Annotated in this window: 106 protein-coding genes and 2 pseudogenes (1 of these 108 only partly in view); 49 read left to right on the forward strand and 59 right to left on the reverse strand. The window is 41.5% G+C overall.

The window, feature by feature from the left end; all coding sequences use genetic code 11:
• Positions 1–134 precede the first annotated feature (134 nt).
• Complete coding sequence (locus tag MmiHf6_RS02890; RefSeq protein WP_316558207.1) at positions 135–389, reverse strand: hypothetical protein; 255 nt, start codon at positions 387–389, stop codon at positions 135–137.
• 416 nt (positions 390–805) lie between these two features.
• Between MmiHf6_RS02890 and MmiHf6_RS02895 the strand changes: the two genes are divergently transcribed.
• Both MmiHf6_RS02895 and MmiHf6_RS02900 read left to right on the forward strand, forming a co-directional pair.
• Positions 806–2,563, forward strand: a complete 1,758-nt coding sequence (locus MmiHf6_RS02895) for a bifunctional fructose-bisphosphatase/inositol-phosphate phosphatase (RefSeq protein ID WP_316558208.1) — start codon at positions 806–808, stop codon at positions 2,561–2,563.
• A gap of 516 nt (positions 2,564–3,079) precedes the next feature.
• Positions 3,080–3,205, forward strand: a complete 126-nt coding sequence (locus MmiHf6_RS02900) for a hypothetical protein (protein WP_316558209.1) — start codon at positions 3,080–3,082, stop codon at positions 3,203–3,205.
• Positions 3,206–3,379: 174 nt separating this feature from the next.
• Here the strand turns inward: MmiHf6_RS02900 and MmiHf6_RS02905 are convergent, their stop codons facing one another.
• The 3 genes from MmiHf6_RS02905 to MmiHf6_RS02915 all read right to left on the reverse strand — a co-directional run bounded on the left by MmiHf6_RS02905 (position 3,380) and on the right by MmiHf6_RS02915 (position 7,345).
• Positions 3,380–4,936, reverse strand: a complete 1,557-nt coding sequence (locus MmiHf6_RS02905) for a replication factor C large subunit (RefSeq protein WP_316558210.1) — start codon at positions 4,934–4,936, stop codon at positions 3,380–3,382.
• A gap of 112 nt (positions 4,937–5,048) precedes the next feature.
• A complete protein-coding gene (locus MmiHf6_RS02910; RefSeq protein WP_316558211.1) occupies positions 5,049–6,062 on the reverse strand; it encodes a type II glyceraldehyde-3-phosphate dehydrogenase in 1,014 nt (337 codons plus the stop codon).
• A 308-nt stretch (positions 6,063–6,370) separates the two neighbouring features.
• Positions 6,371–7,345, reverse strand: a complete 975-nt coding sequence (locus MmiHf6_RS02915; RefSeq protein WP_316558212.1) for a damage-control phosphatase ARMT1 family protein — start codon at positions 7,343–7,345, stop codon at positions 6,371–6,373.
• A 177-nt stretch (positions 7,346–7,522) separates the two neighbouring features.
• On the opposite strand from MmiHf6_RS02915, the gene MmiHf6_RS02920 reads away from it, so the two are divergent.
• Both MmiHf6_RS02920 and MmiHf6_RS02925 read left to right on the forward strand, forming a co-directional pair.
• Positions 7,523–9,211, forward strand: coding sequence for a sulfatase-like hydrolase/transferase (locus MmiHf6_RS02920; RefSeq protein ID WP_316558213.1), 1,689 nt, complete (start codon positions 7,523–7,525; stop codon positions 9,209–9,211).
• Between the two features lie 346 nt (positions 9,212–9,557).
• The gene (locus MmiHf6_RS02925; protein WP_316558214.1) at positions 9,558–9,926 is read left to right on the forward strand and encodes a hypothetical protein; all 369 of its coding nucleotides are present in this window, start codon (positions 9,558–9,560) and stop codon (positions 9,924–9,926) included.
• 69 nt (positions 9,927–9,995) lie between these two features.
• On the opposite strand, the gene MmiHf6_RS02930 is transcribed toward MmiHf6_RS02925, so the two are convergent.
• Positions 9,996–10,388: a carboxymuconolactone decarboxylase family protein gene (locus tag MmiHf6_RS02930; protein ID WP_316558215.1), complete on the reverse strand. Its 393-nt coding sequence runs from the start codon at positions 10,386–10,388 to the stop codon at positions 9,996–9,998.
• Positions 10,389–10,975: 587 nt separating this feature from the next.
• Here MmiHf6_RS02930 and MmiHf6_RS02935 point away from each other — a divergent pair.
• Complete coding sequence (locus tag MmiHf6_RS02935; protein ID WP_316558216.1) at positions 10,976–11,539, forward strand: FKBP-type peptidyl-prolyl cis-trans isomerase; 564 nt, start codon at positions 10,976–10,978, stop codon at positions 11,537–11,539.
• Between the two features lie 112 nt (positions 11,540–11,651).
• Here the strand turns inward: MmiHf6_RS02935 and MmiHf6_RS02940 are convergent, their stop codons facing one another.
• Complete coding sequence (locus MmiHf6_RS02940) at positions 11,652–11,966, reverse strand: hypothetical protein (protein WP_316558217.1); 315 nt, start codon at positions 11,964–11,966, stop codon at positions 11,652–11,654.
• 204 nt (positions 11,967–12,170) lie between these two features.
• Entirely contained in the window at positions 12,171–13,877 is a 1,707-nt protein-coding gene (locus MmiHf6_RS02945) for a hypothetical protein (RefSeq protein ID WP_316558218.1), read from the reverse strand.
• A 563-nt stretch (positions 13,878–14,440) separates the two neighbouring features.
• Between MmiHf6_RS02945 and MmiHf6_RS02950 the strand changes: the two genes are divergently transcribed.
• The 3 genes from MmiHf6_RS02950 to MmiHf6_RS02960 all read left to right on the forward strand — a co-directional run bounded on the left by MmiHf6_RS02950 (position 14,441) and on the right by MmiHf6_RS02960 (position 16,879).
• Positions 14,441–14,941, forward strand: a complete 501-nt coding sequence (locus MmiHf6_RS02950) for a hypothetical protein (RefSeq protein WP_316558219.1) — start codon at positions 14,441–14,443, stop codon at positions 14,939–14,941.
• 361 nt (positions 14,942–15,302) lie between these two features.
• On the forward strand, positions 15,303–16,433 hold the full coding sequence (locus MmiHf6_RS02955) for an AAA family ATPase (protein WP_316558220.1): 1,131 nt from the start codon (positions 15,303–15,305) through the stop codon (positions 16,431–16,433).
• Positions 16,434–16,603: 170 nt separating this feature from the next.
• Positions 16,604–16,879, forward strand: coding sequence for a hypothetical protein (locus tag MmiHf6_RS02960; RefSeq protein WP_316558221.1), 276 nt, complete (start codon positions 16,604–16,606; stop codon positions 16,877–16,879).
• A 55-nt stretch (positions 16,880–16,934) separates the two neighbouring features.
• Here the strand turns inward: MmiHf6_RS02960 and MmiHf6_RS02965 are convergent, their stop codons facing one another.
• Together MmiHf6_RS02965 and rnz are read right to left on the reverse strand one after the other, a co-directional pair.
• Positions 16,935–17,360 carry a hypothetical protein gene (locus MmiHf6_RS02965; RefSeq protein WP_316558222.1) on the reverse strand — a complete coding sequence of 142 codons (426 nt, stop codon included), beginning with the start codon at positions 17,358–17,360 and terminating at the stop codon, positions 16,935–16,937.
• 351 nt (positions 17,361–17,711) lie between these two features.
• Positions 17,712–18,632 (reverse strand): ribonuclease Z, encoded by a 921-nt coding sequence (gene rnz, locus MmiHf6_RS02970; RefSeq protein WP_316558223.1) that lies wholly within the window; start codon positions 18,630–18,632, stop codon positions 17,712–17,714.
• A gap of 171 nt (positions 18,633–18,803) precedes the next feature.
• Between rnz and nth the strand changes: the two genes are divergently transcribed.
• The 3 genes from nth (at position 18,804) to MmiHf6_RS02985 (ending at position 21,110) form a co-directional block, all read left to right on the forward strand.
• Complete coding sequence (nth, locus tag MmiHf6_RS02975; protein WP_316558224.1) at positions 18,804–19,868, forward strand: endonuclease III; 1,065 nt, start codon at positions 18,804–18,806, stop codon at positions 19,866–19,868.
• 696 nt (positions 19,869–20,564) lie between these two features.
• Entirely contained in the window at positions 20,565–20,693 is a 129-nt protein-coding gene (locus MmiHf6_RS02980) for a hypothetical protein (protein ID WP_316558225.1), read from the forward strand.
• A gap of 9 nt (positions 20,694–20,702) precedes the next feature.
• Positions 20,703–21,110, forward strand: coding sequence for a hypothetical protein (locus tag MmiHf6_RS02985; RefSeq protein WP_316558226.1), 408 nt, complete (start codon positions 20,703–20,705; stop codon positions 21,108–21,110).
• A 263-nt stretch (positions 21,111–21,373) separates the two neighbouring features.
• On the opposite strand, the gene MmiHf6_RS02990 is transcribed toward MmiHf6_RS02985, so the two are convergent.
• Positions 21,374–22,984 carry a CTP synthase gene (locus MmiHf6_RS02990; RefSeq protein WP_316558227.1) on the reverse strand — a complete coding sequence of 537 codons (1,611 nt, stop codon included), beginning with the start codon at positions 22,982–22,984 and terminating at the stop codon, positions 21,374–21,376.
• A 658-nt stretch (positions 22,985–23,642) separates the two neighbouring features.
• Here MmiHf6_RS02990 and MmiHf6_RS02995 point away from each other — a divergent pair.
• Positions 23,643–23,765 (forward strand): hypothetical protein, encoded by a 123-nt coding sequence (locus MmiHf6_RS02995; protein ID WP_316558228.1) that lies wholly within the window; start codon positions 23,643–23,645, stop codon positions 23,763–23,765.
• A gap of 69 nt (positions 23,766–23,834) precedes the next feature.
• A complete protein-coding gene (locus MmiHf6_RS03000) occupies positions 23,835–24,050 on the forward strand; it encodes a hypothetical protein (protein ID WP_316558229.1) in 216 nt (71 codons plus the stop codon).
• Between the two features lie 260 nt (positions 24,051–24,310).
• Here MmiHf6_RS03000 and MmiHf6_RS03005 read toward each other — a convergent pair whose 3' ends face one another.
• Positions 24,311–24,709, reverse strand: coding sequence for a 4Fe-4S dicluster domain-containing protein (locus MmiHf6_RS03005; RefSeq protein ID WP_316558230.1), 399 nt, complete (start codon positions 24,707–24,709; stop codon positions 24,311–24,313).
• Positions 24,706–26,208: a homocysteine biosynthesis protein gene (locus MmiHf6_RS03010; protein WP_316558231.1), complete on the reverse strand. Its 1,503-nt coding sequence runs from the start codon at positions 26,206–26,208 to the stop codon at positions 24,706–24,708. The genes MmiHf6_RS03005 and MmiHf6_RS03010 overlap by 4 nt, the downstream gene beginning before the upstream one ends.
• Before the next feature lie 578 nt (positions 26,209–26,786).
• Here MmiHf6_RS03010 and MmiHf6_RS03015 point away from each other — a divergent pair.
• A complete protein-coding gene (locus tag MmiHf6_RS03015) occupies positions 26,787–27,497 on the forward strand; it encodes a hypothetical protein (protein WP_316558232.1) in 711 nt (236 codons plus the stop codon).
• A 235-nt stretch (positions 27,498–27,732) separates the two neighbouring features.
• Positions 27,733–28,200, forward strand: coding sequence for an FAD synthase family protein (locus tag MmiHf6_RS03020; protein ID WP_316558641.1), 468 nt, complete (start codon positions 27,733–27,735; stop codon positions 28,198–28,200).
• Positions 28,201–28,285: 85 nt separating this feature from the next.
• Here the strand turns inward: MmiHf6_RS03020 and MmiHf6_RS03025 are convergent, their stop codons facing one another.
• From MmiHf6_RS03025 to MmiHf6_RS03040, 4 genes are all read right to left on the reverse strand, one after another.
• The gene (locus MmiHf6_RS03025; protein ID WP_316558233.1) at positions 28,286–29,080 is read right to left on the reverse strand and encodes a DNA alkylation repair protein; all 795 of its coding nucleotides are present in this window, start codon (positions 29,078–29,080) and stop codon (positions 28,286–28,288) included.
• A 122-nt stretch (positions 29,081–29,202) separates the two neighbouring features.
• Positions 29,203–29,688, reverse strand: a complete 486-nt coding sequence (locus MmiHf6_RS03030) for a methylated-DNA--[protein]-cysteine S-methyltransferase (RefSeq protein ID WP_316558234.1) — start codon at positions 29,686–29,688, stop codon at positions 29,203–29,205.
• 216 nt (positions 29,689–29,904) lie between these two features.
• The gene (locus MmiHf6_RS03035) at positions 29,905–30,234 is read right to left on the reverse strand and encodes a P-II family nitrogen regulator (protein WP_316558235.1); all 330 of its coding nucleotides are present in this window, start codon (positions 30,232–30,234) and stop codon (positions 29,905–29,907) included.
• A 74-nt stretch (positions 30,235–30,308) separates the two neighbouring features.
• Positions 30,309–31,514: an ammonium transporter gene (locus MmiHf6_RS03040; RefSeq protein ID WP_316558236.1), complete on the reverse strand. Its 1,206-nt coding sequence runs from the start codon at positions 31,512–31,514 to the stop codon at positions 30,309–30,311.
• 562 nt (positions 31,515–32,076) lie between these two features.
• Between MmiHf6_RS03040 and MmiHf6_RS03045 the strand changes: the two genes are divergently transcribed.
• Both MmiHf6_RS03045 and MmiHf6_RS03050 read left to right on the forward strand, forming a co-directional pair.
• On the forward strand, positions 32,077–32,472 hold the full coding sequence (locus MmiHf6_RS03045; RefSeq protein ID WP_316558237.1) for a single stranded DNA-binding domain-containing protein: 396 nt from the start codon (positions 32,077–32,079) through the stop codon (positions 32,470–32,472).
• Positions 32,473–32,896: 424 nt separating this feature from the next.
• Positions 32,897–33,085: a hypothetical protein gene (locus MmiHf6_RS03050; RefSeq protein WP_316558238.1), complete on the forward strand. Its 189-nt coding sequence runs from the start codon at positions 32,897–32,899 to the stop codon at positions 33,083–33,085.
• 109 nt (positions 33,086–33,194) lie between these two features.
• Here MmiHf6_RS03050 and MmiHf6_RS03055 read toward each other — a convergent pair whose 3' ends face one another.
• The 8 genes and pseudogenes from MmiHf6_RS03055 to rrp4 all read right to left on the reverse strand — a co-directional run.
• Entirely contained in the window at positions 33,195–33,653 is a 459-nt protein-coding gene (locus MmiHf6_RS03055; protein ID WP_316558239.1) for a hypothetical protein, read from the reverse strand.
• A 305-nt stretch (positions 33,654–33,958) separates the two neighbouring features.
• The gene (locus MmiHf6_RS03060) at positions 33,959–34,204 is read right to left on the reverse strand and encodes a KEOPS complex subunit Pcc1 (RefSeq protein WP_316558240.1); all 246 of its coding nucleotides are present in this window, start codon (positions 34,202–34,204) and stop codon (positions 33,959–33,961) included.
• A gap of 9 nt (positions 34,205–34,213) precedes the next feature.
• Positions 34,214–34,906 (reverse strand): Brix domain-containing protein, encoded by a 693-nt coding sequence (locus MmiHf6_RS03065; protein WP_316558241.1) that lies wholly within the window; start codon positions 34,904–34,906, stop codon positions 34,214–34,216.
• A gap of 2 nt (positions 34,907–34,908) precedes the next feature.
• Positions 34,909–35,046 carry a DNA-directed RNA polymerase subunit P gene (locus MmiHf6_RS03070; RefSeq protein WP_133516650.1) on the reverse strand — a complete coding sequence of 46 codons (138 nt, stop codon included), beginning with the start codon at positions 35,044–35,046 and terminating at the stop codon, positions 34,909–34,911.
• A gap of 176 nt (positions 35,047–35,222) precedes the next feature.
• Positions 35,223–35,555 (reverse strand): 50S ribosomal protein L37ae, encoded by a 333-nt coding sequence (locus MmiHf6_RS03075; RefSeq protein ID WP_316558242.1) that lies wholly within the window; start codon positions 35,553–35,555, stop codon positions 35,223–35,225.
• A gap of 174 nt (positions 35,556–35,729) precedes the next feature.
• The gene (rrp42, locus tag MmiHf6_RS03080; RefSeq protein WP_316558642.1) at positions 35,730–36,530 is read right to left on the reverse strand and encodes an exosome complex protein Rrp42; all 801 of its coding nucleotides are present in this window, start codon (positions 36,528–36,530) and stop codon (positions 35,730–35,732) included.
• Entirely contained in the window at positions 36,527–37,858 is a 1,332-nt protein-coding gene (gene rrp41 / locus MmiHf6_RS03085) for an exosome complex exonuclease Rrp41 (RefSeq protein WP_316558243.1), read from the reverse strand. Before rrp41 ends, rrp42 begins: the two co-directional genes overlap by 4 nt.
• 485 nt (positions 37,859–38,343) lie before the next feature.
• Positions 38,344–39,093, reverse strand: a pseudogene (gene rrp4, locus MmiHf6_RS03090) (exosome complex RNA-binding protein Rrp4); the annotation flags it as partial.
• Between the two features lie 222 nt (positions 39,094–39,315).
• On the opposite strand from rrp4, the gene MmiHf6_RS03095 reads away from it, so the two are divergent.
• Positions 39,316–40,002, forward strand: a complete 687-nt coding sequence (locus MmiHf6_RS03095) for an ADP-ribosyltransferase (protein WP_316558245.1) — start codon at positions 39,316–39,318, stop codon at positions 40,000–40,002.
• Positions 39,992–40,201, forward strand: a complete 210-nt coding sequence (locus MmiHf6_RS03100) for a hypothetical protein (RefSeq protein ID WP_316558246.1) — start codon at positions 39,992–39,994, stop codon at positions 40,199–40,201. The genes MmiHf6_RS03095 and MmiHf6_RS03100 overlap by 11 nt, the downstream gene beginning before the upstream one ends.
• Positions 40,202–40,301: 100 nt before the next feature.
• On the opposite strand, the gene MmiHf6_RS03105 is transcribed toward MmiHf6_RS03100, so the two are convergent.
• Positions 40,302–41,018, reverse strand: a complete 717-nt coding sequence (locus tag MmiHf6_RS03105) for a ribosome assembly factor SBDS (protein WP_316558247.1) — start codon at positions 41,016–41,018, stop codon at positions 40,302–40,304.
• A 403-nt stretch (positions 41,019–41,421) separates the two neighbouring features.
• Between MmiHf6_RS03105 and MmiHf6_RS03110 the strand changes: the two genes are divergently transcribed.
• Both MmiHf6_RS03110 and MmiHf6_RS03115 read left to right on the forward strand, forming a co-directional pair.
• Positions 41,422–41,568: a hypothetical protein gene (locus MmiHf6_RS03110; RefSeq protein ID WP_316558248.1), complete on the forward strand. Its 147-nt coding sequence runs from the start codon at positions 41,422–41,424 to the stop codon at positions 41,566–41,568.
• Positions 41,552–41,797, forward strand: a complete 246-nt coding sequence (locus MmiHf6_RS03115) for a hypothetical protein (RefSeq protein WP_316558249.1) — start codon at positions 41,552–41,554, stop codon at positions 41,795–41,797. The genes MmiHf6_RS03110 and MmiHf6_RS03115 overlap by 17 nt, the downstream gene beginning before the upstream one ends.
• 122 nt (positions 41,798–41,919) lie before the next feature.
• Here MmiHf6_RS03115 and psmA read toward each other — a convergent pair whose 3' ends face one another.
• The 7 genes from psmA to MmiHf6_RS03150 form a co-directional block, all read right to left on the reverse strand.
• Positions 41,920–42,708 carry an archaeal proteasome endopeptidase complex subunit alpha gene (psmA, locus tag MmiHf6_RS03120; protein ID WP_420891312.1) on the reverse strand — a complete coding sequence of 263 codons (789 nt, stop codon included), beginning with the start codon at positions 42,706–42,708 and terminating at the stop codon, positions 41,920–41,922.
• Positions 42,709–42,958: 250 nt separating this feature from the next.
• Entirely contained in the window at positions 42,959–43,300 is a 342-nt protein-coding gene (locus tag MmiHf6_RS03125; RefSeq protein WP_316558250.1) for an Rpp14/Pop5 family protein, read from the reverse strand.
• Between the two features lie 417 nt (positions 43,301–43,717).
• The gene (locus MmiHf6_RS03130; protein WP_316558251.1) at positions 43,718–44,674 is read right to left on the reverse strand and encodes an RNase P subunit p30 family protein; all 957 of its coding nucleotides are present in this window, start codon (positions 44,672–44,674) and stop codon (positions 43,718–43,720) included.
• Positions 44,661–45,116: an RNA-binding domain-containing protein gene (locus MmiHf6_RS03135; protein WP_316558252.1), complete on the reverse strand. Its 456-nt coding sequence runs from the start codon at positions 45,114–45,116 to the stop codon at positions 44,661–44,663. The genes MmiHf6_RS03130 and MmiHf6_RS03135 overlap by 14 nt, the downstream gene beginning before the upstream one ends.
• Positions 45,117–45,707: a 50S ribosomal protein L15e gene (locus tag MmiHf6_RS03140; RefSeq protein ID WP_316558253.1), complete on the reverse strand. Its 591-nt coding sequence runs from the start codon at positions 45,705–45,707 to the stop codon at positions 45,117–45,119.
• A 220-nt stretch (positions 45,708–45,927) separates the two neighbouring features.
• A complete protein-coding gene (locus MmiHf6_RS03145) occupies positions 45,928–46,368 on the reverse strand; it encodes a hypothetical protein (protein ID WP_316558254.1) in 441 nt (146 codons plus the stop codon).
• Between the two features lie 222 nt (positions 46,369–46,590).
• Positions 46,591–46,884 carry a hypothetical protein gene (locus tag MmiHf6_RS03150; RefSeq protein ID WP_316558255.1) on the reverse strand — a complete coding sequence of 98 codons (294 nt, stop codon included), beginning with the start codon at positions 46,882–46,884 and terminating at the stop codon, positions 46,591–46,593.
• Between the two features lie 155 nt (positions 46,885–47,039).
• On the opposite strand from MmiHf6_RS03150, the gene MmiHf6_RS03155 reads away from it, so the two are divergent.
• The 3 genes from MmiHf6_RS03155 (at position 47,040) to MmiHf6_RS03165 (ending at position 48,680) form a co-directional block, all read left to right on the forward strand.
• The gene (locus MmiHf6_RS03155; RefSeq protein ID WP_316558256.1) at positions 47,040–47,285 is read left to right on the forward strand and encodes a hypothetical protein; all 246 of its coding nucleotides are present in this window, start codon (positions 47,040–47,042) and stop codon (positions 47,283–47,285) included.
• Positions 47,286–47,411: 126 nt separating this feature from the next.
• Entirely contained in the window at positions 47,412–47,993 is a 582-nt protein-coding gene (locus MmiHf6_RS03160; RefSeq protein WP_316558257.1) for a hypothetical protein, read from the forward strand.
• Positions 47,994–48,101: 108 nt separating this feature from the next.
• Positions 48,102–48,680 (forward strand): DNA-3-methyladenine glycosylase, encoded by a 579-nt coding sequence (locus tag MmiHf6_RS03165; protein WP_316558258.1) that lies wholly within the window; start codon positions 48,102–48,104, stop codon positions 48,678–48,680.
• 1,427 nt (positions 48,681–50,107) lie between these two features.
• Here MmiHf6_RS03165 and MmiHf6_RS03170 read toward each other — a convergent pair.
• Both MmiHf6_RS03170 and hcp read right to left on the reverse strand, forming a co-directional pair.
• Positions 50,108–50,443: a CGGC domain-containing protein gene (locus MmiHf6_RS03170; RefSeq protein WP_316558259.1), complete on the reverse strand. Its 336-nt coding sequence runs from the start codon at positions 50,441–50,443 to the stop codon at positions 50,108–50,110.
• 528 nt (positions 50,444–50,971) lie between these two features.
• On the reverse strand, positions 50,972–52,627 hold the full coding sequence (hcp, locus tag MmiHf6_RS03175) for a hydroxylamine reductase (RefSeq protein WP_316558260.1): 1,656 nt from the start codon (positions 52,625–52,627) through the stop codon (positions 50,972–50,974).
• A gap of 298 nt (positions 52,628–52,925) precedes the next feature.
• Here hcp and MmiHf6_RS03180 point away from each other — a divergent pair, with 298 nt between their 5' ends.
• A complete protein-coding gene (locus tag MmiHf6_RS03180) occupies positions 52,926–53,282 on the forward strand; it encodes a winged helix-turn-helix transcriptional regulator (RefSeq protein ID WP_316558261.1) in 357 nt (118 codons plus the stop codon).
• Positions 53,283–53,815: 533 nt separating this feature from the next.
• Here MmiHf6_RS03180 and MmiHf6_RS03185 read toward each other — a convergent pair.
• The 4 genes from MmiHf6_RS03185 to MmiHf6_RS03200 all read right to left on the reverse strand — a co-directional run bounded on the left by MmiHf6_RS03185 (position 53,816) and on the right by MmiHf6_RS03200 (position 56,662).
• Complete coding sequence (locus MmiHf6_RS03185; RefSeq protein WP_316558262.1) at positions 53,816–54,043, reverse strand: hypothetical protein; 228 nt, start codon at positions 54,041–54,043, stop codon at positions 53,816–53,818.
• A gap of 2 nt (positions 54,044–54,045) precedes the next feature.
• Positions 54,046–54,180, reverse strand: coding sequence for a hypothetical protein (locus tag MmiHf6_RS03190; RefSeq protein WP_316558263.1), 135 nt, complete (start codon positions 54,178–54,180; stop codon positions 54,046–54,048).
• A 233-nt stretch (positions 54,181–54,413) separates the two neighbouring features.
• Positions 54,414–56,396, reverse strand: a complete 1,983-nt coding sequence (gene feoB / locus MmiHf6_RS03195) for a ferrous iron transport protein B (RefSeq protein ID WP_316558264.1) — start codon at positions 56,394–56,396, stop codon at positions 54,414–54,416.
• A 2-nt stretch (positions 56,397–56,398) separates the two neighbouring features.
• The gene (locus MmiHf6_RS03200) at positions 56,399–56,662 is read right to left on the reverse strand and encodes a FeoA family protein (RefSeq protein WP_316558644.1); all 264 of its coding nucleotides are present in this window, start codon (positions 56,660–56,662) and stop codon (positions 56,399–56,401) included.
• Between the two features lie 1,043 nt (positions 56,663–57,705).
• Between MmiHf6_RS03200 and MmiHf6_RS03205 the strand changes: the two genes are divergently transcribed.
• On the forward strand, positions 57,706–59,145 hold the full coding sequence (locus MmiHf6_RS03205; protein ID WP_316558265.1) for an AIR synthase-related protein: 1,440 nt from the start codon (positions 57,706–57,708) through the stop codon (positions 59,143–59,145).
• Positions 59,146–59,928: 783 nt separating this feature from the next.
• Here the strand turns inward: MmiHf6_RS03205 and MmiHf6_RS03210 are convergent.
• From MmiHf6_RS03210 to MmiHf6_RS03220, 3 genes are all read right to left on the reverse strand, one after another.
• Positions 59,929–60,348, reverse strand: a complete 420-nt coding sequence (locus tag MmiHf6_RS03210) for a nucleoside 2-deoxyribosyltransferase (protein ID WP_316558266.1) — start codon at positions 60,346–60,348, stop codon at positions 59,929–59,931.
• Positions 60,349–60,473: 125 nt separating this feature from the next.
• Positions 60,474–60,749 carry a hypothetical protein gene (locus MmiHf6_RS03215; protein WP_316558267.1) on the reverse strand — a complete coding sequence of 92 codons (276 nt, stop codon included), beginning with the start codon at positions 60,747–60,749 and terminating at the stop codon, positions 60,474–60,476.
• A gap of 421 nt (positions 60,750–61,170) precedes the next feature.
• The gene (locus MmiHf6_RS03220; protein WP_316558268.1) at positions 61,171–63,201 is read right to left on the reverse strand and encodes a heavy metal translocating P-type ATPase; all 2,031 of its coding nucleotides are present in this window, start codon (positions 63,199–63,201) and stop codon (positions 61,171–61,173) included.
• A 376-nt stretch (positions 63,202–63,577) separates the two neighbouring features.
• On the opposite strand from MmiHf6_RS03220, the gene MmiHf6_RS03225 reads away from it, so the two are divergent.
• The 4 genes from MmiHf6_RS03225 to MmiHf6_RS03240 all read left to right on the forward strand — a co-directional run bounded on the left by MmiHf6_RS03225 (position 63,578) and on the right by MmiHf6_RS03240 (position 66,919).
• Positions 63,578–63,904: a hypothetical protein gene (locus MmiHf6_RS03225; protein ID WP_316558269.1), complete on the forward strand. Its 327-nt coding sequence runs from the start codon at positions 63,578–63,580 to the stop codon at positions 63,902–63,904.
• A gap of 226 nt (positions 63,905–64,130) precedes the next feature.
• A complete protein-coding gene (gene argC, locus MmiHf6_RS03230) occupies positions 64,131–65,153 on the forward strand; it encodes an N-acetyl-gamma-glutamyl-phosphate reductase (RefSeq protein ID WP_316558270.1) in 1,023 nt (340 codons plus the stop codon).
• Between the two features lie 233 nt (positions 65,154–65,386).
• Positions 65,387–66,607, forward strand: coding sequence for a bifunctional ornithine acetyltransferase/N-acetylglutamate synthase (gene argJ / locus MmiHf6_RS03235; RefSeq protein ID WP_316558645.1), 1,221 nt, complete (start codon positions 65,387–65,389; stop codon positions 66,605–66,607).
• 87 nt (positions 66,608–66,694) lie between these two features.
• Complete coding sequence (locus tag MmiHf6_RS03240) at positions 66,695–66,919, forward strand: hypothetical protein (RefSeq protein WP_316558271.1); 225 nt, start codon at positions 66,695–66,697, stop codon at positions 66,917–66,919.
• Between the two features lie 1,150 nt (positions 66,920–68,069).
• Here MmiHf6_RS03240 and MmiHf6_RS03245 read toward each other — a convergent pair.
• The 12 genes and pseudogenes from MmiHf6_RS03245 to MmiHf6_RS10180 all read right to left on the reverse strand — a co-directional run bounded on the left by MmiHf6_RS03245 (position 68,070) and on the right by MmiHf6_RS10180 (position 81,790).
• Positions 68,070–68,840, reverse strand: coding sequence for a sensor histidine kinase (locus tag MmiHf6_RS03245; RefSeq protein ID WP_316558272.1), 771 nt, complete (start codon positions 68,838–68,840; stop codon positions 68,070–68,072).
• A 465-nt stretch (positions 68,841–69,305) separates the two neighbouring features.
• Positions 69,306–70,058 (reverse strand): annotated as a pseudogene (locus MmiHf6_RS03250) (IS30 family transposase); the annotation flags it as partial.
• Between the two features lie 15 nt (positions 70,059–70,073).
• Positions 70,074–70,268: a helix-turn-helix domain-containing protein gene (locus MmiHf6_RS10210; protein ID WP_420891311.1), complete on the reverse strand. Its 195-nt coding sequence runs from the start codon at positions 70,266–70,268 to the stop codon at positions 70,074–70,076.
• Between the two features lie 188 nt (positions 70,269–70,456).
• Positions 70,457–72,157 (reverse strand): molybdopterin-binding domain-containing protein, encoded by a 1,701-nt coding sequence (locus MmiHf6_RS03255; RefSeq protein WP_316558273.1) that lies wholly within the window; start codon positions 72,155–72,157, stop codon positions 70,457–70,459.
• On the reverse strand, positions 72,158–73,465 hold the full coding sequence (locus MmiHf6_RS03260; protein ID WP_316558274.1) for a Coenzyme F420 hydrogenase/dehydrogenase, beta subunit C-terminal domain: 1,308 nt from the start codon (positions 73,463–73,465) through the stop codon (positions 72,158–72,160).
• Positions 73,466–73,933: a hydrogenase iron-sulfur subunit gene (locus tag MmiHf6_RS03265; protein WP_316558275.1), complete on the reverse strand. Its 468-nt coding sequence runs from the start codon at positions 73,931–73,933 to the stop codon at positions 73,466–73,468. It lies immediately after the preceding gene.
• On the reverse strand, positions 73,933–76,971 hold the full coding sequence (locus MmiHf6_RS03270; RefSeq protein WP_316558276.1) for an FAD-dependent oxidoreductase: 3,039 nt from the start codon (positions 76,969–76,971) through the stop codon (positions 73,933–73,935). The genes MmiHf6_RS03265 and MmiHf6_RS03270 overlap by 1 nt, the downstream gene beginning before the upstream one ends.
• Positions 76,972–76,974: 3 nt before the next feature.
• The gene (hdrB, locus tag MmiHf6_RS03275; protein WP_316558277.1) at positions 76,975–77,916 is read right to left on the reverse strand and encodes a CoB--CoM heterodisulfide reductase subunit B; all 942 of its coding nucleotides are present in this window, start codon (positions 77,914–77,916) and stop codon (positions 76,975–76,977) included.
• Between the two features lie 122 nt (positions 77,917–78,038).
• On the reverse strand, positions 78,039–78,563 hold the full coding sequence (hdrC, locus tag MmiHf6_RS03280; RefSeq protein WP_316558278.1) for a CoB--CoM heterodisulfide reductase subunit C: 525 nt from the start codon (positions 78,561–78,563) through the stop codon (positions 78,039–78,041).
• A 594-nt stretch (positions 78,564–79,157) separates the two neighbouring features.
• A complete protein-coding gene (locus MmiHf6_RS03285) occupies positions 79,158–79,382 on the reverse strand; it encodes a hypothetical protein (protein ID WP_316558279.1) in 225 nt (74 codons plus the stop codon).
• Between the two features lie 507 nt (positions 79,383–79,889).
• Positions 79,890–81,557 carry a sodium:solute symporter family protein gene (locus MmiHf6_RS03290; protein ID WP_316558280.1) on the reverse strand — a complete coding sequence of 556 codons (1,668 nt, stop codon included), beginning with the start codon at positions 81,555–81,557 and terminating at the stop codon, positions 79,890–79,892.
• A gap of 122 nt (positions 81,558–81,679) precedes the next feature.
• Positions 81,680–81,790, reverse strand: a complete 111-nt coding sequence (locus tag MmiHf6_RS10180; RefSeq protein WP_338140908.1) for a symporter small accessory protein — start codon at positions 81,788–81,790, stop codon at positions 81,680–81,682.
• 642 nt (positions 81,791–82,432) lie between these two features.
• On the opposite strand from MmiHf6_RS10180, the gene MmiHf6_RS03295 reads away from it, so the two are divergent.
• From MmiHf6_RS03295 to MmiHf6_RS03330, 8 genes are all read left to right on the forward strand, one after another.
• Entirely contained in the window at positions 82,433–83,146 is a 714-nt protein-coding gene (locus tag MmiHf6_RS03295) for a CbiM family transporter (protein WP_316558281.1), read from the forward strand.
• A gap of 530 nt (positions 83,147–83,676) precedes the next feature.
• Positions 83,677–84,423, forward strand: a complete 747-nt coding sequence (locus MmiHf6_RS03300; protein ID WP_316558282.1) for a CbiM family transporter — start codon at positions 83,677–83,679, stop codon at positions 84,421–84,423.
• Positions 84,424–84,564: 141 nt separating this feature from the next.
• Positions 84,565–85,062, forward strand: a complete 498-nt coding sequence (locus MmiHf6_RS03305) for a hypothetical protein (protein ID WP_316558283.1) — start codon at positions 84,565–84,567, stop codon at positions 85,060–85,062.
• 74 nt (positions 85,063–85,136) lie between these two features.
• On the forward strand, positions 85,137–85,931 hold the full coding sequence (cbiQ, locus tag MmiHf6_RS03310) for a cobalt ECF transporter T component CbiQ (RefSeq protein ID WP_316558284.1): 795 nt from the start codon (positions 85,137–85,139) through the stop codon (positions 85,929–85,931).
• A gap of 14 nt (positions 85,932–85,945) precedes the next feature.
• A complete protein-coding gene (locus tag MmiHf6_RS03315) occupies positions 85,946–86,965 on the forward strand; it encodes an energy-coupling factor ABC transporter ATP-binding protein (RefSeq protein ID WP_316558285.1) in 1,020 nt (339 codons plus the stop codon).
• Positions 86,966–87,187: 222 nt separating this feature from the next.
• Positions 87,188–87,484 (forward strand): hypothetical protein, encoded by a 297-nt coding sequence (locus tag MmiHf6_RS03320; RefSeq protein ID WP_316558286.1) that lies wholly within the window; start codon positions 87,188–87,190, stop codon positions 87,482–87,484.
• Positions 87,477–88,541: a hypothetical protein gene (locus MmiHf6_RS03325; protein ID WP_316558287.1), complete on the forward strand. Its 1,065-nt coding sequence runs from the start codon at positions 87,477–87,479 to the stop codon at positions 88,539–88,541. Before MmiHf6_RS03320 ends, MmiHf6_RS03325 begins: the two co-directional genes overlap by 8 nt.
• A 365-nt stretch (positions 88,542–88,906) precedes the next feature.
• Complete coding sequence (locus MmiHf6_RS03330; RefSeq protein WP_316558288.1) at positions 88,907–89,164, forward strand: hypothetical protein; 258 nt, start codon at positions 88,907–88,909, stop codon at positions 89,162–89,164.
• Positions 89,165–89,242: 78 nt separating this feature from the next.
• Here the strand turns inward: MmiHf6_RS03330 and MmiHf6_RS03335 are convergent, their stop codons facing one another.
• Together MmiHf6_RS03335 and gatD are read right to left on the reverse strand one after the other, a co-directional pair.
• Entirely contained in the window at positions 89,243–90,364 is a 1,122-nt protein-coding gene (locus tag MmiHf6_RS03335) for a Fic family protein (RefSeq protein ID WP_316558289.1), read from the reverse strand.
• 384 nt (positions 90,365–90,748) lie between these two features.
• Positions 90,749–92,035 carry a Glu-tRNA(Gln) amidotransferase subunit GatD gene (gene gatD / locus MmiHf6_RS03340; protein ID WP_316558290.1) on the reverse strand — a complete coding sequence of 429 codons (1,287 nt, stop codon included), beginning with the start codon at positions 92,033–92,035 and terminating at the stop codon, positions 90,749–90,751.
• Positions 92,036–92,190: 155 nt separating this feature from the next.
• Here gatD and MmiHf6_RS03345 point away from each other — a divergent pair, with 155 nt between their 5' ends.
• Positions 92,191–92,451, forward strand: a complete 261-nt coding sequence (locus MmiHf6_RS03345) for a hypothetical protein (RefSeq protein ID WP_316558291.1) — start codon at positions 92,191–92,193, stop codon at positions 92,449–92,451.
• A gap of 51 nt (positions 92,452–92,502) precedes the next feature.
• On the opposite strand, the gene argH is transcribed toward MmiHf6_RS03345, so the two are convergent.
• On the reverse strand, positions 92,503–93,972 hold the full coding sequence (argH, locus tag MmiHf6_RS03350) for an argininosuccinate lyase (protein ID WP_316558292.1): 1,470 nt from the start codon (positions 93,970–93,972) through the stop codon (positions 92,503–92,505).
• A 1,236-nt stretch (positions 93,973–95,208) separates the two neighbouring features.
• Positions 95,209–95,421: a hypothetical protein gene (locus MmiHf6_RS03355; protein WP_316558293.1), complete on the reverse strand. Its 213-nt coding sequence runs from the start codon at positions 95,419–95,421 to the stop codon at positions 95,209–95,211.
• A gap of 672 nt (positions 95,422–96,093) precedes the next feature.
• On the opposite strand from MmiHf6_RS03355, the gene MmiHf6_RS03360 reads away from it, so the two are divergent.
• On the forward strand, positions 96,094–101,784 hold the full coding sequence (locus MmiHf6_RS03360; RefSeq protein ID WP_316558294.1) for a cobaltochelatase subunit CobN: 5,691 nt from the start codon (positions 96,094–96,096) through the stop codon (positions 101,782–101,784).
• 263 nt (positions 101,785–102,047) lie between these two features.
• Here the strand turns inward: MmiHf6_RS03360 and afpA are convergent, their stop codons facing one another.
• Entirely contained in the window at positions 102,048–102,605 is a 558-nt protein-coding gene (gene afpA / locus MmiHf6_RS03365; protein ID WP_316558295.1) for an archaeoflavoprotein AfpA, read from the reverse strand.
• Between the two features lie 522 nt (positions 102,606–103,127).
• On the opposite strand from afpA, the gene MmiHf6_RS03370 reads away from it, so the two are divergent.
• Positions 103,128–103,367: a hypothetical protein gene (locus MmiHf6_RS03370; RefSeq protein ID WP_316558296.1), complete on the forward strand. Its 240-nt coding sequence runs from the start codon at positions 103,128–103,130 to the stop codon at positions 103,365–103,367.
• A gap of 110 nt (positions 103,368–103,477) precedes the next feature.
• On the opposite strand, the gene larAH6 is transcribed toward MmiHf6_RS03370, so the two are convergent.
• Positions 103,478–104,737, reverse strand: a complete 1,260-nt coding sequence (gene larAH6, locus MmiHf6_RS03375) for a nickel-dependent malate racemase, LarAH6 family (protein ID WP_316558297.1) — start codon at positions 104,735–104,737, stop codon at positions 103,478–103,480.
• A 440-nt stretch (positions 104,738–105,177) separates the two neighbouring features.
• Between larAH6 and MmiHf6_RS03380 the strand changes: the two genes are divergently transcribed.
• The 8 genes from MmiHf6_RS03380 to cyaB all read left to right on the forward strand — a co-directional run.
• A complete protein-coding gene (locus MmiHf6_RS03380; RefSeq protein WP_316558298.1) occupies positions 105,178–105,663 on the forward strand; it encodes a YqaA family protein in 486 nt (161 codons plus the stop codon).
• Positions 105,664–106,057: 394 nt separating this feature from the next.
• Positions 106,058–107,053, forward strand: coding sequence for a hypothetical protein (locus tag MmiHf6_RS03385; protein ID WP_316558299.1), 996 nt, complete (start codon positions 106,058–106,060; stop codon positions 107,051–107,053).
• A 211-nt stretch (positions 107,054–107,264) separates the two neighbouring features.
• The gene (smc, locus tag MmiHf6_RS03390) at positions 107,265–110,801 is read left to right on the forward strand and encodes a chromosome segregation protein SMC (protein WP_316558300.1); all 3,537 of its coding nucleotides are present in this window, start codon (positions 107,265–107,267) and stop codon (positions 110,799–110,801) included.
• Positions 110,798–111,790, forward strand: coding sequence for a segregation/condensation protein A (locus MmiHf6_RS03395; protein WP_316558301.1), 993 nt, complete (start codon positions 110,798–110,800; stop codon positions 111,788–111,790). Before smc ends, MmiHf6_RS03395 begins: the two co-directional genes overlap by 4 nt.
• A 194-nt stretch (positions 111,791–111,984) precedes the next feature.
• On the forward strand, positions 111,985–113,187 hold the full coding sequence (gene scpB, locus MmiHf6_RS03400) for an SMC-Scp complex subunit ScpB (protein ID WP_316558302.1): 1,203 nt from the start codon (positions 111,985–111,987) through the stop codon (positions 113,185–113,187).
• A gap of 705 nt (positions 113,188–113,892) precedes the next feature.
• The gene (locus MmiHf6_RS03405) at positions 113,893–114,318 is read left to right on the forward strand and encodes a hypothetical protein (protein WP_316558303.1); all 426 of its coding nucleotides are present in this window, start codon (positions 113,893–113,895) and stop codon (positions 114,316–114,318) included.
• Positions 114,319–114,345: 27 nt separating this feature from the next.
• On the forward strand, positions 114,346–114,621 hold the full coding sequence (locus MmiHf6_RS03410) for a hypothetical protein (RefSeq protein WP_316558304.1): 276 nt from the start codon (positions 114,346–114,348) through the stop codon (positions 114,619–114,621).
• Between the two features lie 244 nt (positions 114,622–114,865).
• Positions 114,866–115,343 carry the 5' portion of a class IV adenylate cyclase gene (gene cyaB / locus MmiHf6_RS03415; RefSeq protein WP_316558305.1) on the forward strand. The gene runs 65 nt beyond the window's last position, so 478 of the gene's 543 nt are visible here — the first part of the coding sequence; the start codon lies at positions 114,866–114,868; its stop codon lies off the right edge, out of view.

A 115,343-nucleotide genomic window follows, 5' to 3' on the forward strand; every position in this document is an offset into this window, starting at 1 on the left:
CTTTTAATTATTAATTTTGCTTTCAATTTTATTCTTTCTTTTTTGTTTTTACTCTTTGTTTTCGGTTCTTATTTTCAGTTATTTTCGTTAATTTTCGTTCATTTTGATTTTTTTCAATTTTATAAACCCGTGGGTTACTTTTCGATTTTTTTTCTTAAAATTTGTGCGGTTGCGCGCGGCGGCGGGCAGCTGTTGCTGCGGTTGCCGGCAACGGCAGCGGCGACGCAAACCTGATTGGCTGGCGGAAACAGAAACCTCCCTCCCACTGCAAACAAACACCTCCCTCCCACTGCAACCCGAAATTTTGTGAGCGACAGTTGCAGACGAGCAGGCTTAACCGGAAGCTGACAGCAAAAGACAGTCGCAAGAAAGCGCTTTACCGGAGCCAAAGAAATCAGCGGTTTTAGAATTTTTGTTTCTGATGGGAAGAATCCGCCAAGTCTCGTTTCCTCGCTGCGCTCGGAAACTCAACTTGCGGTGGCGGTTTTTGGAATTTCATTTACATTTTTTCGATTGAAACATCTTTTTTTATCAAAATTATTCAAAAACGGAACGCCGTCCTTTCTCCAAAATCAAAAATTAGTGATTAGGATTTTATCGGGCGTTCGGGTTCACCGATTTAGAAATATTGGATGTTTGGGTTTATTGTTTATGTATTGCAGTGTTGTGAATATGTCAATTGTGTTTGTTAATTGTGAATATGTTAATTGTGTTTGAATTCGATTAAAAACGGCACATATTTAAAGATAAGAAAGAATTTCATCCCTGTTGAAATATTGAATTTTATCTGATTAATCCGATTATTATGTCTAAAAATCAAATTTTATCTGATTCACCGGATTCATCCGGCTCTCCGAATCCCGAATTACTGGAACTTTGCCGCGCCGTTTACAACGATATCCGCGCGTCCGTTTCGTCGCTGGAAGGAACGAATGAAGCCGACGAATTCATGTTTGTCGGCGCCGACGGAACCGACACAAAACGAATTGATCTGGCGGCTGAAGACGCCATGCTGAAGCGTCTCAAAGAATCGGGGCACTCGATTCGCGTCATCAGCGAAGAATACGGGGAAACGATCATCGGCGACATCAACAACATTGAATTTGCGGCAATCGTTGACCCGCTGGACGGGACGACCAACGCCGTTCACGATATTCCTTTTTACAGCGTTTCAATCGCGTTTTCCAAACCCGATTTGAGAGGCATCTTTTTCGGATACGTCAGAAATCTGGCAAACGGCGACGAATTTTACGCCGAAACGGGAAAAGGCGCTTACATGAACGGCAAAAAAATTGAATCTTCTAAAACATCTGCCGTTCGCGAATTTACAATCAGCGCTTACGGTTACCGTCAAAACACGGACAGAACCGCCAAACTCTGCTCCCGCGCCCAAAAAGTGCGCGTTCTCGGAAGCGTCGCGCTTGAACTGTGTTACGTTGCCGCCGGCAAAATCGACGCATTTATCGATGTCCGCCGCACGCTTCGTCTTGTTGATATCGGCGCCGGACAGCTGATCGTCCGCGAAGCAGGCGGAATAGTGACCGACGGCGTCGGAAACAAACTTTTCCTGCCGGATAATCATATCAAGCCCGTCAATTTGGTTGCTTCAAACGGCATGATTCATCAAGAAATTTTAAACCTGATTTCATTTCCGGAAATCGATTGCCGTGGCGACTGGTATTATTACCAGGGAACAGTCAAAAAAATCGCCATCGTCTCCCGATGCGATAGTGTTGCTGCGCTTGAAATGATTCGAAAAATCGTCGACACATTCAAAGACCGCGTTGAAATTTATCTCTCCTCTTCGCCCGCCAAATATTTGGGAATGGAAGAGCGCGGCATCGCAGTCGGCAAGATGAAAGAAATCGGTGTCGATTTCGTCATATCGCTCGGCGGCGACGGAACGATTCTTCGAAACATGTCTAAAATGCCCGACCCGATTCCGATCCTCGGGATCAACATGGGAACGCTCGGCTTTTTAGCGGACGTTGATCCCGAAGACGCGATTGACGCGATTGAAAAAGCGATCGGCGGATTCATGTACGACGAACGCCCGCGCCTCGAACTTTCAATCAACGGCAAATTTATCGGAAACGCAATCAACGAAGTTGTCGCGACCTCCGCTTATCCCGCCAAAATGATCACGTACGAAATTTTGGTCAACCGCCGTTTGCTCGGCGAAATTCGCGCCGACGGAATCGTTTTTGCCACACCGACCGGATCAACTGCTTACGCGCTGAGTGCAGGCGGCCCGATCGTGACGCCCGAAGTCGATGCGATTCTGATCGTCCCGATCGCCCCGTTCAAATTGTCGTCAAGACCGTGGATCGTTCCTTTCGACAGCGAAATCGCCGTCCGCGTGAAAATGCCCAAAAAAGAAATCGTGATTGTCACAGACGGCAAAGTTGTGACGCCGCCCGAAATCGAAACAGAGCGACAGGAAGATTTTATTCACGTCAATGAAAATGATACCGTAACAATCAAGCGCGCCCGCTATCCCGGAAGATTCGTTAAGTTTTCCGATGCGTGTTTCTATGAAACGGTAAGGAAAAAGCTGAATTAAATTTATGATTGAATTTTTGAATAAATAATATAAATAAAATACAATTGAATTGGAACGGATGAAACCTAAACATCCATTCTATTTTAGAAAATGAAACACGAACGCCCGATAAAATCCGAATCTAATGTTTTAGATTTTGAAAAAACGGCGTTCAAATTTTTAATATTTTTAAGAAAAACGATGTTTCAATCAATTTTAGATTGGATAATATTTCAAAAACCGCCACCTCCAAGGACGCGTTTCCGATAGCGTTGCAGAGGAAAGAAAGAGTTGGAGATTCTTTCCATACAAAATAAAAATACAAAACGCTTTGATTTTTTAGCTGTGTATCGGCTCCGGCTGAGCCTGCAAGTCTGCAACTGTCTTTAATGGGCGCTGCTGCCGGACGGTTTGCACTGCACTGTAGAGAGGTTTGCGTTGCTGCCTCTATCTGCTCTTTTTAATCGTAACCCGTTGGCATTAAATTTTGCTCGGCTTCACCTCGCAAAATTTCAGGCTGCAGGGGGAGGGAGGTGTTTGTTTGCAGTGGGAGTCAGGTTTCTGTTCCCGACTGCCAATCAGGTTTGCGCCGCCGTTGCCGCTGTCGGCAGCCGCAGCAGCTGCCCGCCGCCGCGCGAGCCGCCGCATTTTTCAAACAAATAAGTCAAAAATGAAACTGATTTTTTGAAAAATAAAATCAAAAAAACGAAGCCGTCTTTTTGAAAACAAAATCGAAAAATGAACTCAAAACTTGTTGAAAAATAAAAATAAAAATAAAAACGATACCGAGTTGATAAAAAAAAGATGAAAAAGATAAAGACGAAAATTAAAAACAATTCAGAAGAAATCCGTTAAACTCCTTTGATTTTTCGGTTTTTCTTCCGCCTTCTCCTCTTTTTCCTTCAAATTTTCCGCTTTCTTTTCTTCATTCTTTTTGGCAATATCTTCAAGCGTCAGCTGATTTTTATCGGCGGCTGCCGCGCTCGTTCGCTTCTCGGAATCAGGCATTTTGAAAAACTCGACTTCCGCCGGGCGCTTGGCATCAGCAATAAATCTTGATTTTTCGTAAACAGACTGCACTTTTTTCGTCGCCGATTTCGCTTTGAGCATGTAAACCAATTCATCCATGTCGAAATCAGATTCGCCGGCGATCGAAATCGCGTATTCCTCATTTTCCATCAAGCGGCGGTAATACGGAATGATTTCATTTCGGGATGTGCGCATGGATTTGTGATGACGCGCGGAAATCTTAACGGCAATGTTGTCGCGCATATTCCGAACCGAGCGCGATTGTCCCATTCTTTTCCAGCGCGTCGGAGATGTGTATTTGATGAATCCCGAATAATCCTTTGTTCGAACAGACATCGGGCCGACCGTTGTCATAAAACTCGCGTAGCGCCACATTCTGTACGTTTGGCGGCGGCGCACGCGCCCGAGGTATAAATCCGCCTTTGACAAAACCTTGTAACCGTTTGCAACATCCGGATTGACACCGCCGTCAATGTCTTTTCCCTTTTCATCACGATTCGGGAACTGAATCGGCAGATTCTCATCCACCCACAAAATCAAGTCTTCCGGCGTCTCGTCAAGCGTTTTGACCGCGTCAAGAGCGTCTGACCTGTGATGGCCTTTAAAAACTTTCACAAGCGCTTTAAAAATCGTTTCCTTCACATCTCTTCCGGAAACGACAATATCATTTTCCGAAATTTCCGTTTTGCCGACCGAAACCGCCTGCAAATCATTCACCGCGCTTCTGACGTCGCCGCCCGCGTTTTCCGCAATCTTTAAAATCGCGTTTTCACTCGCGTTCACGCCTTCATTTTGACAAATTTTCGTCAAAAGCGGAACCAGAGATCTCGTTTGAATCCTTGAAAATTCAATTTCAAAAGATTTGGAACGAATCGTCTGCGTAATGCCGTAAACATCGTTGGCAATCAGCAAAATCGGCTGCGTCGTTTTATCGATCACATCAGAAATCGCTTTGCTGCCGCCCTTATCATAAGTGCCGTGCAGATTGTCGGCTTCATCCAAAACAATCAAACGTTTCCCCGACGACTTTTTCCCGTCATCGTCAACTTCGTGGCTGAAAAGCGTTGTCGTTTTAGACGCGGCGCCCGCAATGCGCTCAATCACGTCAGCCGTTCTTTGATCGCCGGCATTCATCTCGACGTATTCCCAGCCCATCTCAGTTGCCAAAACAGCGGCGGCAGAAGTTTTCCCGATGCCTGCCGTCCCGTAAAGAATGACAGCTTTTTTCTCGGGAACACCGGTTTCCCATTCTTCCGCCCACAAGCGAAGCTCGTGAATTGCTTTTTTGTTGCCGATTAAATCTTTAAACGTTTTCGGGCGGTATTTTTCAGCCCAGTCGTTTTGAACTTCAATTTCCGAAGACATGGTTGCAAATCATACGGTTTGTTTAAAATAAATAAAATAATAAAATAATCAAAATTTTAAAAAATTAAAAATTTAAAAAATTAAATCAAAAAATATCAGTCAAAGAATCAACTTAAATTCCGATACCCATCGCTTTGTTCGTCTTTTCAATCGACTTCAAATTATCTTTTTCAAGCGACATCATCGCACGAATCGCGTCAATATTTTCGGGAATGACATCGGATTCCTGGTGGATCGCCTGGAAGAAGTAAAGTTCACCGTCGTCAACAGACACCGATTCCTTAAAGACGCAGTTTTCCCACATATCGTTTCTCGGTCTTCCCAAGTCGCGGCCGAATTCAATGATTTGCGCCGTTGCGGAAATGCCATCGGCAATCATCTGAATGCGCGGGCGGGAAGCGAACAGACTTTTCACGTCTTCTGCATTGCATTCATTTTTCAATTTGATGTTGAGCACGTGAAGATGCATAAAAGAAGTCGGCGCTTTAATCGCGGCCGATGTGATATTGATGTGCGGCATAATTGTTTTCACGTCGGGACCGTGGTGTGACGGCAATTTGATCGGATCCAATACAAGCGCGTCAATCGGACCGCTTTTGATATCTCCCGGATCGCCGCCTCTTCTGACAATTGTCACGCGAACTTTTTCAACGCCGTATTTTTGATCAAGCGGATAAATCACGCGGCAGAGGCCGGTTGTGTTGCATGAAACGACGCGAACGTAATCGGCGTCGATTGCTTCGGAATAATTGGCTTCGGAATTGAATGAAATCGGCGCGATGTCTTTGCTTTCGCCGCCCTGCCAAATGGCTTTGACGCCTTCTTTTTCGTAAAGCGCTTTGTTGGAGACGCCGACTTTTCCGGGCGTGCAGTCAACAACGATGTCGGCTTCCTTAATCATGTCTTCAATGGAGCCGGCAACCGTATAGCCGTCATTTTTAAAAGAATCGATTTTATCGGCAGGCGCGTAAATGTTGTATCCTTTCAAAGCTGCGGTTTTGGCTTCAAAATTCGGGCGCGTTTTAGAAATGCCGATTATTTCCATATCGTCCTGAAGAGAAACTGCATCAGCAACGCGTTTGCCGATGGTGCCGTATCCGTTAATTGCAACTTTGACTTTAGACATATTCATCCGTACCTGTATTTTCAAAACATTGATCGTAAAAAATCGTTAAATGACAATTCAATTGATTTAATAAATAGTTTAATAATGATTTGATAAATTTATTGAATTCAATACAATTTAACAATAAAAACATATTCAAATCAAATAATCCAAATCAAATAATCCAAATTAAACATTCTTCAATCAAACATTCATTAAAATGTTTATTTGAGGTCAATCATCAATTGATTTGAAATCAATTAAATAAAGATTATTTTAACATAAGATTGATTTTAAAGTATCAAATGATTGTTTATATTTGTTTTTCTTCATTCGATTTCCAATTTTGCGACAGACTGTCCCATCTCAATTCCAAGCGCTTCTGCCACGGCTTCGCATTTCGTCCGCAATAAGAACGCAATCGGCCGAACAGACTTTTCATCCGATAAACTTTCAAAATTCGCCATTCCTTTGCTGATGATTAATGTCGCGTCTTCCATCGCTTTCAGCGTTTCAGGCGGGGCTTCTTCAAAAATAATGCCGACTGCATTTGATCCTGTTGTCAAAACTTTGTCGGCAATGCTTTTCATTCCCAATTCATCAACGTCTTTCATTGTTGCATCCGTTAAAATCGGCGCGCCTCTGACAACTAAAATGAGTTCGGGAATCAATGCATTCGGATTTTTTTCCGTCTCATTTTCAATTTTTGTATATTGAAGCTGCTGAATATGTTTGATAATTTTTAAAACTTCGCGATCGTAAACGATTTCGCCGCAGTTGTCTGTCATATAAACGACTTTTTGAAGCCGATTCATCATTTCTTTTGTGTCGTTGATATCAAATCCTTTTTCAAAAAATGAATCGAACAGGAGTTTAAAACCTTCATCGGTTGCGTCAAGTCCCATTACGCCGAAATCGAAATAATTACCGATGACGGCGGCAAGAACAGCTTTTTCAAAACTTTCTTCAAGCGGCTGCGGGCTGCTTTCAATGGTGTGCGCTTCACCGTTTTCATTGACGCCGTAAATCTTTTTTTGAACCGACGGCAAAAGCTCTAAAGCCGTCTGATTGTTAATTTCTTTGACTTCTTTGTAAGGATCGTGATTTCCGAGCACTTCAAAACATCTGCGATGAACGGCGGTTCCGATATGCGTTGACGTGCGCGACGGATCATACTCATCGTTCAGCGTTGAAATACACTCTTTCATCGCTTTATTGATCAAATCGGCGTCATCGGTGACCAAATTGCATTGATAATGAATGCGGGATAACAAACAATAAGTGCACCGTGGATTAATTTTCATGTTCTGACAGTCCTTTACGCAGTCCTTTACGGTATTTACGATAAATACATCTGAATGACGATTATAAAGCTTTCGATTTTGAAAATTTCGGCAGGTAAATAAGGTTCAACCGATTTTGTCGAAATTATGTCAGCTATAAAAAAAATAAAACAGTCTTCTGTATTCACGCAGATGTTTGTGTCCAAAAAAACACACAATCAAGCACACAAGCAAACATACAAACAAACACGCAATCAAGCACATAAACAAACATGCAACCAAGCACATAAACAAACATACATGTTCAAGCGAACGACTCTGCTCAAACTTTTGCTGCTGTCAGCTTTGTTGTTTGCACTTCTCTCCCCGATCGGTTTCGTTTCGGCCGCCGAGCCGGGCGGCAGCACATTTTATACGAATCTGAATGAACACAATTCAACACCCGACGGCGCCGTCTTTTTCATCGTTGACGGTCTCGGCTCTTATTATCTGTTTCCCGAATTAAAGGGCGAAACGCTTTCCGGCGAATCTATTCAGAAAGCTGCTGTTCCTGTTCTGACAAATATTTGGAACAGCGGGTTTCGAATCTCGGAAATGAAAGTTCCCGTTCCCGTGACCGAAAAAGGTCATTCCGTTCTTGTGACGGGAAATCCGTCGGCAGATTCCGAAATGGTCGGATATACGGATTCGTCTTTTATGGATATTTTAAGAGAAGAAGGTTTTCTTTGCATCGGCGTTATGCAGCGCGGTGATTTTGAATCGATGCGCGGCAAATTCGACGTTATCATTTACGATAAAACGAATTCGGTCAATAATATGGATTTCACGGTTCAAACGAATTCTTTTGAAGATTCGAATCCTAAAATTGTCAGCGAGATCGCTTCCGTTTTCAATTCTCAGAAAAATCGCGCGTCGTCTTATATGGATTCAAAAGACACGTCGGAAAAATATGCCGGATACAATCGCTGGGGAATTGATACCGCTTATGAAGTTTTGACCGTTATGGAAAAATATCCCGGGCAGAAATTCATTGTTGTCGTCAATGTCGGCGCTGTTGATTCGACCGGACACTACCGCGGCTATTACGCTTATTTGGACGCGGTTGAGCGGTTGGATAAAGATTTAGGAAAATTATTTGAAAAATGCCGCCGCAACAACCTTTTCTTCATTTTCACGGCCGATCACGGCATGTCTTTTGAAGAACAAAATAAAAAAAGCGGCGGCCACAGTTCAACGAAATATGCCAAAACAAAAGAAGCGCTCTACATCCCGTTTATTGTTTACGGAAATTCAATTCAAAAAAACATTTATTATTCGGAAACGGGACAGGAAGATGCCGCCCCGACGCTTTTGTCGCTTTTTAATATTGCCGCCCATCCGCGATTTTCAAAAGGAAACGTTTTGCCGGCAAAAGAAAAGCCGACGCTTTATGTTGAAGCGCCCGAATCCGTTCAGATTCAGCTGTATCAGGTAACAGGCGGCGGGGAGCAGATCGTTTTCAATTCGCTCGGATTTGACCGCAGCAGCGGATATTCAAGTTATTCGGTTGCCGGTTTGGAGCAGGGAAATTATTTGCTGAAATGGAATGCTGCGGATTCATCAAGCGGTTCCGGCTCCAAAATCAAATATTCACAGGAAGAAGCCGGATTTTACCTGACGGCAGACATGACAATTGATTTATCCGATTATTCGGCAAAATCTTCTGATTTCCTTCCGTCAATGACGGGCGGCTTCGGAACTTCCGGCACCGGCTTTGGCTCCGATTCCGGCGGTATTTTATCAAAATTTACAAAACCCGTTTATTTCCTGCTGATTGCAATCATTAATATTATCGGCGCGGCCGGCATTTATTATTTGTACAAAAAGGAAGGGTTTTCAAAACTTTAAATTTTTATTTTTCAATTTTTCATTTTTTAATTTTGAAACCTAAACATCCAATTTTAAGAAAATCGTTGAACCTGAACGCCCGATAAAACCTTAATCTTAATTTTTTAGATTTGGGGAAAGAAGGCGTTCCGTTTTTGAATAATTTTGATAAAAATGATGTTTCAATAATTTTAGATTGGATTATATCTCAAAAACCGCCCCCTCCAACGACGCGTTTCCGATAGCGTTGCAGAGGAAAGAAGGAGTTGGAGATTCTTCCCATGAAAAATAAAAACATACAAAACACTCTGACTTTTAATTTTGCTTCCGGTCCCGGCTGAGCCTGCCAATCTGCGACTGTTTTTAAATGTTGCTGCTGCCAATCAGTTTGCGTTGCTGTTGCCGATTAGGTTTGCGTTGTTGCTGCCGACCAGGTTTGTGTTGCTACTGCCGATTAGGTTTGAGTTGCTGCTGCCGATCAGGTTTGTGTTTCTGCCTGTATCTGCTCATTTTAATCGTAATCCGTTCGCATTCGCGAACGTGCCATTGCTACCTGCAGGTTTCTGTTGCCGCGGCTACCTACACATTTCGGTTTCCGCTTGCCGGTCAGATCACAGTTGCTGCTGCCGACAGGCTTTCGCCCGGCCGCCGCCGCGCGCGAACCGCACAAATTTTAAAAAAGAATCAAAAAGGGGACACATTTTATTCAAAATATGAAAAATATGAAAAAGTATGAAGAAGAAAATCTAAAATAAAAAAGAAAGATGAAATTCATTCATCTTTTTCAATCATTTCAATTTACAATTTAATCTCTTCGGTGGTTTCCGCCTTCTGTTTTGCCTTCAATAAGCAGCACTTTTAATGCGTCGCGGCAAGCGGCAACGGCGGGCGCGCCGGATGTGATGTGAATGACTTCCATCGTTTCCATAATTTCATCTTTGGTTGCGCCGTTGTGAATGGCGCTTCTCATTTGAGACATAACGCATGATTCGCACTGCTTAGAAGCAACGACGGCAAGCGCCATTAAAATTTTTGTTTTCGCGGGAAGAACGCCGTCTGTCAGCAGCATGCCGTTGCATCTGCCGTACTGTTTGACGAAATCTTCATCGATCTCCGCTAATGTTTCAAGGACATGCGGCGTAAAACCCATTTTTTCGCCGATGCTGTGTACAATTTCTTTACCTGATTGTTCTGCCATTTTTTACCCTCTCTGTTATGTATTGTTGCTGATTCTTTTGTTTTTTCAGCTGTATTTCAGCTGTATATTTGTATAATTATTATTCAGCGTCTGATTGATTATTGCTGAATTTTATAATTATATGTTGATAAATTAATTCGTTTTTATATATATATTCCGTTTTTATTTTTTATTTTTTTTATTTTTATTCTTATTTTCTTTTTATCTTCATTTGGTTTATTTGATTTTGTTTTGATTTTTATTTGATTTTATTTTGAAATAATTTTAAAACCTTTTGAAACGGCGAAAATCCGTGTTTCCGAAGGTAACTTTTTTAAATAAAGGATACTTTTCATAATCAATTGATTACCTGCCGCCGTTTCATCTGAACGGTTACAAGCGCAGGAATTTCTGAAATTTGTTAATCTCATTTCGGTTTCTGTAATCATTTTCAAAAATGTCGTTTCTGACGCTGTTTTTGATTTATCATGTTTATTACTCATGATTTACGTGATTTAGAATTCATATTCATATGGCTGATTATTTGATTAAATCACATTCTTTAAATCATAATCATAAATGAAACAAATTCATATCGGGTTATACATATGGCAAAAAAAATAAATCCACTCGTGGGAATTTTAGGCGGGTTAATGCTTGTCCTTTTGATTTTCTCAATTATCGCAATCATCCTTCATCCCGGACCGACTGTCAGTTTAAGTCACGGCGCGGTCGACGGTGATACTGTTTCCGTTCAATATACCGGAAAACTCACAGACGGCACTGTTTTTGACTCCAACATGGAAGAAGGCAGAGAACTTTTAACATTCGTAGTCGGAAGCGGCGCAGTGATCAAAGGATTTGATGACGCTGTTCACGGCATGGAAGCGGGCGACAGCAAAACTGTAACGATTCCGCCGGAAGACGCTTATCCGTATTATGAAGAACTTGTCGTCACATACACCAAATCGGATGTTGTTGACAGTCTCGGATCCGAACCTGCCGTCGGCGACAAATTAATGACGGTCTCAACCGTCGGAACCATCATGGAAGGCACTGTTACGGAAGTCACGCCCACGACAATCATCATCGACTATAACAGCGCGGTCGCAGGCCAAACGCTTGTCTTTGACATTACAGTCGTTGAAGTTGTCAGCGCTTCCGGACATTAATTTTAATCGCAATTTCTTAAATTGAGAAACGGTAAAAGCCGTTTCACTTTTCTTTTTTATTCTGTTTTTTGAAAGAGCTTTTGCTGTCTTTTTTATTTTATTTTTATAAAAATCAGGGTTTGGTTTTGATTTTTTTTGAGAATCGAGTGTCGGGTTTAAAAATTATTTTTGAAAAACGAGGCGGCTCGCGCGGCGGCGGGCAGCTGCTGCGGCTGCCGAGAGCGGCAACTGCGCAATGCAAACCTGACTTGAAGGCGGAAACAAACACCACCCTCCCGCTGCAAACAAACACCACCCTCCCGCTGCAAACAAACACCACCCTCCCGTTGCAAACAAACACCCCACCCCACGCGGAAACAGAAACCGCCCTCCCACTGCCACTTGAAATTTTGTGAGGCGAAGCCGAGCAAAATTTTTTTACAAACACCGCCCTCTCCCCGGAACTTAATATTTTGTGAGAAAACGACCGGAAGGCCGGGCACGAGCAAAATTTGAACACACTTTCGAAACACAATTTCGAAACACAATTTCGAAACACAATTTGAAAAAAATAATAAAAAAGAATCTTACATCCAATGAAGATTATGAATTTTCATCGGATGCAAATTTTTTAATTCTGTTCTCAACTCGTTTAAGTCACCCATTCAAATGACTGAACGACTTTGATCTGCGTTTCGGTATCGACGTAAGCCAATTCCAAACGGTCTCCGATATTGATTAAAACAACACGCGGGTCAATACTTGCGGACATTGAATAATATGTCGCGTCACCGCTGAGTTTGATGTAATACTGCGAATTGCCGTCGATAACGGCGACTCGAATATCCTCAACGATTCCCGTGGCATTTGTGCTCTCCGACGGAACCGAAATGCCCGTTGAATCCAATTTTTTAATGTAATCTTCTTCAGTCTGCCGAAGCGTTTCACCTGTTCCGACGATCGTATATTGTTCGACATTGACCATTGCATATTGTTTCACGAGATTGGAATTGTCTTTCATTGCCATGAAATACGTCGGCTGACCGTGAACATTTAAGAGTAACGGGAATGTCGCGACATATCTCAAATGCTGCAGCGCGCCTTCTGCCGAATTCATCGCCGAATACTCGTGAGCGCCTGCAATTTGGTAATATTTGGAATCTTTCGTACGCTGATTGATCCAAACGAAACCGACGTTGGATTCGTCACCGCCGACAGAAGTGATACCGGTGTACATGTAAACATCGTCATCCATTGCCAAATAATTGTAGCCGTCAGTCGTCATTGTGACACCGCGCTGACCGAAAATAGAGTTCAAGAAACCGCTTCCGTAAGCGCCGTAATAATCGTATTGCTGAATCAAAAGTTCTGCGCGGTAAACGTTGTCCACCCATTCCGGAATGTCTTCGGGCGCGTAATAAGCGTGCTCGCCTGTTACCGCGTCGACCATAACGATTCCTTCGATGTCGGCGCCGCCGAAGAGTCCGATTTTCTTAACGACTTTCGGACAAATCCAATAAGGATGGCCGTCTTCATCGATTTCCATAACGGGTGTTTCAAACATATAAGTCGGATAATTGAAACGGATGTAGCGGTCAATATTTCTGAAGAAAAGTTCCGACTGGGAATATTTGATGCCGTTGCCTTCGCCCATGCGGACAACCTGCGCTTCTTGTGTTACCATGTCAACCGTGATGTATCCGGGAATACCGTCGCCGAAATTGTTAAACCATTTGAAAAAGTTTCCGTAAAGAAGCGGCGTGACACGAACGGGCCTTCCGTTGTAATTGATTTGCGTGTAATCCAATGACACTTCAAACTGCGACACCATGTCTACCAGTTCTCCCATTTTCCTGTCGCCGAGGCGCTGAGCAGAAGCGCGGTCGAGCCAGGGAATTTGGTCAAATGAAAGTTCGTCAATGTCCTCTTCGAAATTTCCGGTTTCGATGTCAATAAGTTTTGTGTATGCGTCGGCATGGAAAATCGGGCTTGAAGCAACCGATCCGATGATAATGATTGCAAAGAGCAGACCGGCGATATAAATCGGGGCTCTCTGTTTGGATTGCGCCTTTTTGGCGAGATACGGGTCTTTTTCGACATTTGTGTATTCGTCGTCATCAGACTCGGTTGTAAAAATAACTTGGCCGTTTTCGTCAACAGTACGCTTGACATTCAGACTCTGCATATTTAAAAGCATATAAATTGCAAAGTAAGCGATGACAACCGTGATTAAAAAGAAATACAAGTCGGTTGAGCGGATATTAATGGCGGGCAGCGTAAAATAAAAGTAAAGCGCGGCAAAAATGACCGTTAATATCAAACTGATGATGACTCGTGTTCGCTGATTCATCTTTTTCATTTGTTTATCTCCGTATGTGTCATAAATCAAAAATTAAAAATCAAACTGATTCACCCACAGATACAATGCCTTTATGTTTTAAACGTAATAAAAACTAATGCTCTGTTTCGTTTTTTCATGTATTTTATTTTTAATTCTTTATTTTCAATTTATTTCGATTTATTTTCAATTCATTTTCGATTTATTTTCAATTCATTTTCGATTTATTTTCAATTCATTTTCGATTTATTTTCAATTCGTTTTCAATTTATTTTCAATTATTTCGATTTTTTCAATTCATTTTTCTCTTTTTGTTTTATTTTCAGATAAAACCTAAACATCCAATTTTCAAAATCGGGTAAACCTGAACGCCCGATAAAACCCTAATTTTAAAATTTTAAATTTCGATAAAAGAAGGCGTTCCGTTTTTTGAAAAAAATAATGAAAGAAGATGTTTCAATGATTTTAGATTAAATGAAAGTTCAAAAACCGCCCCCGCAATTTGAGTTCCGGGCGGCGCGAAGCGGCGAACCGGACTTGAAACGAAGTTTCAAGTTTCCGAAGCGTAGCGGAGGAAACGAGACTTGGCGGATTCTTCCCAATCAAAACAAAAAAATCAAAGCCGTCGCTTTTTAGTTGCTGCTCAGCTCCTGCAAAGACGGCAAGTCTGCAACTGTCTTTTAAGGTTGCCGCTTGCCAATCAGGTTTGCGTTTCCGTGTGCATCTGCTCATATTTAAGAAATCCGTTCGCATTCGCGAACGTGCTGCCATCTACAGGTTTGTGTTTCCGCTGCTACCTACAGGTTTGTGTTTCCGCTGCTACCTACAGGTTTGTGTTTCCGCTGCTACCTACAGGTTTCTGTTTCCGCTGCTACCTACATGTTTCTGTTTCCGCTGCTACCTACAGGTTTCTGTTTCCGTCGCTACCTTCAGGTTTCTGTTTCCGCTTGCCAATCAGGTTTCTGTTTCCGTTTGTCGGTCAGGTTTGCGCCGCGGTTGCCGCTGCCGGCACCGCAGCAGCTGCCGCCGCCGCGCGCGAGCCGCTCAAATTTAAAAGAATAAACAAAAAGGGACTGCATTTTTGAAAAAATGAAAAAAATGAAGAATGAAAAAATGAAAAGAGATACGACATTTTTTAAAAATAATCAAAAATAATCGAAAAAGGATTGAATTATAAAAAATAATGTTAAAAAATGTCATTTTGATTCGCTCATTTTTAGATATATAACAGTATTGCATTGAGTTTTAATACAAAAATGGAGTAATATTTGAATGTGGTTGCAGCGGTCTTGATTCGCAGTTTTTGCAAATCTTGAAGAACGCACGAGCACGATTTTAAATGAATTTGAGATTTAAATGAGTTTAAAATTAAAATTTTAAAAATTTGAAACAGAAATATTTCAGATTTCTCTATATTTAACAAAAACAAAACGAGTTGATATGAAGATGCGCGCCTCTCAAAGGTCAAATTCGAAAAAGAATTTTGATGATAATCCTTATTTTGAAGGTTCGGGCACCGAATTCGCCCGCGAGGTTGTTTTAAAACCGGCAGGGTATCCTCTCATCGGTCTCATTGACGATGATCCGTTTATTGATGACACGGATTTGTTTGAGGCTTATATCCGCGATCAGTGGGAAGGATGGGAAGTCGAGACGGGCATGTATCTTTTCGACCGCGAATTGTTTAAAGGATTCGCTTACCGCGTCGTGTCCGCCGACCCCGAAGGTTTTGCAATCGGACCTGAAACGAAAGTGCAGATCGCACCGTCAAATGCCAAGCCGGAATTTGTTGAAAACAAGCCGGAAACGTTCATTTCGTTCGATGAAATCATCGGACAAGACGCCGCGAAAAAGAAATGCCGTTTGATTGAACGCTATTTGGCAGAGCCGGAAACGTTCGGCAAATGGGCGCCGAGAAACGTTTTGTTCCATGGGCCGTCCGGAACGGGCAAAACGATGCTTGCAAAAGCGCTTGCCTGCAAAGCGGATGTTCCGCTGATTCCGGTGAAAGCGACGCAATTGATCGGTGAATTTGTCGGCGAAGGAGCGCGCCAGATTCATGAATTGTACGAGCGCGCCGAAGACATGGCGCCGTGTATTATTTTTATTGATGAAATCGACGCGATCGCGCTTGACCGCAAATATCAGGAGCTGCGCGGCGATGTTGTTGAAATCGTCAACGCGCTCATTACGGAAATGGACGGATTGTCCGAGCGAAAAGGCGTTTGTACGATCGGCTCGACAAACAGAATCCAGTCGCTTGACTCCGCCGTCAGAAGCCGCTTTGAAGAAGAAATCGGTTTTGTTTTGCCGACCGCCGATGAAGTCGAAGAAATATTGAAATCGAATTTGGAAACATTCCCGCTGCCGGTTGACCCGTCTTTCAACGTCAAGCGCTTTTCAAAAGAAGCCGTCGGTTTTTCGGGAAGAGATTTGGTTCACAAAGTTCTGAAAACGGCGCTTCACCGAGCGATTATTGAAGACGAAGAATACGTGAAAGCGGAATATTTCAATAAAGCGCTTGCGGAACTCAAAAAGAACGGTTTAGATGACGACTGCCGGCAGTTTTACGCCTGAACACATTAATAAAACGTTAAATAAACGTTAAATAATATGTGAACGATTTTGGCGGTTTTGACCGTCATTCTTTTTATTTTTGAATTCGTTTGTTGAAAAAGATTTTTGAATTTAGGAATAATTAAGTTTTAAAATTTTATTTTAATTTTAACAGATTTGAAGGAAAAATTATGGACGCAGATGTTGAAATTTTAGAAACGGACAGATTTGACTGCCTTGTCGTTAACGTCATTAAAACGATGACGTTCCAGGGTGTGACGATTGAAGAGCCGTTTTCCAAGGGCCGCGTTTATTTCGGAAAAGTTCCGTCCGAATATGATATTGAAGTCGGCGATGTTTTGTTTATCGGCGCAAAACCGCTCGGTGAAGAAAAGAGCCACGGCAGTATGGAAGTTTATCTTTATGATGATGAAGATAATAAATTGGATTGGACTTTGATTTACTGATTTTTTTCAATTTTCTTTTTTCATTCATTTTTTGAATTGCTTTTTTATTTTTATTTTATTTTTGAAAAATGCGATGTTGTTTTTGATTTTTCTTTTTGAAAAGCGTTTGCCGGCCTTTGAGATTTCTTTTTTGAAAAATGTGTACCGTTTTTGATTTAGTTTTTGAAATTTGAGGGGTTCGCGCGCGGCGGCAGCAGCTGCTGCCGGAACGGAAAACTGACCGGCAAGCGGAAACACAAACCTCCCTCCCGCTGCAAACAAACACCTCCCTCCCGCCGCAACCCGAAATTTTGTGAGCGAAGCGAGCAAAATTTAATGCCAACGGATTTCTTAAAAATGAGCAAATGCAGGCAGCAACGCAAACCTGATTGGCAGCGGCAACCATAAAAGACAGTGGTAAGAAAGCACATTGCAGAAGCTGAAAAGCAATTAAAAACCAATGGCTTTGAATTTTTTGTTTCGTATGGGAAGAATCCGCCAAGTCTCGTTTCTTCGCTGCGCTCAGAAACTCAACTTGCGGGGGCGGTTTTTGAAATTTTATCCAATCTAAAATTTGTTGAAACATTATCTTTCATCAATCAAATCAAAACCGGAACGCCGTCTTTTCAATTAAATCTAAAACATTTATTTAGGGTTTTATCGGGCGTTCAGGTTTACCCGATTTTGAAAATAGGATGTTTGTGTTTGAGTTTGGATTTTCAAAACAAATCAAAAATAAAAATAAAAACAAAAATGGAAAACAAAAAATGAAAACAGAAATGAAAACAGAAATGAAAACAGAAATGTGAAATAAAAAAGAAAAGAAAATTAAAGAAAATTGGTAAACAGTATTTCACTCATCCCTCAATTCAACTTCAAGCTCCATCAAATCTTCCGCCACCAACACATTTTCAAACTCTGACGCCGCGTCTTCATAAACGCGTTCGTCTTCGTCCGTCAATCGCGGGCTCAAATGTGTCAGAACAAGCTTTCGGATGTTGTATTTTTTTGCCATCTTGGCAACGCCTTTTGCCGTTGAATGACCGTATTCATACGCGTTTTCGGCCATGTCCGACGTGAATGTCGCTTCATGAATGACCAAATCGGCGCCCTCGGATTCGTAGAAGAAAACATCGGTTTCGCGCGTGTCGCCGCTGTACGAAATCTTTCTGCCGGGGCGCATCGGGCCGACGACATCTTTGGAATAAACGACGATTCCGTTTTTGAGCGTTATGTCTTCGCCGCGATGGAGTTTTGCAAAAGCCGGCCCGGGTTCGACGCCGAGTTCGATTGCTTTTTCACGATTGAAACGGCCGGGCCTTTTTTCTTCTTCAAGAACGTAGCCGAGCGCAGGGCGATCATGGTCGGCGCGGACGGCTTTGACCGTGTAGCCGTTTTTCTGAACAATATCGCCGGGGGCGAGGACTTTTGGAATAATCAGATATTGAAGTTTATGCGTTCCGAGTTTTTCAAATGCTTCCATCACTTCAAAAAGACCGTCGGGACCGTAAATTTCAAGCTTTTCGGTGCGGTCGAAAAATCCCATCGTTTGAAGAAGGCCGGGAAGTCCCAAAATATGGTCGCCGTGATAGTGAGACAAAAAAATCGCGCTGATTTTAACGAGACCGGTTTTGGCAATCATCATCTGCCTTTGAGATCCTTCGCCGCAGTCGAAAAGCAAAAGCTCTCCTTCTCTGTTGACCATGACGCCGGCCGGATTTCTTTCTTTAGAAGGCAGCGCGCCGCCCGTTCCGAGAAACGTGATTTTAAGCATGAAAAATCAAAAGGTCTTTAATTATTTAAAATATGAGTTTCATCCAAGAATTAAAATCAAAATCAAATTAAAATCAAAATCAAAATCAAAATCAAAATCAGAATCAAAAATAAATTTTGTCAAGAGGGTGATGAGACGGCAAACAAAATTGAGAAAACAAAAAACGAAACGATGGTGAAAGAAACAAAAACAAGCGAAACGAAGACAAACAAAACAAAAACAAACAAAACAAAGACAGACGAAATAAAAACAAATGAAACAAAAACGAAAACAACAACATCTGCACCCAAAACGACAACAAAAACAACAAAACCTGCGACTCAAACGGCAGCAAAATCAGCAGCAAAATCAACAGTAAAATCAACAGTAAAAACGGAGTCAAAAACTGCAGCAAAATCGAAATTAAAATCTGAAACAAAATCGGAAGCAAATCCCGAATTAAAAACTGAATTAAAAAGTGAGAAAAAGACACCGTTTCGAAAATCAGCCGGCAATCCCGACACGAAAACACCGCGCCAACAGATAACGGAAATGCCGACCGTGACTAGAACGATCAAACCCGTTCCGCTTTCAAAGCTTCCCGTTTTTCCCGTTTCAAAAAAGCCCGACAACCGTCAAAATTTCAATGCGATTTGGGAAATCCTTCAGCAGCTTTATCCGAAACCGGAAGTTGAATTAGACTTTGAAACCCCTTGGGAAGTGTTGGCGGCAACGATTCTTTCAGCACAATGTACTGATCGTCAGGTCAACACGGTGACGAAAGTTTTGTTCAAAAAATACAGAACACTTGAAGATTATGCAAATGCCGACCCTGCCGAATTCGGAAAAGACATTTATTCCACGGGATTTTTCAATTCAAAAACGAAACATATTATCGGCAGCGCCAACATGATTTTAACACAATACAACGGTCAAGTCCCGGATACGATGGAAGAACTCACTAAACTTCCGGGCGTCGGCAGAAAGACGGCAAATATCGTTTTATCAAGAGGATTCGGAATCAATGACGGCATCGCCGTTGACACGCATGTCAAACGCCTCACGAATAAAATCGGGCTCACAGAACACGATGATCCCGAAAAGATCGAACAGGATTTGATGAAGCTTGCCGAAAGAAAAGATTACAATGATTTGTCGCTGACACTCATTTTCCACGGGCGGCGCGTGTGCGATGCGAAAAAGCCGAGATGCGATGTCTGCGCGATTCAGGATATGTGTCCGTCGGCTTTTATGTAATTATGAAAATATGTAAAACAGAAAAGATGAAATGAACGAATCGGGAAAAATAATTCGTTCATTTCACATGTGTTTAGGTGTGTTTACATACGGGGGTGTTTACATAGGGGATGTTTACATACGGGGGTGTGAGGATTGATTTATGTGTGTCGTATTTTTGGAGGAATTACAAAATCATTGTAATGACGCGCCATAAAATGTAAATGACAATCAAAAAGACAATCAAAGATACAATTATGGAAATCGCTTGATTCATTGACATTATTGTTTACCTCCATGTGTTGTTAAATGATTTCAGATGCAAATTCTTAATACACATATAATATATAAATATTTAATTATATATATTTTTGAATACGGATGATATAATTCGAGAACAAGAGAAAACGATTCGAATTTTGATTCGCTTTTATGTCAATAAAGAAAATTGATTCGCTTTTTAATGTCAATAAAGAAAATAGTAAACACAAAAAGCGGTTACAATAATCAGACAAACTAAAATAATTGCAATGTAATGAATCGGTTTATATTCCATTTTTGATCACCAATCATTATAACACAAATATTTATAAAATTATTTTGATTTAAATTAAATTAATTTTAAGAATTTCGATATGTTTCGAAAAAATTAAAAAAGTTACAAATACGGAACCGATTTACTGCATTTTGTAAATGACATCACCGAGGCGTTCAAAAATGCAGGGACCTGAAAAACGTACAGAAGAAGAAGCTGAAACCGCAGCAATGATTTTAGAACATGTTAACAAATTCGGTCTTTTCTCGTTTGAGCGTGAAGAAAGAAGAGAAGAAAGCACTATTGCTTAAGCAGGACAAATGCTCGTTGCAATCTCCGTTTTTTCTGCGGTCATTTTAATGTTGGTTCCAATTCTGATAGAGCATACTGAAATTGAACATTTCAAAATTTATGCATTTCTTGCAATTGTTTTAAGCTTATTGGCAATTTCCTTTATCTGTGCTGTTTTAGCACAGTCGAGATATGATCATTCAGTTCCTACTGATATTAATCAAATTTATCAAATAATCAATGAACATCATGATGAATTTTCAGGTTCTGATGATTTTCTGCTTTTACAGAAAAAACAAATCGGTAATATTCACCGATCTAAAAAAGAACTCAATGATAAAAGGGTTAAGTTACTTCAAATATCGTTAAACATTTTGATATTCTCAATACTTATCGCAATTTTTATATTATTGCTGATGTATCATACAATACAATAAAATAAAGGAAGTTAAATAATGGAAACGACAGACAAAAATGAAATTAAAAAAAGAAATCCGCTTGATACAGTCAGATTAAAAGATTATTTTGAAGTTACAGAAATCGCAACGGCAAAACCGTTATTTTACCTGAAATTGGAAAAGAAATGGAGAGATTGGAGAAATAAACAAAAAAATAAAAATGAAATAAACAAAAAATGAAATTAAAAACAAAATAAAAATGAATTACAAACAAAATAAAAAGAATGAAGCCTTTGATTGCTTCATTTCTTATTCTCTTTTGCCGCCTTCACAAATTCCGTAAAAATGGGTTCTGCGCGCTGCGGTCTTGATCGGAATTGAGGATGATACAAAGTGCCGATAAAGAATTTCTTGTCGGGCAATTCAACGATTTGCTTCATTCCGTTAATGTCGCCCGAGAAAACAAGTCCTTTTTCTTCGAGAACTTTCACAAACTGATTGTTGACTTCATATCTGTTTCTGAATCTCTCTAAAATCGCGTCTTTGCCGTAAACCTTCTTGGCAAGCGTTCCGTCTTTGATTCGAACTTCATATTCGCCGACTTTCATAATGCCGCGGAAACCGGAAATATCGCTTTCTTTGGATGTCACGTCAATGACGGGGAATTCTGTTTTTTCATTCAATTCCGTCGTGTCGGCGCCGGCAAGATTTGCAACATTTCTTGCGAAATCAATGACTGCTGCCTGCATTCCAAAACCGATTCCGAGGAACGGGATGTCATTTTCACGCGCGAACGTAACAGCTTTGATAATGCCGTCCGAACCGCGTTCGCCAAACGCGCCCGGAACAATGATGCCGTCATAATTTTTCAAGCTCTCTAAAACTGAAGCGTCTTCTTCGATATTTTCCGAACCGATCAATTTAATCGTTGCTTTAATTCCGGCAGCGGTGGCGCCGTGTTTGACGGCTTCAAAAACACTGATGTAAGAATCCGGCAAATCTGTGTATTTGCCGACCAATGCCAAACAAACGGCTTCTGAATCAGGAATTTCGGCAACCGCTTTCATTCTGTCAACCATTTCATTCCAATCCGTAATCGGCGGATTTTCAGGCGCCGAAAGACTGAGTGCTGAAATTAAATGGTCGGTTAAACCCTGACTGTCAAGAATTTGAGGCAATTCATAAAGAATCGGCACCGTATAAGCGCTGATCACACATTCTTCGGGAACGTCACAGAAAAGGGCGATTTTTTCTTTTGTTTCCTTTTTCAGCGGAAGCGTTGAACGACCGACAATATAATCGGGAGATAAACCGAGCGTTCTCATTTCTTTAACGGAATGCTGTGTCGGCTTTGTTTTCTGCTCGCCCTGCGTGTCGTCAAAGAAAAGCGTGACGTGAACGAATTTCATATTTCCGGAAGGTTCTTCGTTCTTCATTTGACGAATGGCTTCCATGTAAAACATACTTTCATAGTCACCGACAGTGCCGCCGATTTCAATCAAACAAACATCGGCGCCGCTTCTTTGTGCTGCGGTTCTGAGTTTGTGTTTGATTTCATTTGTGATATGAGGAATAATTTGAACGGTTTTGCCGAGGAATTCGCCGCGGCGCTCGCGATCTAAAACAGTGGAATAAACATTGCCGGTCGTAATATCGTGGTCGGCCGTTAAATCAACATCTAAAAAGCGTTCGTAGTTGCCGAGGTCTAAATCGACTTCGCCGCCGTCGTTTAAAACACAGATTTCGCCGTGCTGAAGCGGTGTCATGATGCCGGCGTTGACGTTCAAATAAGGATCGATTTTGATCGCCGTCACCTTGTAGCCTCTGTTTTTCAGGTTTCTGCCGATGGATGCCGTTGTAATCCCTTTCCCCAGACCGCTGATAACTCCGCCCGTAACAACAATGTATTTCATATTTGATTCCTGCCTTTGATTGATCCTTTATAATTGTCAAATGATGATCAGATTCTTAATAAGATTCTCATCTTTGAATCAATAATTGATTCCCTGAATTAATATTTTTCCGAATCCGTGTCGGATAAAAATGTCAATTCAAATCGAAAATCATATGACAACTCAATTAAACTTAAAGATATTCAAATGGTCGTATAAATAGTTAATGTCAAAAACTTGAAAAAACAAGTATCTGTTATCTGTTTTTTGCCAACATTTGCAACAGTTTGGATAACCGAAAAAACGGCGTAATTGCAATTGCGGGCGGCGTTTGCACGCGAGCGGCTTCATTTTTTTGATAAGTTTTCAAACTTGTACCGCGTTTTTATTTCATTTCGGGATGAAACCTAAACATCCAATTTTCAAGCTCGGTGAACCTGAACGCCCGATAAAACCCTAAATAAATGTTTTAGATTTTGGATAAAAGAAAGCGTTCCGTTTTTGAAGAAAATGATTGAAAGACGATGTTTCAATCAATTTTTAGATTGAATTAAATTTCAAAAACCGCCCCCGCAAGTTGAGTCTCCGAGCGCAGCGAGGAGACGAGACTTGGCGGATTCTTACCATACGAAACAAAAACTCAAAAACCGCAGAACTAAAATCGCATTTCAGATTCAGCTTGTTCCTTCTTTCGACTGTCTTTTGCTGTCAGTTTCCGGCTGAGCCTGCTCGTCTGCAACTGTCTTTTAAGATTGCTGCTGCCAATCAAGTTTGCGTTGCCGCGTGCATCTGCTCTTTTTAAAGATATCCGTTGGCATTAAATTTTGCTCGCTTCGCTCACAAAATTTTGGGTTGCTGCGAGAGGAAGTGTTTGTTTGCAGTGGGAGGGAGGTTTCTGTTTCCGCTTGCAAGTCAGGTTTCTGTTTGCAGTGGGAGGGCGGTGTTTGTTTGCAGTGGGAGGGTGGTGTTTGTTTCCGCCTGCCGAACAGGTTTGCGCCGCCGCTGCCGGCAGCCGCAGCAGCTGCCCGCCGCCGCGCGAGTCGCCCCGTTTTTCAAACAAAGGAGTCAAAAACGAAACCAATTTTAAAAAATAAAATCAAAAATGGGAACCTGTTTTTAAAAATAAAGTCAAAAGGAACCGGCAAATTTAGTAAAAAACAAAATCAAAAAGAAATCATCAAATTTAGCGAAAACAAATCAAAAAGAAATCATCAAATTTAGTGAAAACAAATCAAAAAGAAACCATCGAATTTAGTGAAAACGAATCAAAAATGAACGACAAATTTAATGAAAAACAAATCAAAAAAAATCATCAAATAAATGAAAAATAAAAAAGAAAAGAACGAATTATTCGCAATTCGCCCCTTCAATCGACAGCGCCTGATGCGGGCACATGTCAATACATAAACCGCATTTGACGCACTTTTGCATATCCATTGCCAAACTCCAGTCGTCCGCAAACGAAAAGACTTTCGACGGACAAACCGAAATGCATGCGCCGCAGTCGACACATTCACTTTCATCTCTGCAAATGAGCGTATCCAAAAGCGTTACCGTAACGCCGCGGGCTTCAAACTCATTTTTAATGACCTCATAATACTTGTCAATGACTTCAATAATGATTTCGCCGCCGGTCGAATCAATATGAGAGGAAACAATGCTGACAAGAACGCCGGTTTTGATGATAATCTCCGATAAAATCGGCGACTTCACGCGTTCATCCGGAAAACTGATCTTAAGTTTCATTCATGCTTCCCCCTTGTGAAAAGTTTACTGATATGCTCACTCGTCAGCATCCCGACAACCGTTTGATTGTCATCAATGACCGGGATGGCCGAAATTTTGAATTCCGCAAGCCTTTTGGCAACCACGTCAGCCGTTTCATCCGGCGAACAAGTAATCACATCCCTCGTCATGCAGGCACCGACCGTATCGACTTTTCCTTCGGCAACCGCCTTTGAAATATCCCACGACGTGATGATGCCGACCAACTTGCCGCCCGACACAACCGAAACATGATTGCGCTCATTCTGCTTCATCAATTTCGCCGCGTCAATAAAACTGTCCGTCTGCTCCACCGTCACAACCTTTTTGCTCATAATGTCGCGAACGACAGGCGTTTTATTCGTCTCTTTCATCGGCTTCGTCGATTGGTTCAAAGGCAGCGTCGTCGTGTTCGCGCCGAGGAAGAATCGGCCCGCAACAATGCGGCTCTTCAATTCCTCCGCAACCTCGCGGGATTTCTTAAAGCTGGACATACAGGACGTTGCCACATCTTTGCCGTTTAACTGAATGCTTCCCGAACGAAGCTCCTCATAATTGGCTTTTCTGACAACCGGACGGTCACGCTTTCCGATGCTGTAATCTTTAATGCTGACTTCAATGTCCGCGTCTCGAACGGCTGCCGCTTGCGCCATCTCGGCGTCCAAAATCGGAATCGGAATGCCGATGCCGAGGAACAGCGACGTGCCGTATCCTTCAAAGCTTGCAGCGTTGACGTATTCCTTCGTCATCTCTTTCAAATTCGCCGTCGTCATCAGTGTTGCAAAACCGGATGCCGTTGAACACTGCGTTCCTTCGCCGACAATCGTTCCTTCGGCGCCGCCCATGAATATTTTGGTTCCCGCGCCGATCGTTCTGTAAGTCGGATCATTTGAAAGCGGAGACAAAATGCCCGCGCCCGAATAAGTCACATTTTTGTAATCCGGAAGCAGTTTGCCCATGTAAGTGTGAATGACTTTTTTTGAGCCGTTTGTTGCGGCGTCATAACGCTGATAAGCGTTTCTCGGGTTGACCATGATTGCCTGATTCAAATCATCCAGCGTAATCGTGGTCGTCAACTCCTTTCTCGGGTAGCAGTCCGTGCCGTAAGAATAAGCGTTGACTTCAACCTTTTTACCGCAGATCAAATCTTCAATGACATGAGCGCCGCCGTATTTGATGCCGAGCTTTTCAGAGATCTGCGTCGCGCCCAAATACGAGTCGACCGCTGCGATTCCGCTGTACGCTTCGACATCGTTCATGAACATTTTTGTCATTTTAATCGGGATTTCGGAGTGACCGAAGTTGAGGAAAACGCCTGAAGAACACATAGCGCCGAAGGTCCCCGTGGTCACCACGTCAACCTCTGCAGCCGCCTTTTCGGCACCGATATCGTCAACAATGTCGGACATTTCTTCAGCCGTCACGACACAGACATTACCGGATGCGATTTTTTCATTGATTTCAGCAATCGTTTTCGCCATTATTATTCGTCTCCTTTTCAAGAAAATCACGTCAGCAATCTGTGATATTTACAATATTTTGCGATATTTACGATATCTGTAATATTTACGATATCTGTAATATTTACGATATCTGTAATATTTACGATATTTGTAATATCTGTGATTTTCAATTTATGTGAGTTTAATTTGTAATTTTTATAATTTTTTAAAATTTTTTAAAATTTTTTTAGCTTCTTTTAGCTTTTTATTTAGTTTTTATTATGCTTTTGATTATTAATTCTGTTGCATGTTTTTTCACAATTTTTAAAAAATCGCTCAAAACACTCGGCAAAACAGAATGGATATTATAGTATATAAATTTTGCACATATTTATTACTGACAGTAATATTTTTCAAACCGTGTTTACCGATGATAAAAATGAATTTTCCCAAAATATGTTTACAGAATATTATTAGTTCAAGAAACTTATCGGATATACCACTCATATTAAATAAAATGTTGCAGTTATACTCTTTTAGATTCGAAGAAACATGGTGCTTCTCATTATTTTGGTGATTAAATGAAATATAGCGAAAAATATCCGGCTGTAACATTATTGGACCGGGAAGGGACAGTCATGGACATCTATACAAAAAGATATCTGGAGCTTGGAAGCCGTTTTTATGATTTGTTCAAACATGATCTGAAGAACTATCAGAACGCTATTTTTATGGCGCTTGATTTATACAAGCTGAAAAAGGATGAAAAATATTTGGAAATGGTTGAAGAAGCCTCCCAAAAGAGCTTGGAACACATTGAAGTCATCAAAGAAATCGAACCGTTCGTTTACAGCGGCGGTAACCTTGGTTTTTATTCATTTTATTCCTGTATGAGCAGACTTACGGAAAAATATCCGGACAAAGAATTTGAGTTAAACGGCGACGACATTTACGTTTTTGCCGACGGCGCATTTCCGAAACTTTTTGATTTATTAATTCAGATAACGCTTGAAAATAACAACAAATACAAGCTTTCGTTTACAACATCAGAATTTCAGGAAGACGGATTAAACAAATGCGCTGTCAGAATCGACATTCATAACTTTTCGGTTCCCGGAAGTACGCTTGAAGCCATCTTAAATGAAGATAAAAACAGTGTGACCGGCGACAAAATCAGTTTAATTTTCTACATCGCAAAAATGATTCTTTCCCGTTATTCGGGCAATTTGAAATTAACCGAATCAACCGATGATAAAACAGTTTTGACCGTGATATTTTTGAGCGCCGACAATGATGTATTTCATTCCTGTTCGGGAACGCTTGAATGATTTCGAAATTTTCAATTAATTTTTGACATTTTTCTTTTAAATTATTTCTTTTCATTATTTTCTTTTCATTATTTTCTTTTAATATTTTCTTTTAAAATATTTTTTATTTTGATAATCGTTGACACTTTTTATTTTAACGATCAAATTATACTGTTCATTTTAACGATGTGATCGACACTTTCATTTTGGCTCTTTTGTTCTTTTATTTTCGATACTCTTTTATTCTTTACAGCACATTGATTTTTCAGGTGACATTTTGACGCGCGTTTTGGCAACTGGAACATTTGACATTCTTCATCCCGGACACCTTTACTTCTTGGAGCAGGCAAAAATGCTCGGTGATGAGCTTTATGTTATCATCAGCCGCGATGTCAATGTCAATCATAAACCGACGCCGATCATTCCGGAAAATCAGCGTCGAATGATGGTTGCAGCGCTCAAGCCGGTTGATTTCGCGCTTCTCGGAAGTTTAACGGATTATTTTGAACCGATTTCAGAAATCAATCCCGATATTGTCGTTCTCGGCTTTGATCAGAAATTCCAAGAAAAGGAATTGGAAGACGCGTTAAATGAACGCGGTTTTTTCCCCAAAGTCATCCGCCTTTCAAAAGCGGATTCAAATGGCGAAGGTGAATTTTACAGCAGCAGAAGAATTGCCGCTGAAATAATTGAACGCAAAAATAAGAATCAGGAAATTGATTGAAATCAACATCATACGGATTTTATTTTAGATTTTTTTCAATTTAAACTTTTCAACTTCAAACTTTTTAAATTTTAAACATTTCAATTTAAGCTTTCCTTTTTCGAATCGGCGACATATAATTTTCTTTTTCAGCCGCCGTTAATTTTTCAATCGAATAGCGAAGCATTGTCCGCGGCATTTCGCTTGCATGAACATCTAAAAACTGAATCAAAACGGCTTTTTCTTTTTTGCCGGTTTCCCGAAGCATCCACCCGGTGCATTTATGAATCAGATCATGCGTTGCGGGAAGAAAATATTCGCACAAATTCAGTGTCGGTTGAAAAGTGCCGCTTCGAATAAAAGCGTGCGTTGTCATCACGGAAATGCGCTGTTTCCATAAATCGTCAGACTTTGCCAAATTCCAAATCGTTTTTTCTCCGAGCGTTTCGGGTTCTGTTTCCAAGAACCATTCGCCGAGAATGTATGACGCGGAACAGTCAACCAAATCCCAATTATTGATATATTTCGTATTTTCCAAATAAAGCGTCACGATTTCTTTTTTCTCGCGCATGGCTGCAATTAATTGGTCATCTGATGCCGAACCGTTTCTTTTCGGCAAAGATTTTCGGCGCGCAGCATTGTATTTTTCAACCATTGTGAAAAGAGCCGTTTGCCGATGTTCATGAATCGGTGATTTCAACAAGATTTCCGTATCCGCCGGTGAGATATCGGAACAGATTTTCTTTGAAAGCGCTCTCATTTTCGGAACTTCGATTCCGATAAAAAGATCACCTTCGCCGTATTCTCCCGGACCCGTTTTAAAATATTTTTGATGATGTTTTGCTTTATCGGGATTGCTTAACCTTTCAAGTTCATTTTGAACATCCTGCGCCGTAAACATGAACACTCCTGTTTTTTTTCATGACTTTTTTGTTTGTTTGCGATTATTTTTGACAAATTTGATTTGTTTTTGATAAATTTGGATTTATTTTGATAATTTGGATTTGTTTTGATAATTTGGATTTATTTTTCCAAAAAATTCTCATTTTCCAAAATCAAAAGTTTTTGCTTCACGTCCGTTCCGCCGGCGTAGCCGACAAGTTTTCCGCTGCTGCCGATCACGCGATGACAGGGAATAAAAATTGCAATCGGATTTTTGTTGTTTGCCATACCGACGGCGCGGCACGCTTTCGGATTGCCGACAGCGTTTGCAATCTCTTTGTAAGTTGCGGTTTTGCCGTAAGGAATTGTACACAATGCTTCCCAAACGTTTTTCATAAACGGCGTTCCGGCCGGTGCCAACGGAACCGTAAATTCTTTTCGTTCTCCGCTGAAATATTCTTCCAATTGAGAAAATGCCTCAACGACGGCGGCCGGAGCGGAAGCGGCATCGAAATGACAGGATTCGCCGGAATTTGAAGAACTGTTTTCAAAAACAGTTTTCGTGATGAAGCCGTCTTTTTCTTCAATCCCGATTTGACAAACGGATGTTTCTTTAAAATAAATCATAAAATCAACTCTCAAATTTCTTAATGTATTGAAAGCGATTCTGAAATATAAGCATTTGATAAGAATAGTGAAAGTATTCATTAAAATAAAAATCGACGATAAATTTTGAAAATATAAAAGTGGTGCAGCTCGCGCGCGGCGGCGGTTGCGGCAAAAATCACTGAAGCGATTTTTATAAACAACGCCTTCCGCGCGCAAACATATTGGACACACCGCTTAGCTGAACATCTCCCCCGTTCTGATCGTAATTGCTTTTTCAACGGGAACGACAAAGATACGCCCGTCTCCGATTTTTCCGGAATACGCGGCGGATCTGATGATTTCGATCACTTCATCCGCTTTTTCATCGCATGTCGTGAGCTGAATTTCCGTTTTCTGAATAACATCGACATAAATCGGTTTTCCTCTGTACTGAAGGCAAACGCCTCTCTGTTCACCGCGCCCGGAAACTTCCGTGACGGTCATGCCGTAGTAGCCTTTGTCCGCCAGCGCCTGTTTGACCGCATCGAATTTTTCGGGACGGATAACCGCCATGATCATTTTCATATTTAGTTCTCCTGTTTGTTAGTTCTCCTGTTTGTGATTTCTACTGTTTGTGATTTCTACTGTTTGATTCATTTTCAAGCGCGTTCCCCGTGGTTTGAAATATCCAAACCGAGATCTTCTTCGATTTCCGATACACGAAGACCCATGACTTTTTTGACCGCAAGCGCGATGATGTAAGTCACGGCAAATGAGAAAATGACGGCAATGATTGCTTCGCCTGCGTTGACCGCAAACTGCATGAAATTGCCTTCAATCAGACCGCCGACGCCGGCAAGCGCAGAAGATGCGAAAATGCCTGTCGCAATCGCGCCCCAGAGTCCGCCGACACCGTGAATCGCCCACGCGTCCAAACTTTCATCCCATCCTTTTTTAACGCGGAAAATCAAAGCATAATAACAGACGATTGAAGCGATTCCGCCGATAATGATTGCCGGAAATATTTCGACATATCCGGCCGCCGGCGTGATTCCGACAAGACCTGCAAGTGCACCCGAAACCAACCCGACAGCACTCGGTTTTCCTTTGATCGAGCTGATAAGCATCCAAGAAAGTGCACCGGCTGCTGCCGCAATTGCCGTGTTCATGACCGCAAGTGCTGCGATTCCGTCTGCCGCGAGCGCGGAGCCGCCGTTAAAGCCGAACCAGCCGACCCAAAGAAGACCGGCGCCGAGAAGTGTCAGCGGAATGTTCTGGGGAGCTGAAACCATTTTCGTTTCGCCGAAGCCTGAGCGTTTGCCGATGACAAAAGCTGCTGCGAGCGCACCGAATCCGGCGCTGATGTGAACCACCGTTCCGCCGGCAAAATCGAGCGCGCCAAGAGCGTGTGCCCAGCCGCCGCCCCATGCCCAGTGTGCGAGCGGGTCATAAACGAGCGTTGTCCAAAGGAGCCCGAAAACAATGAATGAACTGAGTTTAACGCGTTCGGCAAAGCCTGATGTGATGATTGCAAGTGAAATTCCTGCAAAAATCATCTGAAAGAGAATGAAAAGAATATCGGGAATGCCTTCAACGATCGTGTCTTCAAGACCGATGCCGATGAGCCCGACATAGTCTAAGCCGCCGATGACGCCCGCAATATCAGGTCCGAAGGCGAGTGAATAGCCGAAGAAAACCCACTGGATACTGACAATTGAGAGGGCGAGAAAACTTAAGAAAACCATTGAAATAATATTTTTCTTCCGAACAAGCCCGCCGTAGAAAAGGCCGAGTGCCGGAATCATGAGTGTTACGAGTGCTGCGCTGATAATAATTAGAGCCGTAGAGCCGCTGTCTATTGCCAAAAGTTTTCACCTTTTTAAATTGAAATATGGATTGAATTTCACTGTTTAACAATAATATGCGACCGGTCAATTTTGTTTTTTACTTAATCCGTTACTTTGTTTAATCCGTTATTATGTCGATTTGATTCTTTTCGATTCGAATTTGGGTCGATTCGAATTTGGGTCGATTCGAATTTGATTCTTTTTTGATTCGAATTTGATTTCAGTTCGATTTGACAAATTGAAGAAGTTGAATTCTTTTCTTTTGTCAACAATTAATTGGAAAATTCGCTCATATTTAAGATTTTCGCATATTTTCACCCGAAAATTATATCGAATAAGACATAACACATAATAGTCGATTTTAATCAAATTTTGAATTATTGAGATGCCCGTTGACGAAAATATAATTTTTTACAACCATTAGATTATGGAATTTTATTATTAATGATGACATAATTCTTTGAAATTATTTTTAGAATATTTTGCATTTCCGATGAAATTTCATATATAAGTCTTCCGATTTTGAAAATTTCAAAAACTATATCTGCTTCCCGTGTTATTTCGGCTTGAGGAGTTCACAATGAAAACGGAAAACAAACTTGTAATTATCTTGTTCCTGATGGCATTTTCAACCGTCTTTTTGCTTTACGCTGTTATTTCGGCGGATAATGAATCGCTGATGTCTGCCGGAAATTCGGTTGTGCCGACCACAGAAGATGTCGGAAAAACAGTTTATACCGAAGGTTTGGTGATGAGTAAAAGAATGACTTTTACAGGCGACCATTTGATTATTCAAATCGAATGCGCCGACAAAACCGTTCTGCCTGTATTTGTTCCAAAATCCGTCGGCGCGTCATCGATATTTTCCAAAATCGAAGCGGAAAGTTTAATCGGCGTGAAAGGAGCAGTTGAAGAATATAACGGAACACTGGAACTTGTGCTGAAAAATGAAAATGATTTGCGTATATTGAATTGATTTGGTTCTAAATTGTTTTTTAAATTGATTTTTAAATTGATTTTTAAATTGATTTTTAAATTGATTTTTCTCAGTTGATTTTCAAAGAATTTCAGATTGAATTAAATTGAATCAGATTGATTTTCTTTGCCGCTTAGAACAATTCAATTTAATTTTAATGTAATCAGCAAATATATATCTCATTAAGGAAAATATCAATACGGCTGAACGGAAAAATCGTTCATCCGAGATTTATTTTCATTTCATGAATTGGATCTGATAAATATTGATACAGCAGTCTTGTGCTGCCTGAAACGATATGTTTGCGGCAGCAGATGTCTGTCTTTTTGCAATTTCATATACGGGGAAAATGTATGGAATCGCAGTCGATTTGAATCAATTTTGAATCGATAATTGAATTTAATATGCAAAGAAATGATGAACTATGTTCACGGCAGAAAATACGGAAGGGTTCAATCAAAAAGTTCTTGATAAAATGAACGCCGAAGTTAAAGAAAAAATGAAAAAATACGACCCGAAATCAAAAGATTATAAGAAAAAACTGGCAGAAGTGGAAGAAGAAGTCTTTGATGACTATTGCTGTAATTCATTCTCGCCTTCTATGAAGTTCTGATTTTATCGTATGACAAAAATTTCAAAAAAGTCATTGGCAAAGGAGCGATCCTTTGCTTTCTTTTATTTTTTGTTTGGTTTTGCTTTTTTTGTTTGGTTTTTATTTGTTTTTACTTTCTTGTTTGTTTTTTAATCGATTCTTTTGTTTCATTCATTTTGTTTTTCAAAAACGTTGGGCATTTTTGTTTGAGTTGCTTGAAAATTTGTGCGGTTCGCGCGCGACGGGCGGCGGCAGCTGCTGCGGCTGCCGGCAGACTGCGTGTCGGCAGCAACGGAAACCTGCAGGTAGCGGCGGGAACAGAAACCTCCCTCCCGCTGCAAACAAACATCTTCTTTCCGCCGGAACCCGAAATTTTGTGAGCGAAGCGAGCAAAATTTAATGCCAACAGATTTCTTAAAAAAGAGCAGAGACAAGCAGCAATGCAAATCTGATTGGCAGCGGCAACACAAACCCGATTGGCAGCAGCAACACTAAAAGACAGTTGCAAGAAGCACTTTTCCGGCACAGGAAAGGAATCCATAATCAACGGTTTTTGATTGTTTCGTTTCGTATGGGAAAAATCCGCCAAGTCTCGTTTCCTCCGCTCCGCTTCGGAAACTCAACTTGCGGGGGCGGAGCCTAATTTTTTAATTCAAATTTTAAATCGATTGAAACATCGTCTTTCAATCATTTTCTTCAAAAACGGAACGCCGTCTTTTCAATAAATTTAAAACATTTATTTAGGGTTTTATCGGGCGTCCAGGTTCACCGATTTTGAAAATTTGATGTTTAGGTTTTATCCCGAAATTAAATAAAACGAGGAACAAAATTGAAAATATTAGAAAAAATGGCACAGCTCGCGCGCGCTGCCGCAGCTGCAAACAGAAAACACGATCAATCGGCAGCCGATGCCACGTCATACGCCGTTTGGATCAGGCGCATCCAAGTGTTCAGCGCCGAGCGCAGTGAAATAATATCGTTGCTTTGGATTTCCAAAACAAGCCCGCCTTCTTTTAAGAAAAGAGAAACGGCGGAGCGGTCAGAAATGGATTCATTCGTTTCAGGCAAAAGACTTTGATAAATGTCGGAAATCAGCTCCGGCGTTTCCGATGTCAATGAAAAACGGGCTTGCGCTTTCATACAATCGCCTCAGTTGCTGACATCAGACTTAATGCCTTTGACATAAAGTCTTAAAAATAAACGGTCATTAGAATAAAAATCCAAACGGTCATCCGTCACATAAAGACGGCGAACGTAAGCGGCGTTGGGTTTGGGTTTGGAATCACCTTTGAAAACCCAAGGAATCGCGCGAACTTTTGCAGGAACTTCAGCAGAAACCTCTGTCGCGCTTTGCGGCGCAGAATCTGTTTTATCCGTTTTATCTGTTGTATCCGTTGTTTTATCTGTTGTATCCGTTTTATCTCGTTTATCTTTTTTATTTTTATTATTCTTGAACAATTCAATCAGCGAATCCGGCGGCACAGACAAACCTTTGTCTTCGATCATAAACATGCTCAGCAAATTAAAAATCTCGGAAGACTCGGCGCCGTAGAAAATACGCTCGCCGTAGCGAAGTTCAGCCTGCGGAACAGGATCAAAAGAAGTTTCCGAAAAACGAAGCGATAAAAACAAATGACCCGACGGATCGTAAAAAGAAAGACTGCCGGGGTTTCCGTGATATTCCCCGACGATGCACAAGACGGCTCCGCTGCCCTGCTCCAAAACCTCCGACAGCGGCATTTTACCGCGCGTCATATAAGCGGCATCAAAAAAAAGTGCCAGCTTTTTGCATAAAATTTTGGTTTTAAAAGAGGGTTTTCGAGAAGACGTCAGCAGCATCATTATTACTCGGCCTTAATTCTTTTAATGGTTGCCGGACGTTTTTTAACAAGAATTCTGTGACCGCAGTAGAGACAGCGGACACCTGCGTTTTCATAGTCGATGTCGATTTCTCTCTTGCAGTGGGAACAATAATAAGACAAATAAGTCACCTTTTTAATTCTCTGGAAAGTCGAATTATAATTTAGATTCAATTTAGATAATTCAACATATAAAATTAATGTCGATACAAATCAATTTCAATACAAAATGAATATTGATATCGAAAAATAATAAAAAGAAAGAAGAAACAGATATGGCTCTCACAGCCTCTGTTTCATTATTCTTCGTCTTCTTCTTCATCCAAGAAATCATAGTGATATTTCATGGAGCTGTCGGAAAGCGCATTCTTCATTGTGTTCTGGAAGGTTTTGCCGACCGCGGTCTGCGGAATGTATGTGCCGCCTGCGAATTTGAAGCCGCATTTCTTGCATTCCCAGATGCCTGTGCCGATTCTTCGAACAGACGGAAGATCGCATTTTGTACAGGAGTGCGGGCCTCTTGTACGTCCTTCAAGATCGGCGACGAGCTTTCTGTCTCTTCTGCCGTATCTGACACCAAATCTGCCGGCAGATCTGGAAACTTTACCTTTGCGTGAGTTTTTTCTAACCATAGTGTTTCACCTAAATTGAAGCGCCGAAGCGCATGTAATTTTGAAAATTTAAACTTGAATGACTCAAAAGATGAAATCGGCCGAAATTCATGAAACCGAATCATGAAATAAAATCATGAAACCGGATCAGCCGTCTCGTTTGAATCAAAAAGGTTGAAATGTTTAAAACAAGATTCAACCTCTTATAGAAAGATTAGATAAATATCTTTCCCTTATTTCGGCTCCCTTCTCCCTGGCGAGATTGACCATTTCAATGACTCTCTCGGGAAGCAAAGGTTCCGCCCCGCTCTTCTGCATGCCGGAAAGCGCGCCGTCCTGCTCGGTAATTATCATGAGCTTGGTGTCGCAGACAGTTCCTTCATCCAATGTCGGATCCAAAATGAGCGTGTTGTCGATGCTGACAACGGTAACGCCGACCGGAATGTTCTGCATCGGAAGCGGAATGGATTCAAAACCGTTCGCCTCGTCCGCCGGAACGATTGTTGTCATCAAAGCGGCAATGGAAGCAAGACATGACGCGTCAACAAGATTTCCGGCATCGTTAATGATGCTGATATCAACAAAAACCATCCAGACAAGCTCGCCTTCTTTGATGCACAGCTTTTCCAAGTCGATGGAATGTGACTCACGGATGCCGCGGTCAACGATTCTGGACATTTCAATGGACTCTTCTCTCGGCGGCCCAGCTTCAAAGTCGGGAGACGCGAGCGGATTTAACTCCATGCCCGTCATGATAATGCCCGAATTCGGAGAGTCGGGAAAAGGAGATCCTTTCTGCAATTTGATGCCGACCAAAACTTTTGTTTCGCCGTATTTGACGTAAGCGGAGCCTTCCGCCTTGTCAATGACATGTGTTTTAACGGAAATGTCGCGCATTTCTGTGAAGCTGCGGCCGTCGGCGCGCTTGCCTTCAACAATTAAATTGTGAATGTAATCCTTCTTTAAAGCGGAAAGTATTTCGTTAGGCATATTCAGTCCTCCTCGCCTTCATCTTCATCATCGTATTCAATCTCTCCTTCGTCCTCGTCACTTTCTTCATCGGATTCGGCATCAACGACTTCGTCTTCATCTTCCGAATCATCGTCAAGATCGTCGGCATCAATGACAAAGATGTCTGTTTCGCCGTCGTCGTCATCGTCCTCGCCGTCATCTTCATCCTCATTTTCATTCTCGTCATCGTCTTCTGCGTTATCATCTTCTTCGTCATCAAAATCGGCGACGAATTTTTCGATTTCTTTTAAATCTTCGGGATTGATTTCATCTTCATCAATGACAATGATATCCAAATCGGCGTCATCTTCATCAAGATCGAGAGTGCCGGATTCGTAGCTGCGGATGATTGCGGATACGTCTTTTGCGAGGCGCTGTGAAACTTCCGCAACGAAAGCGTCAATCTCATCTTCATTGATTTCATTAAAATCGCTTTCATCAACATCTTCGGCATCATTTGCGAATTCGCCGTTTTCATCATTTTCGGCGTCGTCCTCAACATCTTCTTCAACAACGTCTTCTTCGACTTCTTCTTCAACAACGTCTTCTTCGACTTCTTCCTCAACAACGACTTCGTCTTCCTCGTCATCCATAACGGACGCGAACTTTTCCAAAAGCGCTGCTTTCTGAATTTCAAGAACCTGACGGCAGCCTTGCTGAACAAGCGCCATCGCTTCTTCGAATTCGGACGGCGTTAAATGACCGTCCATTTGAATCAATGTAATTTTGCCGTCTTCCGTCATCGCAATCGGCAAATCAGCTTCGCCGTAATTGTCTTCGGGCTTGTTTAAGTCCAAAACGATTTTACCGCCGACTTTACCGGCAGCGCAGGCGGAAACCAATCCGCGCATCGGAATGCCTGCATCGACAAGCGCAAGTGAAGCGGCGTTGATTGCAGCCGTTCTTGTTCCGGCATCGGCCTGAAGAACTTCAACGAAAATATCAATTGCGGCTTTGGGATAATCTTCTGCGAAAAGAACCGGCTCAAAGGCTTCGCGGCTGACTTTTGAAATTTCACTGCTGCGGCGGCTGGGTCCGGGTCTGGCGCGGTCTTCCACGGAGAAAGACTGCATATTGTATCTGTATCGGATGACTGCTTTTCCGGCTAACTGCATGCGGCGCGGGTGCGCTTCGCGGGGACCGTAAACGGCTGCAATCACTTTGTTTCCGCCCCATTCTAAATAGCAGGAGCCGTTTGCGCGCGACAGGACACCGATTTTAATTTTCATCGGGCGGATTTCGTCGGGCTTTCTCTGGTCTGTTCGAAGACCGTTTTCATCAAAAAAAACCACGTCGGTTTGGTTTGAACTCATTTCAATTTCTCCAAGAATAAATATAATAATATAATAATTAATTTCCCGTTCTTAATTTTATTTTAATTTAAAATTTCGATTGATTTTATTTATCTGTCCGATTTATTTCCTTCGTGAACGGGCGGGTGTATAAAGAAGACGCTTTTAAAACAGGTGCAGTTTTCCTGCCTGTATGCTTCGGGCTGCGTTAAACGCGGTCTTGCAGCAGGCTGCTTTTTCACAACGGATCCGGCCGGCGCAGTTGATTCATTTTGAATGAAATCAAAACCGACAGCGGCGTTTTCAACGGAATTTCCGACAACGACTGATTTGCCGACAGCCGGAATTAAATTGTCATCGCCGGATTCGGATTCAGATCCATCAGATTCTTTTTCAGATTCCGCGGATTTCCTTTTCTTTTCTTGAGACGCTCTTGATTTTCTCGGAAGAGATTTCAATTCGGCTTCGGAAGATTCGATCAATGGCGCAGCTGCCGCTTCATTGACCGTTTCATCTTTTGCAGCGGATTTTAATTTGGTTTTTTTATCGGCTGCGGCGGGTTTTCGCTTTGCGTCATCGTGCGCTTCGCGTCCGGCAGCTTCGTATTGTTCGTCAATAAAAGCGGCTGTTAAATCGGTGAGTCCCGGGAGGCGGGCGTCTGTTTCGATTTTTTCCAAAGCTTTCATTAAAACATCCATATCAAATGAATCGCCGTTCATCCAAATGCGTCCGTTGCCGCCGACAAAAATGTCGCAGCCGGTTTTGGATTTGAGCATTGAAATCATGGCGCCGGAGCGTCCGATAATTCGTGACACTTTAGAATAAGGCACTTCGACAAGACGTCCTCTCGTCAGCTTTCTGCAAACGGGGTCTTTGTATGTCAATTCGACTTTCATTTCAGAATTGACATCCGCCACTTTCAGCAAAACAGTATCACCGATGTTGAAATGTTCGGTCATTTCTTCGGAAGGGACACGCTGCGGATATTCCATGACGTGCAAAAGTCCTTCATAAGGGCAATTAATATCAAAAATCCAATTCGATGACGTGACGACTGTCACATAACCGATGATAAGATCATTTTTCTTCGGCATATAAGGGCCGGAAAGCGGGTGAACAGAAAGTTTTCCTTTCTGGGCCAGAAGTCCGCATACGGATGCGTAGACTTTTCCGCCGGAAATATACGTTCCGGGACCCGACATTGCCGTGTCATCGGACAGCAATTCTCCGGGTATCACAATTCTCTTTTTGTCCATTCTATCCTCTTACTGATTGAGTTTTATATCGTACGTTTTAATCATTTTTATAGTCTTTCTTTAAATTCAATTTTATTTTTTATTCTGCCTTCATTTTTTGGATTAAAAAACGAAATAACTTTTTTATTGAACATTTTTCATCCGGATTTTATTTAGGATTTAAATCTATCGTTTTTGAAAAAAACGGTCACATTAAATGTGTAAAAAAATTACAAGCCTAATATGAGCAAATACATCGGAATGAATACAATTTCAGCAGACATTATTGCTGAAAGACCCGAACTCCTGCAGGAGTATACAACTTATCTCATACCATACACAGATCGAAAAGATTTGACAGCAATGGAAAAAGTTTGTATCGGAAACTACCAGGATGTACATTTTTGGAATACGCAAAAGAAAAGATGGAGTTTTTTCGTTCCGAATAATTGGGAGGGAAAGCCTTGGTGTTATGTTATAAATTCATGCTGCCGCAATTTTGAATTTTATAAATTGTTGTCAGCAGAGGAAAAAGAATTGGTGGGTTTTAATATTCAGAATATTGACAGCGCAATTCAAAAAAGCAAAACAGACAAGGATTATACTCTGTACAGAGGCGTAAATAATATTGATTGGCTGAAAAACTCGGAAGTCGGAGAATCATATATCGACTACGGGTTTGGAAGTTTCACATTAGACATAAACAAAGCATTGGAATATACAAATGTTAAAAATCCGATAATTTTTCAATTAGAATTAGAAAAGGGTGCAAATGCGCTGTATATTGACAGAGCAGAAAATGAAATGCTGCGCCCGAGGAATTCCCCATATAGAATAATCAAACAGGATAAAATTTATTTAATAGATGAAGATATAGAAGTAACAGTATACAAAATCAGAGTTAAAGAGGATGAGTCATATGTGGTATGAATCTTTTGAAGAAATATTTACTTACGTCGGGAAAGCCCCTGAGCTGACACCGAAAGAACTTGAAGAAACTGAAAAAATGATTGAACGAATGGATGAAGACTTAGAACGGCAAATTCAAAGATTGAAAATGAATCGCCGTTTGGACGGAACACAATATGAAGAAGGTGAAAACGTTTTGTATAGATATGCTCAAAAATAAAATAAGAATAGATAGAAAAAATAAAGAAAATAATAAAAAGTTGAAAGAAAAAAGTCGAGAAAAGAAATTGAAAAAAATTAAAAATGTAATCAAATGATGATCATTTCTTTGCAGGCGCATCATCTTTTATCAATTTCGTTTCCGCCTCTCCTTTTGTTATGTGATTCAGCAGCGCGTAAAAGTCTGTCTGCATGCCGGCGGGAATTCTGACAACGGCAATCCATGAGCCGTCTCCCTGCCATTCGTTTTTCAATATTTTTCCGAAACCGGAAATATCACCGTACGCTTTCGGCGCATACAGCGGCGGGATTCTGACGGCGACGCTGACTTCTTCAAAGCGGATCGGCAGAAGCGGGCGAATCGCTTTCATCGTGATTTGAACGAGCTCGTCAACGCTTTTCATCGGGTCGATGTTGACTTTGGCTTCTTCCATCGCAATTTCGATTCGCTGCGGCGGATGCGGCGCCATTGTTTGAGGATTGACGCCGTTTTGCGCGATAAATGTAACAACTGCCCTTCTTTTTTCTTCGAGGAAGCGTTTGCGCTGTTCTTTTGTCAGCTGAATTTCACCGTCTTTTAAGATGACGGAAGCGATTTGCAAAACGTCGTCCGTTTGAAATGTTGAAACAAGGTCGGAGTCGGCAATTTTGTCGCCGCGGCTCGCGTTTTCAAAAATCGTTTCAACCGCTAAAACGTCGGCGATATTGATTTCTTCTCCGCGCTTATAAGCGAGAGCAAGCTCGGGGTCAACGAGAATTTCAAACTCTTTGCTTCCTTTTTTAATATGAGCCGTAACGGCATCGTCAAGTGAAACCATGAAAATCAAATCCTGATATTTTTATAATACTTAGGATGACTTCGTTTAAAGCGTTTCGGTATTTTTTAAATTTCAGATTGATTTTGGAAAATAATCAGTTTTGGAATTTTGCAGCCGTCTGCGCGCGCGAATTGCTCCATTTTTCAATTGATTTTCAAACTTGTACTGCGTTTTTGTTTGTTTTTAGAATCGAAACCTAAACATCCAATTTTAAGAAATCGGTGAACTTGAACGCCCGATAAAACCCTAAATTTAATTTTTAGATTTTATTGAAAAGAAGGCGTTCCGTTTTTGAAAATTTTGATAAAAGACGATGTTTCAATCGAAATAATTTGAATTAATAGACAAAATACCGCCACCTCCAACGACGCGTTTCCGGAGCGTAAGCGGAGGAAAGAAGGAGTTGGAGATTCTTTCCCGTACGAAAATAAAAACTAAAATCAGTCAGCTGTTTCAACTGCTTTCGACTTCATACAATTGCCGTTTCTGCAACTGTCTTTTACTGCTGCTGCCAATCAGGTTTGTATTGCCGCGTGTATCTGCTCTTTAATCGTAATCCGTTTGCATTAAATTTTACTCGCTTCGCTCACAAAATTTCGGGTTGCAGCGGGAAGAAGGTGTTTGTTTGCAGTGGGAGGGAGGTTTCTGTTTCCGCTGCTACCTACAGGTTTCTGTTTCCGCCTGCAATCAGGTTTGCGCTCTGCCGCTGCCGGCAGCCGCAGCAGCTGCCCGCCGCCGCGCGAGCCGCACAAATTTTACAAAAAAAAATCAAAAATTGAACCGTGGAATTTTCAAATCAAAAACAAAAATTGAATCAAACTGATTGAAAAATAATGAAAACCGATGAGAGAGAAATGAAAAAGAATAAAAAAGAAAATGAAAAAGAAAATGAAAGACTCGATTAAATATCGAGGTCTTCTTCCTTTGAGGCAGAACTGCCTTCTGATTCTTCTTCCGTTTTCGGATATTTCTCTGAAATTTTGTCGGCATAAACTTTGACTTCTCCCGTTGTCAATTTTCTGAAATCCGCGCCGTCGACGGGAATGATTCCGACTTCAAGCGTTTCGGGCTTGAATTTGCCGTCTGCGGCTTTGTGAAGCGCTTCGACGCCGAGCAAAATCGCATCGTCCAAAGACATATCTTCATCATAATCGGTTTCAAAAACTTCAATGACGGGCACGCGGCCTGCACCGATTGCGGTTGCTTTGTATTCCAAAAGAGCGCCGCTCGGATCAGTTTCGAAAAGGCGCGGCGTGTTGTCTTCAACACCTGCGATCAGCAAGGATGTGCCGTAAGGGCGAGTGCCGCCGTATTGCGTGAAAGTCTGTTTGTGGTCGCAGATTTTCTTGGAAATCACTTCAACGCCGATGGGTTCGTCGTAAGAAACGCGGTTGACCTGCGCTTCAACGCGGGCGCGGTCGATCAATGCACGGGCGTCGGCGACAAGACCGGAAGTGGCAGCGCCGATATGATCATCAATTTGGAAAATTTTCTCAATCGAATTGGATTCAATCAAGCGGCTGGAAACGCGCTTGTCCACCAATAAGACAACGCCTTCTTTGACCTTGATACCGACAGCGGTTGTTCCTCTCTTAACTGCTTCTCGGGCGTATTCCACCTGATAAAGGCGGCCGTCCGGAGAAAAGACAGTGCTTGCGCGGTCATACATTTGAGGGGCCATATCTTTCATGATTTAAAACTCCTGTTTTTGTTTTGTTTTTATTAAATTCTGTTTGTTAAATTGAATTAATTTTTATTTTTAAAGTTAAATCAAGTATTTAAAAATAAATCTGAATCTGTGATTTTATACGAATCAAACAATATAAAGATTCGGAAAGTTGTGAAAACGGCAGCCGAATAAAACCGATAATAATTGACAATAATTGACAATACTGATAAAATTATACAAGTTATCGGTTCGGTCAGTTCTGTCAGCTCTGTCAGTTTCCTCTTTTTTGAAGAAATTTCGTTTCCGCTCCTTTGACGGTTCCCGAAACGCCCAATGTTTGAACAATCACTTTTTGTCCGTCAATCATTGTCATAAACGCCAAAACGCCGATTGCTTGTGTTACGGAAGTGTGTTTGCATTTAATGATCCCGACATTGTTTTCAAATCCGAGAACAGAAATGCCGCAGCCGGCAAAGCCGACATCGCCTAAAACAGCGCAGCCCGTTTGAGAAACAGACGCGATGAAAGCGTTTCTTTGAACGGGAGCGTCACTGATGACTTCAACGGCAATATATCTTTTTCGATTTCGAAGTGACGGTAAGAGCGGTTCCAAATGAATACACCTGTTTTAAAAATAATACAGATAAAGGAACATAAGAGGATTTAAGAATTTTGTTCAAAGCCGATAATCCGTATCGACTCAAAACTCCGTTTTTCACAATGAATGTGATGAATCTTGTTTCATACTGTAAAAAGTGAATAACATTTGTAGTTTATAAATATACCGATATATCGAAGGTATAAAACAAAAATAAACAAAATTAAACAAAGTCAAACAAAATCAAACAAAATCAAACAAAAATAAACAATCAAAATAAACAAAATCAAACAAACTCAAACAAATACAACCAAAAACTAAACGAACTCAAACAGAACAAAAAAAATGGAAAAGACAAAAAAAGAAGTCAATCAATATCATTCAGCCAATAAAATTCAGTCAATATCGTTCAAACAAAAGAATTCAAGGAAATCATTCGTCATTTTTGTCATTTTCTTCATTTTCATTATTTTCGTCATTTTCAACAATTTCAACGCCGGTCATAACAAGTTTTCCGGATTGCCGTTTTTTGCGCAATTCAATCATTTGAGAAGGATGAGCAGAAACTGCCGCTGCGGCTTCTTCCCGATTCAATCCGAGAAAACTTCCGAAAGCTTCGCATTCGTACGGTCCGCGCGCGTCATAAAAAGAGCCGGCGCCGCTGAATAATAAAACGGGAACCTTATATTTTTGAAGAATCGGAATCATATCCATGGAATCCGCCAATATTTTGCTTCTCCGATAGCCTTTGGTTTGTAAAAACGGATAAATGTCAAACCCGAAAGCGGTTTTTTTATCCTTTGCAATTTTTGCAACGATATGATTGATTTGGCCGACATTGACATACATGTTGCTCATGATGCCGTTATAGATTTTACCCGCGGAATAAGAAACGGGAATCACCAAATCAACATCAAGAGATTCGGCGGCGGCGCGAATCACTTTTTCATCCGCCGAGCGAACGGCAATAAAATTGACATTCGGCCTTTCTTTTCGAACGGCGGAATAAAGCGTGTTTTCATTTTCGGCTTCAATTTCAACGCCTTTATAATATCGAACGGATTGTTCGGATTCAAAAAGTGATTTGCATACCTGAGAATAACCGGAATCGGATTTACCGTTTCTTTTGAAAAGAATCACGTCCGTTATTCCGAATTTTTTGAAAAATAAATTAACATGCTCCGTAAACAAAAAGAAATCTTCGGGGGCGAGTTCTGCTGCCGCTTTTGAACAAATATCTTCGATAAAGTCAACGGACACATAATCAAAATAACGTTTATGCTTAGAATCGGAGTTTGAACAAAGCTTGGAACCGGAATCTAAACAATTCTCAGAATCGGAGTCAAAACAAGATTCTGAATCGGAATCGATTGAATTATTTGCGGCCAAACAATTCCTCCACGATGGGACCTGCTTTTTCCCATGATTTCGGATAGGTTTCGATTTTGACGCGAACGAAAACGGCGTCAGATGATTCTGTAAATTTGAGTTTTCCGGCGGCTGCTGCCTGCTTTGAAAAACGCATGTAAAAATTCAGCTCGTCGTCCAAGCGCTCGGGCATTTGTTCTCTCAGCGTTTCTAAGTCTTCTTCGCTGATATTTTCTTTGAAAAATTGAACGAATTTAGAACAGGCGCCTTTTTTCTTTAAAACGGCGGTTTTGACATGGATCGGATTTCCGAAGTGCCCTTCGGTCTCGATCGTCTCTTTCAGATCGCAAAGATCTTCTTTGGGAGACAGGCAAGGTGCCAAAAAAAAGTCCAGAGCCGAGTCGACTCCGGACAAATCTTCTGTCGCGTGCGCGATGACGCGAAAATTGATATGATGAATCAATCACTTTCCTCTGTTCATGTGTGCGCGAAGGCTCGGTCTGTTCTTTTCAGAACCGTTTCCGCGGACCATCAAACCTCTGCCTTTCTTGCCGGCGCTGGTCAGACCGCGCTGTGCTCTGCCACGGTTTGCGGGGTTGCAGATCCAGTTCAGGCGTTTGTCGCTCTGAATCACAGGGTGGCTCGGGTCGACGAGAATAACTTCGTACCACTTGAATTTACCGTCTTGAGCAACCCAGTAAGAGTTGAGAACTTCCATGTTCGGATATTTGCGTCCGGCACGTTCTTCACAGATTCTCTGGATGCTTTTGCCTGCGGTAATTTTGTTCATACCCATGTTGTGTGTACGTCTTCCGCGAATGTATCTCGGTTTTCTGAGACCGCCGCGTCTGACTTTGACACGTGTGACGATGATGCCCTGCTTGGCTTTGTAGCCGAGTGATCTGGCACGGTCGATTCTTGTCGGTCTTTCGATTCTTGTGACGGAACCTTCTTTTCTCCAAACTTGGAGGCGTTCCCATCTGAGTTCATCCACGTAGGTCTCTTCCGGTTTTTTCCAGGCGTCCCTAACGTATCCGTAGTAAGATTTTACCATTTTGTTTCACCAAATTATTACAGTTTCACGGTTCAGCCGCATGTTTTTTGCAGCCACATTCCAACGGGACGGATCCCGAAATGAAACATGGGACATATCAGTTCATTGCATTTAAAGGTTTTTAAAAGAAAAGAGAAACGATAAAATTGAAACGATAGAAGTTTAGTCCTATTAATTAAGATGAAGATGAAAAATAAAATGAAAAAAATAAAAACAAGAATCAGCGAATGATAACTTGTGAAATTTCGGTAATAAATTTATAAAACTGCGGTGGCCGAATGTCAAATTGAATTTTTTTTGTACCGTGCAGAATTCCTTTTAAAATAGCTCCTGCAATTATCGGAATGAAAAGAACAAATGTCACAAGCGTCCATTTTCCTCTGAAAGCTCTGTGGAATTCGATTCCGCCGATTATTAAATAAATAAGCATACCCGCAACCATAGTAAATAATTCAGGATTGGAAAAATCATAAATCATCATGGAAAAGTAAATAGAAACGAAAGAAATAAAATAACAAGTATAGAAGACGGCAACGAAATAAACAATAACCGTGATGAAACTTTTTAAAATATTCAGCAGATTATTTTCGCTTTTTGATTTGTTTTCATTTTTATGATTTGATTCATGATTAAAATTGCTCGGATTGACAAAATCATTCATTGATGTGACCTCCGTCATTAATTTTAGATTTCGAAATGTGATAAATTATTTCGATTCAATTTAACTTTCAATTATTTTAAATTCAATTTAACTTTCAATTATTTTAAATTCAATTTAACTTTCAATTATTTTAAATTCAATTTTCAATTTATTTTAAAATTTAATTTTTTTTAATTTAATATAAAATTAAATAATAAAATTCATCATTTAAAGCGTGTTTTTTCACCCATACTTTTTAAATTTTTTTACAGCTTCAAAGTACATAAAACTTATTCCTTGAAGCTGGAACAGTAAAAATAAACCAAGTGAACCGGCTGAAGAAAAACCGTCCAGTAAAAAGAACCAAACCTGATTATTCAATTCGAGAAAAACCGCAACCTTAAGAAGAAGATACGATGAGATTAAGGTTAAAGAAGCACTGGTAAAACCTGCCAAAACAGACATTGAAACAATAAACAAATAAGATATGCTGTTTGCCACGGTGTAAATGTAAAGTTCTTTGTTGATAAGTTCCAATAAAAACACCTCCTTAACTTAAATTTCATATGAATAATTGATTTACGATAAGGGATGAATAAGAAAAAAGAATATAACTGTTTCGAAATTTTTAAAAAGCGAATCGTTAAATACTGAAGGATATGAAAGAGGAATAAAAATACGGGAAGAAAAGAATGAATTCAGCTGAAAAAATCATTATCGAACTCGACCAAAACGGCATCAAATCCGACAAAGAAATCGACTTCACAAAATTAAAAACCGCCGCCGACATTCTCAAAGAATTGAAAATAAACGAAGAAACGGCGCTTTTGTTTTTCAAAGATAAACCGATTCCTTTTGATGAAAAAATTGAAGAAATCGGGCGGGAAAATATTCGTGACGGCGATTTCAGAATTTTAAAAGTTATCTTTGATGAGTAATTTTGATAATGAATGAAATATTTGAGTCAAAAAAAGATTTAAAACAAAAGATTCAATATACAGGACTCACAACTCAAAAATTACTATTATTTTTATTCGTATGATTATATAAGGTATGATTAACAAATGACCGAGTCGCCGGAAAAAACGGAGAAGCTTGTTTTCATTTTCGATGTTGACAGTCTTCCCGAAAATAAAATTTCCCTGTTTCTTAAAAGAAGTATAGCGCCTTCCAAAATCGAATGTCCGCTTTACCGCTTAACGCATGATGTCAAAGGATTAAAGCCTGAAGTTGCCGAATATATGAACGAGTTCGGCCTCGATTATGAAATCCTTTACAAAGATGAATTTATCAAAAAATATGAAGGGTTTGAAATTTTCGGCACCTTCAGAATCGCCGACGCGACTTATCCTTCCGTTTACATTATTATCGGCAGCGAAAGAGAAGAACGCCAAGTTTACGAACTCATTTCCGCACGTTATTTCAACAAATGCGAATCGCTTTCCTGTTTCGGCCGCGTGTTGGAACGCAAATATTCTCAGTTTAAAGAACTCGGTCCCGCCGAATTCAAACGCGTGAACAGTCCCGGATACAGACCCGAAAACGACGCGGAAGAGTTGGACGAAAAAGAAGAGAAGAAACAGAAAATCGAAAACGCTCATCAAAAAATCGTTGACATGGAAAATGAAATGAAAAAAACGAAATAATTAAAACGAAACTGAAAAACGGATTAAAACAATAATCGAAAGCAAACGAATTAAAAACGAGAAGAAATTAAAAAAAAAAACGATTAACAAATCCCTTTTTTGATATTTATGAAATCGAAAAGATTAGATTCCGACTTTTACACGCGCGATGTTTTGGAAGTTGCGCCCGATTTGATCGGCAAAATTCTTGTCCGCCGCCTGCCGACAGGCGAAGAGCTGCGCTTTCGCATCACCGAAACGGAAGCCTACCGCGGCGTTGAGGACACGGGCTGTCACGCCAAAGCCGGCAAAACGAAGCGAACAGAAACGCTGTACATGAAAGGCGGTCACACTTACGTTTATCTCTGCTACGGCGTCCACCATTTGATCAACGCCGTCACAGGTGCAGAGGAGCAGCCGCAGGCAGCACTGCTTCGCGGCGTGGAAGGCTTTTACGGCCCCGGCCGGCTGACAAAAGCGATGCAGATCACAAAAGATTTGAACGCGATTGATTTGACAAAGTCGGACGAAATTTGGATCGAAGATGACGGAACCAAACCAAAATACGTAACCGGAAAAAGAATCGGAATCGATTACGCCGATGAATTTTACAGAAATATCGAATGGCGGTTTACGGCACCGAGCGAAATCAAACCGAAGAAAACAATTAAGATTAAAGCAGATTCTTCAAAAAAGAAAAAAGCGTAACTCATTTTTGAAAATACTTTAAAAAACGAAGGCGAGGATAAACGAATTTTTGGAAAAATGGAGCGGTCGCGCGGGCGACGGGAAGGTGACAGCCGCAGCAACAATCATCTTTTTGATTTTCGGACAAACCTAAACATCGTTTTCTTTAATTTTCAATAAACCCGAACGCCCGATAAAATCCAAATTTAAAAAAAGTTTAAAAAACGGCGTTCAATTTTCTTTTAGATTTGAAATAAAAACGATGTTTGATTTGAAGAAAAATAAATGAAAATCCAAATACCGCCTCCGCAAGTTGAGTTCCGGGCGGCGCGAAGCGGCGAACCGGACTTGAAACGCAGTTTCAAGTTTCTGAGCGAAGCGAAGAAACGAGACTTGGCGGATTCTTCCCATCCGAATAAAAAGTTCGATTTCAGATATCACATATACTAAATTAAAAAGGCAGAATATGTGAATTCGTCGGCGCATAGTAAGAATCTCCATCTCCTCCTTCCCTCCGCTTCGCTTCGGGAACTCGTCGTTGGAGGGGCGGTAAATCGCTTTTAACTTCAATATTTGAAGAAACCCAAACATCATTTTTCTTTAATTTTTAAAAACCTGAACGCCCCTTAAAACCCAAATTTAAAAAAAGTTTTTGAAAAAAAACGGCGTTCACTTTTTTTAGATTTGAAATAAAATCGATGTTTGATTTTTGACAAAAATAAATGAAAAATCCAAATACCGCCCCCGCAAGTTGAGTTTCTGAGCGAAGCGAAGAAACGAGACTTGGCGGATTCTTTCCACGCCGAATAAAAAATTCAATTTCAGCGCTAATTGCAGATACAATTTAAAAGGCGGATTCTTTCCACGCCGAATAAAAAATTCAATTTCAGCGCTAATTGTATGATACAATTAAAACGGCGGATTCTTTCCCGCCGAATAAAAAGTTCAATCTCAGCGCTAATTGCAGATACATTTTAAAAGGCGGATTCTTTCCATATGAATAAAAAATTCAATTTCAGAATCACATATGCTAAATTAAAAGCGGAATCTGTGAATTCGTCAACGTATAGTTAGAATCTCCATCTCCTCCTTCCCTCCGCTACGCTTCGGGAACTCGTCGTTGGAGGGACGGTTTATCGTCTTTTCATCTAAATTTTCAGATTATTGAAACATCATTTTTTCAAAAAAATTAAAAAACGATTTGAACGCCAATTTTTCAATGAAATCTAAAAATTTAAGATTAGGATTTTATCGGGCGTTCAGGTTCACCGTTTTTTGAAAATTGGATGTTTGGGTTTCGTCTGAAAAATAAAACAAAAACGAGGAACAAGTTTGAAAATCAAAATAAAAATGAAGCAGCTCGCGCGCGGCGGCGGCAAAACAAACAATCAAAAAAATAAAATAAAAAAGAAATGAAAAATAAAATAAAATAAAAAAGAAACGAAAAATCAATGATGCGTTCGCTCGACAACTACAAGACCGACATCAGAAATCCTTTTCTTTATCGAATCGATATGCGGACACAAATATTCGCCGTCTCTTCCTTTGCACATACAAGAAGCTAAATGAACGGTTGTCGCCCCGTGTTTTTTGACGGATTCGCACAAACGCGTCACACGCCTTCCGCTGCAGCCGCCGCAAGTAAAAACAGCGATCAGACTCGCAGTTTCATCGTAATCCTGAAAATAAGCGGTTTTGTTGTTGAAAGAATTGACACAGGCAAAACCGGGACAGGTTTCGGAAACAATATTGCAGCGAATAATTGCGATTTTTTCATGAGACATAGAATCACCGTGAAACAAAATACAAAATAAACAAAATGAATGAAATGAACGAAATAAATGAAATGAACGAAATAAATGAAATGAACGAAATAAATGAAATGAACGAAATAAACAAAAAATAAACGGATGCTGACGTTTTTTACAGGTGCATCCGTTCAATTAATTCCGTGTCGGGAATTTTTTTGTTTAATTGATTTTATTCAAATCGTGTTTGTTGACTGGTTTTTAATGGATTTAATGTTTTTTTATAGTTTTGTATGACTCGTTTTTTTGAATGGTTTCTTTAATTGTTTTTGAATGGTCTGTTAAAATCGTTTTTGAATGGTTTGTATGAAATTTTTTGATTCAAATGTTCAACCTTTTACCGTTTATCGTTTTGGGAGTTGCCATTTTGATATTTTACAATTTCCCCATTTTTTCGTTTTTGTCGTTTTTCCGTTTTTGTCGTTTTTCCGTTTTGTCGTTTTTAATTCGAACGGTTTTTTCGATGGAAAAAACCTCGATTTTGTGATGAATCGAAACCGAAAATCAGAGCGTGATCAATCTCTTCATATCGGAATCGACATCAGTATTTTTGCTGACATTAAACGTCTTCACCAAAACATCCAAAACGGTCGGCGACAGACATGCCGGAAGCGTCGGACCGATGACGATGTTTTTGACGTTGAGTGAAAGAAGCGCCAAAAAGACAAGCGTTGCCTTTTGCTCGTACCAGGCGATGTTAAAGACAAGCGGCAAATCATTGACAGATTCGGCGCCGAAAACTTCGGCCAGCTTCAAAGCGATGACGACCAAAGAATAACAGTCGTTGCACTGCCCCGCATCCAAAACGCGCGGAATGCCGCCGATGTCGCCCAAATCCAATTTATTGTATCTGTATTTGGCGCAGCCGGCCGTCAAAATGATCGTGTCTTTTGGAAGCTCTTTTGCGAAATCCGTATAATATTGGCGCTCTTTACGGCGCCCGTCGCAGCCGGCCATCACGACAAACTTTTTGATGTCGCCGGACTTCACCGCGTCAACCACCTTGTCGGCAACCGACAAAACCGCTTCATGCGCAAAGCCGGTCATCACCGTGCCGTTTTCAAGTTCGTTCGGCGGAAGACATTTCTTCGCCGCGTCAATGATTTCCGAGAAATCTTTGCTGCCGTCAGATTTTGCCGAAATGTGTTTGATCTGAATCTTATCATCCGAATAGCCGACCATATTTGTCGTAAACAAACGGTCCGCATAGGATTCTTTCGGCGGAACGAGACAATTCGTCGTCATCAAAATCGGACCGTTGAAATTCTCAAATTCGGATTTCTGATGCCACCAGGAATTGCCGTAATTGCCGACGAGATGCTCATATTCTTGGAAAAACGGATACCCGTTTGCCGGAAGCATTTCACCGTGCGTATAAACATCAATGCCCGTTCCTTTCGTTTGCTCAAGAAGCATTTCCAAATCTTTCAAATCATGTCCGCTGATCAAAATTCCCGGATTTTTACCGACACCCGTTGAAACCGAAGTCGGAACAGGACTGCCGTAAGCGCCTGTATTTGCCGCGTCCAGCATCGACATGATTTGAACGCCGACGCTGCCGCACTCCATCAAAAGCGCAATCATTTGTTCAACATCGGGCTTGTCAAGCGGCGAATCTTCAATCGTTGAAATAAGCGCCTTTTCAATAAACCGGTAAACGTCATCATTTTCAGAATTCAGAATAAAAGCGTGCATCCCGTAAGCGGAAATTCCTTTCAGCCCGTAAATAAGCGTTTCCCGAAGAGATCGGACATCAACGTTTTCGGTTGAAAGAACGCCGATTTCTTCCGCCGTTTTTTCCATCAGCTCGTCATAAGTGATCACTGCCGCGTTCGGCGCCTGCGGTCCGGGCGGCGCGCCGCCGTGAACATTGTCTCTGACAACATCTCTTCGGCGAAGCGTATTTTGAATCATGTCTTCAAAGTAAACCGCGTCAAAATTGACATTCGTGAGCGTTGAAAACAAGGCTTCCATGACAAACGGCCCGAAATCGGGATCATTGCAGCCCTTTAATCGGCCGCGGCTGTTGCAGAAAGCATATCCTTTCAGCGCGTAAATCAGCCGATCCTGAAGAACGGCAACCTCTCCTTTTTTACCGCACATGCCGTTCATCGTACAGCCCGTGCCGTTCATGGTTTCTTCACATTGATAGCAGAACATTTTTTATCCTCCGATTTTCTCCGTTTTCAAAAAACGATAAAACCGTTGATTGAAAAACAATTGAGAATTAACATATTCAATCAAATATAATAATTATATTATATTATGATTAATCATAATCCATCTTGAAATTCCATCTTGAAATTCCATCTTGAAATTCCATCTTGAAATTCCATCTTGAAATTGAATCCGTTATTTTCAGAGACATTCAAAACCATTTCGGATAAAGAATATCTTAGAGATACTCAATAGAAAGATGATAGTTATTTAAATAGTAGAAAGTTTCATATCGGATACTATGAAGGAATGTACAATTTACAAAATCATGGATCTTGTCGGAAAAAAGTGGACGCTTTGCATTCTTCATGAACTTCACAAGGGGAATATGTGTGACAAGCGGTTCAACGAGCTGAAAAACCAGTTAAACGATATTACGCCGAAAACATTGTCCGCCCGTTTAAAAGAAATGGAGCAGGAAGGATTGATTACAAAAACAGTCGATTCGTCAACCTTTCCGGTCAAATGCGAATATGCGCTGACGGACAGCGGAAAAGAATTGGTTGTAATCGTCCAGTCACTCAAAGACTGGGGAAACAAATGGGTCGTCGACAACGAAACTTGCCGCCGGACTTTATGTATTGAATGCAAATCTTGATATAATATTAAAATTTTTAATTTATATTCTATAAAAAAGAAATCGGAAGAAAACGAAAAGAACTTTTGAGAGGTGGCTGTAAAGTATTTCGTTTCCTTCCGAGTTGATGCTGCTCGAATATGCAGTTCCGGATTGGCGACGTGAAACTGCAGAAAATCCGGCAATCGTGTTGCTTAAAACAATCAAATTTCTTTTTTTGTTTAAAACAATCGTTTAGATCATTTTGATTTTGAAATGATTTTTAATAATTAAAATCAGCCCGTTTTAATTTCAAACCATTTCGATTTTTACCAATCATTTTTTGCCAATCTGTTTTACCAATCATTTTTTATTAATCTTTTTTTGCCAATCTGTTTTGCCAATCATTTTTTTATCAATCAATTTTACCAATCATTGATCGTTATTATGAATCGTATTTCATTAATCGTTTATTTTGCCAATCATTAATTTTGTAAATCATTAATTTTGTAATTAATTTATCAATCATTGATTTAGCCAATCGTTGATTTTGTCAAGTTTAAATTTATCTTAATTTATCTTTTAACTGTTTCCAATTCGTTTTCTTTCTTATCGTGTCCCGCGCCGCCGCAGCAGCTGCCGCCTGTTGTCGTCTTTGAACAGCCGCCTCCTGTGGAACATCCTGCGCACCCGGTTTCGCCTTTTAACATTTTACGGACTTGCCGGAAGAGAATGTACGCTGCAAAGAGAAGCAGTGCATAAACCAAAAGCTGCGGGATAAGAGAAGCAATATCTGCAGCCATATTCAAACCTCCGTATCGAATCTGACGAGGGAAAGAATTTCATTTAAATGAATCCCGTCAAGGTGAATACCTTCCAAATGGATACCGCTTAAATGAATGCCGAAAGAATCGGATTGTGTGACATGAATTCCTGTCATTTTGAATCTCCTGAATTTTCTGTTTTTGTAATTAAAGTTCTGTTTTTTACAAATTTTGTTTCAACATTTTGTTTAACAAATTTTTTTAACAAATTTTGTTTTTAAGTATTATTTTTAACAAATTTGCATTGATAAATATTATTTCAAATATATATTAATTTTAAATAAATAAGAAGCTTCCCGAGGTTATTCGGGAAGCATTTCTTTGGGATTGAACAATCGTTATTGAGCAATCATATTAAGTACTGCACGACCAAAAGACCGATGCGGTACACGACGAATGCGACAACGTAAGCGACTGCCGTCTGGTAAACGGCTGCAAGAATTGCCAATTTCCAGCTGTTGAGTTCACGCTTGATTGTTGCAAATGCTGCCAAACAGGGCAGGTAGAGCAATGTGAACACCATGAACGCAAGCGCAATGACCGGCGTAAAGAGCATTTCAAAGTCTTCAGGCGTGTATAAGATTTCAATCGTCGAGACGACCGCTTCTTTTGCAATGAAACCTGTGAAGAGTGACATAGCTGCGCGCCAGTCGCCGAATCCGAGCGGTTCAAAGATTGGAGCAATGAAATTTCCGATGACACCAAGAATACTGTCTGCGGAATCTTCGACAGCTGCGAACGAGAAGTCATAGCCTTGGAGGAACCAAATCAAGACGGATGCCAGGAAGATGATCGTACCGGCTCTGATAACGAAACCGCGTGTCTTTTCCCAAATGTGTTTTGCATAAGTGTACAAATCAGGGAAACGGTACGGCGGAAGTTCCATGATGAACGGAGAGGACGGACCTTTGAAGATCGTTTTCTTTAAGAGCCAGGCCGAAGCGATGGCGACGAGAATGCCGAGCACATACAGGAACAGCATGGTCAAACCATAATAGGCGGTAAAGAACACGCCGACGAACAAAGCGTAAATCGGAAGACGTGCACCGCATGACATGAACGGTGTAATGAAGATGGTGGTTTTACGGTCCATTTCATTGTCAAGTGTTCTGGCGGCCATAACGGCGGGAACAGAACATCCGAAACCGAGAATCAGCGGAATGAAACTCTTACCGGAGAGACCGATTTTTTTGAAGATACGGTCAAGCAAGAAAGCGACACGGGCCATATAGCCTGTATCTTCCATAAGTGTCAGGAACACGAAGAGGATGAAGATCTGCGGGACGAATGTCAAAACACCGCCGACACCGGCAATAATACCGTTGATGACAAGGTCAGCCATCCAGTCTGCCGTTCCGGCTGATTCAAACCATTCTTCGACAAATCCGGCTAAGGTTTCGTTGAAAAACACATCGATCCAATCGGTAAAGAAGCCGCCGACCGTGAATGAAAGTTCAAAGACGATAAACATCAAAACCAAGAAAATCGGAATACCGAGCCATTTGTTTGTCAAAATGTTGTCGATCTTTTTCGTACGGTCCTGCTGAACGGTTTTTTCACCTTCGCGAACGGTTGCGGAAACGATTTTGCCGATTTCATCATAAATTTCAGCGGAGTGCGCATCGTAGTTGATTTCATCAGCGTGTTTCAAAAGGGACGGGTCGAATTTTTTCTTTTCGAAAGCGTCGCCTGAAAATTCTTTTTCGCCGGAAGCAGGAATAGCTTCGGGGTTGTCTCCGTAGAATTTGTAACTGTGATCCAAAATGTCATTGGTTTTTTGAATTAAACGCTCAACGCCGCCTTCTGCGACTTTTGAGGATTTGTAGCCCATTAATTTTGCGACTTTTGCGGAGAAGCTTTTGCCTTCAATGGCCGAGATCGGAATGACCGGAACGCCGAGCATTTCAGACATTTTGTCGAAATCGATTCTTGTGCCGTTCTGTTCGACTTCGTCCATCATGTTCAATGCGACGATTATCGGGCAGCCTAATTTTTTGAGCTCGAAAGTCAAATAGAGATTGCGCTCCAAGTTTGTCGCGTCAACGATGTCAATGACCAAATCGGGATTTTCATCGACGATAAAATTGCGGGCGATGATTTCTTCTTCGGAATAAGGTGTTAAAGAATAGATACCTGGCAAGTCAACGACATTGACGGTTTCTTTTTCGTCTTTGCCGGGCGTCTTTTTGGTGTATGTGCCGACTTTTTTGTCGATGGTGACACCGGGCCAGTTTCCGACTTTTTGGTTGGATCCTGTCAAACGGTTGAAAAAGGTTGTTTTACCGCTGTTGGGGTTTCCGGCAAGTGCGATTGTGTATTTTGCGTCTGCCATTGTTAAGCCTTCCCTTTGGCTGCTTTAGAGCATTCTTTCATATCTTCGATGAAGATGCTGGACGCTTCATTCTTGCGGATGGAGAGTATATAATTGCGGATTTTAAGTTCGAGCGGATCGCCGAGGGGCGCAACTTTTACGACTTCTATTTCCGTACCGGGTGTGACCCCCATACAGAGCAAACGATTCTTAAGGATATTATCGCCGCCGATATTCACTACTTTACAGGAATATCCCGGCTTGACTTCATTTAATGTGTTTGTCATGCCAATCACTGAAATAACCATTGTTACAATTATTACGGATTAGCTTAAGCGGAATAGATGAATTTACCAAGATGATTTTGCTTTAATGAATTTTGCCAATCAAGATGCCAATCAAGAATTCACTTAAGCTGCTTATGCTTAAATTTTTAAATTAATTTTATTTTTAAATTAATTTTATATCAATTCGAAAACAAACATAATCTTTTCAAAAAACGGTTCAAAAACAAATCCCGTACTTGTTGAAGAAAAGAAACCGGCCTGAAAGACCGGTTTACTTTTTTTCGGAGTTATCTGCTTTCAAGTTTTTTGGGTGGATTATACGTTTTTGTTTTTGAAATGATTGAATGAGACACAAATTAATTGTGCCATTCGTTTTCTCACATATTTTATCGGAAAAAATCGGATGATTTTAACCGGGGTGAAATAAGTCAAATAAACAAAAAATGAAAAGGACAAAAATTAGTGTCATGAAGAGAGGGTTTTCTGAGAGGCAATAATTTTTGATTTGAACATATCATTTTTCATTTATTCAAAATATTTCGTTTAGACGAAAACAAATCTTAATCAAACATTAAAGTATATAAATCTGTTGAATGAAAAAACGAAATAGATTCGCCATATAAAACAAAATTATACGAATAGAAATTGATAGAAGATAACGATTTTTAAAAATTTCGCCAAACAAAAATGTATTCGAAAACAACTGAATTTGAAGAAAAATGAAGCTTAAATTTTCCCGAATTTCCCCGAATTTTCTTGATTTTTAGAATTTTCTCTGAGGCGCGGCAAAAAAATCAAATTGTTCAAAAATAATTCAAATAATAATCAACAGATAATCAACAGATAATCATCAACAGATAATCAAACAGATAATCATCAACAGATAATCAAACAGATAATTCAAACCAATATTTGATAAATGAAAAGGACATCAATGAACGTCATAATAAATAACATAACAAGTCTTTGGAATAAAACATTCTCATAATTTCAGTAAAAATAAAAGAAAAAGAGAATGAAAAACAAATTAAAGGAAATCAAAAATGGATTTGGAAGGCTATGCCGCACATTTAATTCAAAATGAAGAAAATGATGTGCAACTCAAATTAAAGGAAAAAATAATTGAATTAAAGAAATGCTGCGGTCAGGATGAAGCCGATATTTTAGCCGCCGCGATTCTTGAAGAAACAAAGTCCGCGCTTTTCGTTAAAGGCGACGTTTTTGAATATCAAAAAAGCGGCGCCTCCATGGGAGAATTCGGAATCGGTTCGCGCGGCGCGGGCGATTTTTATGTTCATGAAAAGATCGGAAAAGTGATCGGAAAAACAACTGCTGTTTTGGATTCGTCAAACATGGATGATTCGGGTGTTGTCGCGCTTGCGGGCGGCACGAATTCCGGCGGTACGAATTCAGGAGGCACAAATTCCGACGGAGCAAATTCCGGCAGCGCAGACGGAGCAGACTCTCCCGACTATTTGGTCGTCACCGTTGACGGTATGCACTCCCGCCTCAGCGCGTTTCCGTTCCTCTCAGGGTTTCATGTTGCCAAAGCGGCGCTTCGCGACATTTACGTGATGGGCGCAAAACCGGCGGCGATGCTCTCGGACATTCATGTGGCTGATGACGGCGACGCGGCGATGATTTTTGATCATTTGGCGGGCATTTCGGCGGTTGCCGAGTTGTCCGGAATTCCGCTTGTCACGGGAAGCACGCTTCGAATCGGCGGCGACATGGTCATCGGAAAGCGGATGACAGGATGTGTCGGCGCTGTCGGCGCGGTAAATGCGGGCAGTTTGACGGCGCGCAACAACGCAAAATCCGGCGACTTGATTTTAATGACGGAAGGAACCGGCGGCGGCACGGTGACGACGGCTGCGATTTATTCGGGATATGAAAAAGCAGCAGAGGTTGTTGAAAAAACATTGAATATTGATTTTTTGATTGCAGTGCAAGCGCTTTTGGATTCGAAAGAAAAATTGCATACTCAAATTCATGTGATGACGGATGTGACAAACGGCGGCGTTCGCGGCGATGCTTATGAAATTTCAAAAGAAGCGAACATCCGTCTTGTTTTTGACGACGGCGCGCTGGTTCAATGTGTTGAGCCGACGGTTTTGGAAATGTTTGAGAAATTGGAAATTGATTTCAGAGGTGTTTCAATCGATTCATTGCTTGTGATTTGTCCGCCGGAAATTGCAGAAAATGTGATTCAAACGGTCAACGGCGCGGGTGTAAAAATGTTTGTTGTCGGCCGCGTTGAAGAAAAGCAAACGGGAAAATTCGACACGGCTCTTATGATTGACGGTGCCGAGAAAGAATTTAAACCGATGTTTCGGGAAGCGGCTTATACGCCGATAAAAAAAGTCATCGGCGAAAGAACGCCGCCGGATTTTGAGGAAATGAAAAAAGGAATTGATGCGGCGGCGGATTCGGCAATTGAAAAGAAAGAGCGGATCGTGAAGAGGATTCAAAATAGAAAATGACCGATTTTCATTTCAATTCTCGGACGAAACCAAACATCATTTTTCTTTAACTTTTATGAACCCGAACGCCCTTTTCTGAAACCCAAAAGATAATTTTTGAAAGAAAAACGGCGTTCGTTTTTGCTTAATTTGAAATAAAACGGATGTTTGTTTTTAATTAGATAAACTAAAAAGTTCAGATACCGTCCCCGCAAGTTGAGGTTCCCGTAGCACAGCGAAGGGAATCGAAACTTGGCAGATTCTTACACGACGAATAAAAAGTTCAAGTTCTGTCAGACTTCTAATTCTAAGTAAAAAAAGCGGATTCTTACCAAGACAAATAAAAAGCTCGAGCTCAGCTGATTGCATCGGCAATTTAAATGTCAGCATCTGTGAAATTCGTCGACGTATGGTTAGAATCTCAATCTCCTTCTTTCCTCCGCTACGCTTCGGAAACGCGTCGATTGAGGGGCGGTTTTTTGTCTTTCATTCAATTTTCAAACAAACCCAAACATTCCTTTTCTATTAATTTCAATAAACCCGAACGCCCGTTAAAACCTAAAAATAAAAAGAATCTTTTAAAAAAACGGCGTTCGTTTTTGTTTAATTTGAAACAAAATGGATGTTTGTTTTTTGTTTAATATAAATGAAAAGTTTAGATACCGCCCCCGCAAGTTGAGTTTCCGAGCGAAGCGAGGAGATGAGACTTGGCGGATTCTTTCCATGATGAATAAAAATTCAGATTCAGCCAAAAATTTGCAGTTGAAAAAAAATTAAAAACAGCAATTTCAAATTTATTTTCAATTATTTTTTGTATTTTTCCAAAACCGTTTTCAAATCTTCAACATTATCAACAAAATCATCCAATGTTTCTTGAATCATCAAATTCACTTTTTCATCGGGCGTTTGAATCCTGAAATCCGTTCGAATGCCGACAATCGGTTTTCCCGACGCGTAAGCATATCCGAGTTCCCAGGCGGTTCCCGAATCAACGTCAACGCCGTCTAAAACTGTGACAACCATATCGCTTTTTTGAAGACCGTTAAAGCAGCTGTTAAAAATTGCCGACTGATTGCGCTCGATTCTTTGATCTTTATTGTCTTCGGCATCTTCCTGCGGCAAAAATACTGAAAAACCCATATCTAGCATGATTTGCTGAAGCTTTTTGTTAAACTCGCGCTCGGCTTGGGAAAAGAGCGCGCCTGCCAAATAAATTTGAACCATTTTGAAAAACTCCTTGAAATATTTTGAAAAAAATTGAAATATTGAAAAAATTAAAAATTCTTAAAATGAAAATCGGCAGGAGAATATAAAAAGATGCTGATGAAGCTGTTTCATATTGAAATAAATTAAAAAATGGGAAGCGGATTGAAAAAGTAAATTAAAAAGAGGACGGCTCGCGCGAGGGCGGCCGGGCAGTGAGCGGAAACAGGAAGGTGGCAGCGGCAGCAAAAACCGGATTGGCAGCGGCAACACAAACGGCAGGCAGCAGCGGCAGCATAAACCGGATTGACAGCGGCAACATTAAAAGACAGTTGCAGACTTGCAGTCTTAGCCGGCGCCGAATGCAGTCGGGAAATCAGGGCGCTTTTAATTTTTCGTTTCTTACGGGAAAGAATCTCCAACTCCTTCTTTCCTCCGCTGCGCTTCGGAAACGCGTCGTTGGAGGAGGCGGTTTTTGAAAATTAACTCAATCTAAAATCAATTGAAACATCGTCTTTCATCAATTTTCTTCAAAAACGGAACGCCTTCTTTTATCCAAATCTAAAACATTTATTTAGGATTTTATCGGGCGTTCAGGTTCAACGATTTTGAAAATTGGATGTTTAGGTTTCATTATAAAAATAAATTAAAAACGATGGAGCGGTTTGAAAAATAAAACAAAAATGATGCAGTTCGCGCGCGGCGGCGGCGAAACAAACCAATCAAAAAACAAAATAAAAAAGAAATGAAAAAAGAAATGAAAAAAGAAATGAAAAAGAAATGGAAAAGAAAATAAAAAAAGAAAACGAAGAGAAAATGAAAAGAGAAAAAAGAAAAAATGAATCAGTCTTCCGGCTGATTCGTAAAACGGCCGCAGCTTGTCGGCAGCGTGTTCGGAACTTTTTTGGAATTGTTGACCGGAACATTGTCGCCGCCTTTGCTGCCGTCTTTGGTTTTGTCTTTCTTCTTCTCGAAATTGCGGTCATAAAGCAAAGCCGCGTTCAAAACGACCAAAACGGAACCGATGTTGTGAACAAGCGCGCCGGTCACCGGATTCAAAATGCCGATGACGGACAAATAAATCGCAATCGCATTGATGATCATTGAAACAATGATGCTGAACTTGATTGTTGAAATCGTCGCGTTTGAAAGACGCTTCAAATACGGAATCTTTTCAATATTGTCGCTCATCAAAGCAACGTCGGACGCTTCAATCGCAATGTCACTTCCCATGCTGCCCATCGAAACACCGACATCAGCCGTCTTCAACGCGGGCGCGTCATTGACACCGTCACCGATCATACAAACAATGTGACCGGCATCTTTCATCTTTTGAATTTCAGACACTTTGTCGGCCGGCAAAAGTTCGGCGTGAACATCCGTGATGCCGACGATGGACGCGAAATAATCCGCCGTCTGCTTGTGGTCTCCCGTCAGCAGAACGACATTCGTATTCATTTCTTTCAACTCGTCAACCATCATTTTCGCTTCCATGCGCAGCGAATCGGAAAGCGCGACGACGCCGATAATTTTCTTGTCAGCCGCAATCAAAATGGAAGCTTTGCCTTCGGAACGCAGTTTTTCGAGTTCGGCAGAAACCGTATCATCAATCGTAATGTCATGATCAAGCATGAAACCGACATTGCCGCAAAGAAGGAATTTGCCTTCAACATTTGAGCTGATGCCTTTTCCGGGAATCATTGAAAAGTCAGCTGCATCCGGCAGCGGAAGATCGCAGTTTTTAGCGTGCGCCGTTACGGCTTTTCCGAGCGGGTGTTCGGAATAAGATTCGGCGGCAGCCGTCATTGCCAAAATTTGAGATTCCGACAAACTTGAATCAAACGAAACAATGTCGCTGACTTCCAAATTTCCGTGCGTCAATGTTCCTGTTTTGTCAAACGCGATGCTGTCGACTTTTCCCATGTTTTCAAGCGCTTCGCCTGATTTGATAATCACGCCGTGCTTTGTCGCCTGACCGATTGCTGCAATAATTGCAGTCGGCGTTGCCAGCACAAGCGCGCAGGGGCAGAAGACGACCAAAACGGTCACAGCGCGGACGAGTTCACCTGTCAGGAAGTAAGCGGCAATCGCAATAGCGAGCGCGATCGGGACAAGCCATGTCGCCCATTTATCGACAATGCGCTGCATCGGTGCCTGATTGTTTTCGGCTTCCCGGACCAAACGAATAAGCTTTTGAAGAGACGAATCTTCGCCGACTTTGGTTGCGCGGATGTCGATTGCGCCGAACCGGTTGATTGTTCCGCAGAAAACTTCGTCGCCGATTGTTTTGTCAATCGGGAGTGATTCGCCGGTGATAATGGATTGGTCAACGGATGTGTTTCCGACGATAATTTCACCGTCAACGGGAATCGTTTCACCGGGAAGAACACGAAGAAGATCGTCTTTTTTGATTTCTTCGGCGGACACCATTTCTTCAACAGTCGTTCCGTTTTTCGTGATCAAACGGCGGCCTTGTGTCGGCGCTAAATTGATCAGCTTTTTAATTCCTTTCTTGGAACGCTCAACAGTCTTTTCTTCTAAAATGGCGCCGATTGCCATGATGAAAGCCACTTCGCCGGCGGCGAAAAGTTCATCGATATAAATAGAAGCAACCATGGCGATACAAATCAGCAGTGCCGAAGAAATCCAGCGCTGCCGAACGAGTCTTGTAATCGCTAAATAGAAAAGCGGATAACCGCAGATGATAACGGTCACCCATCCGGGATCAAGCGGAATTGAAATTCCGGCGATATCGACAACCGGAACCGGCGTGCTCGTTAAAAAGAAATAAAGACTCGGAATCAGGAAAACACCGCCGATTAACGTCATCGCGGTGCCGCTGAGGAGGTCAAATAATTTTTTTGCTAAAGACATTAAACATACTCCCTAAAACACAATAAACTAAAGTTAAAAAGATAAGATAAAGTAAAACAGAGTTTGCGCCAAAATTATATTAAGCTTACTGATACCGTTTTCATACGGAAATTCAATTTTGTAAGATTCAGTATAACAGATGATCACATTTTACATAACAAAAATGACGAAAAATGAAAAAACGTAAAATCAAAAAACAGAAAAACGGCAATGAGAGTCGAAGTTAAAGAAAAACGAGCGTTATAAAAAATGAAAAAATATTCATAAAAATAAGAAAAAGTGAATAAAATGCAAAAATTTGTATGGAAATTGAATTGAAAATAAAAATTGATTAAAACTTGGACAGTTTTTTGAACATGCTGCTGTAATAGCGGGTTTGTGCTGCCAATCAGGTTTGTGTTGCTGCTGCCAATCCGGTTTGCGTTGCTGCTGCCAATCAGGTTTGCGTTGCTGCCGCCAATCAGGTTTGTGTTTCTGCTGCCAATCAGGTTTGTGTTGCTGCTGCCAACAGGTTTGCGTTGCTGCTGCCAATCCGGTTTGCGTTGCTGCTGCCAATCAGGTTTGCGTTGCTGCCGCCAATCAGGTTTGTGTTTCTGCTGCCAATCAGGTTTGTGTTGCTGCTGCCGAGCCGGTTTGCGCTTCCGGCAGACAGCCGCAGCAACAGCAGCTCGCCGCCGTCGCGCGATTTGTCCCGTTTTCATAAAATTAGAATATTGCCCCATCCTTTTATTATTTAGATTGTAAAAACCGAATCATTGTTTTTCAAAAATTAAACACAGAACAAGAGTTTTAAATCGTTTTAAGTGATTATAAAAATTTATAAAAGATTTATATATTCAAATTTCTTACACACATTCTAATAAACTAAAACAGCAGGCAGAAATTATTTTTGCCGCGAATGAAAAAAGAAAGGGAAAACAGGAAAAATCATGATTAAAATCGGTATTGTCGGTGCTTCCGGATACACCGGAGAAGAATTGCTGCGCCTCCTTGCAAACCACCCGTCAGCGGAAGCCGTTGTCGCAACAGCGCGCGCAGCTGCCGGAAAAAAGGTTTCTTCGATTCATGAAAATCTCAAAGGACTTTGTGATTTGACATTTGAAGAGCCGGATTATGAAAAAATCAAAAAAGAGTGCGACATCGTTTTTATGGCAGTTCCGCACGGAACGGCAATGGACGCGGTTCCCGAAATTTTGAAAGACAGCAAATGTAAAATCATTGACTTAAGCGCCGATTACCGTCTCAAAACCGATGTTTTCGAAGAAGTCTACGGCATGAAACACAAAGCACCGATTGACGCGGTTTACGCGATTCCGGAAGTTCATCCCGAAGTCAATAAAAATTTAAAAGACCGTTTGATTGCAAATCCCGGCTGCTTCCCGACAGGCGCAACGCTTGCCGCAGCGCCGCTTGCCGCCGCAGGACTTTTAAAATCCGTCATTTTCGATTCCAAAACAGGCGTGACCGGAGCCGGAAACACGCCGTCAGCGACATCTCATTACCCGAATTTGGCGGAAAATATTATTCCGTACAAATTAACGGCGCACCGCCACCTCGCGGAAATGGTTCAGGAAGTATCCCGCCTCCAGCCCGGATTTGAAAACGTATCTTTCACGCCGCATGTGATTCCCGTTTCCCGCGGCATTCTAACGACCGCACATATCGAAACGACGGAAAAATTGACGACGGCGGATGTCAAAAAGATGTATGAAGATTATTACGACGGCAAACCGTTTGTTCAGTTCGCAGAAAGCGTGCCGTCGCTTGCAAACGTTCGCGGCTCGAATTTCTGTCACATCGGAATGGAAGCCGACGCGCGCAATAACCGTGTCGTTGTTCTCTCGGCAATTGACAACCTCGTCAAAGGCGCCTCGGGACAAGCGATTCAGAACATGAATATTATCTGCGGCCTCAAAGAAACCGAAGGACTTTGGTTCCCGGGATTGATTTAATCAAAAAAGAATTCCAAAAAAAACAATAAATGAATAAAAAACAAATCAAAAAAATAAATCAAAAAATGAATAAAGCAAATCAAAAAATGAATAGAAAAGAAATCAAAAACATTAAAATCAGAAATAAAAAAACAATTAAAAATAATACAAAAAATCTGAAAACGAACCGAACAAAACGAATCTGAAAATAAAAACATAAAACGAAAAGAAATCAAACGGAAATGGTGAAAATGATTAAAGAAATCAAAGGCGGAATCTGTGCTGTTGACGGTGTGAAAGCTTTCGGCATCAAAGAAGGGAAAAAAGGTCTCGCGATTATTACTGCAAAAGGAAACGCGGCAGGCGTCCATACAAAAAACAAAGTCATCGCTGCGCCCAACATTGTGACAAAAGAGAAATTGGAAACAAACGGCGGATTTTTGGAAGCCGTTATCGTGAACAGCGGAAATGCGAACGCTTTTACCGGCGAAGACGGATTAAAAGACGCAAATGGGATGGCGGATGCACTTGCCGGAAAACTCGGCATCGACACGAAATTTGTTGCCGTTGCGTCAACCGGCGTGATCGGGCGCAAGCTTCACATTGATATTATTAAAGAGCAGATGTGTACTGTTTTGCCGAATCTTTCTTCAAGTGAAAAAGCCAACGAAGAAACGATGAAAGCGATCATGACAACGGATTTGGTTCCGAAAGGATTTGCCGTTGAAGCAGAAACCGCGCTCGGAACATTCAGAGTCGGCGGCATCACAAAAGGTTCCGGCATGATCGAACCCAACATGGGAACGATGCTTGCATTCATTTACACGGATGCCGAAGTCAAATCGGAAATTTTGAAATCGGCTTTAAACGACGCTGTTCGAAAAACATTCAATATGATTGTCGTTGACGGCGACACGAGCACAAACGATATGTGTCTGCTGACCGCAACCGGAAAATCAGATGTTGTCATCAATTCTTATGAAAAACCCGATGTTTGCGCCGAATTCCAAAATGCGCTTGAAACAGTCATGAAAGAATTGGCGAAAATGATTGCAAAAGACGGTGAAGGCGCAACCAAACTGATTGAATGTACTGTCACGGGTGCGTACACAGAAGATGACGCCATTGCTGCCGCCAAAGCAATCGTCCGCTCGCCGCTCGTCAAGACCGCGATTTACGGCAATGACCCGAACTGGGGCCGCATTGTCGCCGCCGCCGGTTACTCTGGCGCGGAATTCGATCAAACAGGAATTTCACTCATTGTCGCCGACGGCTGCAATCAAGTTTCGCTCGTCGACAAAGGAAAAATTACCAAAAACGATGAAGCAACCCTTTCAAATTTAAAAACGATCATGTCCGCCGAAACCATATACATAGAAATGAACCTCGGAACCGGCGGAAAAGAAACGGCAACCGCGTGGGGTTGCGATTTGACGTACGATTATGTGAAAATCAACGCGGATTATACGACATAATCCGGCAATTCGTATCTTAAAAGGAGTGAAAAACTCCTTCCGGTTTCTTTTTTATTTTAGATTGATGAAAAACGAACGGCAAATTGAATGATACAGAAAAGCGGAGCGGCTCGCGCGGGCGGCGGTGCCGGTTACGGCGGGCAGGCGACAGCGGAAGTTAAAAGACAGTTGCAGACTTGCAGTCCTGCCGGCGCCGGCAGCAATAATAATAATAATAATAATAATAATAATAATAATAATAAAATCGGTGATTCGGGTTTGCTGAATTGCGGCAAGAATCTTCAGCGCCTCCTTTTTTCAATTTTCGGATAAACCCAAACATCGTTTTTCTTTAATCTATCAAAACCTGAACGCCCGATAAAATCCAAAAAAATAAAGCAATTTTTGGGATAAAAACGGCGTTCGTTTTTGTTTTAGATTAATAAAACTGATGTTTGATTTTTGATTTAAGTGAATTAAAATCCCAAGCAACAACCCCGCAAGTTGAAATTCCCGTAGCGTAGCGAAGGGAATTGAGACTTGGCGGATTCTTTCAACGACGAATAAAAAGTTCAAGTTCAGCTGATTGCAGACACAATTTAAAATTCCCGTAGCATAGCGTTGGGAATTGAGACTTGGCGGATTCTTTCACGACGAATAAAAAGTTCGAGTTCAGCTGATTGCAGATATAAGTTAAAAAGGCGGAACCGGCAAATTCGTCAACTCATTGTTAGAATCTCCATCTCCTCCTTCACTCGCTTCGCTCGTGAACTCGTCGTTGGAGTGGCGGTAAATCGCCTTTTATTTCAATTTTCGGACAAACCCAAACATCGTTTTTTCTTTAATCAATTAAAACCCGAACGCCCGATAAAATCCAAAAAAATAAAACAATTTTTTGATAAAAATCGGCGTTCATTTTTGTTTTAGATTGATAAAAACGATGTTTGATTTTGATTTAAGTGAATTAAAATCCCAAGCAACAACCCCGCAAGTTGAAATTCCCGTAGCGTAGCGAAGGGAATTGAGACTTGGCGGATTCTTTCAACGACGAATAAAAAGTTCGAGTTCAGCTGATTGCAGATATAAGTTAAAAAGGCGGAACCGGCAAATTCGTCGACTCATTGTTAGAATCTCCGACTCCTTCTTTCCTCCGCTGACGCTTCGGAAACGCGTCGTTGGAGGGGCGGTATTTTGTCTTTTGATTCAATTTATTTTTCGTTGAAACATCATTTTTCATTCAACATTCTTCAAAAATGGGAACGCTTTCTTTTCAACGAACTTAAAAAAATTAAGATTAGGATTTTAAGGAGCGTTCAGGTTCAACGATTTTTGAAAAATTGGATGTTTAGGTTTCATGAAAACAAAAATAAAACGAGGACAAATTTAAAAATCAAAGAAAAACGGAGCGACTCGCACGCGGCGACCGCCAAAAGAAATCAAAATGGGAAATAAAAAAACATTAAGAAATCAAATCAATCAAAAATTAAGAAAGCAAAGGCAAATCAATACAGAAATATGTCCCCTTTTCTTCCGTACTCTCAAAATGAACATTTCCGCCGAGCGCCTGTTCGCCGAGCATTCTTATGCTGAACAAGCCGACACCGCGGTTGGTGCCTTTTGTGGAAAACTGCATATCAAAAAGCTGTTCCCGAACATCTTCGGAAATCACGCTGTCATTGTGGACCCAAAAGCGCACGTGGTCATCGTGAACTTCGGCGCCGATGCGGACCGAGCCGCCTTCTTCCGTTGCTTCGATCGCGTTTTTCGTCATATTTACCAAAATGCGCGACAGAATAATCTTATCCGTCACAACAGACTCATCCGGACCGTCTGAAATTTCAATCGTCCGGCCTTTCGAAACATTATGTGTTTTCAATTTAAGCGCCGCAAGCTCCAGAATTTCATGCGTGCTCGTCTCTTCCAAAACAGGACGCAAAGTGTTGGATTCAGTTCTTAAAAAGTCACGATGATATTCGATTTCTTCAATCAAAGAATCACATAAAAAAAGCGCATTTGTTGAATACTTTTTCAGCTTTTCGGGATCATCGATTTCATTCATCAATTCAAGAAAACCGCGAAGACCGCCCGCGGAATTCAAAATATCGTGAAGAAAAAGAAGCGCATTCTGACGCGTTTCATCCGCCGAGCGGGACATCTCACAATACGACACACCGCCTTTGGGTGAATCAAACATATCATCTTCCTTCGGCGTAAAAGCGCGAGGAGCCGTACATTTATTTGAATTCGGAGACATAAAAAGCAAATCCGCAAAAATTGCAAAGTTTTTTGATTACTTTTCAAAAAGCAATGATATTATAAAAATATATCAAAAACATATTAAAAATAATCATTTTAAAATTCGGAACAAACCGAAATAAACAGCTTCAGCCGGCAGCCCCTCAAACTGGAAAAAGCAGATTTTACATTTTGATTATATATACATATTAAAGACTTTTACTTTTAAAGATTTTCGTTAAACGAATTTTATCTTAAAAAATAATCCATTTAAGATTTGCATTCTGATGAGTTTCATCTTATAGATTTTTCTTTTAGATTTTCTCTTAAATTTTTCATCTTAAAATTTTTCTCTTAGATTTTTCTCTTAGATTTTTCTCTTAGATTTTTCTCTTAGATTTTCATCTTAGATTTTCATCTTAGATTTTCATCTTAGATTTTTCATCTCCCATCTTCAACCCAGAAGTGCATAATTCATGACTTCCTACGGAGTCATGTAATTTAAGCACTTTCTCGGTCTGTTGTTAATTTGCTTTTCTAATTTATCTAATTCTTCAATGCTTACATAAGCGAAATTTGTTTTTTTCGGGCATTGCCGCCTTATCAATCCTATTGAGTTTTCAACAGTCCCTTTTTCCCAACTATGATACGGTCGGCAGAAATATGTGTCCATATTCAATTCATCTTTCAATCTCATATGTCCTGCATTTTCCGTTCCGTTGTCAAATGTTATCGTTTTCCTCATATTTTCCGGAAGCGTTTTGAAAAATTCAATCGCTTTATCCATCATTTCTTTTGTTGATTTATCATTCAATTTTCTTATAATCATAAATCTGCTTTTTCTCTCAACTGCGACCATAAGACACGCTTTTGATTCCCTTGACACAACAGTATCTATTTCCCAATGTCCGAATTCACTTCTTTCGTCAACGATTTTTGGCCTGTCTTCAATCGAAACCCTGTCCGGAATTTTTCCAATCCGTCTTTCTTTTTTCAATCCTCTTTTTTTCCGTCTTCTGTGCCGTCTTGCCAGGCATCCGATTAAATTTTGTTCAACTTTGTAGATATATTGGTAAATACTTTCGTAGTTGGTTTTTAATCCGGGTTTATCTTTTTTGATCCTTCCTGAAATTTGTTCAGGTGACCATCCCATCTTGATTTGCTCACGAACATACATACGCGTTTCAAGATCTTGCAAAGGTTCTTTCTTTGCCGCATTCAATTTTCGTTCTGTGCTGCGACTTTGAGCTCTCTAAGCATTGTATTTCACTTTGTTTTTGAGTGGCTGATTCCGTTTTAATTCTCGTGAAATTGTAGATTGTGAGCGGCCTAAGGCCGCCGCAATCTCTGCTTGTGTTTTCCCAATGTATGAAAATATTTCAATCCAGAATCGTTCGTATAGTGTGAGATGTGTATACTTTTTATATCCTAAAGCCGTTGTGTGCATGGGTGTTATCCTCCTGTTTCTGCAAATTACAAGAAGATAGTCACCCACTTATTTTTATCGGAGAATATGCACTTCTCCATTGAATTCAGGTCTTAAAATTTTAATTAAAATTTGAATTTTAATGAATTTCATTTCAAATTTTCATCCTCATGATTTCATCAAAATTTCATAAAAGTAAAAAATATTCCTCAAAATGATTGAGGAATATCGCATTCTTTTGCCGTTTCAGCCGAATCTTTCGGCTTCGTCGGCGAGCGGACAATTGTCACGTCCGTTACAGGCGCTCTTGCAAACGGCTGTTTTCTTGTAGACAAAACATAGCCGTCCGCCATCGGAGAAACCTTATAGCGCGTCGCCTTCGTGACCTCGCCGCAAGCGCATGTCACATCTGCCGTGAATCCCTTCAAAAGCGAAGACGCTTTGACCTGACAGCGGCTGATCTCAACAAAATTATCATTATCCCGAACACCGTTCCAAAGGAAAGGATTGGTCAAATAAAGGTGCTTTGCAGCGCCTGCGCCGGCCTCGCCGTCTTCTTTAGACGCCGAAGACACATACGATTTCGGCTCAGAAGAGCTGACAAACACAGCGCTCAACTCCGGAAGCGTGTCCGAAATCTTTGAAATCTCCGGCGTGTGCTTCTTCTCAAGCGCCGCAATTTTATATTCGTCCTCCGTTGCCCCGAGCATTTCAACCGCTTCTGCGTGAATCGCGTCGTAATCGAGCGCAGATCCGCCGATTGCTTCCAAAATAGAAGACAAAGCGTTAAAGCCCGAAAGCGGCGTCTCGCCTGCGGCTGCCGTAATCGGAATCAAACGACCTTCACAATTCATCACAGAACCCTTCTTTTTATAGAACGGCTCAGTCGCAATCACAATGTCGGCTTCGCCGCAGGCAACCGTGTCGCGCGATGAAATCACAATCGCGTTTTCCAAATTCTTAAACGTCTCTTTCAAATTATCATTGAAACAAATGTCAATCAAATCCGAATCTAAACAAATCAAAACCTTCAAGTCACCCGTTTCCATTTGAGAAACGATTTCATCAAACGACTGCTGCTTCGTGTGTTTGGACAAATATCCCGCGCCGGTCGCGTTCATGAACGGGCGCATCATCAAAAACTTCGATTTGCCGCCCGCGATTTCAACCGTCTCGGCCAAACGTTTCGCATACGAGTAAGGCGTCAAATCGGAAATGATAATCGTCTCCTCATCCGGCACAAACTCTTTTACGTCATAAAGACTTGCATCCGGCTCGACAATCACATTTTCCGTTGCAATCGGAAACTCTTTCAAACCAAAAGAAACGATTTCAGCACCCTTTTCTTTCGCGTGAACAAGCCGGCGAATCAAAAGCGGGTACGAAACATACGGGTCAACGAAAAGATAAATTTTCTTCGCGGACTCAACCTCTTCATAGGTCGTTCCGCGTCCCGTATAAGCGTGCAGCTTTCCGATATCTTTGAAAAGACCGGTCATTCCGGTACTGACAGGAACGCCCAACTTTTCGCCGATTTTCATGAGCGCCAAATGCTCTTCATTCGTCGTTCCGCCGACAGACAAAAGCGCAATTTCTTCAGGCTTCGCATTTTTCAATGCTTCCGCCGCCTTTGCAATTGCGTCTTCATTTGAAACCGCTTTTCCGTTCACGGCGGAGACGGCAGGACAATAATTGTTTGCCAAATTCACGCCGAAGCGGCAGAGTTTTCCCTGATTGACGGGAGACGCTTTTCTGTAATCAATGTTTAAAATCGGAGCGCCGCATGCCGTTCCCGTTTCAACCGCCGATGTTTCAAGTTCTCTCATGAAAACACCGCAGCCGAAACCGCAGCCGTAGCAGACGGCCGAATAAACATTTTCCTTAAACTTAGGATCAATAACGCCGGACATTTAATGCACCTCCTCTAACTTGATTTCAAAGAAAGGCGGCGTTCTGTCATCCATTCCCGTCACATAATTCAATTCATCCTGAAGCGGGTTTGCAAACTTCCTGTAAAGTCTTGCAAGCGGAATGTCTGCCGGGCAAACGTCGGAACACTGGCCGCAGCCGACACACGAGTCCATCAGATGCAAAAAGCGAATCATATGGAACAGTGAGATGTCGTAGCTGTCGGCCGGATCGTTGAAAGCCGTACACTTCGCTTCAGTTCCGCAGGCGCAGGGCGGACAAACCGTCTTGCACGCGCCGCAGCCGATACAGTTGACAAGCTCCTTCTTGAAGTCATCAAACGTTTGACTGTGAAGCGGCACAAAGATTTCTTCTTTGGTTTTAGCCGACATCTTCAGCATGATACCGTTGACTTTTCCGCGCGCTTCTGCTGCGGGCTCGCTGGCTTCTTTGACTTCGGCGTAGCCGCCATCAATTGCATTCTTTAAGAATTCGGCGCCTTTTTCAGTCATGACTTCAACGAAAGTGCCTTTGCCGGCGTAATCGGGCATAACGCCCCAATTTCCGCAGGCGAGATCGGAATTGGTCGCAATTTTAACAACACAATAGCGGCAGTTTTCACGGCGCCCGTTGTCTTCTTCTTCCAATTCATCAATGGATTCGGCGTGGTGCTCACCGTCGACAGTTTCTAAGATAAGCTTACCTTTCTCGATTTCTTCGGCGCGCACGTCATCCGGATTCACGCCGTAAACTTCCTCAGTCACCTTTCGAATCTTATACGGCATCATCGTGCCGCCGCAGTTGAGACCAATCGTGAAAATTTTATCAAGATCAATCATGTTGCGCTTGTGCTGCTCGCGAATGCCGCGCATGTCGCACGGTTTGACGGCAAGCGCAATCGTCGCGTCATTTTGGAACTGGCGCAGATATTTGGTCGGATTTGAAATCAGCATGTGCATAGAACCGGCCGATGCGTAAACGTCTTCAACGTTTGACGTCAAAACCGGAACGGCTTCATACTGGCTGGACTTTTTCAAAACAACAACGTGTTCGACAAGCCCTTTATCAAGCGCGCCGGCCAAAACGGATGTCACCAAACCGCCGGATCCGCCTTCTTTTCGAACTTCTTCGCGAACGGACCAGCCGATGTATTTGCCGCCGACTTTGATGTCGGACCCTTTCAAAAGATCGCCGACGGTAGACGGCGCCGGAGGTTTCTTCTCGGGCGGCTTGCCTTCAGGCGGTTTGCCTTCAGGCGGCTTTCCTGCGGGCGGTGCGCCTGCCGGTGCTGCATTTTCAGGTGCGGACATTTAAACCACCCCGTCCTTTCGAAGCGGACTCGGACCCAAAGCCGTCACCTTCTCAACCATTTCGGTCACGAATTCCGCGAACTGCTGGCCTTCGGAAGCCGAAATCCAGCGAAGCATCAAACGGTCGTCTTCTAAGCCCATTTCATTGAGCATTTGTTTCACGAATTTGTATTTGACAAGCGTTTTGTCATTGCCGTCGACATAGTGGCAGTCGCCGATATGGCAGCCGGTAATCAAAACGGCGTCGGCGCCTTCCAAAAACGCGGTGTAAATGTGAACCGGATCAACACGGCTTGAACACATCACACGAACGACACGGACATTTGTCGGCTGCTGGAAACGGGAAACGCCCGCCCCGTCGGCACCGGCGTAAGAACACCAGTTGCAGCAGAACATTACAATTTTAGGAATAAATTCGCCGGAAGAGGCACAGCTGCTTGCGGCGGTTTCAGTATTAACCTCAGACATCAGTTCACCTCCTCTTCGAAATAAAACACACTCTTGACCTGGGAAAGGAGCTGGACATTGTCAAAGTGAGACTGGTCAATCGCTCCCGTGGGGCAAGACATGGCACAGCAGCCGCATCCTTTGCAGGCCGCCGGATTGATAACAGAGCGCAGCGCCTTAAAGGACAAGCCTTTTTGCGTCACGACTTTCTCTTCGAGCGTTATCGCGTGGTACGGGCAGACGTCTTTACAGGCGCCGCAGCCGACACAAACTGCTTCGTCAACAGAAGAGAGTTCGGCCGGAGACAAGAGCGCGTCTCTGGAAAGAATCGTACAGGCGCGGGAAGCTGCTGCTTGGGCTTGGGACACGGATTCCTCGAACAATTTCGGGAAATGCGCAAGACCGCAGACGAAAACACCGTCCGTTCCGAAGTCGACGGGTCTTAATTTCGGATGAACTTCCATGAAGAAACCGTCTTTTGTAAGCGGCACTTTCATCATCGGCGCCACTTGGCGGTTGCCTTCTTCGGCGACTGTTGCCGCGCTGATGACAACGCAGTCGGCATCCAAATTGAAATGCATGTTCAGCGTGCGGTCATGAACGGAAACTTTATCACCAGTCACGACCGGCGGCTCGTCCTTGTCATACATCATGAAATGAACGCCGAGCTGACGTGCTTTTGTGTATTCTTCTTCGTACATGCCGTACGTGCGGATATCGCGGTAAAGAACATAAATTTCAGCGTCGGGATTTTGTTCCTTGTACTGAATCGCGTTTCTGACCGTGTTGGTACAGCAGATTCTGGAACAGTACGGGCGCTCGTCGTTTCTGCTGCCGGCGCACTGAATGAAAACGAGATTCTTGAAACTGTTTTCGCCTTTGTCGATCGCTTCTTTGAATTCAAGCTGCGTTTTGACAATCGGATTTTCTTCGTAGCCGAAGAGTCCGGGCTGTTTCAATTCGTTGGCACCCGTTGCGATAATGATGATACCGAAATCCAAAACTTTGTCGGTTTTGCCTTCGGTGATGATTTCGCCTCTGAAATTGCCGACGGATCCGCTCACGTTTTCCATCACGGAATTGTAATGGATGTGAATTTTGTCATTCGTTTTGGCTTTTTCAATGATCGGGTCAATCTTTCCCTTGTAGCTTTCAAGACCGCGGAGATTGCCGCCGAGCTCACCCGTCTTTTCAATCAAATCGACTTCGTAACCGTTTTCGGCAAGCTCATTGGCTGCCGTCAAACCGGAAACGCCGCCACCGAGAACGACCGCGTTGTGAACAAGCGGCAGTGACTGACTGTAAAGCGGTGTATAATACTTGACTTTGCCGACTGCCTGGCGCACCAAATCTTTGGCTTTATGCGTTGCTTTCTCAGGCTCGTCGTGGTGAATCCAAGAGCAGTGTTCGCGAATGTTCGCAAATTCGAAAAGCCACGGATTGAGACCGGCTTCCTGACAGGTTTGCTGGAAGAGCGGCTCGTGCGTTCTCGGCGTACAGGCCGCGACAACGAATCTGTTGAGCTTGTGTTCTTTGATCATGTCAAAAATGCGGCTCTGCGTGTCGTCCGCGCAGGAATACATTTCTTCAACGGCCAAAACAACGTGCGGTAAAGTTTTCGCGTATTCAACAACCGCAGGAACGTCGACAACGCCGCCGATATTTGTTCCGCAGCGGCAGACGATGACGCCGATGCGCACCTCATCTCCCAGCGGGTTTTCCGGCGGGATTTCAACAATCGTTTCCAAACTTTTGCGGGCAGCGTTTAAGAGCGCGCCTGCTTTGGACGCGGCACCGCTCGCTTGAGCGACGGACTCGGGAATGTCTTTCGGACCCTGCGCAACGCCGGCCGTAAAGATGCCGGTGCGGCTGGTTTCGGTGATGGATTCTTCAGGCGTCTTGACAAAACCGTATTTGTCAAGCTCGATTCCGAGAATCTTTGCAAGTTCAATTGAGGATTTCGGCGCTTCCAAACCGACGGAGAGAACGACTAAATCGAATTCTTCGTGAATGACTTCGCTTTCGGGGCCTTCGTATCTGAGAGAAAGCGCGCCGTTGTTGATGACATCAACGCCGGACGGGCGGGAATTGATGAAACGAACGCCGTCGTCCTGTGCGCGGAGCGCGAATTCTTCGTAGCCTTTGCTGAATGTTCTCAGATCAATATTAAAAATCGCGACATCGACTTCAGGGTGGTGATCCTTGATCAAACGGGACTGCTTGACCGCGTAGGTACAGCAGACGGAAGAGCAGTAAGCTCTGTTGATTTCGGGATTTCGAGAGCCGACGCACTGAATGAAAGCGATTTTCTTCGGGAGTTCACCTTTGGACGTTTGAATGTGTCCGGCAAACGGACCCGATGCATTCGTATATCTTTCAAATTGGAGCGCTGTGACGACGTCGGGGTGGTCGAAGCGATAGGCTTCCAAAAGGGTCGGGTTGAACGCTTCAAAACCGGTTGCCATGACGACTGCGCCGACATTGATGTCTTCGAATTCGTCTTTTAAATCGTAATTGACCGCGCCGCGCTGGCAGGCTTTTGCACAGTTGCCGCACTTGCCGTTTTTGATCATCAGACAGTTGTCGGGATCAATGGTAACGACTTTCGGGATCGCCTGCGGGAATTGGAAGTAAATGGCTTTTCTTTTGGAAAGACCTTCTTCGAATTCGTCGTCGACTTTCTTCGGGCATTTGGCAAGACAATCGCCGCAGCCGACACAATTGTCAACGTCGATGTAGCGCGTCTTCTTTTTAACGGTGAGCGTGAAATTGCCGACATCTCCGGAAAGGCCGGTGACTTCGGAATATGTCATTAATTTGATATCGGGATGGCGGCTTGCTTCCACGAGTTTCGGTGAAAGGATACAAGCGGAACAGTCCAGTGTCGGGAATGTTTTGTCAAGCTGCGCCATGACGCCGCCGATGGACGGCTTGGATTCGATCAAATAAACGCGGTAGCCGCTGTTGGCCAGGTCAAGCGCCGACTGCACGCCGGCAATACCGCCGCCGATGACTGCGACTGCGCCGACAGCATTTGTGACAGCATTTGTATTTGTCATGCTTCAGGCCTCCTTTGCTTTCTGCTGAAGCGCAACGATCTTTTCTTCAAAAGCAGAGTTTGTAATCATATTCATCTGAATGCCGAGTTCCTGCGGCGTGTAGCCGAAAGCGAGTCCGAGCAATTGAGAGTAGTGCAGAACCGGAATGTGATAGTCTCTGCCTTCTTTGTTGAGCTGCACCTGGCCGGAGTCGAACTGCAAGTGGCAGAACGGACAGGCGTCGACGATGCAGTCGAATTCGTCTTTCTGCAAAATTGCGAGCTTCTTCTCAGTCATTTTGAGCGTCGTCTCCAAGAAAGCGGAACGCGCACCGCCGCCTGCCCCGCAGCACATCATTTTTTCTTCGTAGTCAACGCTTTTGGCGCCGGTCGCGTCAACGAGCGCGTCAAAAAAGCGCGGATTTTCGGCGCTGCCGAGTCCTTCTTTTTCTTTGGACGGGCGGATCAAGTGGCAGCCGTAGTGAACGGCGACTTTGATGCCGTCAAGCGGAACGGTGACTTTTTCTTTGATGGTTTCGGGTCCGACATCTTTTTCGAGGAATTCGATGATGTGACGGACTTTTGCGTTTCCTTTGTATTCCAAGCCGACCTCGGAAAGCTTTTCGTTCACTTTTGCTTTGTAGTCGGGGTCGTGCATGAGCGTGAGGTTCGCTTCACCCAGTGAACCGTAGCAGCCGTTGCAGATGGTCAGCAGGTCCATTCCCATTTGTTCGGAAAGGACGACGTTGCGGCTGGCCATTGTCAGCCATGTGGTTTTGTCAAAAGACTTGAAAACGCCGGGTGCCGGACAGCAGGAGGCGCCTTCAAGTTCGTGAAGGTCAACGCCTAAATCTTTCATGACCTTGCGGCTTGCAAGCTCGATACCGGGATAGCGGTTCGGAGCAACGCAGCCGAGGAATAAAGAAAGGCTTTGGGATTTCCCCTGTTTTTCAGTTTCTGTGGACATTTCTTGATAACTCCTGATAATTTTCATTTTGCAATTGGATTTGAAATGTTTTGCATTTTTTTGATTTTCTTATTTTTTTGATTTTCTGAAATTTTGCAATCATTTCGCGTCGTGTTTTCGCGTTATTCCTTTTGCGTGAGCGTGTCGAATTCGCAGGCTTTCAACAGCTTTCTGACTTGTTCGTAGGCTTCGGGGTACATATGAACGGTCGGCGGGACTTCCGTGAGGCCGAGTTCCAATCTTTTCTTTCTGTTGGAATCATTGATCGGCACCGCGTGACCTGTGTCGATCACAAAGTGTGCGACTTCCCGATGCGGCTGAAGCATGATACCTTCATGGACTGCCATTGTGCGCATGCGAAGAAGCGTGTCGACGTTCAATACGCCTTCGGGGCATCTTTCCTGGCATTTGTAGCAGGTGGTGCAGTACCACAGGTATTCGTCTCTTAAAATGCGCTCTTTCATACCGAGCCCGGCCATGCGGATATATTTTTTAATATCGAAGTTTTTCTCAATATCCTTCATGGGACATCCGGTGGAACATCCGTTGCAGTTAAAACACAACAGGATTTTGTCCATCCCTTTTTCTTGGGTAAGCTCACTGAAGAAGCTTTTATCAATTTCAGATGAACTGACTGGATCTGTCATGAATCGTTTCCCTCTCTGTAATTTGATATTTGTTCTGTCAGACAGAAGTTTTGTTAGACAGAAGTTCTTTAGATAGTTTATTTAGACAGTTTTAGATAGTAGATAGAATGGTTTAAACAATAAATCAAAATGAATCAAACCGCCAAATCGCGCCGAAATGAATACGCGCCAAAGCAGCTAAAGCAAATAAAGCAGCGAAGCAGCATATTCATCAAAAACGGCCGTGCCGCAAAGACACGGATTTGAAAAAACCCCGCAAGAGACGTGCACGAAAATTGCGCGGGTTATGTAATGATAAATTATGAACATACACAAAAACATGAAATCCTATATAAAGTCTGCCGTTCGTCTCAAAGGTTTACATATAATCCTCACAACAATTGTTTTTGTTTTCGTTTTGGTGAAAAATATTAGGTTTACATAGAGAAAAGGGGGTGAAATGTATATGCCTGCTTTTCAATTTTTTAAAAATATTTCCTCTTTTTTGATTATTTTTATTTTAAAATTGTCCTCCTTTTTTTGATTATTTTTATTTTAAAATTGTCCTCCTTTTTTTGATTATTATTTTAAAAATATCACCCTCTTTTTTGATTATTATTTTAAAATTTGTGCGGTTCGCGCGGGCGGCGGCGGCTGCCTGCCGGACGGAAAACGGATTGGCAGCAGCAAAACGGAAACCTGACCGGCAGCGGCAACAGAAACCTCCCTCCCACTGCAAACAAACACCTTCCTCCTGCTGCAATCCGAAATTTTGTGAGCGAAGCGAGCAAAATTTAATGCCAACGGATTACGATAAAAATGAGCAGATACACGCAGCAAACGTAAACCTGATTGGCAGCAGCAACACTAAAAGACAGTTACAAGAAAACATTTTGCAGGAGCCGAACACAGCTGAAAAAGCTGACTGTTTATAGTTTTTATTTTCATATGGGAAGAATCCGCCAAGTCTCGTTTCCTCGCTGCGCTCGGAAACTCAACTTGCGGGGGACGGTTCTTGAAATATTATCAATCATAATAACTAATTGAAACATCGCTTTTCATTCATTTTCTTCAAAAACGGAACGCCATCTTTTATCGAAATTTAAAATATTTTTTAGGATTTTATCGGGCGTTCAGGTTCAACGATTTTGAAAAATGGATGTTTAGGTTTCATTGTAAAAACAAATAAAAAACGACGAACAAATTTGAAAAATAAAACAAAAATGAAGCAGCTCACGCGCGGCGGCGAAACAACCAATCAAAAATAAAAATGAAAAATAAGAAATTGAAATGAAAATAAGAAATTGAAATGAAAATAAGAAATTGAAATGAAAATAAAAAAAGAAATCAAGCCGCATTACCGGCTTCAATTTCCTCATTATCTTCATTTTCCGAGAAAATTTCCTCGACAAACTTTTCCGACGGCGGCTGTGTCTTTAAACTGACAACGATTGCCGCAATAATCGCAAGCGGCGTTGCAATCACGATCGGATCGACATAAACCCACATGCCTGAAAGAAGCGTTGCTTTTCCGAAAATCGCCTGACAGATGCCAAACGGAACGGCTTCAGACGCGTGAACAAAGACGTACCAGAAAATCGAGACGAAAAGTCCCGTAAAGAAACTCGCGTACGCGCCTTTCTTCGTCATTTTCTTCCAGAAAAGACCGCCCGCGTACATCGGAAGAAGTGCTGCGGTACAAATGCCCATGAAAACGGCGGTCGCTCTTGCGATAATGCTGTCGGGCAAGATGAAAGCAAGAATAACGGATGCAATCACGGTAATGACCATGCCGATTCTTGTAAAGAGAATCGTTTTAGTCGACTTTCCTTTGAAAATGCCGTTTCGAATCAAATCGTAGCCTACAGATGTTCCCATCGTGTGAATTTGAGACGCGGCCGTTGACATCGCCGCCGAAAGCAAACTGAGCAGGAATATCATCACAAAGATTTCAGGCATCGCGCTGTTAATGTATGCCGGGATGATGGAATCGACATTGCCGCCGGCGACGTCAAGCGCAATCATTCCCGTTTCGTTAAAGAAGTAAACATTTGAGAGGGAGCCGACGATGTATGCGACACCCGCCATCATCAAAATGAACGGACCGCCTGCGAAAACAGCTCTTTTCAATGTTTTGTTGTCCTTGACGGTCATGAAGCGGACAGCCAACTGCGGCTGAGCGATAATGCCGATACCGACGCCCAAAATCAATGAAGAGATAATCGTCCACCAAAGTTCCGAGCCGAACGCGGGCATCATCGTCCACCCTTGGTGTCCGATTGCCTGAAGCGAGTCGGGAACAAGCGGCGCCATATTCGTTAAAGCCGTATGCGCTTCGACAACGCCGCCGAGCTTAATGTATGTGATGATGAGCAGGAAAAACATACCGATAAACATGATGGCGCCTTGGAACGCGTCGGTGTAAAGAACCGAAATCAGACCGCCGATAATCACGTAAAGAGCGACAATGATCGTAAAAATGATCAGCGCGGTTTCGTAAGGAATGCCAAGCGTCGTTTCAATGAAGCGGCCGGAGCCGATAAGAACGCTGGCGGCGTAAAGCGGCATTAAAACCGCGATGAACAAGCCGACCCAGGATTGAAGGCCGCGGGATTCAAAGCGTTTTCCGATGAATTCCGGAAAAGTTGACGCGCGAAGCTGTTTGCCCATCTTTCTCATTTTCGGGCCGAAAATTAAGAAAGCGATAATGATACCGACAAGAATGTTCAAAAAGGCGAGCCAAAGCAGACTCATACCGTAAGTTGCGGCAACACCGCCAAAACCAATAATAGCCGATGTGCTGATGAATGTCGCGCCGTAGGAGATCGCCATGACTAACGGATGCGTTTTTCTGCCGGCAACCATGAAGTCGGAAGCATTTTTCGTCTTCTTATAACCGTACCAGGCTAAGCCGAAAGTTATTCCGAAATAAACAACAACCAATATAGCGAATATCGCTAAACTTGAGCCCGATGACGATCCAAATAAAGAAGAAAGGGAAATCCCGTCAGTCATAAAAAACCTCTTTTGTACTAATAATTATAATGCAAAATTATATGCAAAACTGCAACAATCAAATTTTTAATTCTATATCTTTACGGCACAAACAATCAAGCGCTTACGCGACCGTTTATGCATTAATCTGTATCATTCCAATGGCGGATGCCGTAAACCATGCACCAGAGCGCCCCGAGGAAACACAGAAGGTAAGCCGCCAAAATCAGCGGATCAGGGATTCCGAGAATCATATTCAAACCTTTTTCTAACCTTTTCAATTAATTAACATATTAAATCAATAACAGAAAGCGAAGTTGAAACATTCATTTCACATGAATATTGCGCTTCAAATCGCCGTGTCATTTGATAGCATGATACATATTAACATTATATAAACATTTGCATATACGTTTACTTGCAACATTTGTAATTTTTGCAAACCTGATTTTTGCATTCAATATTTTTTGCATTCGATATTTTTTGCATTCAAAATTTTTTGTATTCGATATTTTTTGCATTCAATATTTTTTGCATTCGGTATTTTTTGCTCAATGTTTTTGAAAATTTTACAGATTCGGCACTTTTAGGAGCATAATTTATTACATTATTTTCGTTTTTTACACATTTCGTAAATGTTCTGCCATATATAATATTACATGCATTTATCACACTCACCGCCGGCAAAAGTAAAAATAATCAGAAACATTGTCGGCGTTTTAAAAAAATAGATTAAATATTATACAAATAAAAACATCAGAAAAGTAACAAAAATAATATCAAATTGTAGGAACAAATAAATAAAACGTAACACGTTCTTTATCCAAACGTAACAATTAAATATGAAAATGTTCGAGTAGAAGAAAATATTTTGATATACCGAAAGAGGATAAAAAATGCATATTTCAGAAGGGGTTCTTCCGGCTTGGATGCTTGCCGTCGGATGGGTTTTGACAATCATATCAATGATTATTTGTATACAATGGAGTCAGAAAAAATTCGGAAACATTTTTGACAAAGTGCCGGCAATCGCCGTCATCACCGCCGCATTTTTCGTGGCTTGTCTGTTCAGAGTTCCCGTGCCGCCGACATCGCTTCACCTCATTTTAAGCGGCCTGGTCGGCATTTTGCTCGGTCCGCTCGCATTTGTATGCATATTTGTCGGGCTTCTCCTTCAAGCGCTTCTGTTTCAAAACGGCGGCATTACCGTTCTCGGCGTCAACACATTTGTGATGGGCGCGCCGGCCGTTCTTGCATGGATCGTCTTTAATTATCTCACGAAGAAAACAAATACCGCGGTTTCCGCAGGCATCGCAAGCGCGCTTTCAATATTTATCTCATCGATATTATTGGCAATTGTTTTGGTTGCATCCGGCGTCACTTTTGGCAGCCTGACCGTTTTGACAGAATATTTAGCAGACGTCCCCGTCTTGTCATCAATCGTTTCAACGCTGTCGGGAACAACATTCGGCCTCACGACTGCCTTAATCATTATAATGAACATACCGCTGATGATCATAGAAGGAATCATTTGTGCTTTCATCGTTCCGTTTATTGAAAAAGTCAAGCCGGACATGATTGAAAAGAACAGAACAGAAACCGAAACGTAAGCGGAAAACGTATCAGAAGTATGAAAATATATTCGAATCATATTCGAATGAAATCACTCAAATGGAATCAATCAAATGAAATCAATCGAATGAAATCAATCGCACGAAAACGTATTCGAATGAAATCAATCGTACGAAAACATATTCGAATGAAATCAATCGTATGAAAATACATAATATTGATACAAAACACATAATATTGACACATATGTAATAAATTGGAAACGGAATCGTAAGAAGCAGTATGAAATTAACATAAAAGATGTATGAAAAATATTCGAAACAGTAACAAGGAAACTGAAAAATTATAACCCAAAAAGATTATATATATTATCGAAAAGAGAACCCTTATAAATCATCAACAGCCATATAGAAGACTCAAGTGGAAATGATTTTTTCAAAATATTGAGTCATCTTCATCTGCATTTGACAAACAAGATTTTAACAAATGAAGTTTAGGTTTTAAAAAACCGACATCAAACGAATCTCCGGTTTGTCACTGTTGTTTAATGATTTTAAGGAGAAGAAATATGCATATTTCAGATGGCGTTCTTCCGACATGGGTTCTTGCTGCCGGATGGATCTTAACAATAATTTTGCTGATTGTCAGCATCGTATGGGCGAAAAAACAAACAAATAATTTGACCGACAGAGTGCCGCAGATTGCCGTTGTCACGGCCGCGCTCTTCGTTGCCTGTATGTTCAGAATTCCCGTGCCGCCGACATCACTTCATTTGATGTTGGCAGGCCTTGCCGGGATTTTATTGGGACCGATTGCATTCGTCTGCGTCTTTATCAGTCTGCTGCTTCAGGCAATTCTGCTGCAGTTTGGCGGCATAACGGTTCTCGGCGTCAACAGCCTTTTAATGGGCGTTCCCGCGCTGGCCGGCTACGTTATATTTATGCTGCTTTCCAAAGCAAAAGTCCCGTCCTGGTTAAACGGCGGAATCACAAGCTTTATCGCAGTCGTTATTACAACGATTCTTTTGGGAATCGTCTTCTACGTCTCCGGCGTGGATTTCGGCAGCTTAAACGCAATGCTTGCCAGAGTGGAAGGCGTTCCGGTCCTCTCGACCCTTGCCGACATCCTGCAAAGCACACCCGGCCTGCTGACGTTCTTCATGATATTCCTGATGAATATCCCGCTGATGATCGTTGAAGCAATTATCAGCGCCTTCATTATTCCGTTCATCGAAAAAGTAAAACCGGAAATGCTTGAACAATATAAAACGGACAAAGCAAACAAAACAGACAAAGCAAACGTAAGAGACGCATAAAAGTAAAATTAATCATACAAATGCATTCATGCAAACACATTCATACAAACGTATCATGCAAACACATTCATGCAAATGCATTCACACAAATCGGCAAATTATTCATACTATCATTGACAATTCATAATTTGGAGTAACAATATGACATACAAAATATTGAAATATATGACAGCAGCGCTTTTGATCCTCTCTTTGTTTGTCGCGCCTGCCGCAGCGCACGGCGTTTATATGAGCTGGAACCTTCAGGGTGATACCGTTTCCATTCACGCCTATTACCAAGGAAATGACCCGATGGCCAACACAAACGTCACGATTGAAGCAATTGATGCTGCCGGCACCTCGACCATTTATGTGACCGGATTGACCGATGCAAACGGCAATTATTCGTTTGCCGTCAAAGAAGGCATCACTTCTTACCGCATCAAAGTCGTTGAAGGCGAACACGCAATCAACAAAAAGATTGACATAGGAACGGGAACGAGCGGAGCGGAAAGCTCCGGCGGCTGGTGGAGCAAAATTGTCGGAACGGAAGGACCTTCCCTCTTTACAGTCGGCGCCGGTCTCGGCTGGATCGTTGGTATTGCCGGAATCATTCTCTATCTGCAGGCTCGCAGAGAATTGAAAAAGAAGAACAGCTGAGCAAAGCAAGAATCAACGGAATAAAAGAAACAAAAAATAAAACGAATTAAAAAAAATACAGGAAAAGTGACAAAATGAGCCAGATGGGAATTGATTCTCACTTATATGCAAAAACATCCGTCATTCACCGAATGAATCCGATGACAAAAGTCATAGCGGTATTGCTCTTGGTCATTTCAATTGCGATTGTCAATGACATATATATGGCGCTTTTTGCACTGATCCTGTCGTTTTTAATGATTCTTGCGGCAAAACTTCCGATCAAATTCGTCGTCCGAAGAATTTGGTCTCCTTTTTTATTCATATTATTATTTGCGGCGGCGCTGCTTTTAAGCGGCGGCGAAGGTGAAGTGCTTTGGTCAATCGGCTTTTTGGACATCACACTGGAAAGCGCGCTGAACGCGGCGCTGATTTTGGTCCGCGCAACGGCAGCAATTATTATGCTGACGGTTTTGCTTGCGACAACACGTTTTGATACAATCATCAAAGTTCTCTACGACTTGAAAATGCCGGTTTTCCTGCTTCAGATTCTGATGTTTTCTTACCGTTTTATTTTCGTCTTCTCTGATGAACTTGACAACATGAGAAATTCAATGGCATCGAAAGGATTCCGACCGAATCTTTCGATGAGAATGTTTTCATCGATTGCCAATATGCTCGGCATGCTTCTGATTAAAAGTTTTGAGCGCGGCGATGAGGTTTACCGTTCCATGGTTGCGAAAGGATACACCGGAAAACCGACGATCATCACCGAAAATAAAATGAAAACAAAAGATTATGTGATCGTCTCCATCATATTCATTCTTGCAGTCGCGATTCATGTGCCTGCCCTTATTCAAAGCGGAATTTTTAATTCAATCATCGGATGAACGGAAGTGAAAAAATGACAGAAATTGACATGTGCGAAAAAACAATTACTGAACCGAGCAGCGAATCGGTCGCCGAATCGGCAGCCTCCAAGTCAGCAGCGGCTGACGAAAACAAAAAACCCGTTCTTTCCGTGAAGAATTTAACGTATCATTATCCGAAGAACAAGATGGCTTTGGATGATGTTTCTTTTGATATTTATTCCGGCGAAAAAGTGGCTGTTGTGGGCCCGAACGGCGCCGGAAAGACGACCCTTTTCCTTCACATGAATTCAACAATCAAAAGCAAGGGTCAGGTTTTTATTGACGGGAAAGACGTCGCCGACATGAATCCGACAGAGCGCGTTAAAGAAGTCGGTATTATGTTTGCCGACCCCGACAACCAATTATTTATGCCGACCGTTTTTGATGACGTGGCTTTTGGTCCGCTCAATCTCGGTCTTTCCAAAGATGAAGTTGAACAGCGCGTTGATGAAGCGCTTGAGATGACGGGAATCACTGAATTAAAAACCCGCGTCCCGCACCATCTCAGTTTGGGACAGAAAAAGAAAGTCGTTTTGGCGTCCATCATTTCGATGAAGCCGAAAGTGCTTGTCCTGGACGAGCCGACGGCGAACTTAGATCCGAAAAGCAAGCGTGATGTTTTGGATATTGTGAACAAACTCAATGCCGAAGGCATGACAATTGTGATTTCAACGCACGATGTCAATTTGCTTTCCGAGCTAGCCGAAAAAGTTTATGTTTTAAACAAAAGAATCATTGAAACAGGAACCCCGAGAGATATTTTTTCAAATTCGAATCTTTTGGAAGAAAACAATTTGGAAGCCTCCGACATTTTCAAGTTCTTCCGCCTCCTGACAAGCATCGGTTTTGACTGTGACGAACTGCCGCTTTGTTTTGAAGATGCCGTGAATGAAATTTTGAAACAAATGGAAGAAAACGGCGGTCATATTCATTTGCACACGCACGATCATTCGCATGAAACAATGTTGAAATTGAGAGAACAGTTTCAATATCGGATTGAGAGGATTGATTAAAAAATTTATTGAGAAATAAATTGATTTCTGGTGAACGGATGAAAGAGAAAATTAAGATATTTATTAAAGAAAATCCGTTTTGGAGCACTTTTACTTCAGTTTTAATAACAACAGGAGTTTTATCAATACTCGGATATTTTTCCGATTTTTTTTATATATTTTGCTCTTGTTACCGCTGCATTTACTTTATCCCCGTACGGAATAATCAACACTCCGTTTACTATGAATTCCAAAAACAGCAGATTTGAATCATTCCAACCTGTATGGTTTCAATTTATATGTGTTTGGACGGCATCTGTCACCTACCCGATGATTATAATTGCTGGATTTTGGATCGTTGCATCTCAATTTCTTTCAAATATAATGCATCTCAGCATCGGAACGATCAGAAATGATCCGTTATTCACTTTTTTTGTGATAATATTTTCATCCCTGTTTTACTTAATCCTGTTTAAAGCAGCAATGGATGCAGCCGGCAGAATAACCGCTAAAAAGCCTATGGATGAGACTGATGAGTGAACTGTTGTATGTTTTTATACTTATCATCCCTGCGATATATGCAGCCCTTTACAAGAGTTTGTTTACCGTACCGAATAAAAAAATGAATATATTCTTCTTCCGATTGTATTTTTTAATGCCTTTTTGTCTATTTATCGGATTTCTATTTTCAACCTTTGCAATGTTTTTCGCATGGGAGTTTATGCCTGATTTATCGGATTACTTTTTTGAAATATTTCCGGGATCGGGTTCACGAATATTAGGCGCACTCATAAATCTCCCGATTATGCTTATTTTAACACAAATTATGATAATACCGAATAAAAAACAAACTAAAGATGATTTAAATAATTGTGATTATTATGTTTTTATGCCGCAATATAAATCACCGGCCGCCAAAAACTACGGAACAAAATACAGCTATAAAAAAAATCGCAATCCTGATGAACTGTTGATCGGAATGCAAATCGGAGAATTATCTTTCCCTGTTTTGCTGACAGATGGAAAAGAGATTATTTTTACAGTACATGGAGAAGTCATAGTTAGTGATTATGCTTTTCAAACATTTGGTGAAGGAGGTTTAACAGGATTTTACAAAAAAACAATGAGAAAAGAATGTTTATTAATGACAGAACCTGATGAAAATGAAGGAATCATATCAGATTTAGCAGGTATATTTAAAGAAAAAGACAAAACAGTAAAAAAGGAGCAAAAACCGCAATTGGAAATGAAATATTATCAATTGCTTTCAAATAATATTTTGGAGCTGACGGACCCAAAAACAGAACTGACATTAAGAAAAAAGATAGTAAATAAATCGCTGCTTCCGAAATCAAATGTCATATATTATAATAAACAAACGATGGAAAAAGCGCGAGATTTTAACAGAAGCAGAGAATTTGTAGGAAGTGAAGACGGATATCCATACGGTCCCCATCAGTTATGGATTTTATCAAAAAAAACCTGCATCCTGTTAAAAGACAGATTTGACTATTCGGAAGCAGATTTTATACCGATTGTTTTAACAGACGATGAAAATGAAACTCAAACAAAAATTCAAGAAGAAAATCAGACGTAACCTTCTTTGCCGCGCGCGAGCTGCTTCATTTTTTTAATTTGTTTTCAAACTTGTGTCACATTTTATTTGTTTTTAGAATCAACCCTAAACATCCAATTTTAAAAAAAATGTTAAACCCGAACGCCCGATAAAATCCTAATCTTAAATAATTAGACTAAAAAGAAAAGAAGGCGTTCCGTTTTGAAAATATTGATGAAAGATGATGTTTCAATCAAAACAGAAAATTGAATTAAAAGACAAAATACCGCCCCCGCAAGTTGAGTTGCCGGAGCGCAGCGGAGGAAACGAGACTTGGCGGATTCTTCCCATGCGAAACGAAAATTCAAAAACAGGCTGATTTTCCAATTGCATTCCGCTCCTGCAAGGTGCTTTCTTGCACCTTTCTTTTATTGCTGCCGATTCCGGCTGAGCCTGCCAATCTGCAACTGTCTTTTACGGTTGCCGCTGCCAATCAGGTTTACGTTGCTGCTGCTACCTTCAGGTTTCCGCTCGGCAGCAGCTGCCGCCGCCGCGCGCGAACCGCACAAATTTTAAAAAAGGAATCGAAAAAGGAGACTTCATTTTTGAAAAAGAACCAAAAAGAGAGAAATCATTTTTCAAAAATAAAAAAAATAAAAAAATGAAATAAATAAAAAAATGAAATAAATAAAAAAATGAAATAAATAAAATAAAAATAGGTTTTTGAAAAATGAAATTCCAAATCAATTTATCTCATTAATTCTGTATTTCACTCTCGCCCCGTACTTCTGCGATTTCAATAACCCGAATTCTTCAAACTTCAAAACAAATGTTCGAACGGTCGCGTAAGCGACATTTCTGAAATCTTTTTCCAAATCTTTTGTCGAGAATTCGCCGCCGCCGTAATTGGAAAGAACGAAAGTAAACAGTTCTTTTTCTTTCTCCGTCACTTTTCCCGTATTCATGACGGCGCGGAATTTTTCAAAAACATCATCATCGACGCTGTAATTTTCAAATTGTGAAAACACTTTTTGAGTAAAAAAGTACAAAAACGGCGTCATGTCCGAAACTTTTGCCGCGTCATGATTTTCCGAAATCCGTTTAAATGATTTGTAATAATCGTTTCGATTCTGATTCACAAATAAAGAAAACGGAATGAACAAAGCCGAAGTGTATTCTTTTTGAACCAAATACCAAAGCTGCAAGAGCCGTGCTGTTCGCCCGTTTCCGTCAAAATACGGATGAAGATAAGCGAAATAATAATGAATCATTGCCGATTTCAAAACCTGATCGATTTCATCGCAATCGTCATTGATAAACGCAATCAAATCATCCGTATAAGCCGGAAGCTTTTCGTAATCCAATCCCGAATGAACGGGTTTTCCCGACGAATCGACAACATAAACAGAATCATTGCGGTACATGGCGCCCGGAGGCAGTTTGACATCCGGATCCAAAAAATCATTAATAGAAATCCGGTACAGCCGATTCAAATTTTCAGCCGTGATTTTGTTGGACGGATCGGAAATGAAATCAAGCCCCTTTTTGATGCCGTAAGCTTTCTCTTCATTTTGAGAGAGCGGCGCCCGTCCCGCTAAAATTTCCCGAACACTTTCCCGTGTCGTATCGATTTTTTCAATCGAAAGCGTTGAAACGATTTCATCTTCCATGGCTTTAGCGCCGTATTTTTCACCGGAATAAGTTTGCATCAACTGTTTCAAACTTTGAGAAACAATTTGGACCTGCGCCGGAGAATAAACGAACGAATTTCCGGAAAAATCTTTCAGCGGAACTTTTCGATAAAAAAAGTCCGATAAAAGAGAGAAATATTCATCAAAATTCTCCTTCCCGTATTTGTATTTCAATTTAGAAAAGCTGAAAGTATTTTTATCCGTCAACATTTGAGTTAAAATTTGAGGTTCCATAAGAAGATAGGAGAGATGAACTGATATAAATAAGTATCAATAAGTATCAGTAAAATTATTAAATTGAGACGAAAAAACGAGAGAACATTACAAAAATTAAATTATCATTTCGGCAATCGGTCTTTTGTTTCCGCCGCAATCAACAGGTTTACGCTTCTGCCCGACAGCTGCGCCGCGCGCGAGTCCCGCCATTTTTTAAAATATTCAAACCTGTCCGCGTTTTTTGAATCAACATCAAAAAGAAGAGAAAGAAAAATAAAAAAGAGAAAAATGAAAAAGAGAAAAATGAAAAAGAGAAAAATGAAAAAAGGAGAAATGCAGAAATCAATCAATAATCATCGATGACATATCGCCTTTCATTTCCGTCACAATCAATTCCTTCACTTTTTCATAATCCAAATCTTGACCGAGCAGCCACATCAGTTTAACGAAAACGGATTCCGTCAGCTGATCAACCGCGTCAACAACGCCTGATTCCCTCATCGCAAGGCCCGTTTCATAAGTGCCGAGCGCCGTGCTGCCGTTAATGCACTGAGAAGTGATAACAACCGGAATTTTTTTGTCGGCGGCTTTCTTCAAAGAAGGAATCCAATCATCAGAGACGTGACCGAGGCCGACGCCTTCAAGAACGATTCCTTTGTATCCTTTTTCGACATAAAAATCAAAAATCGCGGGATCGGCGCCGGGAACGAATTTGACGATCGCGCACTTTTCTTCAAGCGCGGGCGTTATTTTAAGTTCGTTTTCGCCGCGCTTCGCGTAATTCACATAATTTGAAAGGAAAGTCAGCTCGCCCGTGAAATAATCCATATTGGCAATCGGAAACATATTGACCGACTTGAACGTGTCGCGGCGTGACGTGTGCATTTTGCGGGCTTTGACGGCGCGGTGAACGGAACAGAAATCGTCAGACGAAGAGCCGTGCATGACAAGCAGAACTTCGGCGATGTCGCCTGCTGCCGCGCGCGCGGCGCACATCAGATTCATGTGATTGTCGCTGCTCGGACGGTCAGGGCTGCGCTGCGAGCCGGTAAAGACGATTGGAACAGGCGTGTCAATCATATAGGCGGCGGCAGCGGCGGAATAAGTCATCGTGTCCGTCCCGTGCGTCACAATAATGCCGTCGGCGCCGGATTTGATTTCATCATAAATGACCTGCGCGAGTTCTTTCCAGTTCGAAGGTTTCATGTTTTCGGAAAGAAGGTGAAAGACGTCGCGGATTTTGAAATCGGCAAAACCTTCCAGCTCGGGAACTTCCAAAAGCAAATCTTCGCCCGTAAATGACGGCTTGACCGTTCGAGTATCCTGATTCACGTAAGACGCAATTGTGCCGCCGGTCGTGATGATTGTGATTTTTTTGCCCGACGGGGAAATTTTAATACCCGCGCCTTTGGCAGTGTTTCTGACAACCTGTTTCGGCGCTTCGGGCGGCGCGGAAGCGGCATCAGAAGTCAAAACCGTGACTTTAACTTCATTTTCTAAGAATCCTGAGACGTATCCGCCGCCGACCATTTTTAGCGTAACATATCCGGCTTCGCCCGGAATCACGTGACCTTCAAAAAAAACGCCGTCCTTTTCTACTTTTACAAAATCTCCTGTTTTAAATGCCATGAATTTTCCTCATATTATTGACAGATTGATAAAGAATGAATTAAAGAATTGAAATAAATTTGATTTGAAATTATTACTATAATACATATTGCTTTTGCCGTACGGTTTATTAAACTTTTTTGAAAATAAATTATAATGACAAATTGAAGAACCAAATGAAACAAAAACAAATGAAACAAAAACAAATGAAACAAAAACAAATGAAACAAAAACAAATGAAACAAAAACAAATGAAACAAAAACAAATGAAACAAAAACAAATGAAACAAAAACAAATAAAACGAAAACAAATAAAACGAAAACAAATAAAACGAAAGCAAAATAAAACAAAAACAAATAAAACGAAAACAAATAAAACGAAAGCAAATAAAACGAAAGCAAATGAAACAAAAGCAAATAAAACGAAAGCAAAATAAAACAAAAAGAAGAAAATCAAATTGATTATCAAATCGCAATCATAACGCTTATCAAATCGCTTTTTTGACTTCTTCCGTTAAATTTTCAAGTGCTTTTTCAACCGCCAGATCCATGTCCCAAATTTGTTTTTGAAGCGCGGACAATCTCTTTTTCTTGTCCGACAAATCATCACGCATTTGAGTCGGGGCGGGCCCGCCAATCACCGCGCGGCGCTTCACATTGCTCATCGGATCAAGCGCGCCGGCGACCGCTTCTTCCGTCAATCCTTTATCAGATAGCTTGTAACCGAGAACTTCTGTTGAAACCGAATCGATTTCATTCAGCGACGGCGTTGTCGTCGTTTTGCTGAGTGTTCCGACAATTTGATGCGCCGTTCGAAACGGAATTCCCGCGTCGCGAACCATCGTGTCGGCCAATTCCGTTGCCGTTGTAAATCCTTCAACCGCCTTTTCTTTCATAACATCTTCGTGAACCGTCAGCGTTTCCATGATTCCCGTCATCATGCGAACGGAAGCGGCTGTCACGTGCGCGCTTTTGATAATGTGCGGCGTTGCTTCCTGCAAATCACGGTTGTAGCTGAGCGGAAGACCTTTGCAAATCGTCAAGAGCGCTGAAAGTGATCCGACAACGGTTCCGGATTTGCCGCGCATTAATTCAGCCGTATCCGGATTTTTCTTCTGCGGCATAATGGATGAAGTCGACGCATATGCGTCATCCAATTCTATAAAATTGAATTCCTGACTTGACCAAAGAATAAGTTCCTCTGCCATGCGGCTGAGATTGATCATAATGTTTGAGAAAGCGGCGGCGCATTCAATCAAAAAGTCGCGGCTGCTGACAGCGTCCATTGAATTTGTCATCGGGGCGGAAAAGCCGAGGCGTTCTGCGGTCGTATATCTGTCAATCGGAAATCCGGTTGATGCAAATGCGGCCGAGCCGAGAGGGCAGATGTTGACGCGCCCGTAAGCGGAAATGATTCGGAAAATGTCGCGCTCGATTGCGTCTGCGTGCGCCGTTAAGTGATGCGCGAATGTTGTCGGCTGAGCGTGCTGCAGATGCGTAAATCCGGGCATCAGCGTGTTAAAGTGATCAGATGCAAGTCTTGTAAGTGCATTTTCCAATTTCATTAAATCTTCGAGCATTGAAAGAAGTTCGCTGCGCAGCGCAAATCGAATGCAGGTTGCAACTTCGTCGTTGCGGGAACGGCCGGAGTGCATTCTGCCGCCGGCTTCTTCTCCGATAATGTCGATCAAACGCGATTCAAGAGAAATATGAATGTCTTCGTAACTGAAATCCAGCATTTCCATGCCTTCTTCTTTGATTTGAAGCAAACCGAAAAGAATTTTAGAACAGTCATCGGCTGAAATGATTTCCTGCTCGTGAAGCATCAGCGTGTGCGCCATATCTACATAGACATCCGCTTCAAAAATCCATTCGTCCGCTTCCATTGAAGATGTGTAGGCCCGCATTTCTTCGCCCGGGTTTTTGCTCAATCTTCCGCGCCGTAAAATATCACTCATTTCGCTCTGTCCTGTTTATTTAATAAAATCAAAAGGAATCGTAAAAGTACAGGAATGTTAAGCGTTCTTATATTAAAATAATCCCGAAAATCCGGAAAATTTATCAAGTCCCGTTTAAATTCAAAAATTTAAATTAATAAATAATATAAGCAAAACAAAACAAAAAAAATAAAAACAAAAATAAAAACAAAATAATGAAAGAAAAATAAGAAGATTATTCACTGTTATTTGTAATGATTACTCATAAGGAAATATTATTTGAACATATTTATATAATTTGGGTGAAAATAATGTATTAATTATTTTTGCTTGCAAGCAAGCATAAGCAAAAAAGTAATTTCAAAGAAAAACATCCGAAATGATAAATCAAAAGTAAGTCAGATATATTGATAGACATAAAATATATCAAAAATCTAAAAATTGATTTGAAGAAAATTTTTGGCATACATATAAATAGTAAGAGAATATTATAAAATATTACAGGTTGGATAAAAACGAAAAAACGGCAAGAAAATAACCGACCGGCTAAAATTCAAATGATAAGATTGGCAAAGAATTTGATAAGATCAAAACTGATATTCTGATATTAAAAAATTCTTTGACGATCTGTAACCCAATCCCTTGTAAAACACACAAAACAACTCCCTACAAACACGAAAAAAACGGAAAAACGTCCATTGCCTTACGGCAAAAAAACGTTCCTCATAGACACATGTAAACTCTGAGTCTGCGAGTCTTGGCAAAAATGCAAGCTTGCCAAAACTCGCGGATTCAACCTCCGTCTGTCAAAAATTTATTTTTTAAACTTTTCTTAACTTTTCTAATAATCTTTTCTTTTCTAATAATCTTTTAACAAATTTTGCTTCAGAATTTTTGATTTTTTATAATTTCTATTATTTTGTTGGCTCCTGGTTTCATTTTTCATCATTTAATCATTTCAAAAATTTATTTTCATCATTTAATCATTTCAAAAATTTATTTTGAATAGCTGCGCTCTTAAATTTCAAAAAAGTAAAAAATAAAAAAATGGATGTGAAACTCGTAAATAGAAATTAAAAATCAATAAAAATCGAAAATTAAAAATCGAAAATAAATGAATAAAGAAAAATGCAAATGAAATAAATCGTTTTTCTTAAACTGTTTTTATTAAATCTGTTACATTGTTACAATAATCATTGTTACAATAATATTCAATATCCGAGAGCAATAAGAAAAATAAATGGCAGTAAAACAGAATCAGGCAGTGAAAGCGCCGATATCTGTCTGAACAACTGAATAAGTGATTTTTGATTTTCTTTCCTCAAACTGTTCATAAAAACGTGCTCTTTGAACCAATCCTTTGAAAAATTCATTTTCTTCAGAAACCGGAGCGTTTGAGATTTGGTTTTCAATTGTTTTGTTTAAAGCGATACTTTCATTGAAATCGTTGGATTCGATTGTGGCGTTCATGATAATATTCCTCCGTCTTTTTCGATCTTTATGACCGGGACAGTAATTCGTAAAAGTCGTTTGAGAGTATTAAAGGAAAGGTAAGCGGGGTGAAAGTATTGAATAGAATTATTGAATAGAATTATTGAATAGAATTATTGAATAGAATAAAACAACATAATCGAATGGATAAGATTGAATGAAATAATCAAAAACAAAATTTAAACCCTGTAATGGATTTTCAATCTATTTCGATCTTTTTCGATCTTTTTCGTAAATGAAAGTTTCTTAAATATTTACTGAAAGCAAAACTTTTCCAAGATCATTTCAAAGTCGGATGACTTTTGTCATATTGAAATGTGAAATGACGACAGCCCCTGTTTTCTAAAAATGTAAAAATTCACTGCTAATTTTATAAAAACAAAATAGAGTGAATTTAATTGAATCTTAAAAGATAACAAACGTTATCAAAAAAATCATGTTTATATTCTAAACAAATGTAATAGAACGATTTAATGAATTATTCAGCCTTCGGCATAATAAATTCACAAATTTATGATGAAAATTAACTTGTTTTTGATAAAATATTATAAAATATTGGTATTATCAAATGATTGAATGAAGAGAGGGATTGGTATTATCACAGTTACTGCAGGAAAAAAAATCGTATTGTTTGTTTTATTGATTTTATTAATGTCGTCAGTTGTGCCGATTGTATCGGCGGATGAAAATAAGAACGGATTAGAAAATGAAGAATTTGGACAATATGAAGTTGTTGCGGTTATGACAAGCAACAGCAGCACAGGAGGACCGAATTTTAAATTTGAAAACATTGAACCCGGCAATTATTTTATTTTGGGCGGATATTCCGGTGCGATGGGCAATTATATTGCAACGGCAGCTGTTGAAATTGATGCGGAATCTGTTGAAAATGCAGCTATATTGGGCGTCAGATGCAAAACTGACATTGCCAATAAAACATATGAGCTCTTTGAAGAATTAAAAGAAGCCGAAACAAGTACATCAACAGGAAGTTATTCGATTACAGGAACATTTCAGGCACCGAAAATGAATGCGGACCCGATTAACCAGCCGGATTCAACTATTGTTTTGATTCGCGCGCCTGTATTAATAAACAGTGAAATAGAAGACGACAGAGACAGTATTCAAATCAAAGCAACCGCGTATGCGGCAGAATATGTAACCGTTGAATATAACAATGCAACAGATGATGTCAAAACACTGAAAATTTCATCATCGGAAACAAAAACAGCTGATACATTTGAATTTACAATTGATTACAATGACCTGAAAACCGGCAATACAGAAATAATAATAAAAGCAGCCGCAGGAAACAATATTGATCAGATGTCATTGACAGCACACAAAGCAGGAACATGCAAAGTGATTGCAGTCACAAAAAGCAATGACAGTAATTCAGGATCTAATTTTAAATTTGAAAACATTGAGCCCGGCAATTATTTTATTTTGGGCGGATATTCCGGTGCGATGGGCAATTATATTGCAACCCAAGAAATCCAAATCACGGATGAATCAATTACAGATGCAGAAATATTGGGAGCCAGATGCAGAACCGATACGGCAAATCAAACTTTTGAAATATTTGATGAATTAAAGGAAGATTCTTCCGAAGAAACAAACGGCATTTACACCATTGAAGGAACATTTTTAGCTCCGAAAATGAATGCGGATCCGATTAATCAGCCCGATTCCGTAATAATATTGCTTCAAATGCCTGTCATAATTGATATTTCGAGTACCGCGGAAGAAGAAAATGTTGTTATAAGCGCATTCATTTACGGTGCCGATTCTGTGTCTGCAGAATATGTAAACATAAGCGGTCAAAGTGCCGGTGTAACCGGAAACAAAGATGATGAAACATTTACAGTAACGATTCCCAAAACAGATTTGGCAATCGGTTATACTGATGTAACAATCACTGCTAAAAATGGAGAAAATACAAGCAGTCAAACGGTCACGATTATAAATGCAGATCCGGCATTATTGGGCGCTCCCAAAAAAGTTCTCATCATCAGCGGTTATGAAACCCATAACAAAATTATCGCAACCCTCTCAAACGAATACACTTCAAACGGCAGCAATGTCGAACTCCTTTCTCTTGAAACAAAAACGCTTATTGACAAAGATAAAGAAGAAATAAAAGCGATTGTTAAAGACGCTGATGTTATTTCAATTCACATGGTTTCAACAACGCCGACATGGGAGCATGTCAAAGAGGCATTGCTTGAAGAATGTAAAGACGGGAAGGTTGTTTTATTGGATGACAATTCAACCAGAGCGAACACGAGTTACGGCGGATATGAAGTCCCGTCTGTCCCGGGAATTTCTGATACGGATGACAACTTAACAAAATACAAAGAAAAAGTTGCGAATTATTGGTCAAACACGCCGTATGAACACAAAAATCTGGAATATATGGTCAACATGATTCTGATTGACTTCTACGGACGCTATGATTTGGACAGACCTGAAAATGCAGTTGAGCTGCCGATCAAAGCTGTTTATCATCCGCATTTGGAAAACGTTTTTGAAACAGAATATGACGATTATATTGAATGGTATTCTAATAATGAACAAATTTGGGAAGGCGAAGACGCGCCGTATCAATATGATCCCGAAAATCCGACAGTCGGAATCACTTTTTACAAATCCTATTATCCCGACAAAATGGAACCGACTGCCAAAATGATTGAAGAGCTGGAAAAGAAAGGCATCAATGTCATTGCAACTTATTGTGAAGCGCCGTCGTATTTTGACACGGAAGATTACGGCGGAAAATATTTCATCGCCGGTGAAATTGATGCGATTCTGAACTACCGCTACATTGGAGAACACAGATTCAATCAAACCGAATTAGATATTCCCGTATTTAACATTCTGATTGTCGATACGGCCGAAGAATGGGAAAAAGCGTCTAATCCGTTCGGCAACAGTTCTATGAAATTAGTGAATCAGGAACTTATCGGCGCAATTGACCCGATAGCCGTCGTTTCAACGGAAGAGTATGACGGCGCCGTTATGACTAAACCGATGAATGATCAAATGGACTGGCTTGTCGGCCGCGTTGTCGGGCAGCTGAACCTTCAAATCAAAGATAATGCCGACAAAAATATTGCGATACTCTATTACAATCACGGCGGCGGCAAAGCAAACATCGGCGCATCTTACTTGGATGTTCCCGCAAGTACAATTACGCTTACGGAAGCGATGGAAAAGGCGGATTATAATATTGACACATCACTGATCCCGGACGCAGAAACAATGGTTGACGCAATGATAACTCAAGGCATTAATGTCGGCGGCTGGGCGCCCGGAGAACTCAAAAAATTAATCGGCGAAGTGGACGTATCAGATGAAAAAGAAATTTATGACACCGGAAAAGCTGTTTTGATTTCAACAGAACTTTATGAGAAGTGGTTCAAGGAAATCTATCTCGGCGCTTGGTTTGAAGAATCCGTTCAAACATTAAGCGATGAAGAAAAAGAAAAGAGAATCACCGAACAAACCGAATTATACGAACAGAAAAAAGCAGATGTCATTGACATGTGGGGCGAAGCGCCCGGCAATATCATGGTGTACCAAGAGAAATACATCATTATTCCGTACATTGATGTCAGCGGCGATGACGGAGACGGGCGCGTTATTTTAACACCGCAGCCGTCACGCGGTCATGCCGAAAGCATTGAAACACTTTACCATGACACAAACATGCCGCCGACACATCAATACATCGCATTTTACCTTTGGCTTCAAAACGGCGGTGAGGCAGAAATCGTAAAAGATCAAAACGGTGAATATGAAACATATCCTGCTGATGACGAATCAATGAGATTCGGCGCAGACGCAATCATTCATTTGGGACGGCACGGAACTCAAGAATGGCTTCCCGGAAAAGAAACGGCACTTTCGAGATATGACTGGCCGGCAGTGATGACCGGATATGTTCCTGTCATTTATCCGTACATTGTCGACGGTGTCGGCGAAGGTATGGTTGCCAAACGCCGCGGAAATGCCGTTCTGATCGACCACATGACGCCGGCAATCGTTTATGCAGGACTTTACGGCGATTACGCGACGCTTGGAAATTCAATCCAAAGCTATCAGACGGTGGAAAACGAAGAAGTGAAAGCCGGACACGTTGAATCAATCATTTTAAATATTCTTTCAACGGGGCTTGATTCAAAATTAGGCGTCACGGAAGAAGAACTCCGCAATATGGAAGAAACGGAATTTGAAAAGATTCTTGAAGAACTGGAAGAAATATTAGAAGATTTGAAGACAAGCTACATGCCTTACGGTTTGCATATTTTAGGACAAGCTTTGGAAGGGGATGCGCTGACGGAAATGGTCTTCTCAATGCTGAGCGTCGAATATACACAAAATGTTACCGCAGTCAAAGGCGCGACATCTGATGACGCGTACGCGATATTAAAACTTGTATTGGAAGACGGAAAAGGATCTGAAGCAGCAATTGATGAAGTATTCGCGTCAAAAACGAATAAACCGACGAATGCTCAAAAAGAAAACATTGTCTCCCAGCTGACAATCGGCAAAGGATATGCTTCAGATTTAATTGCGTCTGCCGGAGAAATGGACAGCATATTAAAAGCCTTAGACGGCGGATTTATTGAGCCTAAAGCCGGAGGAGATCCGGTAACGCGTCCGCAGGTTCTCCCGACAGGCGGCAATTTCTATACAGTAGACCAGCGCCGTATCCCGACGCAAGAAGCGTGGGATGTTGCCGTTGCACTGACAGATCAATTGCTTGCGGATTATTATGAAGAACACGGGACATTCCCCAACAGTATCGGATATGTGTTATGGGCCGGCGAAACGACCCGAACAGAAGGCGTTTTGGAAGCTCAAATCATGTATTTAATCGGCATTAAACCGATGTGGGCCTCAGGCGGAAATGTGAATGCGGCGGAGTTTGAAGTCATTCCGGCAAATGAACTCACTGTTCAGTTGAATAACGGGCAAACGATTACAAGACCGCGTATTGATGTTGTTGTTGAAATTTCAGGCGTTTACCGTGACACTTTCCCTGAAAAAGTTCTGATGCTGGACCGCGCCATCCGATTGGCGTATGAGCAGACAGACGGCGTGAACAATATCCGCACAAACACTGACAAAATCATAAGCGGCGGTTATTCTAAAGATGAAGCTTTGTCCAGAATATTCGGTCCCGCCTCTGATTCATACGGCGCGGGAATGGACGGTTTGGTCGGTTCAACGGATTCCTGGGAAGATAATTCTCAGCTGGCAGAACATTTCATCAAAAGAATGGGATATGTGTACAACAGTCTCGGTGAATGGGGAACGACAAATGATAATGATTTGTATAAATCCCAGCTGGCAAATGTTGACGCAACGGTTCACAGCAGGTCTTCTCCGCTTTACGGCGCCATTGATATTGATGACTTTTATCAATATCTGGGCGGACTGAATTTAGCGGTCAGTCATTCACGCGAAGACGGAAAATATCCGGATTCGTTTGTGATGAATCTTCAAAAAACAGGCGCGCCGACTGTTGATTCGTTGAGCGATTATCTTGAAAAAGAGATATACGCCCGTTATTTGAACCAAAAATGGGTGGATGGAATGCAGCAGCACGGTTATGCCGGCGCGCGTGAGATGGCAAAAGTGTTTGAGAATCTCTGGGGCTGGCAGGCATTGCAGCCGGATTTGATCTCTCAGGATTTGATCAATCAGATTTATGAAAATCTTCTGACAGGTGAAAACGGAGAATGGCTGAAGTCGGATCCTCAGTATGCTTACAGTTTACAATCGGCGACTGCACGATATATTCAGGCGCTTATGGAAGTTGAAGGTAACTTGAGCGGTAAAGAAAAGGAATTGATGGATCAATTTATAAAAGACTACATTGAATCTGTGAATCAAAACACGGTTGCCTGCTGCCACCACACGTGTGGCAACCCGATGTATAACAGTTTTGTTGCGGGACAGATGTCTGTTTTGGGAATTACGCCGGAAGAGCAGGAGAAGTTCTTGGATAAAATTGAAGAAGCAACCGGAAAACGACCGGAAGTTGTTCCGCCCAAGAATTTGCTTTCGGGCAGTACAAATAACGAAGGCGGTGCTCAAATTGTCGAAGCGTCTTCCGTTGAAGAAAAGGAAGAAGGCAGCGGTGCCGGAACAGATCTGTCTCAGGCGCCCGGAGAAGTTTCCGGATATCAAATGACGCCTTCGTTCATTGACAATTCGATTTCAAGTATTAGAGACTTCATAAACAATCCGACTTTCTCGGCATCAAGCATGTTGGCAATTGCGTTTGTCGTGCTGGTTGTCGGCGCCGTTTTCTACGGATTCAAAAAGAAATAATTAAAGAATCGATGAAAGAATTGAAGACTCCGTGAAAGACGAATGAAAACAAACGAGGGCAAAAGAACTCAACCTTTTGCCCTTATTATTTTTTTGAAAAACGAGACAGAAATAATTGAAAAATAAAGTTTTCAGAATTTAAAGAATGATTTGAAAAAATCAAAAATGATTCAAAAAATGATTCTGTTTAAAAGAGATGAAAAAATAATTAAAAAAGATTTAAAAAATAAATTAAAAAAGATTAAAAGAAACAATTCAAAAAATCATTTGAAATATTTCTTCAATTTCTCGGGCGCTTTCACGACTTTGATATTTTCCATTTTCTTTAATTTTTTGGCATTTTCAACATCAATGTCGCGCATTTTCAAATAAAATTCGCGGCCGTCGGGGGCGTGCGTTTTGATTTTGCCTTTTTTCTGATCGACCGGATAAATGTAAATCGGAAGATCTGTTTTGGCCGTTTGGGCGACTGCGTTCGTTAAAAGCGTATCGGCAATACCATTGACGATTTTGGCAACTGTGTTGGCGGACGCGGGTGAAATGATTAAAGCGTCATATTTGCCTGTTTGAAGGTCGCCGAGAATAAACGGCGCGTTGGGACTGGATTCAACCGTGCAGGAGTCAAACGCGTTGTTCACGTTCTTGAATTGTTTGTACCATTTGAGAACGGTTTCTCCTTCATGAGAGACGAAGACGTCGATGATGTAATCTTTCTCTTTGATTTGTTTCATGACTTCAACGGTTTCTGTTAATTTGTCGCCGGCGCCTGTTATTCCCCAAGCCAGCATTCGTGTTTTTTGACGAGATTCCTTTTTTGACATATTGATCACCTTGAAATTTATAAAAATTAAGTGATAGATTAAAACAACCTTTATTTTATTTAAAGGGGTATGAAAGTTTCGGAAAAATGAAAGAGAAGGGATTCCGCAATCACGTTCTGAGATTTCGTGAATTTGGTTCGCACTGCTGCCGCTGTCGTGCGCGCGCGAGCTGCTCCGTTTTTTGATTTGTTTTCAAACTTGTACCGCGTTTTTATTTCATTTCGGGATAAAACCTAAACATCCAATTTTTAAAATCGGTGAACCTGAACGCCCGATAAAACCCTAAAAAATGTTTTAGATTTTATTGAAAAAGCGGCGTTCCGTTTTTTGAAGAAAATTGATGAAAGACGATGTTTCAATTTATCTTAATATTGAAATGAATAGACAAAATACCGTCCCCGCAAGTTGAGATTCCCGCAGCGAAGCGAAGGGAATTGAGACTTGGCGGATTCTTCCCATACGAAATAAAAACTCAAAAATCATGGTTTTGTTAGTTGCGGTTTGGCTCTTGCCTGTTCCATCTTGCAACTGTTTTTTGCTGTCAGCTTCCTGCTGAATCTGCTCGTCTGCAACTGTCTTTTAATTTTGCTGCTGCCTGTCATGTTTACGCTTTTGCCTGCATCTGCCAATTTTAATCGTAATCCGTTCGCATTCGCGAACGTGCCGCTGCTACCTGCAGGTTTCTGTTTGCTGCTGCCTGCAGGTTTCCGCTTGCTGCCCGCAAACAGAAAGCCGCCGTCGCGCGAGCCGCCCGACTTTTAAAAAACTCAAACAAAAACGACCCCCGCTTTTAGAAAAATAAAAAGAAAGAAAAAAATAAAAAAATGAAAAGAAAAATGGAAAATGAAAAGAGAAAATGAAAATGAAAAAAATCAAGATTTCATCGACGGAAGCGTTTGACCGCCATAAGGAAGCACATGAAACTTCGCGTCCGGATTCTTCGCCATAATCTTTGAAACGGCTTCTTCGACCGTTTTGCAGGGAATAAAGAAAGCTTCTTCCGCCGTTTCGTCGGGAATGGATGAAACCAAATACAAATCAAAGCGCTGCGACGCGGCAGCCGTTGTCGCCGCCTTGTGACCGCCGAATTCAAACACCTTATTGAAACGGTCGATTGCATCCGCCGGCGTTTTGCATTCCTTTATCCATTTGCTGTAAATATCATTGCCGATACCGTCGCGGCATTCAGCCGCCATTATGATTGCGCCGCCTTCTTTGACGGCTTGGGTTGCGTTATCAAGCGCTTTATTCGCCTGATATAAATTGATGTCTTTCGGATAGCCGCCGCAGGAAACAATGACCGCGTCAGCCGGTTCGACGCAGATTTTGTACATCGAATCAACCACTTTGACGCCTTCGCGGTGCGCGTCGATATAATCGCCTGCAAAAGCCGCGACAACGTTTTTGCGGCTGTCCAAAACAACATTCAAAATGAAATCAAGACCGATGATTCCGGCCGCCTCTTCCGAATCCTGGCGAACAGGACTGTCAACGCGGCCCGAAACCGCGTTTTTGTCGATCATCATTTTATGATTCGTAATCACAGAATCTTTCGAACTGACACCCGGAAGAAGCGATTTTGAACCGCCGCTGTAGCCGGCGTAATAATGAAAACCGATTTCACCGATTCCGATAATCAAATCATTTTCAACGATGTCGCTGTAAATTTCAATCGGTGTTCCGCGGGAGGTCTGACCGAAAGATGTTGTCGGAAAAGTGCCGACTTCGTGCTGAACAAACTGGAAGCGGCGGTAAATTTCTATTCCGAGAAGCTTTTGAATCTCATCATCCGTGTGTGCGCGATGAAGTCCGAGCGCGAAATAAAAAATAATATTTTTATCAGGAACCCCTGCCGCCGCCAATTCTTCAAGAACAAAAGGAATCAAATAAGAAGACGGTGTCGGGCGCGTGATATCATTGACAATAATTGCGATTTTATCATTTTGTGAAGCAAGCTCGGACAAACGCGGAGAGCTGACCGGATTTTGAAGCGCGTTTTTGATCAAAGCGTCAGAATCGACCTCAAACTCGCCTTCATCTGCCGGAAGAACAATGCTTAAAAAAGCGGATTCCGGAAGTTCAAAAGAAAGCAAACCGCTGCCGTAAGGAACAGATAAATTTTTATTTGTCATTGAGATGTCACTTTAAATTGTCATTGAGTTCATGTAATGCGAAATAATTTTTAAAATAAATTTAAAAAATATTAAAACCAATTTTTAAATCAATTTTTAAATCAATATTTAAACCAATTTTAAAACAATTGTTCAAGATTTAAGATACAATGTTTAAAATGTAATACTATGTTTAAAATTTATGTCCAAGATATAATTATTTAAAATTGTTCAATATATAATTACATAATTATTCAAAACAATTGCATAATTGTCCAAAACACAATTGCATAATTGTTCAAAACGCGATTGTTCAAAATGGAATTGTGTTCATTGGATTCAAAAATCAGATAAATAGATTTATAACTTGTTGTCCGTTAAAATATATCGTTGAATTTGTTCATGACAAATCTTTCCGGATTTGTTTTGATTTTTGTTTTGAGGTTTGAAAGGAGAAAAAAATGTTTGAAACCGTTTGGCCGGTCATTCAGGATTTCCTGTTCAACTACGGCTATATCAGTTTATTTATCAGCGCTTTCTTGGCCGCCTCACTCATTCCGCTCAGTCCCGAAGTTTTGATTGCGATGATGTGCAACACGCACAGCTTCTGGGCAATCGTTCTTGTCGCAACCGCCGGCAGTTATCTCGGATCCGTGACAACATATATTCTCGGATATTGGGGGCTTCATAAATTATCCGACAAATTTGAAATCATCAGCCCTGAAAAATATGAAAAAGGACTGAAATTGTTTGAAAAATACGGCGCGTGGGTATTGCTGCTGACATCGCTTCCCATCATCGGCGACGCATTCGTGTTCGTTGCAGGCGCCGTCCGTTACGAATTTAAAAAGTTCAGCGTTCTGACAATTATCGGTAAATTTATTCGATTCATCCTTGTTTTGGTTCTGTGCCAAATGGGATACGACATGACGTCAAGTCTGATTTAAAAACAATATCAGAAGAAAGCATGAAAGAACGGAAAGCATCCCCGAAAAGAAAAGACGGGATACAGAATCGGATGTAAGCTATATATATTATAAAACATAACAGTTTACATATGAACATATTTTTTACCACAGATTTATATCACATTTGAATTAAATTTATAAATATATTTACGCCACACTTAAATGAATGCCGCATTGACGTTAGATTTACATTCTATTACGCCACAATAACATTAAATTTACATTCGATATGCTGCATTGACATCAAATCACGGATAAATAAACAATAACGGACGCATAAACAATAACGGACTGACATAAATACAATAACGGATTTACGACACATTTACATTTACATCACACAACCACAATCCAAAGAGCTCGAGGGACAACGTTGAACGGAAAAATCAAATACAGCGGAACAGAAAAGATCGAAAAGAAGATCTATGACGAACTTGAAGAAAAAATTGAAACGCAATTAAATGCAATCGCATATGAAACGCGCAGCTCAATTATTGAAGAAATTCGCGAAGAACTTCAGCCCGAAACGGTTCCTTATGACAGACTTCGATTAATCGAACAGCGCATTCATGAAATCGCAACAACGCAGGACGGAATTGTCAGAGAAATCGTTGACATCAAAACAACATTAAGCGCCATGTCAAAAGAAATGGATAAAATGCGCAACCCCGACAACGATATACCGCCCGTGAAAATCAGCCAGAATCCGTATCAAAATTCATACCAAAATCCGTACGAATCAACGCTTCCCGAAACCGCTTACAAACAAACCGAAGCGGTCGAATCTCCTTTTTCCTCTTATACACCGTATCCGACAGCAGCGCCTGTTGATACGCGCCGCGCAATGCATCCGCCCGGCTTCGGCAATGAACCGACCGGACCCGCAACGCCGATTGCACCCGTTACATTTAACAGAAAATCTGACGGCTGGGAATACCAGGAATACGTTCCAAAAAAAAATAATGCGGAGCCCGAAAAATTCGTTCCCGCGAAAACAATTCCGTCAGGAGACGACCCTTTTTACTTCGCGGATTCCGCCGAAGAAATCTTAGATGTCTCGCCTTTAAGAGAGCCCGAGCCGCCGAAACAATCTTCCTTTGAAAACATTCCGCTCACGATTCAAAAAGTAAAAACAGAAGAGCAGGAAATTCCGGACCGCGCCGAATACATCATCGGCAACAATCAAAAACAAATGCGTTTTGAAAAAGAAGATGAAGATTACAACGCCGGCTGCGAATATATTATCGCCGAAAAAGATATCGGCAGCAAAAGACACGGCGGGCGCCGCGGAAGCAAACCGGCGTCGGAACTCAAAGAAAGAATCATTTCAAGCGATGAAGACGATACCGAAATCATTACATACGAATGATTCAGGTAACGAATATACGAAACAAATATACTGATTCAATATACTGTCCAATTATACTGTCCAATTATACTGTCCAATTATACTGTTCAATATACGGCTTGAATAATTGAAAAATAATCAAATTATAAAACAATTATAAAATAGATATAAAATAAATATAAAATAAAAATCGTCAGACAAACGTAAAAAACCACCTGCGGGAGAAAAACAAGTGTTTATTAAAGAAATTGAATTTGTCAACTTCAAATCCTTTGGAAGACGGGTCAAGATCCCGTTTTACGAGGGGTTCACGGCAATTTCGGGACCCAACGGCAGCGGAAAATCCAATATTATTGACGGGATCCTCTTCGCGCTCGGCCTCTCCGGTTCCAAAACGATGCGTGCCGAAAAATTGACGGATTTGATTTTCAACGACGCAAAATCCAAGCAGCCTGAATTCGCTCAGGTGACGATTACTTTTGACAACTCTGACAGAAAAGCGCCGGTGGAAGCGGACGAGTTTGAAATTTCAAGAAAAATCAAGCAGACTAAATCCGGTTATTACAGCTATTTTTATTTCAACGGCAAAGCGGTCAGTTTAACGGAAGTTCATGAATTGCTCGGCAAAGCCGGCGTGACGCCTGAAGGCTATAACGTCGTGATGCAGGGCGATATTTCTCAAATTACCGCGAAAATGAGCCCGACCGAACGCCGCAAAATCATTGATGAAATTGCCGGCGTTTCCGAGTTTGACGAAAAGAAACAAAAGTCTCTTGCCGAACTTGATATTGTCAAAGAGCAGATCGAAAAAATCGACATTATCGTTGAAGAAGTCAAAGCGCAGTTGGAGCGCCTGTCATCGGAAAGAGAACACGCGCTGAAATACAGAACGCTTCGCGAGCAGAAGCAGAAGTATGAAGGTTATTTGATTTTATCCAAATTAAAAGACGCGAAAATCGAACTGGCGAACGTTGAAAATGAGATTTTAAGATACGAAACGCTCGCCGCAGAAACCGAAGAAAAAATCAAAGAGCGCGAAGACGAGCAGACGGAAGCAGAGTCCGAACTTGCCGCGCTCAACACTGAAATTCGTCAAAAAGGCGAAGACGAGCAGATTCAAATCAAAACGGAAATCGAAGAAATCAAAGGACACATTTCACGCGCGAGAGAAAGTATCGGCGTTTTAGAGCGTGAAGAAAGCGGTTTTGAATCCAAGCGCCGCGATCTTTTTGTCAAAATCGACACGCGCAAAAAGGAAATCGAAGAGCAGGAAAATACGCTTGCCGAGGAAAAAAGGAAAGAGGATGCTGTTTTAAAAGAACAGTCCGACAGAAATACGGAAAAAGTGATTCTGACTTCCAAAATTGCCGCAATTGACAAGAAATTCGCCGAGCAGACTTCTGTTTCCAATCAGAAACGAGAAGAACTCGAAGAACTCAAAAATGAAAAGAATCAGCTCATTCGCGACGAAGACCGCGTAACAGACGCGCTGCGCCGCAAAGCTTCGGAAATCAAAGACATTGAAGATGAAATCACCGAAGCAAAAGACAACGCGAAAAACGCAGAGAGCGACACGAAAATTGCGGAATATGAAATTTCAAAATTACAGGATGAATCCGACAAACTCAAAAGAGATTTAGACGACTTGGAATCTGCCGAGAAACGCATGGAAGATGACAAGAAAAAAATGGAAGAGGAAGTCGCCGTCAAAGAACGCGAATACGGCGTGATTGAAGCCCGCGTCCGCGCAACGGAAGTCGGCAGCACTTATTCTCACGCTGTTGAAGAAATCTTAAAAGCGTCCAAACGCGAAGACCTTTACGGCATCATCGGCGCTGTCGCCAACTTGGGACGCGCGGATCAGACTTATTCAAAAGCGCTTGAAATCGCTGCCGGCGGCAAGATGCAGGCGATTCTCGTGGAGACCGATGCCGACGCGGAACACGCGATCAACTACCTGAAGCGCAAAAATCTCGGGCGCGCAACGTTTTTGCCGCTCAACAAAATGGAGCGCAGAAGAAACCTTCCCGATTTACAAGACAGTGTTCCCGGTTTTGTCGGCTACGCTGTTGATTTGATTGATTATGAGCCGGAATACGAACCGGCTTTCTGGTACGTTTTCAGAGACACAGTGATTGTTGACACGCTTGAAAACGCGAGACGCTCCATCGGGCGCTACAGAATGGTGACGCTTGACGGCGATACGCTTGAGAAGAGCGGCGCAATGGTCGGCGGCTCGGTCGCTCAGAAATCACGCATCTCATTTGCGGCGTCGGAACGCGACCGGTTAGACACGCTCGGCGCCGATATCCGCGCCATTTACAACAAACGCGGCGAATTGATCAACAAGCTGACAGACATCAATACGAAAGTGACCGACGCGAACAAGCGAATTGCGGCCATTTCAAACGAAGTTTCCAAAATGGAAATGCGTGTTGAAGAAATCAAAAACCGCGAAAGCCGTTTGACGGAAGTTTTGGATTCCAAGCAGAGCAGTTTGGATGAACTCGGCGCTGAGCGCGAGCAGCTTAAAAAGGAAATGAATGAAATCATTGAAAAGCGTTTAGCAAAAGAAGAAGTTCAAAAGGAGCTTGAAGCCGAAATTCAAAAGATTGAGGCCGAACTCAACAATCCCGAATTGGAAGAGCTTCGCAGAAAATCGCAGCGCATCGACGATGAAATCGACCGCTTGAAAGAGCGTCTCGGCGACATCAAATCCGACATGAACGCCGTAGAGCTTGCGAAAAAGCATGCCGAAGAAGTGATCGAAGAGACGAAAGCGGAACTTGAAGAGCTTGAAACGAAAAAGCGTTCCGGAAAAGACAATATTGCAGCGCTTCAAGCTGAAATCGACAAGTACGAAGAGCAGCAGAAAAAGAATGAAGCGCGCGAACTTGAAATTTCAAATGAATTAAAAGATTTGCGCGACAGACGCGAATCTTTGGAACAGAAAGCAGATGAAGCGCGTAAAAGATTGGAAAAGATCCGTTTCTCTTACGAAGAAGTCAAACGCCATAAAGACACGTCTTTCCTGACGAAACAGACGCTTGAGAAGCAATATATTAATTTGACACAAGAAGTGGCGGAGCGCGGATTGGACGCGGCCGGCGCTGATGAAGATATTCCCTCTTATCAAACCGTTTACATTACGATCGAATCTTTGGAAAAAGAAATGGAATCGCTTGAGCCGGTCAACATGCGCGCGATTGACGAGTACGATTCTGTCAATGAGCGTCAGGAAGAATTGGTCGGCCGCCGCGACACGCTGTTTAACGAGCGCGAAGAACTTCTGACGAGAATCGACCAGTATGAGCAGCTGAAACGCGAGACGTTTATGGAAGCGTACAACGGCATCAACGAAAACTTCACGCAAGTCTTTTTTGAATTGGCGGACGGTCACGGCGAGCTTATACTGGAAAATCCGAATGATCCGTTTGCCGGCGGCATGACGCTTCACGCGCAGCCGAAAGGCAAAAACATTCTGCGTTTGGAAGCGATGTCCGGCGGCGAAAAGAGTTTGACCGCGCTTGCGTTTATTATTGCGATTCAGGGATACAGGCCGGCGCCTTTTTACGTTTTCGACGAAGTCGATCAGAACTTGGACGGCTGGAACGTGGAAAGAGTTGCGGCGCGTGTTGAAAAATCCGCGAAGATCGCTCAGTTTATCGTGATTTCTCTGCGTAAACCGATGCTTGAGCAGTCCGACAGAATTATCGGCGTCACGCAGCTTGAAGGCACAACCAGTATTACGGGGGTGAAATCGGCATGAGTTCTGAAATCAATTCGATTCCGAAAAATGAGGAAACGGAAACTTTTGTGGAAACAGAAACTTTTACAGAAACAGAAGTTTTCGAAGCGGAATCTTATGAAGAAATGGAAATGAGTGAAAGAAGCGATTTCATTCTCGGCGAAAATGACAACGCGAAATCTTATTTCATTGATTCGCTCGGCGACAGTTTAGCCGACAGCGGCATTAATGTTGACACGCTTGATTTTTCATCTTTTATCGGCAACGAGCCGATTGAAATTTTGGTCGAACTTGCAAAGAACGGCAAAATCGATCCGTGGAACATTGATATTGTTCAAGTGACAGATACTTTCCTTAATAAAATCGAAGAGCTTCAGCAGATGGATTTGCGCATTTCCGGGCGAACGCTTCTTTATTCCTGCGTTTTGCTTCGTATGAAATCGACGGGACTCTTCCAAGAAGAAGAGGAAGTTTTGGAAGACCTTTATGATATTGAAGAGAATTATGAAGAAGAGTTTGATATCAACGAATTCAATATGCCGCTTCTTCCGGTTCGAAGGTCTGCGCGCCGCCCGGTGACGCTGAAGGAATTGATTGACGAGCTTAAAAAAGCGGAAAAAGATGTTGTCAAAAGAAGAGAACACATTCGCGCTGAAGGCACCCGCCGTTACATTGATGTTGAACTGACGACGGAAGACGTGATGAATATCGCGCATGACGAAGCGATTTTAAAGAGAACGGGAACGCTTTTAGAAATCTTGAAACATTATTTCAAAAAGCAGGAATATGTCACATTAGATGAAATTTACAGGCTTGAAGGCGCCGATAAAATCATGGATTACATTACGCTTTTATTCTTGGCGGCGATGAAAGAAGTCATGCTTTATCAAAAGGAAATTTACGGAACGCTTTATGTGTATCCGTTCGACGAAGCTGTTCTTGAAAACAGAGTTGAGGATATTATCGAAGACACGCTTCCCGAAACGGCGGAAGCCGAAGCCGGCGAATGAATTAAACTATCAAAAAATAATCAAAAAAATAAAAAAACCAATGTATCAAAATTATCAATAAATAGAAACGTGTTGTCGGGTTTTCAAAACAAAATGAAATCCGAGCCGTTCGCGCGCGGCGGCTGCCGCCGGCAAAAACGATGTAATCAAAAAACGATGTAAAAATGTATTGACGATTGAATCGACTGAGTATTATGACAGAGGAAAACACTGCAAAACAAATTATTGAAGCCGCCTTATTTGCTGCCGGCAGCACGGTGACGGTTGAAACTCTGATGAAAATTTCAGGCCTTTCCAAGAAGGAAATCACGCGTCTTGTCACGGAGCTGAGGGAAGATTACGCGGCGCGCGGATCGGGCATTGAAATCGCCGATTTGGCGGGACGGTTTGTCATGCAGATCAAGCCGGAATTCGCGGAAAAAGTCAAGGATGTCGCGCCGAAAGAATTGACGTCTCCGCAGTTGAAAACGCTTTCAATTATTGCGTATCATCAGCCGATTACAAAAGCGGAAGTCGTTGAAATGCGTGGCGGCAACGCTTACGAACATATCAATGAATTGCATGAGCGCGGTTTAATTGATCTCAAACCGCACGGTCGTACGAAAATGATGACGACGACGAAATTGTTCGCGGAATATTTCGGAATCGCATCGAATGATTCGGCCGATGTCAGAAATAAGATGGTTGAAATTTACCGCGCGCAGGGCGGGCAGAGCGACATTTCAAGTTTCGGTTTCAGAAAGAGATTGGCCGTTACGGAAATGTATGAGTCTGTGATGCGTATGTGCGGCATTACAAATTATAAAGTTGTGAATCCGTATCAACCGAGTGAAAATGACTTGAAGATTTTGGAAGAGACGGATATTTTGATCATGGCAAAGGGTTACGCCGATAAATTACAGGATTTAAATCCGCCTTACGGCGGCACAGTTCTTGAAATGTCTTCAACGACTTTCAGTGATTTGATTGAAGATATCAGAATGATTGAAAAAGAACTCGGCGAAGACTTTACGCGTTTCGGGAAATTGTCCAAGAAAGAAGAAAATCTGAATGATTTGAAAGAGCTTCTGGAAATTTACCGCAACAAAGCGCTGATGGTCAAATCCAAGGCGAGCCCGGCAACGGAAATGTCGGCCAAACTTTTAGGCGAACTCGGAATCGGCTTGGCGGTTGACGGAATTGTTGTGTCTCCGGATTACGGCACGTCAAGCGGCGGCAAAAAGGTCAAGAAAGGCGAAGTGACTTTCCCGACGCATAAAAACCAGTCCGGCAATTTGATCAAGCGCGTTTGCGAAAAATATGACGCGGTGATCGGCGGTCTTCGCGAAATTGATAAATCGGAAAAAGCGGGGAAAAAAGAGAAGAAACAAGAAGCTGAAAACGCGAGTGAAGAATAAATAAATTGGACGAAATTTAAAAACAGCCGCTTGCTTCAGTTTTCAATTCATAATTTTAAATTTTATTTTCTTCAATTTTTTTATTTTTTAATTTATTTCAATTTATTTTTTAATTTATTTCAATTTATTTTTCATTTAATTTCAATTTATTTTTCATTTAATTTCAATTTATTTTTCATTTAATTTCAATTTATTTTTCATTTAATTTCAATTTATTTTTCATTTAATTTCAATTTAATTTCAATTTAATTTCAATTTAATTCTCGTTTTAATTCTTTCATTTTACGTATTCATTGTGATTTTTGTTTGATTGTTATTTTATTCATTTTTCATCATTTATTTTATTTTCTATATCTTTTTATTTGACTTATTGCACCATATTTCTAAAAGAATTGAGTTATCAATAGAATATCGTTTTTGATAACAGTGCCGGAAGGCATTGTGAAAAATCTGAATTTTCGATAAAACAGAATCGGTTGAAATTATATAAATAAAAATAAAATAGAATGAAAAATAAATTAATATATTTGACTAAAATAAGGCGACCGTATTACAATAAATCATTCAATATAAATCATAAATTATTGAACCACATTAAAGAGAAATCATATAGATAATCTATAGAAGGTATATTCTATTGAGTTTAAGATATATATGTTGACTGATGAGTAAAATAGTGATGTGACGAAAACAGGAAGTAACATCATGATATTTGTTGGGAAAAACAATCAGCAAAGATTGCATATATTCGTTTTGCTGACATTGGCGACTGCAGTTTGTTTTGCAGGCGTTGCCGAGGGAAAGGAAATCACAGGGGATTTCAACAAACCTGAAAACGGGTTCGATGTCGGTGAAATGGAAATCGGAAAAAGAACGGAAAAAGAAACAGAAAAAAACGGATTTGAAGAAAACGAGGATGAAATGACAGAAGCGGATTTGACTGAAATTGATTCGGCGGAAGCTGAATTGAAAGAAGCTGAATCGGCAGATGTTTATCATTCTCAAAACGTATATTTCACGGAAGATGACAAACGCTATGTTGTTGTCTATTCGAACAATACATATGTTTCTTTGACCCGAAACGATAAAGCTGAAAACAAATCGGAAGAGGAAGTTTGTCAGTTTTTGTAGTCGGATTCTACAGATGAAAATATTTACGTGAACAATGAGTATGTTTGTGTCAATTATGCGTCGGATTTGACATCGGCGGCTGAGCAAACCGGAATTAAATGCGGATTTGTGCTGCTGACATTCGGCAAAGACACGATCAGTCATACACTGAATGTTTTTGTTTTAGAAGACGGTCGAACCATGTACGTTGACACGACGGGGTCAACCGATTATCCGGGAGCAGACCGCTGCTTCTTTGATTTGGAACTCGGCGATGAATACGAAAACATGGGAACGATATACAACATCTATGAATTCTGGTAAATTCCGGAAATTCATGTAACCAATACACCGGCAATCGTCGGCAGCGATGAAATTAATTTTGAACTTTTGAAAAAGTGAAAAAATTAAAAACAAAAAATGAACAAAATTAAAAATTAACTTCACCGCTGAATATTTTTTAATAATTTTTTAATAATTTTTTAATAATTTTTTAATAATTTTTTTAATAACTAATCCGATTATTTTTTTCAATAATTTATTTAATCTGTGAATTCCTTTTTTGATTATGTACGAAGTTGAAGTGAAAGTCAGAATGCCGCACGCTGAAATGAAAAATGATTTGATTGAAAGCGGAGCTGTTTTTTCGGGAACGGAAGAACAAAAGGACACGTATTTTAATTCGCCTGACCGCGACTTTGCAAAAACGGATGAAGCGCTTCGAATCCGCAATGTCAACGGTGAAGGCGAACTGACTTATAAGGGAAAAAAGATCGACAAGGTTTCTAAAACAAGACCGGAATACAACAGTCCTGTTGATGCCGATGAAATGGAACAAATTCTTCTCGCGCTCGGCTATTTTGTTTCGGGCGCCGTGAACAAGCGCCGCGAAGTTTACAAATGGAATCGTTTCACGATCGGTTTTGACGATGTGGAAGGGCTTGGGGAATTCGTTGAAGTTGAAAGTGATTTAAGAGACGCGTCGTCGGGAACGGAAATTCAAAATGAAGTCAAACGCATTTTTGAATTTTTGGGAAAATACGGTT

Source organism: Methanimicrococcus hongohii (genome assembly GCF_032594095.1).
In the GTDB taxonomy this organism is placed as follows: Archaea; Halobacteriota; Methanosarcinia; order Methanosarcinales; family Methanosarcinaceae; genus Methanimicrococcus; species Methanimicrococcus hongohii.

Coding starts and splice junctions, on each gene's coding strand:
- hdrC (WP_316558278.1), bottom strand. CDS start 78,563: ATGACAGATCCAGTCAGTTCATCTGAAATTGATAAAAGCTTCTTCAGT.
- MmiHf6_RS03245 (WP_316558272.1), bottom strand. CDS start 68,840: ATGTCTCCGAATTCAAATAAATGTACGGCTCCTCGCGCTTTTACGCCG.
- MmiHf6_RS02945 (WP_316558218.1), bottom strand. CDS start 13,877: ATGAAAAAGATGAATCAGCGAACACGAGTCATCATCAGTTTGATATTA.
- MmiHf6_RS03170 (WP_316558259.1), bottom strand. CDS start 50,443: ATGTCTCATGAAAAAATCGCAATTATTCGCTGCAATATTGTTTCCGAA.
- MmiHf6_RS03105 (WP_316558247.1), bottom strand. CDS start 41,018: ATGGTTTCACTTGACGATGCCGTTACGGCTCATATTAAAAAAGGAAGC.
- MmiHf6_RS03315 (WP_316558285.1), top strand. CDS start 85,946: ATGACAGAAATTGACATGTGCGAAAAAACAATTACTGAACCGAGCAGC.
- MmiHf6_RS03255 (WP_316558273.1), bottom strand. CDS start 72,157: ATGTCCGGCGTTATTGATCCTAAGTTTAAGGAAAATGTTTATTCGGCC.
- MmiHf6_RS02935 (WP_316558216.1), top strand. CDS start 10,976: ATGGCAAAAAAAATAAATCCACTCGTGGGAATTTTAGGCGGGTTAATG.
- MmiHf6_RS10180 (WP_338140908.1), bottom strand. CDS start 81,790: ATGATTCTCGGAATCCCTGATCCGCTGATTTTGGCGGCTTACCTTCTG.
- gatD (WP_316558290.1), bottom strand. CDS start 92,035: ATGGCATTTAAAACAGGAGATTTTGTAAAAGTAGAAAAGGACGGCGTT.
- MmiHf6_RS03005 (WP_316558230.1), bottom strand. CDS start 24,709: ATGAAACTTAAGATCAGTTTTCCGGATGAACGCGTGAAGTCGCCGATT.
- MmiHf6_RS03380 (WP_316558298.1), top strand. CDS start 105,178: ATGTTTGAAACCGTTTGGCCGGTCATTCAGGATTTCCTGTTCAACTAC.
- MmiHf6_RS02955 (WP_316558220.1), top strand. CDS start 15,303: ATGCGCGCCTCTCAAAGGTCAAATTCGAAAAAGAATTTTGATGATAAT.
- MmiHf6_RS03045 (WP_316558237.1), top strand. CDS start 32,077: ATGAAAACGGAAAACAAACTTGTAATTATCTTGTTCCTGATGGCATTT.
- MmiHf6_RS03190 (WP_316558263.1), bottom strand. CDS start 54,180: ATGACAGGAATTCATGTCACACAATCCGATTCTTTCGGCATTCATTTA.
- MmiHf6_RS03220 (WP_316558268.1), bottom strand. CDS start 63,201: ATGTCTTTAGCAAAAAAATTATTTGACCTCCTCAGCGGCACCGCGATG.
- MmiHf6_RS03100 (WP_316558246.1), top strand. CDS start 39,992: ATGTGGTATGAATCTTTTGAAGAAATATTTACTTACGTCGGGAAAGCC.
- MmiHf6_RS03035 (WP_316558235.1), bottom strand. CDS start 30,234: ATGAAAATGATCATGGCGGTTATCCGTCCCGAAAAATTCGATGCGGTC.
- MmiHf6_RS03360 (WP_316558294.1), top strand. CDS start 96,094: ATGTCGTCAGTTGTGCCGATTGTATCGGCGGATGAAAATAAGAACGGA.
- MmiHf6_RS03295 (WP_316558281.1), top strand. CDS start 82,433: ATGCATATTTCAGAAGGGGTTCTTCCGGCTTGGATGCTTGCCGTCGGA.
- MmiHf6_RS03405 (WP_316558303.1), top strand. CDS start 113,893: ATGATATTTGTTGGGAAAAACAATCAGCAAAGATTGCATATATTCGTT.
- MmiHf6_RS03240 (WP_316558271.1), top strand. CDS start 66,695: ATGATACAGAAAAGCGGAGCGGCTCGCGCGGGCGGCGGTGCCGGTTAC.
- cbiQ (WP_316558284.1), top strand. CDS start 85,137: ATGAGCCAGATGGGAATTGATTCTCACTTATATGCAAAAACATCCGTC.
- scpB (WP_316558302.1), top strand. CDS start 111,985: ATGACAGAGGAAAACACTGCAAAACAAATTATTGAAGCCGCCTTATTT.
- MmiHf6_RS03050 (WP_316558238.1), top strand. CDS start 32,897: ATGTTCACGGCAGAAAATACGGAAGGGTTCAATCAAAAAGTTCTTGAT.
- MmiHf6_RS03325 (WP_316558287.1), top strand. CDS start 87,477: ATGAGTGAACTGTTGTATGTTTTTATACTTATCATCCCTGCGATATAT.
- MmiHf6_RS03185 (WP_316558262.1), bottom strand. CDS start 54,043: ATGGCTGCAGATATTGCTTCTCTTATCCCGCAGCTTTTGGTTTATGCA.
- afpA (WP_316558295.1), bottom strand. CDS start 102,605: ATGTCAAAAAAGGAATCTCGTCAAAAAACACGAATGCTGGCTTGGGGA.
- hcp (WP_316558260.1), bottom strand. CDS start 52,627: ATGTTCTGCTATCAATGTGAAGAAACCATGAACGGCACGGGCTGTACG.
- psmA (WP_420891312.1), bottom strand. CDS start 42,708: ATGAAAGATATGGCCCCTCAAATGTATGACCGCGCAAGCACTGTCTTT.
- MmiHf6_RS02990 (WP_316558227.1), bottom strand. CDS start 22,984: ATGAAATACATTGTTGTTACGGGCGGAGTTATCAGCGGTCTGGGGAAA.
- MmiHf6_RS03290 (WP_316558280.1), bottom strand. CDS start 81,557: ATGACTGACGGGATTTCCCTTTCTTCTTTATTTGGATCGTCATCGGGC.
- MmiHf6_RS02980 (WP_316558225.1), top strand. CDS start 20,565: ATGCAGGGACCTGAAAAACGTACAGAAGAAGAAGCTGAAACCGCAGCA.
- MmiHf6_RS03200 (WP_316558644.1), bottom strand. CDS start 56,662: ATGACAAACACATTAAATGAAGTCAAGCCGGGATATTCCTGTAAAGTA.
- nth (WP_316558224.1), top strand. CDS start 18,804: ATGGTGAAAGAAACAAAAACAAGCGAAACGAAGACAAACAAAACAAAA.
- MmiHf6_RS03260 (WP_316558274.1), bottom strand. CDS start 73,465: ATGTCCGCACCTGAAAATGCAGCACCGGCAGGCGCACCGCCCGCAGGA.
- argH (WP_316558292.1), bottom strand. CDS start 93,972: ATGAGTGATATTTTACGGCGCGGAAGATTGAGCAAAAACCCGGGCGAA.
- MmiHf6_RS03075 (WP_316558242.1), bottom strand. CDS start 35,555: ATGGTTAGAAAAAACTCACGCAAAGGTAAAGTTTCCAGATCTGCCGGC.
- MmiHf6_RS02930 (WP_316558215.1), bottom strand. CDS start 10,388: ATGGCAGAACAATCAGGTAAAGAAATTGTACACAGCATCGGCGAAAAA.
- MmiHf6_RS03095 (WP_316558245.1), top strand. CDS start 39,316: ATGAGCAAATACATCGGAATGAATACAATTTCAGCAGACATTATTGCT.
- MmiHf6_RS03160 (WP_316558257.1), top strand. CDS start 47,412: ATGACCGAGTCGCCGGAAAAAACGGAGAAGCTTGTTTTCATTTTCGAT.
- MmiHf6_RS02985 (WP_316558226.1), top strand. CDS start 20,703: ATGCTCGTTGCAATCTCCGTTTTTTCTGCGGTCATTTTAATGTTGGTT.
- MmiHf6_RS02915 (WP_316558212.1), bottom strand. CDS start 7,345: ATGAAAATTAATCCACGGTGCACTTATTGTTTGTTATCCCGCATTCAT.
- MmiHf6_RS03305 (WP_316558283.1), top strand. CDS start 84,565: ATGACATACAAAATATTGAAATATATGACAGCAGCGCTTTTGATCCTC.
- feoB (WP_316558264.1), bottom strand. CDS start 56,396: ATGGCAGACGCAAAATACACAATCGCACTTGCCGGAAACCCCAACAGC.
- rnz (WP_316558223.1), bottom strand. CDS start 18,632: ATGCTTAAAATCACGTTTCTCGGAACGGGCGGCGCGCTGCCTTCTAAA.
- MmiHf6_RS03320 (WP_316558286.1), top strand. CDS start 87,188: ATGAATTCCAAAAACAGCAGATTTGAATCATTCCAACCTGTATGGTTT.
- MmiHf6_RS03155 (WP_316558256.1), top strand. CDS start 47,040: ATGAATTCAGCTGAAAAAATCATTATCGAACTCGACCAAAACGGCATC.
- MmiHf6_RS02905 (WP_316558210.1), bottom strand. CDS start 4,936: ATGTCTTCGGAAATTGAAGTTCAAAACGACTGGGCTGAAAAATACCGC.
- MmiHf6_RS03300 (WP_316558282.1), top strand. CDS start 83,677: ATGCATATTTCAGATGGCGTTCTTCCGACATGGGTTCTTGCTGCCGGA.
- MmiHf6_RS03270 (WP_316558276.1), bottom strand. CDS start 76,971: ATGACAAATACAAATGCTGTCACAAATGCTGTCGGCGCAGTCGCAGTC.
- MmiHf6_RS03355 (WP_316558293.1), bottom strand. CDS start 95,421: ATGAACGCCACAATCGAATCCAACGATTTCAATGAAAGTATCGCTTTA.
- MmiHf6_RS03210 (WP_316558266.1), bottom strand. CDS start 60,348: ATGGTTCAAATTTATTTGGCAGGCGCGCTCTTTTCCCAAGCCGAGCGC.
- MmiHf6_RS03165 (WP_316558258.1), top strand. CDS start 48,102: ATGAAATCGAAAAGATTAGATTCCGACTTTTACACGCGCGATGTTTTG.
- rrp41 (WP_316558243.1), bottom strand. CDS start 37,858: ATGAGTTCAAACCAAACCGACGTGGTTTTTTTTGATGAAAACGGTCTT.
- MmiHf6_RS03010 (WP_316558231.1), bottom strand. CDS start 26,208: ATGGCGAAAACGATTGCTGAAATCAATGAAAAAATCGCATCCGGTAAT.
- MmiHf6_RS10210 (WP_420891311.1), bottom strand. CDS start 70,268: ATGCACACAACGGCTTTAGGATATAAAAAGTATACACATCTCACACTA.
- MmiHf6_RS03395 (WP_316558301.1), top strand. CDS start 110,798: ATGAGTTCTGAAATCAATTCGATTCCGAAAAATGAGGAAACGGAAACT.
- MmiHf6_RS03265 (WP_316558275.1), bottom strand. CDS start 73,933: ATGTCTGAGGTTAATACTGAAACCGCCGCAAGCAGCTGTGCCTCTTCC.
- MmiHf6_RS03065 (WP_316558241.1), bottom strand. CDS start 34,906: ATGATGCTGCTGACGTCTTCTCGAAAACCCTCTTTTAAAACCAAAATT.
- MmiHf6_RS02960 (WP_316558221.1), top strand. CDS start 16,604: ATGGACGCAGATGTTGAAATTTTAGAAACGGACAGATTTGACTGCCTT.
- MmiHf6_RS03060 (WP_316558240.1), bottom strand. CDS start 34,204: ATGAAAGCGCAAGCCCGTTTTTCATTGACATCGGAAACGCCGGAGCTG.
- MmiHf6_RS03205 (WP_316558265.1), top strand. CDS start 57,706: ATGGATTTGGAAGGCTATGCCGCACATTTAATTCAAAATGAAGAAAAT.
- MmiHf6_RS03180 (WP_316558261.1), top strand. CDS start 52,926: ATGAAGGAATGTACAATTTACAAAATCATGGATCTTGTCGGAAAAAAG.
- MmiHf6_RS02925 (WP_316558214.1), top strand. CDS start 9,558: ATGTTGCTGCTGCCAATCAGTTTGCGTTGCTGTTGCCGATTAGGTTTG.
- hdrB (WP_316558277.1), bottom strand. CDS start 77,916: ATGTCCACAGAAACTGAAAAACAGGGGAAATCCCAAAGCCTTTCTTTA.
- MmiHf6_RS03345 (WP_316558291.1), top strand. CDS start 92,191: ATGAAACAAAAACAAATGAAACAAAAACAAATGAAACAAAAACAAATG.
- MmiHf6_RS02895 (WP_316558208.1), top strand. CDS start 806: ATGTCTAAAAATCAAATTTTATCTGATTCACCGGATTCATCCGGCTCT.
- MmiHf6_RS03025 (WP_316558233.1), bottom strand. CDS start 29,080: ATGTTTACGGCGCAGGATGTTCAAAATGAACTTGAAAGGTTAAGCAAT.
- larAH6 (WP_316558297.1), bottom strand. CDS start 104,737: ATGACAAATAAAAATTTATCTGTTCCTTACGGCAGCGGTTTGCTTTCT.
- argC (WP_316558270.1), top strand. CDS start 64,131: ATGATTAAAATCGGTATTGTCGGTGCTTCCGGATACACCGGAGAAGAA.
- MmiHf6_RS03030 (WP_316558234.1), bottom strand. CDS start 29,688: ATGATTTATTTTAAAGAAACATCCGTTTGTCAAATCGGGATTGAAGAA.
- MmiHf6_RS02910 (WP_316558211.1), bottom strand. CDS start 6,062: ATGTCTAAAGTCAAAGTTGCAATTAACGGATACGGCACCATCGGCAAA.
- MmiHf6_RS03140 (WP_316558253.1), bottom strand. CDS start 45,707: ATGGTAAAATCTTACTACGGATACGTTAGGGACGCCTGGAAAAAACCG.
- MmiHf6_RS03145 (WP_316558254.1), bottom strand. CDS start 46,368: ATGAATGATTTTGTCAATCCGAGCAATTTTAATCATGAATCAAATCAT.